The sequence below is a fragment of the Actinomadura gamaensis genome (assembly GCF_042652125.1).
Lineage (GTDB): Bacteria > Actinomycetota > Actinomycetes > Streptosporangiales > Streptosporangiaceae > Spirillospora > Spirillospora gamaensis.
This window is the reverse complement of the sequence record NZ_JBHSIT010000007.1, coordinates 1-114,124: the sequence shown is the minus strand read 5'-3', so window position 1 is coordinate 114,124 and position 114,124 is coordinate 1. Positions and strand designations below refer to the sequence as shown.

The window sequence follows — 114,124 nt, the reverse complement described above, 5'->3', positions numbered from 1 at the left end:
ACTCGGCGTACTGGGCGAGCGTCAGCTTCGTCCCGGCGGGCCTGGTCTGGAGCGTTCCGGACGGCAGGCTCTTCCACTCGTCCTTGATCGCGAGCGGCGTGTTCCAGGAGACCTGGTGCTTGGCGACCGCGTCGGACAGCGCGCCGAGCACGTACAGCTTGAACGCCGAGCCGAGCGGACGCGCCGTGCGCTCGTTCACGCCGTGCAGGACCTTGCAGTCCCCGCCCTTGCCGATCTCGGCGGACGCGAACGACACCTCGGGCGCGAGGCGGTGCATCTCGGCGTCGAGCTCCGACCAGGAGCCGGGCTGCCTGGCGAAGAACAGGCCCACGATCCGGCCGTTCGGGTTCGTCGAGGCGGTGCCCAGCAGCGTCGCCTTGCGCGCGCCGGTGAACCAGCCGACCGACCGCGACTTGGTGCCCGCGGCCGGAACCTGCGGGCTGAGCGGACCGACCCGCTCCAGCGCCTTCGTCAGCCCGGCCGCGCCGCCGAACGCCTTCAGCGTGGCCGGCTCGACGTGCGCCTGCGCGTCGGCGTCGCTGATCGGCAGGTGGTGGGACGCCTGGACGATCCACTGGAGCTGCTTGTCGGCTCCCGTGCCGATCACCTTCGGATGCGCGTTGGAGGCGTTCTTGACGTCCGAGGTGCCGCCGCCGCTGCACGCGGTGGCCCCGCTGAGCAGCACGACCGCGAGAGCGGTGACCCGCCTGGCCCGCCTCGTCCCGCCGACGCGCGTCACGTCGCCGGTGCGCCTCGTCCCGTTGGAGCACGTCACTTCGCTGATCCGCCTTGTTCCGTTGGAGCGCGTCACTTCGCTGATGCGCCTCATCGCTTGACCTCCGCCGGTGTGACGTAGAGCCCGGCGACCTTGCCGTCGCGGTCGTAGGCGACGCGTCCGGTCACGTCGCCCGCCTCGAAGAACATGGGGACGTCCACGACGGTGTGGTCCCCGGCCTGGTGGACGACCGGACGGTCCATCCGCTCGTAGGCGCCGACGGTGCCGATCACCCGCGCCCACACGGACGCGAGCCGGTCGGGAGTGACGGACGACCGCATGGCGTCGTCGAAGTCGCGGGAGGCCGCCTCCCAGTCGCCCGCGGCCAGTTCGGCCAGCAGGGCGACCGCGAGATCGGCCGCTTGGGGCAGCACGTTGGTCGACATCGGAGTCCCCGTTCTCGGATCGATGGGACGCCCGAACCGCTGGAACGCCGCCTGCCGGGTGATGCCGAGGGCGTCGCCGATCTCCTGCCAGGTGCGGCCGGAGATCCGCGCCGCCTCGACGGCCGCGCGCAGGTGGTCGTCCGCCCGTCGGACGGCCTCGGCGGCGGCGGCCACCCGGGCCAGCGCGTCGCCCGCCGCGCCAGGCGTTTCGGGCACCTGCCCCAAGCTGTCACCGCCGGGAATCGATGTCAAGCGTTCGTTTACGCTTTGCGAAGCCTTGGCACGCTTTCCGTCCCGCGCCCTGCGCGCCGCGCTGCGGCAGGTGGCATCGCAGAACCGCCGCCTTCGCCCTGGTCCCGCGTGCTGTGTCAGGGTTCTGCCGCAATGCTCGCAGGCGTCCGTCATGAGATCACCCGATTTCCGTGCCACCGAACAGCACGAAAATAGCACGTTTCAGAACGAGGCCGCGCCGGGGGAGCGAAGGGACGGCGGCCCGTAGATGCGGAGAAACGCGCGCACGCCGTCCCGAAGGACGCGCTCGGTCTCCTCGGCGGGGAGCGGCAGCGCCCCGTAGAAGCTCCGCTGGATGATCGTCGCGACGGTCAGCTGGCCGAGGTGCAGCGCCGCGGTCACCGGGTCGTCCAGGACGAGCAGCCCGCGCTCGGCGATCCTCGCCAGGTACGGCGCGAGCCGCTCGTGCGCGGTCTGCGGCCCCGCCGCGATCCACCGCTCCAGCACCGGCCCCGGAATGCGGGTGACCTCCGCCTCCAGCGCCCGGACGAGGGCGAAGTGGTCGGGGAACTCGGTGATCGTCGCGGCCCGGTCCCGGCTGAAGGCGAGCAGGTCCTCCTCCAGGTCGAGGATCTTGAGCAGGTGCAGGTCCATCAGCCGCCTGATCGCGTCGGTGACCTGCTGCCCGCCCTCGACCGCCACCGCCTGGAAGAGCTGCTCCTTGTCGGCGAAGTGGTTGTAGATCGTCCGCTTGGACACCTTCGCCTCGTCGGCGATGGCGTCCATGCTCGCCCGGGTGTAGCCGTCCCGGCCGAACACCCGGCGCGCGCCGTCCATGATCGCGCGCCGCTTCTCCGGCCGTCCGGTGGACGTCACGCCGGCCTCCTCCGCCTGAACCGCACCGACCGGTGCAGTTTAGGCCCGGCCGGCGCTCCGCCCCCCGGGCGCGGGGCCGTCGCCGAGGTCGATGAAGTAGCTGTCGTGCGCGAGGAAGAAGTCCTCGCGTTCCCGCTGCGAGAGGGCGGCGAGATGCCCGACCCCCTCGAAGTACTCCTCGCGCGGCGCGCCCGGCGCGAACAGCATCAGGAACGAGACGGGATCGTCCGACCGGTTGGTGAACGAGTGCAGCCCGCCCGCCGGGACGTACAGGAAGTCCCCCTTGGACGCCTCGCGCCACCGCTCCCCGTCGAAGACGGCGAGCGTGCCGTCGGTGACGAAGAACGATTCGGACATCGTCCGGTGGAAGTGCGTGCCCGTACCGGCGCCGGACGGGAGGTTCCGGACGTGGTAGAGCCCGAACTCGCCGTCCGTGGAGATGTCGTGCTCGCGTCCGGTGGGCCTGCCGGTCGCGAGGTAGTACGTCTCCATGCCGGACGGGCCCGCCAGCTCCGGCTTCGCCGCGGCGGACCGGAACTCCGCGCTGACCTCGCCGTTCTCACCGTGGTACCGGTCCCGCGGATAGGACATCCCAGCCCCCTCGTCAGCCTCCGCGACCCCGACCGGCGCCGCGACCTCGAAAGTACACCACCCAGTGCAATAGATAAACCAGTGAGTGCAAAATGGAAGATCGATAGGGTCGTCCGTATGGCAGAAAAGGGGGACAGGGACGGCACGGTGACCGTCGTGCGGCATCCGGCATGGGAGCGGCTGCTCGTCGCGACCGGCTTCCCGCTGCTGGGCGCGCTGGCTGGATGGCTGCTGAAACTGCTGGCGAACTGGGCGGAGTCCTGGCCGTGGATTCCGTGGGAGGGACCGGTCAAGCTGATCGACGGCGCCCCGGAGCCATGGGCGACGATCGGCGCCCTCGTCGTCGGCGCGGTCGCCGGCGGCGTGATCGTGCTCCTCGCCGAGCACGGCTACGTCACGGTGACCGTGGCGGACGACCAGGTCACCCTCGCCCGCGGCGACTCGCGGCAGACCGTGCCGCGCAGCGCGGTCGCGGGCGTCTTCCTGGACGGCAAGCGGCTCGTCGTCCTCGGCGCGGACGGCCGGGAGCTGGCCGTCGAGAGCAAGAACGAGGGCGCCGACCTGCCCGACGCGTCCCTGCTCGCGGCCGGGTTCCGGGCGCACGGCTATCCCTGGCTCCCCGACGGCGACCCCCACAAGGACGAGTACATGCGCTGGGTCGAGGACGTCCCGGGATTGCCGCCCGCCGGGAACGCCCTGCTCAAGGCACGTGCGAAGGCACTCGACAAGGGCGACGAGAAGGAGATCGCCGAGCTGCGCGGGGAACTCGCCAGGCTCGGCGTGGTCGTCCGCGACGACGGCAAGCGGCAGTGGTGGCGCGTCATCGACGGGGCGGACGCGCGCTGAGCTGGTGTTCCTTGCGCCTGTGCTGAAGTGGTCGCTCTGGGCGCTGGAACTGGGTCTGATCGTGCTGGCAGCGGCCTGACGATCGTCTCCGACCACGGCCCCCACGGCAGCCTCCTCGGAACGTCGTCCGCCACGTTCGACGTGAACGTCCTCACCTCCCCGATGCGCCGCAAGGTCGCCGCGCACAGCGTCCTGGGCTTCTTGTTCCACGCCGTAGTCGTGGCCGTCGCCATCGACTGGATCAAAGCCTGACCACCCCGCGCTCCCAGCCCTCGACCCACCCACCACCCACGGCCCCGTCTACAGCTCGCCGGTAGCCGTGAAGGGACGGCCACTGTGGGTAACCGATCGCTATGGTCGGAGCCTGGTGTGCTGGACCCATGACGGAGGTGTCACGCATGTCCATCGCCGCTCGCCGTGTGGCCCGTCAGCCTGCCGAGGCATCGGCTTCTATGCTGAAGAGGCAGCCGCGAGAGGGGTGTGACATGACGGCCGAGACGGCGCCGGACCCGAACGACGAGGGCCGAGTGCTGCTCGAAGGGTTCCTGGAACTCGGCACTCCCGAAGGGTTCCGTGCGGAGCTCATCGAAGGAGAGATCGTCGTGACGCCACCCCCCTTGGGAGATCACGAGGACATCCTCGACTCCCTCAACTGGCAGATCGGTCAGCGGTCCTCCGTCCGAATGTCCTGGTCGGGGACCAAGGGGCTGGTGCTGAGGCGGGGCGGGAAATGTCCGAAGAACCATGTGATCCCGGACGCCGTGCTGGCCCCCCGCGAGTTGAGGCTGTTCCGCGGGGCCGGCGAATGGATGCCGCCTGACGAGGTGACGATGGTCGTCGAGGTCACCTCGTCCAGGACGGACATCGACCGCAAAGCGAAGCGGCATTGCTACGCGAAGGCGGGACTGCCGCATTACCTGCTGATCGATCAGCAGAAGCGGACCGTCACCTTGTACAGCGCGCCGGACGAGCGGGCCGAGGACTATATGGAAGACCAGCGAGTGCTGTTCGGTAAGCCCATCGATCTGCCCGAGCCGTTCGGGTTCGCGCTGGACACCGCTGAATTCGAATAGTCAGAAGCGGGTGAGCCAGGAGAGGACGCGGGACAGGACGTAGTAGACGCCCGCCGCGATGCCCCAGTTCAGGTAGAGCTGGTGCTTGGGGTTCGGGCGCGGGAAGACGTCGTGGAACGGGGTGGCGAGCCAGCTGCCCGAACGCAGTGTCGCGTGGACGAGCGTGTTGGACGGGTTGGCATCGCCCCAGGTCAGCAGGATGCCGAGCACGAGGATCGCGGCGGCGGCGATCCCGGCGGCCAGGATCAGGAGGCTGATCGGGTTGTGCCGCATCCTGCGCCAGCGGCCGGGACGGCGCTTGACCACGACCGTGCGCGTGGGTCCCGTTTCGGACGCGGGGCGCGTCCAGGGCCGGGTGCCGTCGGGGCGGGGAGACCAGGGCCAGCGGCGGGGCGGGGCTTCGGTGGTCGCCTTCTCTCTGCGTCCCAGATGGAGGGCCATCGCCTTTCACTCCTCATAGATGCCGACGCATTCGCCCTACCGCGCGCCCAGAGCACGAAACGGCACCTCCGTTTTCGGACGGCCCGTCCGACCCAATGCGGACGCAACACCTCGGAAATACCGCCACCACTTTCCGTGAACACCGGACACGGACCGGAATGGTGGAGTTACGCTCAGCGAACAGAAGGGCGTCCCAGAACAATCGAACCGAGGAGCCGACGATGCCTCCGCAGCGCAAGGACCAGGACGGTGACGAGCAGGACCGCCGTGATTTCGACCCCCGTTCGAGCAACCACGCGCTCTTCGCGTACAAGCTCCGCACCTACCGCGAGCGCGAGGGCCTCAGCCAGACCGAGGTCGGAGCGTTCTGCAACGTCTCCAACAAGATGATCAGCGCGATCGAGAACCTGTACCGCATCCCGAACGACCACGTCGCCGCGAGGCTCGACCTGCTCTTCGGAGTCGACATCTTCGCGGACCTCTACTGGCTCATCCTCCGCGAGCTGCGGCTGACCCCGGGCTTCCTCAGCTACACCAGGGAGGAGACGCGGGCGGACGTCATCCGCATCTTCGCGCCCATGCTCATTCCCGGTCTGTTCCAGACGGAGGCTTACGCGCGCGCCGTGCTCAGCACGGAAACTCCGGAGGGTGAGGTCGAGCAGGCGCTCGCGGTACGGATGGCTCGCCAGGGCATCCTCGACCGGGAGACTCCGCCGTTCATCATCGCCGTGATCAAGGAGTCCGCGCTCCGCGAGCCGGTGGGGGGACGGGAAGTCCACCGGGAGCAGCTTGACCACCTGCTCGAACTCGCCGGTCGTCACCACATCACCGTCCAGGTGCTCCCTGACGGCGCGCCCGTGTACATCACCGGCATGCTCGCCGTCTTCGGCTACACCGAAGAGGCCGATCTCGCGTACGTCGAGGCGCCCGTGGACAACGGGCACATGGTCGAACCTCCCGCCCTTGTGCTCCGGCTCGCCATGGCGTTCGATCGTGCCAGAGGCGAGGCTCTGTCCGTGGCAGAGTCCGAAAGGCGGATCCGCTCGATCAGGGAGGGTTTGTGAGCGAACACGCTCCCCGGTGGCGTAAGTCGAGCCATTCCGGGGCGACGGCCAGCAGCGATTGCGTCGAGGTGGCCGCGTTGGAACCGGCGGTCGGAATTCGCGACTCCAAGGCCCCTGACGAGCCGCATCTGCGTGTGAGTCATTCTGCGTTCGCGGAGTTGCTGGGGCGCCTTCGGTAGCGGTCTGGTGTGGCGGCGTCCCGTCCTGGGCGGTTGGGGCGGGGCGTTCGGGGGTGGCGGGGCGGGTGGATGGGAAGATCGAGAGGGTCGTCCCGTCCAACCGAGGAGAAGCCCGGCATGGCCGTCATCCACAACACCGAACTCAAGCCGTCCAAGCTGGAGCTGCTGGCCGTCTGGCTGCCGTCCCGGGCCTGGTACCGGGGCACGGACGAGCCGGAGCTGGCGAAGGCGGGCGGGTTCCGGCTGGACGACCCCGAGGGCGAGGTCGGCATGGAGTTCATGGTGGTCACCGACTCCTCGGGTGATGAGCCGGTCACCTACCTCGTCCCGCTGACGTACCGCGGTGCGCCGCTGGACGGGGCCGAGGACGCGCTCGTCGGCACCATGGAGCACGGCGTGCTCGGTCGGCGCTGGGCCTACGACGGCTACCAGGACCCGGTGCTGGTCGCGCAGTTGCTGGCCCTGATCGAGGGACGCGCCGAAGCCCAGCACCAGAACCAGAGCGACACCCCCGACCGCGAGGTCACCCGCGCGTACAGCGGCGCCGGTTTCGACCCGGCGGTCCTCACCGCGATCGACGACGAGGACGGCACGGAGCTGCGCGGCCCGCAGGGGACGGCCGTCCGCCTGAACCGCGTCCTGCGCTCCACCTCGGACCTGCCCGAAGGCGCCACCGGTCACCTCAGCGGCGCCTGGACCGCCCCCGACGGCACCGCCACCCACGGCCTCTTCGCCGTCACCCGCTGAACGGGAGGCCCGTCTCGGCGTGAGAGGCGGCCCTTATCCGAGCCACGTGATGTTGAGGATGATCAGCGTTCGGCTCTCCTCGTTCACGTGGAAGTCGAGGAGGCCGTGGGGGCCGAACTGGGTCTCGCGGTACTCGAGGCCGTTCTTGGGGCGGACGAGCCAGGCGTCCCACGGCTCCTGCTGGAGACGGATGATCCGCTCCATCAGGAGTTCGTAGGTCGGCTCGTCCGTCAACAGGTCGTTGAACTGCTTGGCCGCGAGAGTGGTCAGCCGCAGGTCATAGCTCACCGCCGGGTCGGGCGCTGCGGGAGGGGGTGGAGGTCCTCGGGACGGGCCGACCAGGCCTCTTCGACCGAGGCGTCGAAGCCTGGGGTCGAGTAGGCCGCGGCCCGTAGACGCCAGAGGTGCAGGAGGTCGCGGAGCTGCTTCCAGCGCCACACTTCGTGAGCGGCCTCCAGCGCCTCCCGGTACTCGGCGAGGAAGGCCTCGTGCCACTGCTCGGGCAGCGTCTTGAGGATCTCGGCGGGATCGTCGGGATCCGGGCTGCTCAGCGGTTGCGCCGTCATGTTCCGAAGGTTACCCGGACGGGTTGCGTGATCACTCGCCCTTGTAGACGGGTGGGCGCTTCTCCTTGAAGGCGAGGGAGCCCTCCTTGGCGTCCTTGGAGCCGATGACGGGCCAGCCGATCTCGTCGGAGATCTTGAGGGCCTCGTCCTCGGGGAGGTGGACGGTCTCGCGGTAGGTGCGGAGGATGGCCTGGACGGCGAGGGGGCCGCAGGCGGCGATCTGGTCGGCCAGGGCGCGCGCCGCGTCCAGGGCCGTGCCCGAGGGGACGACCTGGTTGATCAGGCCCATCGCGAGGGCTTCCTGCGGCGTCACCGAGCGGGCCGTCAGGAGGATGTCCATGGCGTTCGCGTAGCCGATCTGGCGGGGGAGGCGGATCGCGCAGCCGCCCATGGGGAACAGGCCGCGTTTCGCCTCGTAGAGGCCGAGGGTCGCGTCCTCGGCGACGACGCGCAGGTCGGTGCCGACGAGGAGTTCGGTGCCGCCCGCAACGGCGTAGCCCTCGATGGCGCAGATGAGCGGGACCGTGGGCTGGCCTTCGCGGAGCAGGCCCTTCCAGTGGAAGTTCTGGATCTGCTGCATCCGCTCCTGGACGCGCGGGTCGGACGGCGGCGTCCCCATGGCCTTGAGGTCGGCGCCCGCGCAGAAGTGGCCGGCGGCGCCGGTGAGGATGCCGACGCGGACGTCGGGCGTCTCCGACATGTAGGCCCACGCGTCGGCGAGGCCCACGAGCATCGCGGACGACAGGGCGTTGCGCGCCTCGGGGCGGTTCATCGTGACGATCACGACGTGGCCGTCCCGCTCGACGGTGCAGTGCTCGGTGCTGATCGGCAGTGCCTCGGCCATGGCCACCCTCCGCGACGTCCGGAAAACAGGAACAGATTCTAGTGACGATCTGCTGCCGCCAACAGGTCTTGCCGGACAAAACGAGAACGTGATCTACTTTGGCCGTGTCGGAGGTGACACTCCGGCGACGCATGCGATCACCGAGGGAGAGCCGATGGGATCGTTGGGCTTCTGGCGGCTGGCTCAGGCCGACCCGGAGTGGGTCGCGGCCGTCGATCCGGACGGAACCGAGTACCGGGCGGGAGACCTGCTCGCCCGCGCGAACCGCGTCGTCCACGGTCTGCGCGCGCTCGGGCTGGAGAAGGGCGACGGCATCTGCGGGCTCGTCCCGAACGGTGTCGAGGGGCTGGTGCTGTACCTCGCCGCGCTCCAGGCGGGCTGGTACTACACGCCGATCAACTGGCACCTGACCGGCCCGGAGATCGGTTACATCGTGGCCGACAGCGAGGCGAAGGCGTTCTTCGTCCACGAGCGGTACGGGCAGGCGGGCGCGCAGGCGGCCGAGGAGGCGGGCCTGGAGGCGCGCCGGCGGTTCGCGTTCGGCGACGTGCCCGGGTTCCGGCCCGAGGCGGAGCTGGAGGAGGGGCAGCCCGATTCGCTTCCGGACGACCGGAGCAACGGCGCGACCATGCACTACACGTCCGGGACGACCGGACGGCCCAAGGGCGTGAAGCGCGGCCTGCACGGCATCGACCCGGACGACGCGGCCGAGCTGATGACGTTCCTGCTGGGCATGTTCGGCATCCCGCCCGGACGTCCGGCCGGGAACGCGCCGCAGGCGCACCTGATCACCTCGCCGAACTACCACACGGCGGTGACGCAGTTCGGCGGGACGGCCCTCCAGATGGGCCACACGCTGGTGTACGTCGACCGCTGGGACGCCGAGGACACGCTGCGCCTGATCGAGAAGTACGGGATCACGAACACGCACATGGTGCCGACGCACTTCAAGCGGCTGCTGTCGCTGCCCGAGGAGGTGCGCAAGCGCTACGACGTGTCGTCCATGAAGTGGGCGATCCACGCCGCCGCGCCCTGCCCGGTGCCGCTGAAGAAGCAGATGCTCGACTGGTGGGGCGACTGCATCTGGGAGTACTACGCGGCGACCGAGGGCGGCGGGACGATCGCGTCCCCGCAGGACTGGCGCGCGCATCCCGGGACGGTCGGCAAGGCGTGGCCGATCAGCGAGCTGCTGCTGGTGGACGACGACGGCGAGCCCGTCCCGCCGAACACGCCCGGCACGATCTACATGAAGATGGCCAGCGGCGACTTCGAGTACAAGGGCGACAAGGCCAAGACGGAGCAGTCGCGGCTGAACGGCTTCTTCACGGTCGGGGACGTCGGGTACCTCACCGAGGACGGCTTCCTGTTCCTGTCCGACCGCAAGTCGGACATGATCATCTCGGGCGGCGCGAACATCTACCCGGCCGAGATCGAGAACGAGATCATCCTGCATCCGAAGGTCGCGGACGTGGCCGTGTTCGGCATCCCGGACGAGGAGTGGGGCGAGCAGATCAAGGCTGTCGTCGAGCCCGCCGAGGGCGTCGCGCCCGGCCCGGAGCTCGCCGCCGAGATCCTGGCGTCCCTCGAAGGGCGCCTCGCGAAGATGAAGTGGCCGCGCACGATCGACTTCATCGAGACGATGCCGCGCGAGCCGAACGGCAAGCTCCTCAAGCGCAAGCTCCGGGACCCCTACTGGAAGGACCGCGAGCGTGCCATCTGACCAGCCGAACCACATCCTGGAGTTCCCCGGCGGCTACACCCGCTCGGTGGGCCCGGTCATCGGACGCTTCCTGTCCGAGCTGCGCGACGGACGCCTCAAGGGCGTGAAGACGAAGACCGGCCGCGTGCTGTTCCCGCCGGTCGAGTACGACCCCGACACCGGCGACGACGTGACCGGGGAGTTCGTGGACGTCGGTCCGGTCGGGACGGTCACGTGCTGGTCGTGGGTCCCGAACCCGCGCAAGACGCACCCGCTCGACCGTCCGTTCGCGTGGGCCCTCATCCGCCCGGACGGCGCGGACACGGCGATGCTCCACGCGCTCGACATGGGCGTCTTCGAGCAGGGCGCGAAACCGCCGCGCCAGTTGAAGACGGGGATGCGCGTCCGGCCCCGCTGGCGGGCCGAACGCGCCGGCGGCATCGGCGACATCGAGTGCTTCCAGCCCGAGGTCACGATGATCAACGCGCCGAGCCGGCTGGAGTACCGCCTCCAGGGCGGCCGGGCGCTCGACCGGTTCCTGGAGGGCATCGAGCAGGGCCGGATCCTCGGCCACCGCTGCGGGGTCTGCGGGCAGGTCATCGTCCCGATGAAGGGCCTGTGCCCCAAGGACGGCGTGCCGACGTCCGAGGAGGTCGAGCTCCCGCACACCGGCACCGTCACCACCTTCGCGGTGAACAACCTGCCCGACCCGCGCGCGCCCGAGGTGCCGTTCGTGTCCGCGTACGTCCTGCTGGACGGCGCGGGGCTGACGATGCTGTCGCTGGTCGCGGGCATCCCGGCGGACCGGGTCCGGATGGGCATGCGCGTGAAGGCGGCCTGGCGTCCGCGCGAGGAGTGGACGCGGTCGATGTCGAACATCAAGTGGTTCGAGCCGCTCGACGAGCCCGACGTCCCCTTCGACGAGATCAAGGACTACCTCTGATGCGTCCCGTAGCCGTGGTCGCGTTCGCGCAGACCCGCCACGCGGGCGAGGACGCCGGGCTCTCCGAGACCGAGCTGCTCGCCCCGATCATCACCGAGATCAAGGAGCGCACCGGGATCGACCGGTTCGGGTTCACCTGCTCCGGCTCCAACGACTACCTCGTCGGCGCGCCGTTCTCGTTCGTGTCCGCGCTGGACGCGGTCGGCGCGTGGCCGCCGATCTCCGAGAGCCACGTCGAGATGGACGCCGCGTGGGCGCTGTACGAGGCGTGGGTGAAGCTCCAGCACGGCGAGATCGACACCGCCCTGGTGTACGGGTTCGGCAAGACCTCGCAGGGCGACTACCCGGAGATCTTCACGCAGGGCCTCGACCCGTACTACCTCGCGCCGCTCGGCGTGGACCAGGTGTCGCTGGCCGCCCTCCAGGCCCGCGCCCACCTCGAAGCCTCCGGCGCGGACGAGGACGCCCTGCGCGCCGTCGCCGTCCGGGCCCGCGCGGCCGGACGGGACAACCCCTTCGCCCTCCACCTGGACGAGCCGTCCGACGCCGCCGAGTACGAGGTCGCGCCGCTGCGCCCGCACGACGTCGCGCCGGTTACCGACGGCGCGGCGGCGATCGTCCTCGCGGCCGGGGACCGGGCCCGCGAGCTGGCCGAACGTCCCGCGTGGATCGCCGGGATCGACCATCGCAGCGAGCCGCACCAGCCGGGCTTCCGTGACCTGACCCGCTCCCCGTCGGCGGCGCTCGCCGCCGAGAAGGCGGGCGGGACGGCGGGCGTGGAGGTCGCCGAGCTGCACACCCAGTTCAGCCACGAGGAGCCGATCCTCCGGGACGCCCTGAAGCTCGGCGACGACGTGGCGGTCAACCCGTCCGGCGGGCCGCTGTCGGCGAACCCCGTGATGGCGACCGGGCTGATCCGGATCGGCGAGGCCGCCGCCCGGATCGCCGACGGGACGGCGGCGCGCGCCCTCGCGCACGCCACGTCCGGACCGTGCCTCCAGCAGAACCTCGTCTGCGTCCTGTCGGGAGAACAGCAGTCATGAGCAACCCGTGCGCCGTGATCGGCGTGGGCCAGACCGCCTACAAGACCAAGCGCCCGGACGTGTCGATGGCCGGGCTGCTCCGCGAGGCCGCCCGCCGCGCCCTGGAGGACGCGGGCCTGACCTGGACCGACATCGACGCCGTCGTCATCGGCAAGGCGCCCGACCTGTTCGAGGGCGTGATGACGCCGGAGGGCTACCTCGCCGACGCGCTCGGCGCGGCCGGCAAGCCGATCATGCGGGTGCACACCGCCGGGTCGGTGGGCGGCTCGACCGCGAACGTCGCGGCCAGCCTCGTCCAGTCGGGCGTGCACGACCGCGTCCTCACCGTCGCGTGGGAGAAGCAGTCGGAGTCGAACGCGACGTGGGCGCTGACCGTGTCCGGGCCGTACACGACGTCGCTGGTCGTGGGGGCGGGCGGCTACTTCGCGCCGCACATCCGCGCGTACATGCGGCGCAGCGGGGCCCCCGACCACATCGGCACGCTCGTCGCCGTCAAGGACCGGCAGAACGCGCTGAAGAACCCCTACGCGCACCTGAAGATCCCCGGCATCTCGCGCGAGATGGTCGAGTCGACGCCGATGCTGTGGGAGCCGATCCGCTACCTGGAGACCTGCCCCTCGTCGGACGGCGCGTGCGCGATGGTGCTGGCGTCCGAGGACGCGGCGCGCAAGGCCCCGAACCCGCCCGCGTGGGTGCACGGCACCGCGATGCGGTCCGAGCCGATCTTCTTCGCCGGGCGCGACACGGTGAACCCGCGCGGCGGCATCGACTGCGCCGCCGACGTGTACCGCCAGGCCGGGATCACCGACCCGCGCCGCGAGATCGACGTCGCCGAGGTCTACGTGCCGTTCTCCTGGTACGAGCCGATGTGGCTGGAGAACCTCGGGTTCTGCGGCGAGGGCGAGGGCTGGAAGCTCACCGAGGCCGGCGCGACCGCGCTGGACGGCGACATCCCGTGGAACGCGTCGGGCGGCGTGCTGTCGTCCAACCCGATCGGCGCGTCCGGGATGATCCGGTTCGCCGAGGCGGCGCTCCAGGTGCGCGGCATGGCGGGGGAGCACCAGGTGGACGGCGCGCGGCGCGCCCTCGGGCACGCCTACGGCGGCGGCGCGCAGTTCTTCGCGATGTGGATCGTCGGCAGCGACAAACCCTGACAAACCGGCCCGTCCACCCCCGGAGGCCACGATGGAGTTCAACCACGCCGATCTGTTCGAGGGGGTCTCCGACGCGATCGGGGACCGCGTCGCCGTCGTCTGCGGCGACCGCCGCCTCACCTACGCCGAGCTGGACGCGCACGCGAACCGGCTCGCGCACCACCTGCGCGCCGCCGGGGTCGGGCCGCGCCAGCACGTCGCGATCCAGCTCTACAACGGGATCGAGTACGCGGCGGCGATCCTGGCGGCGCTGAAGATCCGGGCCGTCCCGATCAACGTGAACTACCGGTACGTCGAGGACGAGCTGCGCTACGTCTACCGCGACTCCGACAGCGTCGCGCTGGTCTACGACGCCGAGTTCGACGACCGGGTCGCCGCGACCCTCCCGGACGCGCCGGAGCTGCGGCACCTGATCGCGGTCGGCGACTCCGCGATCGAGGGGGCCGTCCGGTACGAGGACGCCGTCGCCGCGCAGCCCGGCACCCGCGACTTCCCGGCGCGCTCCGCCGACGACACCTACATCATCTACACGGGCGGCACGACCGGGATGCCCAAGGGCGTGATGTGGGGCATGGAGAGCATGCTCCGCGCGTTCTGGAACCCGACCTTCCCGCCCCCGGACAAGCCCGAGGACGTGGTCGAGCTGGCCCGCTCGTCCGGGCCGATGGTCATGATGCCGATCGCACCGCTCATGCACGGCGCGGCGCAGCAGGCGACGTTCATCTCCTGGTGCATGGGCGCGACCGTCGTCTACACGCGCCGCTTCGAGCCCGCCGACGTCTGGCGGACGATCGAGCGCGAGCGGGTCAACTCGCTGACGATCACCGGCGACGCGATGGCGATCCCGCTGGCGGACGAGCTGGCGCGCGGCGGCTACGACACCTCGTCGCTGCTGGCGTTCGTCTCGACCGGCGCGATCCTCACCGGGACGGTCCGCGACCGCATCGCCGCGCTGCTGCCGAACACGATGATCCTGGACCGGTTCGGGTCGACCGAGTCCGGTTCGACCGCCGAGGCCGTCGCGGGCAGCTCGCCCGAGAAGGGCCTGCGGTTCCACCCGGACGTGCCGGACATCGCCGTCCTGGACGACGCGCTCAAGCCCGTCCAGCCGGGGTCCGGGGTGATCGGGCAGCTCGCCCGCACCGGCCACATCGCGCGCGGCTACTACAACGACCCGGAGAAGACGGCCCGCACGTTCCCCGAGGCGGAGGGCCGCCGCTGGCTGCTCACCGGCGACATCGCCACGGTCGAGGCGGACGGCACGATCGCCGTCTTCGGCCGCGGCTCGCAGGCGATCAACACCGGCGGGGAGAAGGTCTTCCCGGAGGAGGTCGAGGCCGTTTTGAAGGGCCATCCGGACGTCTACGACGCGGTGGTCACCGGCATCCCGGACGAGCGCTGGGGCTCGCGGGTCGCCGCCGTCGTCCAGGCCGTGCCCGGCGCGACGCCCGACCGGGACGGCCTGGACGCGCACTGCCGCAAGCACCTGTCGGGCTACAAGGTGCCGCGCACGTACGCCTTCGTGCCGGAGATGAAGCGCTCCCCGGCGGGCAAGGCGGACTACCGCTGGGCCCGCGAGATCGCCCAGAACGCCTGAGCCGCCGCGCCCGGGACGCCTGAGCCGCCGCGCCCGGGAGATCGCCCAGGGCGCGCGATCGGGAGTGCGGGGCGGGTCAGCCGAGGCCGCGGGCCGCGAAGGTGAGGGTCAGGTCGGCCTCGTCGGCGGCCGGGGCGTCCTCGGCGAGGTGCCAGCAGATCTGGTAGGTGACCTCGTGGGTGTCGCCGTCGCCCTGCGCCCGCCAGTTGCCGAAGCCGCGCTCGGGCCGCTCCGGGCTGGTGCAGTCGGCGAGGGAGCCGGTGAAGACCGGGTAGGGGAGCTGGCGGCGGGACGACTCGTAGATGCCGACCCGGATGTGCTCGGCGCACGGGGACGGGGCGTCCTCGCGCCGGACCCGCATCGCGACGACCGCGTCCCGGTCGCCGGTGTAGCGGACGGTGACCGCCCGGGTGCCGCGTTCGCCGGGGGCGACGCCGCTGAGGCGGAGGTGGACGGCGGCCTCGTCACCGGAGGAGAGGCCCACGGTCTCGGTGGAGAGGATGTTGGTGCTCAAGAGTCTTGCCCCCGCGCGGAATCGTGTTCGTCTCGCGCGCGCCGCGTCCGGGCACGGGTTCGCCCTGGTACGGCACGGATCGCCGGTCAGTGGTCCAGACCACTGCCGAGTATAGATCGTGTTCCGTGATGCTTTTCACGTTTCGTTCCGGATCGGCCCGGAGAAAAAGTTCCGGTGCGTCCGCAACCTTTCGGCGCGCCCCGTGGTCTCATGGCGCGTGACGAAAATGATCCGGAGGGGAGCGGCCGTCCTGCTGGCGATGGCTCTGGCCTCCCCCGCCCTCACCGGCTGCAGTGATTCCAAGTCCGACGGCGACGCGAAGGCGACCGCCTCCGCTCCCGGGGCCGCCTCGCCGAGCGAGGTGACCGGCGCCGGCACCGCGTCCCCGGGCGCGGACGGCTCGACCGCCGGGGCCACCTCGTCGCCCAAGCCGAGCGGCTCGCTCAAGGCGGCCAAGCTGCCCGTCCCCGACGATCTCCACGGCGCGCTGGAGGACACCTACTTCGCGTCCGCCAAGCACACCTATCCGAAGGCCAAGCAGGAGAACGTCGTCCCGCCGAGCCACGTCCTGTTCGGCAAGGTGACCGGCGCGAACGGCGGCGTCGAGTTCTACGCCGCCGCCGACATCGGCTTCAAGGACATCCCGCTGTCCCGCCAGGACGGCCCGCACGTCTGGAAGAAGGACGACAGCCAGACCGCCTGGACCTACGCCGGCGACACCGGCGGCAACCTGTGCGGCAAGGTGCCGCCCGCGCTCGTGCAGGCGTGGGGGAAGACCTGCCACTGACGACCCGGCGGCGGGCGTCCGGTGCCGGACGCCCGCCCGGGATCTTCCGGAACGGGTAGCGTTTGCCCAGGAGAGACGCCGTGGAGGTGATCGGTGACCCCCGAACGGGCCCGGATGGCAGAGGAGCTGCGCGCCGCGATGCAGCGCAGCACGATGTACACGGTGCTGCTGCACCACGCCACGGCGGCCAAGGCGGGGCTCAACGTCACCGACGCGCAGTGCATCAACGCGCTCGTCCTGGACGGCCCGCAGACCCCGGGGCAGCTCGCCCAGCTCATGGGCATCACCACCGGCGGCGCGATCACCGCCGTGATCGACCGGCTGGAGCGGGCCGGGTACGTCAAGCGCAGCCGCGACCCCGCCGACCGGCGGCGCGTGATCGTCGAGCCCGTGCGGGAGCGGGTCGCGGCGTTCGGCGCCTACTTCGAGCCGATCGCCCGCGCGTTCGGCGGGCGGATGGCGGGCCTCGACGACGACCAGCTGCGCGTCCTGCTCGGCTGGATCGAGGAGAACAACCGGATCATGCCGTCGGTCATCGAGGAGATCCGCGACATGGCCTAGCCCCGGCTGCCGGGCGGCTCGCGTGCTCACGCGGCTCGTGCGGCTGCCGGGCGGCTCACGTGGCGATGCGGCCGCGGAGCAGGTCCATGAGGGTGGCGTGGACGTCGTCCAGCGGGCGGTCCGGCTGGAGCGTGCGCCAGTCGAGCGCGACCGTCAGCACCATGCCGAACACCGCCGACGCGGCCATGTCCACGTCGAGGTCGGCGCGCAGGTCGCCCGCGTCCACCGCGTCCCGCAGGACGTCGCCGACCGCGCCGATCGTCCGCTCCCGGATCAGCCGGGCGGCGTGCGGCCAGTCGCCGCCCGACCGCCACGTCTCGGCGAGCAGCAGCCGAGCGAACGGCTCGTGCTCGCCGATGAACACCAGCTCCGCCCGGACGACCGCGGCGAGCGCGTCGAGCGGCGCGAGCCCGGCCGCGGCGTCCCGCAGCGCGGTGCCGAACCGCTCGACGCCGTACTCCAGCAGCGCGGTGAACAGCGCGCTCTTGCTGCCGAAGTTGTAGTAGACGGTGCCCTTGGCGACCCCGGCGCGCTCGGCGATCTGGTCGACCGAGGCCGCCGCGAAGCCGCGCTCGGCGATCAGTTCGATCGCGGCGGTGAACAGCCTCTCGCGCGTCGCCGTCCGGCTCACCTGTGGTCTCCGCTCAGAGCTTGAGGACGGGGTGCAGCCGCTTCATCGTCCACACCCGGTTGCCGCGGACGGCGAGGGCGGTCAGCGCGAGCGCGCCGGCCAGGAAGGCCGCCAGCACTCCCGTACCCTGCCACACCGGGGTCAGCTCGCCGCCGCTGATCAGCCGCCGGACGCCGTCCACCACCCAGGACATGGGCAGGAACGGACGGATCGCCTGGAAGAACCCGGGGCTGGTCTCGATCGGGTAGGTGCCCGCCGCCGAGGTCAGCTGGAGCATCAGCAGCGCCAGCGCGATCACCCGCCCGACCGGCCCGAACTTCACGTTCACCCACTGGATCACGGCGAGGAACGCCGCCGACGCGAGCGCCAGGAACGCGATCAGCCCCGGCCACCGCTCGGCGTGCAGGCCGAGCGCGGGCGCCCAGCGCAGCACCGCCAGCACGACCGCGACCTGCGCGACGCCGATCGCGGCGGCGGGCAGCCAGCCCGCGAGCGCGACCCGCCAGGCGGGCGCGGTCCCGGCCGCGGCGCGCGGGTTCACCGGCCGCAGCAGCATGTAGACGATCATCCCGCCGACCCACAGCGACAGCGGGACGAAGAACGGCGCGAACCCGGTGCCGTAGTTCGGCACGGCGTTCTCGGTCGTGCTGGCGAGCTTGACCGGGCTGCTCATCATGTCGGCGCGGGCGTTCCGCTCGTCCGAGCCGTAGTCCGGGACCTTGTCCGCGCCCTCGCTGAGCTTGCCGTTCAGCTCGCCGCCGCCCTGCGCGGCCTTGGCGTTGCCGGCGCTGATCTGCCCGATCGCCGTCTCCAGCGTCACGGCGCCGCCCGAGAGCCGCCCGATGCCGGAGGTGAGCTGCGTCGAGCCGTCCAGCAGCTTCCCGGACCCGGCCGACACCTTGGACGATCCGGTCGCGAGCTGCCGCGCCCCCGCGTTCAGCTTGTCCACGTTGCGGCGGGCGGACTCGACCTTGTCGGCGAGCGTCGGCGCGTCCTTGGCGATCTTCTGCGCGACGGCCTTGAGTTCCTTCGCGTTCGCGGCGAGCCGCCTCAGGTCGCCGGTGTGCGTCCGGACGAACGTGTTCACCCGCCGCGCGATGTCGGTGACGCGCTCCGCGGAGTCGGTGAGCCGCTGCCGGACGTCCGCCGGGATCTCCGGGTGCGCCGCCAGGTACTTCTCGAGGTCGGCCTGCGCCGCCTCGGCGCGCCGGAGCGCGTCCGCGGACTGGGCCGGGAGTTCACCGGCGGCCCCGGCCAGCGCGTCCGCGCCGCGCGCGACGAGCAGCGCGCCGTCCCTGATCTCGGGCGCGTGCCGCCGCAGCAGCGGGACGACCGTGTCCGCCGCGTTCCCCACGGCCGTGTCGAGCCGCTGGACGCCCGCCGCGAGCTTCCGGTTCCCCGCCGCGACCTGGCTCGCGCCGTCCTGGAGCGTGCCGAGCCCGTCGGTGATCTGCTGAGACGCGCCGTGGGCCTTGCCGATGCCCTGCGCGAGTTCGCCCGCGCCGCTGTGCACCTTGCCGCCCGCCTCGGCGAGCTTCCGGTTCCCCTCGGCCAGCTCGCCCGCGCCCTTCGCGGCCTTCTCCAGCTGCCCGTGGAGCGTTCCGAACGACACGAAGATCTGGTCGAGGTACTCCTTGGTCGCCGAGTCCCCGGCCGCCGCGCTGATCTCCTTGAACGCCGCCTGCGCCAGCGTCCCGACGACGTAGTTGTTCGAGTCGTTGATGCGGACCTTCAGATCCGCCGGGCTCGGCAGCGACTTCCCGGACGCCCCCGCGATCCGGGCGCTGAAGTCCGCCGGGATCGTCAGCGACATGTAGTACTTCCCGTCGCGGACGCCCTTCTCGGCGGTCGCGCCGTCCACGGTCCTCCAGTCGAACACCTGCCGCTTCTTCAGCTGCTCGGCCAGGTCGTGCCCGGCCTCGACCTTCCTGCCGTCCGCCTGCGCGGGTCTGTCGTCCACGACGAGCGCGACCGGCAGGTTGTGCAGCCGTCCGTACGGGTCCCAGAACGACCACAGGTACAGCCCGGCGTACAGCAGCGGCAGCAGCACCATCCCGACCAGCGCGACCATGGTCAGCGGATGCCGGCGGAACCGCCGCAGCTCCAGTTCACCCGTCGTCAGCGAGGGGAGTCTCATCGGGGGTTCTCCAAGTGCAGGTCGAGGGCGAGGCCACGCGCGGGGGCGGGATCCTGGCAGGACGCGACGACGGTGACGCCCGAGTCGGCGATGGCGCGCAGCCGCTCCCAGAGGGCGCGCTGCCGGTCGAGGGGGAGACCCTCGTCCACGTCGTCGAGCAGCAGCAGGCCGGGACGTCCGACGAGCGCGCACGCCGCGCCGAGCAGCCGGGCCTCCTCGGGGGCGAGCTCGTCGGCGGTCAGCGTGACGTCGAGGTCGCCGAGCCCGACCCGCTCCAGCGCGCGCCGCACCCGCTGCGCCCGCCCGCGCCACCGCCCGAACAGGCCCTCGTGCAGGTCGAGCGCCTCCCCGACGTGCTCCCGGACGGTCAGCGCCGGATCCAGCTCGTTCACCCCCGCCACGATCCCGAGCGCCGAGATCCGCTGCACCGCCCGCAACCGGTCCGGCAGCCGGAACGGCCCGACGACGGCCTTCCCGCCGGTCGGCTTCATCCGTCCGCCGAGCGTGAGCAGCAGGGCCGTCCGCCCCGTCCCGCCCGCGCCGCTCACCGCGAGCAGCCCGCCCGCCGGAAGCGTGAACGAGACGTCCGCGTAGACCATGCCGCGCCTGCCGCGCATCGACAGACCGTCCGCGGAGACCCGCACCGGCTCACCCACCCCAGCCGTCCGCCCGCGCCGCGCGCGCCTGCCCCCCTCTGAAGCGCGCACGGCCACGGGCCCGGCCGACCCGCTCCGGGCCTCCGCCCCGCTCCGGGCGTCCGTTCCGTCCGACCCGCTCCGGGCCTCCGCCCCGCTCCGGGCGTCCGTCCCGTCCGGGACGACCGGCCCGGCGGCGGGCGCCTCGATCCCCCCGGTCGCACCGCCCGCCGCCGGAGTCCTTCCGAGCTCGTCATCCGTCGCCATCGGATCCCTCGCCACTTTTGAACTGACCGGTCAGTACAAAAGTACCCGGCAGGCCTCCGGTCATGTGCCCGATTCCGCGTGAGCTTCACCACCGGTCCCACTGGCCGCACGGAAGGCGCTTTGGCAGGATCTGCCCGAGGAGGTGCGCTGTTGGAACCGTTGCGCCCCGGCGATCCGGCGGAGATCGGCGGGTACCCCGTGCTGGCCCGGCTCGGCGAGGGCGGCATGGGCCAGGTCTATCTCGGCGTCAGCGGCGGCGGACGGCACGTCGCGCTCAAGATGGTCCGGGACGGCCTGGACGACCCGCAGTCCCTGGCCCGCTTCCGCCGCGAGGTCGCCACCGCCGAGCGCGTCCGCAGCCGCTACGCCGCCGCGATGGTCGCCGCCGGGCTCACCGCCCCGCCCTACTGGCTGGCCACCGAGTACGTCCCCGGCCTCACCCTGCGGCAGGCCGTCGAGCGCCGCGGCCCGCTGCCCCCGCACCTGTGCCTCGCCCTGCTCGCCGCCCTCGCCCGCGGCCTGGCCGAGATCCACGGCCAGGGCGTCCAGCATCGCGACCTCAAACCGGGCAACGTCATCCTCGCCCCGGACGGCCCGAAGCTCATCGACTTCGGCATCGCGCGCGGCTCCGACCAGACCCAGATCACCCGGACCGGCGCGTGGGCGGGCACCCCCGGCTACGTCGCCCCCGAGGTGATCCGCGAGCAGGCCCAGACGACGGCCGCCGACGTGTTCTCCCTCGGCGGGACGATCGCGTACGCCGCCACCGGACGTCCGCCGTTCGGCGGCGGCCCGGTCGAGGCGCTCCTCCACCGCACGCTGACCGGCGACATCGACGTCGCGGGCGTGGAACCGCGCCTGGCGTCCCTGATCCGCATGTGCGCCGAGAAGGACCCGGCCCGGCGCGTCCCGCTGGGCCGCCTGGTCGAGCTGACGGCCGACGCCGCCCCGCTCGCCGCCGACCCCGCTTACCGCGGCGCGCTCAGCACGGCCGAGCACCTGCCTCGCAACCGTTCCGAGGCCGTCACCATGGGCCTGGCCCCGGAGCCGCCTCGCCGCCCCCGGCTGCTCCTCCCGGCCCTCGCGGCCGGAGGCGTCGGCGCGGTGGCCGTCGCCGTGGCCCTGGCCGTCCAGTTCCTGCCCGGCGGGCACGGATCACCCAAGGGCGGGACGGCGAACCAGGCGGGCGCGCACTCGTCCGACCCGTCGGCGGGCCGGACGGGCGCGACGGGCCGGACGGGCGGGACGGCGCCGAACGGATCGGGCTCGCCCTCGTCCGGGAGGCCGTCCGCGCCGTCCGCGCCGTCCGCGCCGTCCAACGGCGTCCCGCCGGAAAAGATCACCGTCCAGCCGCTGGACGAGCACTTCAAGGACCTCCAGTGGAAGGACACCAACACCGGCTGCCTCCCCAACTCCCGCACCGAGCCCGACACGCCGCCCGAGATCCAGACCGCGGCCCCGCGCTCGGCGGCCGACGTCAAGGCGGGCGGCTCGGCCACGCTGTCGCTCCGGTTCAAGTACCAGTGGCCGTCGAACTACTACGTGGCGGCGCAGGTGCGCGAGCCCGTGTCGCTCCAGGGCAGCGACGCCAGCGGGATCGTCGTCAGCAAGCCGAAGCCGCTCCCGACCAACGGCGAGTTCCGCGACTTCACCTTCCCGGCGGACTTCACCGGCGAGGCAGCGACGACGGCCGCGCTGGTCAAGGGCAGCTACACGGTCGTGTGGCTGCACGTCCATCCCAACGGGGACGCGTACTACATCAGCTGCGACGGCTTCGCCGTTCCGTGAGCCGTTCCGTGAGCCGGGTCGTAGGCCTCGGCCGTGAGCCGGGGCCGTGAGGCCGGGTGGGTTATTGGACGGGGTGTTGGATATGGGATGCTGCGCGGCATGAGTGACTCGTCCGCCGCTGTGCGGGGGCTCGCGGGGCTGCTGGTGTCGGCCGGGACGATGCATCTGCTGGCGCCCCGGCCGTTCGACGCGATCGTGCCGCGCTCGCTGCCCGGGCCGGCGCGCGCGTGGACGTATGCCAGTGGGGTCGCCGAGATCGCGTGCGGGGTCGCGGTGGCCGTCCCGCGGACGCGGCGGGCCGGGGCGCTGGCGACGGCCGCGCTCTTCGCCGGCGTGTTCCCGGCCAACGTGAAGATGGCGCGCGACTGGCGTGACAAGCCGCTGCCGCTGCGGGCCGCCGCCTACGGGCGCCTTCCGCTCCAGGCTCCGCTGGTCGCCTGGGCGCTCAGGGTCGCCCGCCGGGCGCGCTGACCGCAGCGGACGCCGTCCGGCTCAGCGGACGGCGACGATCGCGCTGCCGTGTCCGAAGAGGCCCTGGTTGACGGCGATGGCGGCGCGGGCGTTCTCGACCTGGCGGGACTCGGCCCGGCCGCGGAGCTGCCAGGTCAGCTCGCACACCTGGGCTATCGCCTGCGCCGGGATGGCCTCGCCGAAGCAGGACAGGCCGCCGGACGGGTTGACCGGCACGCGTCCGCCCAGCGTCGTCGCGCCGGAGCGCAGCAGCGCCTCGGCCTCGCCCTCGGCGCACAGGCCGATGTCCTCGCACCAGTCGAGTTCGAGGGCCGTGGACAGGTCGTAGACCTCGGCGAACGAGAGGTCGGACGGTCCGATCCCGGCCTCCTCGTAGGCGGCGTGGGCGATCGCGGCGCGGAACGGGCGTTCGGGCGGCGGGACGGTCATCGCGGAGTCGGTCGCGAAGTCCGGCAGGTCGAGGACGGTCTTGGGGAACGTCGGGGTCACGGTCGAGAGGCCCGCGATCCGGACGGGGTCCGTGACGCCGCGGCGGCGCGCGAAGTCGGCCGAGGCGAGGACGAGGGCCGCGCCGCCGTCGCTGGTGGCGCAGATGTCGAGCAGGCGCAGCGGGTCGGCGACGACGGCCGAGGCGCGGACGTCCTCGACCGTGACCTCCTTGCGGTAGCGGGCGTTCGGGTTGGCGAGGCCGTGCCGCGCGTTCTTGACCTTGACGGCGGCGAAGTCGTCGGTGGACGCGCCGTACAGGGCCATGCGGCGGCGCGCGTACAGCGCGAAGTAGGTCGGGTTGGACGCGCCGAGCAGGCGGAAGCGGAGCCAGTCCGGGTCGTCCGGGCGGTCGCCGCCGACGGGCTTGAAGAAACCCTTGGGCGTGGTGTCCGCGCCGACGACGAGCGCGACGTCGGCGAGGCCCGCGAGGATCTGCGCGCGGGCGTTCGCGATGGCCTGCGCGCCGGACGCGCAGGCGGCGTAGCAGCTCGACACGCGCGCGCCCGACCAGCCGAGCGCCTGCGCGAACGTCGCGCCGGACACGAAGCCGGGGTAGCCGTTGCGGATGGTGTCCGCGCCGGCGACGTACTGGACGTCCGGCCAGGTCAGCCCGGCGTCCGCGAGCGCGGCGCGGGCGGCGGCGAGGCCGTATTCGACGAAGTTGCGGCCCCACTTGCCCCACGGGTGCATCCCCGCGCCGAGGACGACGACGTCGGTCATGAGACGGGCCTCCACATCCAGATCGTGTAGACGGCTTCGTCGTCCTCGTAGAGGACGCCTTCGGTGAGCTCGACGTCCATGCCGACGGACAGGTCGTCCACGCCGATCTCCGGGACGGCCTGCCCGAGCACGACCATGCGCTCGGCCTCCAGCTCGACCGCCACGATCGCGAACGGACGGAACGGGTCGGCGGCCACGTAGGGCGGGGGCGGCTGGTAGCGCGCGTCGGTGTACGACCACACCTTGCCGCGCGCCGAGAACTCGTGCGGGACGAGTTCGGAGCCGTCCTTCGGCCCGGCGCAGCCGGGGTTCCGGCAGGCCAGCTGGTTGCGGGGGAAGTAGGGGGTGCCGCAGGACGAGCAGCGCGTGCCGAGCAGGCGCGCGGTGCCGTCCGCGGCGGTGAACCATCCTTCGGCGGCGGGCCGCCGCTGCTTGGTGCCGCTCACCCGCGCAGCTTACCAACCAAGCGCACGCTCAAATCAAGGGTGAATCCGGCTCCGAACGCCACGGCGTAGAGGACCAGCACGTAGAGCGCGGTCGCCGTCCAGTGGCCGTGCTCGAAGGCGACGCCGCCCGCCGACCCGCCGATCGACGAGCCGAGGTAGTAGGCGGACAGGTACAGCGCGGACGCCTGCGCGCGGCCGGTCTCGGCGCGCAGCCCGACCCAGCCGCTCGCCACCGCGTGCGTCCCGAAGAACCCGCAGGTGAAGATGAGCAGCCCGACGCCGACGAGGACCAGGACCGGCGGCAGCGTCAGCAGCAGCCCGGCGGCGGCGAGGGCGACCGCGCCCAGCAGGACGGGCCGCCTGCCGATCCGGTCGGCGAGCGTCCCGGCCCGCGCCGACGCCGCCGACCCCGCCAGGTTCATCACCGCGATCAGCGACACGACGGCCATCGGCAGGTGGAACGGCGCGTCCAGCAGCCGGTAGGTGAGGAAGTTGTAGACGGTCACGAACCCGGCCATCGCGGTGAGCGCGATCAGGTAGAGGCGGCGCAGGCCGGGGTCGCGCAGGTGGGTGAGCAGGCGCCGGTAGTCGACGCGTCCGGGCGTGAAGAAGCGCGACGGCGGCAGCAGCGCCCAGAACGCGAGCGTGAAGCCGAACGCGACGACCGCGGTCGCCGCGAGCGCCCAGCGCCAGCCCGCGGCGTCCGAGACCAGGCCGGGGACGAGCCGTCCGAGCACGCCGCCGATGCCGGTCCCGGCGACGTAGCGTCCCATCGCGCCGCCGAGCGACTCGGCGTGCACCTCGTCGGCGAGGTAGGCCATCGCGACCGCCGGGACGCCCGCGAGCGCGACCCCCTGGACGGCCCGCACGACCGCCAGCTCGGCGAACGTCGAGCACAGCGGGATCACCAGCCCGACCAGCGCGGACGCCACCGACGACACGAGCATCACGCGCGTCCGTCCGAACCGCTCCGACAGCGAGCTGATCGGGATGACCGCCAGCGCGACCGCGCCCGTGGCGAGCGACACGAGCAGGCTCGCGCGCGCAGGCGAGACGTCGAACGCCTCCGACAGTTGCGGCAGGAGCGCCTGCGTGCAGTAGAGCGACATGAACGTGGTGAGCCCGGCGGCGAAGAGGGCGAGGTTGATCCGGCGCAGCCCGGCGGAGCCCGTCCGATGCCGTTCGAGAGGGGAATCGAGGGAGGATCCGAGTACGGCGGTCATGCCGGAAAGCGTGCGTCGGGCGGGAGTGATGCGTCCAATGACGTTCCTGGCGGTGATCAATGCGTGGTACGCATGACGCCATGGACCTGCAGACCGTGCGATGGTTCCTGGCCGTCGCCGCCCACGGGCATGTGACGAACGCCGCACAGGAGCTCCGCGTCTCGCAACCGGGGCTGTCGCGCGCGATCGCCCGCCTGGAGGCCGATCTCGGCGTCCCGCTGTTCGACCGGGTCGGGCGCGGCGTCGAGCTGAGCCCGTTCGGCCGCGTCTTCGCCGAGCACGCGCGCCGCCTGGTCGCCGAGGACGAGGCGGCGCGGCGCGCGCTCGCGCAGGCCGCCGACCCGTCGCACGGCGAGGTCGCGCTCGCGTTCCTGCACACGCAGGGGCCGTCGTTCGTGCCCGATCTCGTCCGGCGGTTCCGGGAGACGCGGCCCGGCGTGACGTTCCGGCTGATGCAGGACCGGTCGGCGCGGCTCGCGGCGGCCGTGCGGGACGGACGCGCCGACCTCGCGATCACGAGCCCGCGCCCGTCCGGGACGGATCTGGAATGGCGTCCGCTGGTGACCGAGCGGCTGCTGCTGGCCGTCCCGGAGGGGCACCGGCTGGCGCGCCGCCGCCTCGTCCGGACCGAGGAGCTGGCGGACGAGCCGGTCGTGGCGTTCCGGCAGGGCACCGGGTTGCGCGCGATCGCCGCGGAGATGTTCGCGCGGGCCGGGATCGCGCCGGAGATGCCGTTCGAGGGCGAGGAGTCGGCCACCGTGCGCGGGCTCGTCGCTGCCGGGCTCGGCGTCGCGATCGTCGCGCCGCCGCTGCCGGGCGAGGCGCACGGGGTCGCGCACGTCCGGCTCGCCGACCCCCTCGCGGTCCGTACCATCGGCCTGACCTGGTCGGACGGCCGGACCAGGCCGCCGGTCGCCGAGGCGTTCCGGCGGTTCGTGCTGACTCCCGGACTGGCCCGGGAGCCCGCTAACTGACTCGTCAGTTACTTCGCTACAGTGAAACCGAGCCAGATTCGACCGAGGAGTGCTGCACATCATGCGGACTGGACTTGAGGGCAAGACCGCGCTCGTCACGGGCGCGTCCCGGGGGATCGGCAAGGCGATCGCCACCGCGCTCGCCGCCGAGGGCGCCAACGTGGTGCTCTCCTCCCGCAAGCAGGAGGCCCTGGACGAGGTCGCCGCCGAGATCCGGGCGGCGCACCCGGGCGCGGGCGTGCTCGCCAAGGCGGCGCACGTCGGCGACGCCGAGCAGGCCGCCGCCTGCGTGGACGCCGCGGTCGCCGAGTTCGGCGGCGTGGACGTCCTGGTCAACAACGCCGGCACCAGCCCGCACTTCGGGCCGATGGTCGACATCACGCCCGAGGCCGCCGCCAAGACCGTCCAGGTCAACCAGTTCGCGGTCGTCCAGTGGACGCAGCTCGCCTGGAAGGCGTCGATGGCCGAGCGCGGCGGCTCGATCATCAACATCGCGTCGGTCGGCGGCCTGGTCACCGAGCACGGCATCGGCTACTACAACGCCACCAAGTCCGCCGTCATCCACATCACCCGCCAGTTCGCGATGGAGCTGGCCCCGAAGGTCCGGGTCAACTGCATCGCCCCCGGCCTGGTCAGGACCGCCCTCGCCCGCGCGCTGTGGGAGAACAACGAGGAGCAGATCAACAAGTACATGCCGCTCGGCCGGATCGGCGAGCCCGAGGACATCGCGAACGCCGCGGTCTTCCTCGCCGGGTCCGCCTCGTCCTGGATGACCGGGCAGACCATGGTCGTCGACGGCGGCGCGATCATCCGCCCCTCGATCTCCTAGCCCGCCCGCGCCCGGACCGTTTCCCGACCGTCCAGTCCGCCCCTCGAACGCCTGGAGGCACGATGTCGCGCTGGGGACTCACGATCCCGCTCACCGGCGTCCCGCTCACCGAGCACGCCGCGCTCGTCGCCGAGCTGCCCGCGCTCGGCTACACCGACGCGTGGTCCGCCGAGACGAACGGCACCGACGCGTTCACGCCGCTCGCCCTCGCCTCGCAGTGGGCGCCCGAGCTGCGCCTCGGCCCGGCCATCGTGCCGGTCTACACCCGCGGCCCGGCGCTGCTCGCCCAGCAGGCCGCGACGCTCGCCGACCTCGCGCCCGGACGGTTCGTCATGGGCATCGGCACGTCGTCCGACACGATCGTCCAGCGCTGGAACGGCATCCCGTTCGAGGAGCCGTACAAGCGCGTCCGCGACACGCTGCGGTTCCTGCGCGCCGCGCTCGCGGGCGAGAAGGTCAAGCAGGACTACGCGACCTTCTCCGTCAAGGGCTTCAAGCTGGAGCAGGCCCCGGCGGCGCCGCCGCCGATCGTGCTCGCCGCGCTGCGTCCCGGCATGCTGCGCCTGGCCGCCCGCGAGGCGGACGGCGCGATCACCAACTGGCTCGCGCCCAAGGACGTCCGGCGGGTGCGCGGCGAGCTCGGCGACGAGCCCGAGCTGATCGCGCGGCTGTTCGTCTGCCCGACCGACGACGCCGAGGAGGCCCGCGCGATCGGCCGCTGGATGATCGCCGCGTACATGACCGTCCCGGTGTACCGCGCGTTCCACGAGTGGCTCGGACGCGGCGAGGCGCTCGCGCCGATGAACGAGGCCTGGGCCGCGGGCGACCGGAAGAAGGCCCTGGAGGTCATCCCGGACGAGGTGGTCGACGACCTCATCGTCCACGGCTCGCCGGCCGCCTGCCGCGCCAGGATCCGGGAGTACGTCGCGAACGGCCTGACGACGCCCGTGCTGGCCGTCGTCCCCGGAGGCGGCCTGTCCCCGGCGGACGCGGTGCGCGCCCTCGCCCCGAGCAACGACTGACCCCGGGACACCGGCTGACCCCGGGACACCGGCTGACCCCGGGACACCGGCTGACCCGGGGACACCGGCTGACCCGGGGATACCGACTGACTCCGAGTGACCGCTGTTCCCGTCGGCGCCTCGACCCACCGCCGACGGGAATTCCGGTTCCGCATGACCCGCCCTTTTCACGGGGTGTTCACGCCGGATTCGGTTGCCTTCCCTAGTCTCACGCTGCACCGTCGGGCGGTGCGCACTTTGACGGGGGACCGATCCGAATGTCGCTGCTGGGCTGGCCGCTGCTCGTCCTTTTCATCCTGCTGGCACTGGCGGCCCCGGTCGGCTGCCTCGCGGCGTGGAACCGCGTCCCCGGCCCGGACGCGGTGCGGGTGGCCGCGCGGCTCGGGATGATCGTGACGTGCCAGGCGACGGCCCTGCTGCTCGTCGGCACGCTCCTCAACCGCAGCCTGCACCTCTACCCGACCTGGGCCGACCTGCTCGGGACGGCCGGACGGGGCGGGAACATCGAGGCCGCCGGGCCGAACGGCGCGACGCTGACCCGGCCCGCGGGCGGCCGCGGCCTGGACGAGGGCGGCTTCCGCTTCGACCGCAGCAGCCGCACGCACGTCGGGCACCCGTTCGGCGCGGCGTCGGGCATCCGCGCCGAGGTCCGGGTGTGGCTGCCGCCGCAGTACGACGACGCCGCCTACCGTGGCCGCCGGTTCCCGGTGATCGAGCTGCTGCCGGGCTTCCCCGGCTCGGCCTGGACCTGGTTCGGCGCGCTGCACGTCGCGGGCGAGCTGGAGAAGGCCATGAAGAACGGCCAGGCCAAGCCGTACATCCTGGTCTCGCCGACGATCACCGTCCAGCCCGGCCGGGACACCGAGTGCACCGACATCACCGGCGGTCCCCGCGTCGCGACCTGGCTCACCACCGACGTCCGGACGGCCGTGACCCGCGACTTCCGGGCCCTGCCGGACGCCGCCTCGTGGGCGACGATGGGCTACTCGACCGGCGGGTTCTGCGCGGTCAAGCTCGCCGAGCAGCGGCCCGACCTGTTCCGCGCCGGCGTCAGCCTGGCGGGCTACTTCAAGCCGACCTCGCCCGACATCACCCGCGACCCGACCGCCGTGCACGCCAACAGCCCGCTGGAGCTGCTCGCGACGCGTCCGGCCGTGGACCTGCTGCTCGGCGGCACCCGCACCGACCGCGGGACGGCCGCCGCGATCGAGGACATGATCGCCCGCGTCCAGCCGCCGACCAAGGCGTTCACCTACATCCTGGACAGCGGCGGGCACCTGCCGAAGATCTGGGAGGGCATGCTGCCCAAGTCGTTCGAGTGGCTCACGCAGCGCGTGGCGGGACCGAGCTGAGTGTTTACCGGCATCGGACCGGGGCAGGGGGTGCGGGTCCGAACCCGAAGGTAAAGGAAGTACAGCTCTCATGCTCACGCTGACCAGCGATGCCGTCCAGGTGATCCGGACCGTCACCGCCGATCCGCAGCTGCCGCCGGAGAGCGGCATCCGGATCCAGGCGGGGCTGAACGGCTCCGACACGCTCCAGCTCTCGGTCGCGCCCGCGCCCGAGGCCGGGGACCAGGTCGTCGAGGACCAGGGCGCGCGCGTCTACCTGGAGCCCACGACCGCCGCCATGCTCGACGAGATGACCCTCGACGCCAAGGTCGACCCGAAGGGGGACGTGGCCTTCACCCTCGCCGACAGCACCACGGGCGAGAGCTGACCCGTCCGCCTCACGGCGCGCCCGCGACGTCATCCGGAGGTCGCGGGCTTTTCGCATACGCGGTCGTGCCTTGAGTCCCGCGGGTCCGTAGCGCGGTCTGAGGGGCTCTCAGCGCGATCCCCGGGCCTCTCAGCGAGGCCTGAGGGCCTCTCGGCGCGGTCCGAGGGGCTCTCAGCGCGATCCCAGGGGCTCTCAGTTCGGTTTCAGGGGCTCTCAGCGGGTGACCGCGAGGACGATCGCGAGCACGACGGCGCCGAACGCGAGCGTCGTGAGCAGGCAGAACGCGGCGACGACGGCGCAGGCCAGCCCCTTGGGCTGGTCGCGCCAGTTGCCGTAGTGACCGCGCACCTGGCGGTTCAACTCCTCCCGGTCGCCGCCGTCCGCGCGTTCTCCGGCGTCGGCGCTCTCTCCGGCGTTCGCGCCCGCTTCTCCGGCGTCCGCGCTCTCCGTGTCGCGTGCGCTCTCTCCGGTGTCCACGGCGGTCAGTCTGGCAGACGGGCTACTCGGGGAAGCTCGGGTGCGGGCCGAGGGCCCAGTACTCGAACAGGCCGTAGCCGGTGCGTCCGGAGCCGTCCTGGTACTCGAAGCGCGCGACGGCGTCCACCATGCCCCACATGCGCGCCGCGTCGTCCGGGACGCGGGTGTCGTACGTGACGCCCTGGACGACCGTCTCGGGCCCCTGGTACATGCCGTGCTTCCAGTCCGGTTCGAGGCCGTAGCCGGTGCCGACCATCAGGTGGACGGGCAGGATCGGCGTCACCCTGATCTCGAACGGCTTGCCGGCGGGCGGGTGGAACGCGAGCGTCGCGGTGACGACGTCGCGGGTGCCCTCGGCGTAGACGGGACGGTAGTCGAGGCGTCCGAGGTGCTCGGGCTCGCGGTCGGGATCCGGATGGACGCGGACGGCCTCCTCGAGGACGCGGCGTCCCTTCTCGTCCTCCTGCAGGATGCAGAGCACCGAGTGGTCCTCGAACTGGAACGGCGCGTACATCCAGTAGAAGGTGCCGACGTTGTTGGCCTGGATGCCGGGCGGCTCGGGCTCGCCCACGGGGCGGATGCCCCACGAGCGGTCGCGCGATCCCCAGTAGGTCTCGGGGGAGACGTCGATGCGCTCGCCGTCCAGGAGGATGTGGCCGGTCCAGCGGCCGGTCTGGGCGAGGCGGCGCGAGTCGAACATGACGCGCTCCTGCCAGCGGATGTAGTGCGGCGGTTCGAGCTGCGCGGGGATGGACGCGTCCCAGGTCAGGTCGAAAGACAGGCCGTGCTCGGTCTCGTCCAGGACGACCCGCAGCCGCTTCAGCCCCTCGATGACCTCGACGCGGAACGGGCCGACGCCGGTGTTCATCCGGTCCGCGCCGAGCTCGCGCGACGCCCGCACGACCTTGTGCAGCGGACCGCGCCTGATCACCGCGAACGCGTCCGTCACGCCCAGGTTCGGGTACTGCCCGACGCCGATCAGCATCATCAGCTCGCCGGAGGTGTCGTGCACGTTGAAGTAGTACCGGTCGTAGAAGTTCCGGTCGGAGGTCGCGACGTGCCGCATCACCTCCGGCGCCTGGTGGACGGGGTAGTCGTCGAGCGGCGAGAGGGTCATCCGAGACCTCCGAGGATGCGCGCGAGGAGCTGCGTGCAGTTGTTGTCGTGCGGGAACGGGTCGTCCGGGCCGATCCAGCCGAAGTCGATCATCGCCTGCCCGATCCGCGCCATGATCACCGAGAACTTGAAGCCGGACAGGACCTCGTAGTACTCCATGTTCCGCATCGGCCGGTCCAGAAACTCCGCGTAGCGCGCGACGGTGTCCTCGTAGGACGGGAAGCCGGGCAGGCGCGGGTAGCCGATCCCGTCGCTGTGGTGCCTGTCGATGAACATGAACCAGGCGAGGTCCTCTTCGGGCGCGCCGAGCACGGCGGTCTCCCAGTCGAGGACGGCGGCGGGCACGCCCTTCTGGAAGATGACGTTCCCGATCCGGGCGTCGCCCCACAGGACTCTCGGCTCGTCCGGTTCGTCGGGACGGTGGGCGCGCAGCCAGTCGAGCGCGCGCAGGGCGACCTCCTGCGGGCCGCCGTACGCCCAGTGCAGGTAGTGCTCGTAGTAGTTGAGCCGCTGGTCGAGGCCGGTCGCTCCCCATTTCGGCTGGTCCAGGAAGCCGAGGTCCAGCGCTTTCGGATCGAGCCGGTGCAGGCGAGCGAGGATTTCGAGCGTGGACCACCACATCGCGGCCCGCTCCTCTTCCGGCACCTCGGTGACCCAGCCGTCCATGTGGTAGGGCGGCATGTCGGTGGGGACGCGGCCGTCGATGCGTCCCATCACGAAGAACGGCGCTCCGAGCGTCCCGTCGGACGGCTCGTACCAGCGGATCGGCGGGACGGGGATGTCGGTCCGCTCGTCCAGCGCGCGCATCAGCCGGTACTGCTCGGCGAAGCGCGGCTCGGGGAAGACCCGGTACCGGGCGGGCGCGACGCGGGCGACGAGCGGCTCGTGCCGCTCGGTCCCGTCCGGGCCGGTCCAGGCGGCGTCGAAGATCAGCGTCTCCGAGGAGAACCCGCTGGTCTCCGGGGTCTCGATCATCGGGATCCGGGCGCCGGGCAGGCGCTCGCGCAGCCATCCGGTCAGGGCGCTCCGGGTCACCTCGGGATCGCGTTGGTCGGGTACCGGCACGGGCACCTCCGGAAAGTGAAATTAGAACGTGTTCTATCAACGCCCGCGGAGCCGGTCAATGCTCGCGCCCCGCGGGGTGGCCGGCGCGTGACGGGGACCGGCGTGGAAAAATCGCGGGATGCGTCTCACCAAACTCGGCCACGCCTGCGTGCGGCTCCAGAAGGACGACCGGACCCTCGTCATCGACCCCGGCGCGCTCACGCCCGAGACCGACGCGCTCGACGGCGCGGACGCCGTGCTCATCACCCACGAGCACTTCGACCACTTCGCCCCCGACCGGCTGCGCGCCGCCCTCGCCGCCGACCCCCGGCTGGACGTCTGGTGCTCGCGCGCCGTCGCCGAATCCCTCGCCGACCTGGGCGGACGCGTCCACCAGGTGGGGCACGGGGACGCCGTCACCGTCGCCGGCTTCGACGTCCACGTGTACGGCGAGGAGCACGAGATCCTGCACCCGGACGTCCCGCCCATCCCGAACTGCGGCTACCTGATCGACGGCGAGGTCTTCCATCCGGGCGACGCGCTGACCGTGCCGTCCGAGCCCGTCCGGACGCTGTGCCTGCCCGGCAACGCGCCCTGGATGAAGATCCCCGAGCTGTACGCGTACGCCCGCGCCGTCGACCCCGAGCGCGCGTTCGTCGTCCACGACGGGCTGCTCAACGACGCCGGGCTCGGCGTGATGAACAACCACGTCGGCAACGCCGGCAAGGAACTCGGCCGCGACTTCCGCCGCCTCGCGCCCGGTGAGTCGGTGGACCTGTGACCGGCGTGCGGATCGACGCCGTCTTCTTCGACATCGGCGAGACCCTGATCGACGAGGGCGACATCTACGGCCGGTGGGCGGACTGGCTCGGCGTCCCGAGGCACACGTTCCTCGCCAAGCTGGGGGCGGTCCTGGCCCTCGGCGGGACGAACATGGACCTGTTCGAATACTTCCGTCCCGGTTTCGACCTGGAGACCGAGGAGAAGGCGCGCGCCGAGGCGGGCGTCCCCAACGGTTTTGGACCGTCCGATGTATATCCGGACGTGCGCGAGTGCCTCGCCGGGCTGCGCGCCCAGGGCCTGTTCGTCGGCATCGCGGGCAACCAGCCGGTCGAGGCCGCCGAGCAGATCGCCGCCCTCGGCCTCGACGCCGACGTCGTCGGCATCTCCGACGTCTGGGGCGTCGCCAAGCCCGAGCAGGAGTTCTTCGAGCGCTGCGCCCAACTCGCCGACGCGCTCCCCGAACACGTCCTCTACGTGGGGGACCGGCTGGACAACGACGTCCTCCCCGCCGCCGCGTTCGGCATGCGCACGGCCTTCCTGCGGCGCGGTCCGTGGGGCCACATCCAGGACGACCCGGACGCCGAAGCCCAGGCCACCTTCGTCCTGGACGACCTCGCCTCGCTCCCCGCGCGCGTCGCGGAGTTCAACGCCCCCTAAGGGATGGCCCCTAGGCCCGGGGTATGGGGCGCGAACCCGCCGAACGGGCGATGTGGTCCGGGCCGCCTCGTCCGTAGCGTCTCCGGTGTGGCCGCGGAACCGCGGCCGGCCTCACCACCAGGGAGAACAACGACATGAACGGCCTCTACCGTCCCCGCCGCGGTCGCGTCATCGGCGGCGTCTGCGCCGGCCTGGCCCGGCGCTTCGGCCTGAGCCCGTGGACGGTCCGCCTCCTCGCGCTGCTGTCCTGCCTCCTGCCGGGCCCGCAGTTCGTGGTCTACATCGTCCTGTGGATCATGCTCCCGGGCGAGCGCCACTGACCTCACCGCGGGGCGCCTGACCTGCCCGCGTTGACCCGCGCCTGTCAGGACACCGCGCGCATGCGCCCGGTTCGGCTGGAACGGCGGCCCGGCGGGGTGTTAGATCTGGGGGTACTTCCGGAAAGGACGTCCCCTGTGCCGGATCTCCCCCCGCCGTCCGCGACCGGTGCGCCCGCCGCCCCGGACCCGCTCGCAGTGACGCGCGCCCTCCTACGCCACCTCGCCGACCTCGCCCAAGCCCGCTCCCGCCCCGCCCCCGCCCCTGAGCCCACCGGCCACCCCGCCCCCACGCCGCCCACGTCCCCCGCACCCACCACCGGTGCCTCCAGCGCACCGAACCCTGGCGTCCAGGCCACACCCGCTCCAAGCACCCAAACCGCCCCGGCCCCCGACGACACCGCCCGCCGCGACGCGGGCGACCCCGAAGCCCTCAGCGGACGCGCCCCCGCCCCCGAAGGCCCCCGACCGAGCACAGACGACCCCGCCGAGGGCAGCGAAACCCACCCGTCCACCCCCGCCTTGGGCAATTCGCCGCGTTCGTCGGGAAGTCAGGCTTCCGAGGGACGGCGTGGGCCGGATCTCGGTGGACGCGCGGGCGGCGCTCATGCGTCAGACGCTCAGGCTGCGAGCGGGGGCCCGGGCGTGCGAGCGTCCGGCGGCGGGCGCGTTGGCGGGAACCACGCGTTCGGCGGCCGAGGTGCGAGTGGCGGCGTGGAGCCGCAGGGGGCTGACAGCGGCCTGGGAGATTCGCCGCGTTCGTCGGATGGTGGGGGGGCTCGGGGGCGGCATGCGTTGGATTCCGGGCCGCGGGCGTCGGCTGGGTGGCCCTCTGGGGGACGGGCGGGGGAAGAGCCGGGCGGCGCAGGGCTCGGGGGACATGCGACTGGCGCGGCGCCGGCCGACGAGGCGGGCGGGCGGCATGTCGCGGAGGCCGCGCGGGCGCCGGCTGGTGAGGCGGGCGGACGGCATGTCGCGGAGGCCGCGCGGGGGTCGGCCGACGAGGCGGGCGGGCGGCATGTCGCGGAGGCCGTGCGGGCGTCGGCTGGTGAGGCGGGCGGGCGGCATGTCGCGAAGGCCGTGCGGGCTTCGGCTGGCGACGTGGGCGGGCGGCATGTCGCGGAGGCCGTGCGGGCTTCGGCGGAGCGGGCGTCGGGCGGGGACGGGATCCACTGGCTGGCGGAGCTGCCCGCCGAGGTGTTCGTGGAGGCGGAGGCCGGGCCGGGCGAGGTGCTGTTCAGCGTGCCGCTGATCCCGCTGCGTCCGCCGTCGGTGCCGGTCGAGTTCGACGCGTGGCTCGCGATGCGGCACTGGTACCGCGCGCTGCGCGACGTGGCCGACCAGGAGGTCGTGCTCGTCACCGGGCTCCTGTCGTGGCGTCCGCCGGACGGGCCGCCCGTGCGCGGGCACCTGCTCTCCACGCCCGTCCAGATCGTGATGGACGACCGGACCGAGCGCGTGGACGTCGTGCTCGCGGGCCCGACGTCCCCGCGCGACCGCGAGCTGCTCGCCGGAGTCCCCGGGTACCAGCCCGCGCGCGCCGACTGGGTGTGGGACGCCGTCCAGGCGGGCCAGGGCTTCGCGCTCCAGGCCTCGACCTCGGACGTTCTGCGCAAATGGTGCGCGGTCGCCTTCACCGCCGAAGGGGAGCGGGACCGTCCGCGCGGTGGTGAACCGGCGGTCGCGTACCGGGACGACTGGACGCCCGGCGGCGCGCCCGGCGAGATCCCCGCCGTGCGGCTCGCCCCGGCCCTGGCCGTCCGGCGGCGACCGCGCAGGACCGGCCTCGCCGGACACTACGACCTGCTGATCTCGCAGCTCGCCGACCCGCCGCCGGACGGCCTGGTCCGCTTCCTGGCCGCCGACCTGCGCGTCCTGCACCTCCCCGAGCCGAAGCCGGACGCCGCCGCGGAGCTGGTGGCCGGGATGACCGCGCAGGGACGGCGCGTCCTCGTCGTCCGCTCCGAGCCGGAACCGGGCGGCATCCCGCCGCGCGCCGACCTGCCCGAAGTGCCGCCGCTCACCGGCGGCGAGGCCGCCGAACTCCTGCGCCTGCTCACCGAGCGCAGGCTCGCGCCCCCGGCCGACCCCGCCGCGCTGCCCGACCCGAACCGGATCCGAGCACTGATCAACGTCGAGCGGGCCGTGCCGCCCGAGGCGTCCGGCGAGGTCGCGCGCCGCCTGCGGCAGTTCGACCCGGCCGTCCTGACCCGCCTCACCGGACGCGTCGCGCAGGTGGACGGCATCCTCAACGAGCTCGGACTCGGCGGGCACCCCTCCCGCTGGCCGAGCGGCGACCCCGCCGCCCGCGCGTTCGCCGACATCCTCGCCCGCCGCCGTCCCGCCGTCTGGGAGCGCGTCACCGAGATGACCGTCCAGGCCGAGCGCGCCCACCGCGCGGCGCGCTCCCTGCGCGGCCACCGCGTCGTCCTCCCGCCGGACGCGTCCCCGCGCGACCTCGCCGACGCCGCGCACGAACTCCGCGCCCACCTGCTCACCGGCGGCACCCTCAAGCGCGGCCCGATTCGCTCGTCCGCCCAGCGCAGGGCCGAAACCCTCCTCACCACCGTCACCGTGGACGGCCACCCGCCGACGACGCCCGCCCTGCTGGAGATCGTCCTCACCCACCTCACGGCGGAGATCACCTGCCAGGAGCTGCACTACGTGTGGGAGGCCGCGGGCGTCCCGTTCCGCACCGACCTGCCCCTCGCCGACCGCGCCGCCCGCTTCGCCGAGGCCCACGCGCGCCTGGCCCGCGTCCGCATCCTCACCCCCGTCCTCTCCGAAGTTGCCGAACTCGGCATCCCCCTCACGCACCCCCTCCAGTGGCACGGCCTGACCATCGGCCTCGCCGCCGCCCACCTCGCCGCCGAGGCGGACCGCGCGACCGCCGCCCTGACCGCCCTCCGCGACGCCGTCGACCCGGCCCTCACCGACCTCCGCGCCGCCCTGGACGCCCGTGACCCCGACGCCTACACCCGCGCCCTCCACGCCGTGGCGGACTCCCACCGCATCCGCGCCCGCCGCGACACCCTCCTGGCCCGCCTCCGCTCCGTCCACCCGGACCTGGCCGCCCGCATGACCGCCGACCCGTCCGCCTTCGAGCCCCTCGCCCGCACCTGGACCACCGCCTGGGCGACGGCCCGCCGCACGACCCCGGGCGCCGTCCCCCTGTGGGACGTCCCCGCCGCCATCCCCCCGACCCCCGACTCCCTCGACGCGATCATCCTCGACAACGTCCAGAACGCCGGCCCCGAAGCCCTCTTCCTGCTCTGGTACACCCCCCGCGTCATCCTCCTCGGCCCCCCGGGCCCCGGCCTCCCTCCCGTCGACACCCCCCGTCCGCCCCTCCCGCAAGACCTCCACGACTCCCTAGCCCCCACCACCCCCCTCTACGAATCCCTCCTCTCCAGAGCCCTCTCCCAACCCCCCACCCCGACCCCGCGCCCTGAGCCCTCCGCCCCCGCCGAGCCCGCCGCGCGTGCGGAAACTCCCACGCGCCCCGAGCGCCCCACGCCCGGTGAGGACCTTGCGGATGCGGGAACTTCCGCCCGTGGCGAGCACCGCAGGCATGGTGAGGACCTTGCGCGTGGAAGGACTCCCGCGCCCGGTGAAGACCTCGCCCGCAGGGGAACGCACACCCGTGGCGAGCCCCCTACGCCCGACGAAGACCGTGTGCAGGGGAGACCTCCCGCGCGTGGTGACCGCGCCGCGCACGGTGAGTTCCTTGTGCGCGGGGGAAGCGCGCTCCACGAAATCCAGGGCCACGGCGCGTCCGCCGAGGATTCTGCGCGGGACGAGCCCTCCGCGTCCGGGAAGAGTGCTCAGCGCGCGCGAGGTGACGAGCGCGCGTCCTCCGCCGCGTCGCGGGGTAGCGAGGCCCCCGCGAATGAGAAAGATGCCGCGCAACTCAAACCCCCTACGGACGCTGAGCCCTCCGCGCCCGCGAGGGTTCTTGCGGACGCTGAGCCTTCGGGGCCCGCGGGGATTCGCGCGCAGAGGGAGGACGTCGCGCGTGCGGCGGAGGCAGAAGTCGTGGGCCCGCACGCACGCGCGTCTGGCTCGGCCCCCGCGCGCGACGCTGGGGGCGTTGAGCGCGCCGACCGTCAGGGGGACGCTGCGTCTGGGGAATTGCCCGCGCAGGGTGAAAGCCCTACGCAAAATGAGGCCGGCGTGCGTCGGGGGAGCACGGGTCCTGCGCGCGGCGGGGCGTCCGCTGGGGCTTCCGCGCCGGGTGGGGAGGGGGCGTCCCCAGGGGAGGTCGTGCCGGCGGTTCGGATTGAGCCGGGGCGGTCGATCGTCAGTTATGCGCGGGAGGATCTGCGGATTCTGGTGGCGCGGTTGTTGCGGGCGGATCCGGGGCTCTCGGAGGACGAGGTGGTGGCTCGGGCGACGCGGTTGCTGGCTTGTCCGGCGGACGAGGCCGAGCTGGTGGAGGTGCGGATTCGGTATGCGTTGCATGAGGGTGATTGACTCCAGACGTGGTGGATCATGAGGTGTTGCGGGTCTTCTGTAGTGCGGACGGGCGGTTCGGGAACCGGCTCGGGGTGGTGCTGGACGGCCCGGCGGTGGCGGCGCGGGACGAGCGGCAGGCGGTCGCGGGCAAGCTGGGCTTCAGCGAGACCGTGTTCGTGGACGATGCCGAGCGGGGGCTGATCGACATCTACACGCCCACGTTGCGGCTGCCCTTCGCGGGGTATCCGTGCGTGGGCGCGGCGTGGCTGCTCGGCGTGCCGGAGCTGGTGACGGCGGCCGGGACGGTCGCGGTGCGCCGGGACGGCGAGGTCACGTGGATCGCGGCGCGGGCGGACTGGGCGCCGCCGCGGACGCTGCGCGAGTACGGGTCGTCCAGCGAGGTGGACGGGCTGGAGGTGCCGCCGCCCGGCGAGTGGATCTACGCCTGGGCGCGGACGGACGTTCCTGGTGACGCCTCCTTCGGTGCGGACGTGGTTGGGGTCCGCGCCCGGGGCTTTCCCGGACGGGCGGACGGGATCGACGAGGACGAGGCGACCGGCGCCGCCGCGCTGCTGCTCACGGCCGAGCTGGGGCGGCCGCTGGTCGTGACGCAGGGACGCGGCTCGCAGATCTTCACGAGGCCGCGCGCGGACGGGCTGATCGAGATCGGGGGCCGGGTGTCGCGATGAGTTTTCGCGGTGCGCTCGAATCTCACCTCCTGTGAACGAGGATGACACTGTGACCGGACTTGCGGAACTGCTCGCCGAAGCTGTGGATAACTCCGCCGTCCCCGGTGCCGTGGCCCTGGTGACGCGTGGGAAGAAGTCCGAATTCGCGGCCGCGGGTAAGACGGCGGTGGATGGTGGGGTGCCGATGGCGCGGGACACCGTTTTCCGTGTCGCGTCCCTCACCAAGCCGGTGACGGCGGCGGCCGCGATGCTGCTCGTGGAGGACGGCCGCATCGCGCTGGACGACGCCGTCCGCGAATGGCTGCCCGAGCTGGCCGCGCCCATGGTCGTCCGGACGCCGCGGAGCCCGGTGGACGACGTCGTACCGGCGAAGCGCCCGATCACGCTGTATGACCTGCTCACTTTTCGGTCCGGTTACGGCTTCCCCACGGACTTCTCGCTCCCGGCGGCGATGATGCTCCTGGAGACCTGCCAGCGGCACATTATGGAGCCCCAGATCGCCCCGGAACCGGACGAATGGCTGGCGGCGCTGGCGACCGTCCCGATGCTGGCCCACCCCGGAGAGGCGTGGCTTTACAACGCCAGTGCGGACATTCTGGGCGTGCTCATCGCGCGCGTCGCGGGGCGTCCCCTCGACGAGTTCCTCGCGGAGCGCATCTTCGCGCCGCTGGGAATGGACGACACGGCGTTCTGGGTGCCGCCGGAAAAGATGCACCGGTTCGTCCCGCTTTATAGGCGGCGGCCGGACGGCGCGCTGGAGCTTCGCGACGCCCCGGACGGCCATTGGAGCAAGCCGCCGGCCTTCCCGTCCGCGGGCGGCGGGCTCGTCTCGACGGCGGACGACTGGGCCGCGTTCGGCCGGATGCTGCTCGCGGACGGCCTCACCCCGGACGGCCGTAAAGTCCTGTCACCCTCGTCCGTTACGGCCATGACCAGGGACCACCTCACGGCCGAGGAGCGGGATTCGGTCCGGCTCTATCTCCGGGGACAGGGCTGGGGTTTCGGCGCCGCGGTCGATGTGAACGCCGACGCCCCCTGGTCCCGTCCCGGACGGTACTGGTGGACGGGCGGCACCGGCGCGACGGCCCAGATCGACCCGTCCACCGGCACCGTCGCGGTCATGTTGTCGCAGGTCGAGATGGAGAACCCGACGCCGACCCCGCTCATGGCCTCGTTCTGGACCTACGCCGCCGGCTTCTGATTCCGCGCTCTCGACACCCCCGACGCCGAACCCGTCCTAGGTCGCGCCCTCCCAGGTCAGCGCGCCCGAGCGGAGGTCGTCGATCACTGCGAGCAGCCAGGCGTGCTCGGCGGCGGCCATGGTCCGCGCGTACTCGGTCTCGATCCCGGCCACCCGGCCGTGCCCGTCGCGCGCGTTCGCGGCGAGGACCTCGTCGTGGTCGGCCAGCGTCGCGGCCACCCGTGCCGCGCGCCGCTCCAGCGCGGAGAGCGCCTCCCGCGGCGCGATCATCAGCAGGTGCGAGAGCGCGGCCGGGAATTCGGGGAAGTCCCGCCGCGGTGTCGCGAGCATGTCGTCCAGCCAGGTCCGCGCGGTGGCGCGGCCCTCGTCGGTGATCTCGTAGACCGTCCGCTCCGGGTACGCCTGGTCGCGTTCGGTCGCGCGCACCCGCACGAGCCCGGCCTCGGTCAGCCGGTCGATCGTCCGGTAGAGGCTCGTCCGCTGGCCGACGTTGACGACCTGGTCCTTGCCCCAGTCCTTGATCAGCCGCTGCATCCCGTACGGGTGCAGCGGCCTGTAGTGCAGCAACGCCAGGACGGTCAGTGCGAGCGGGGAACTTCGAACGGCCATGCGGCCAGCCTAAAGCAGGCGACTAGTTGACACAACACTAGTTGCAGTGTGACTATCGCTCTCATGACGAACACCACCGAAGTGCGGACGGCCCTCGTGATCGGCGGCGGCATCGCCGGACCCGTCGCCGCCCTCGCGCTCGCCAAGGCGGGCATCGAAGCGACCGTCTACGAGGCGCACGCCGAGGCCGCCGACGGCGTCGGCGCCATGCTGAGCCTCGCGCCCAACGGCCTCGCGGCCCTCGCCGTCGTCGGCGCGGACGAGGCCGTCCGAAAGGTCGGGCAGCCCGTCCCCGGCGTGGTCATGCAGGACGGAACCGGACGAACCCTCGCCGACTTCCACGGCTTTCCGGGCCTGCCCGAAACCCAGGCTCTCCGCCGCGCCGACCTCTTCCGCGCCCTCACCGACCACGCCGTCTCGAACGGCGTCGCCTTCCAGCACGGCAAGCGGCTGATCGACGCCGTCGAGAGCGAGGACGGAGTCACCGCCCGCTTCGCCGACGGCAGCACCGCCACCGCGGACATCCTGATCGGCGCGGACGGGATCCGCTCCACCGTCCGCACCCTCATCGACCGGGACGCCCCGGGCCCCGCGTACGGCGGCGTCCTCAGCTTCGGCGGCATCGCCCCCGGCGCCGCATCGGACGTCCCCGTCGAGCCGGGCATGATGTATTTCGCTTTCGGACGGACCTTCCTCGGCTTCTGGGGGCTTCCGGACGGCCGAATCGTCTGGTTCGGCAGCCTGCCGAGCGAGAAGCCCCTCACGTCCGCCGAGGTCCGCGCGATCCCGAACGAGGAGTGGCTCGCGCGCCTGCGCGACCTCTACGTCGGCCACGTCCCCGGCGAGGCCCTCGTCGGACGCACCGCGCCGGCCGACCTGATGGCGGTCGGACCGATGGAGTACATGCCGGACGTCCCGAAATGGCACACCGACCGGATCGTCCTGCTCGGCGACGCGGTGCACGCGCCGTCCTCCAGTTCGGGGCAGGGCGCGTCCCTGGCCGCCGAAAGCGCCGTCGAGCTCGCCCGCTGCCTCCGCGACCGCCCGACCGCCGCCGAGGCGTTCGCCGCCTACGAGGCCCTCCGCCGCCCTCGCGTCCAGGCCGTCACCGGGGACGCGAAGGCGAAGAACAAGGCCAAGGCCGGCAAGTCCGGCGACAAGCCGGCCTTCCCGACGCCCGAGCAGATGTTCGCCCCCCTCCACAAGTTCCAGATCGACTGGACCGCCCGCGCCTGACCCCCACCCGGCCCGACGCGCGCCTGACGCGCGCCGGGCCCCCACCTGACACGCCCCCCGTGTCCGACGCGCGCCTGGTCCGCGTCTGGGGCGTGTCGGGGGCGGGTTCGGTTGGCGTCGGCTCAGGTCTGGCTGCGACGACTACCTGGTGTTGTGGACACGGGTGGAGACGGTTGTTTGAGCGGCGGTTCCGTGCGGGTGTTGGATCCTGGCCGTGGGTCTTCGGTTGTCGCTCGGGCGAGATTTCGGTTGGTTGTGGCGGGCGTATTCGGTCAGTGCCCTCGGGACCTGGCTGGCGCTGGACGCCTTCCCGATGATCGCGGTGCTGGCGCTGCACGTGAGCGCGGCGGAGGTCGCGCTCATCGCGGTGGCCGGCGGGGCGGCGGCCGCGCTGCTGGCCCTGCCGCTCGGGCCGTGGGTGGAGTTCCGGCCGAAGCGGCGGCTGATGATCCGCGCGGACCTGGTGCGGTGCGGCGTGCTCGCCACCGTCCCGGCGGCGTATCTCGCGGGCTCGCTCACCTACGTCCAACTGCTGGTCGTCGCCGTGGTGGTCGCCGTTTCGGACATCGTCTTCACCGGGGCGTCCGGAGCGCACCTCAAGGCGCTCGTCCCGCCGGAGCGGCTCGGGGACGCCAACGGCAGCTTCGAGTCGGCGAGCTGGATGGCGACCGCGATCGGCCCGCCGTCCGGAGGCGCGCTGATCGGCCTGTTCGGGCCCGTGGTCACGGTCGTCCTGAACGCGCTGAGCTTCCTCGGCTCCGCCCTCGCCATCCGGCGGATCGAGGCGCCCGAGCCCGCCCCGCCCGCGCGCCGGGCGGGGACGTCCCGCCGCGCGGAGATCGCCGAGGGCTGGCGGGTGATCGCCGCGAGCGGGGAGCTCCGGAGGCTGTTCGCGGTCACCGTCCTCGGCAACTCGCTGATCATGGCCGTGGCCCCGCTGATGACCTACCGGATGCTGCACGACCTGGGCTTCTCGACGCTGGAGTACGGGCTCAGCATCGGCGTGCCGTGCCTGGGCGGCTTCGTCGGCGGGCGCCTCTCCCGGCCCCTGGTGGCGCGTTTCGGACTCCGCCGCGTCCTGGTGGCCGCCGGGATCGGACGGCTCCCCGGGCTCCTCGGCCTGGCCTTCGTCGGCCCCGGCCTTCCCGGACTGCTCACGGTGATGGTGTCGCAACTCGACCTCATCGTCGGCTCGGCGATCTTCAGTCCGGCCTTCGCCACCCGGCGGCTCCAGCTCGCGGGCGAACGCACCACCGCGCGGGTCATCACGGCCTGGAAGATCGCCTCGCAGGTCGGCATCGCCTCCTGCACCCTCCTCGGGGGCATGCTGGCGTCCGGGGCCACCGCGCGGACGGCGATCGTCGTCGCGGGCGCCGCCGCCCTCGGCACGGCCGCCTTCCTGCCCTGGCGAGCCCCCGAGACCGGGGCGTCCGAAACCGTGGCCGAAACCGCCGCCGCGCCCGCGACGGGCAAGGCGAGCGGCGGAGTCGCCGCGCGCTGACCCGGGCCGCGCCGCCCGGCCCAACCGGATCGTTCCCGTTCGGGACGGTCTGGGAGGTCGGTTTTCATGCTGAGGTTGGGCATCAGCGCACACTCTGGGTAGCCGGTCCGCCACACTGCCTCCCGAAGGGTCATCGTGCTCTCCGGCGCACCGCCGTGCGGTGTCGCGCGGACGACGGTGGGTCCGGGGGTGGTCCGCCGATGGCGCCGGGCCGTGGACCGACACGGGGCCGGGTCATGCGCGGGCCCGGGAATCGTCCGGGGAGTACAAGGCCGGGGGGACGGACAGCGGGGCGCGACCGGCGGTGGCCGACGATGACCGCTCAGCGGGACGGTCCGCTGTCCGGAGCGTCGAGCCCGTCCGACGGAGGCGGTCATGAGAAGCAGCGCCACGCGGCGGGAGCGGCGGTGGATGGAGCGCCTGTGCCGCCGCCTGCTCGTGCTCGGCTGGCAGGTCGTGCGCCGCTACGAGGACGAGCGTCCGCTGATCCGCGTGCTGTCGCCGGTCAGCACGTGCATCGGCGACAGCGTGGTGATCGACGGCGGATGGTTCCGCTCCGGGACGGGCGTATGGCTCGCGCCGTGCCGCGAGGCCGACCGCGCCGCCGAGGCCGTCGCGCAGCTCCTGGCGCCGTACGTGATCGCGATCGTGATGGCCCGCCAGCAGGAGGACGACTGAGCGGCCCCACCGACTGAGCCGTCCCACCGACTGAGCGGCCCCACCGACTGAGCGGCCCACACGACCGAGCTGAGCGGCCCCCGCGACTGAGGCGATCGCAGGACCGGGCCGGTCGACGAGGTGGGCGGGGTCGGCCTCCGGGTGGACGCGGGAAGCTCCACCCGCCCGCCGATGTCCGGCCGTCCCCGCCGCGATTACCGTCCGTGAGAGTCGGACGGACGATCGGCGGTGGAGGACATGGGTGTCTGGATTTTCAACGCGACGGTGATCCTGTGGCTGGTCGGCGAGATCGCCGTCCGGATCCGGCAGCGGCGCAAGGCCGACGAGGCCCGGACGAGCGAGTACCGGACGCTCTGGCTGTTCGTCCTCCTCGGCGGCGGTGGCGCCTTCGTGGCCGGACGCGTCGGACGGGCCCTGCCGTCCCTCGACTGGCCCAGGGGGACGGCGCTCTACCTGGTCGCGGCGGCGATCGTGCTGGCCGGGCTCGCCTTCCGGCTCTGGGCGATCCACACGCTGGGGCAGTACTTCCGCAGCAGCGTGCACGTCCAGGTCGGGCACCGGGTGGTTTCGGACGGCCCGTACCGCGTTCTGCGGCACCCGTCCTACACCGGCCTGATGGTGATCTTCATCGGGGCCGGGCTGAGCTTCGCGAACGGCGCGGCCATGGCGGTGTTCCTCGGGTGCGTCACGGTCGCGCTGCTGATCCGCATCCGGGTCGAGGAACGCGTCCTGTCGGACGAGCTGGGCGACGCCTACCGCGAGTTCGCCGCATCCCGCGCCCGCCTCGTCCCGTACGTGTGGTGACCCGCACGGCTCGTCCCCTACGTCGGCTGACGGCGCACGGCTCGGCCCCGTACGTCCGGTGACGGCGCCCGCCTCGTGCCGTACGTGTCGTGAAGGGTGTGCGGCGAATCGTCGGTGGGTTGCCGTAAGGTGCGCCACGACCGCATTCCGCTGGAGGACGGGGCTGGGGTCTGTGGCGAGTTGGGACGCGGACGCGCTGTCGGAGCTGCGCGCGGCGGTCTTCCGGGGGGACGGGGCCGCCGCGCTCGGCGTGCTCCGAAACCGTCCGCTGGCGCCCGTCCTGCAGTTCGCGGGCGACGCGCTGGCCCGCGCCCTGGCCGAGGGCGAGCGGGACGCCGAGCCGCTCGCGCGCAAGTGCCGGGAGGCCCTGGAGAGCCGCGCGGCACCGGGCGACGCCGTCCTGGCCCGGAAACTGGCCCGTGCCCTGGGCGACGCTCCCCACGACGGCACCGAGATCGTCCCGGTCGATCTGGGCGCTCTGGCTTACGCGATGGAGGAGGGAGACCCGCTCACGATCCTCGACCTCCGCACCGGCGATCTCCTCACCGAAGACGAGCTGGATGAAGTAAACGAACTAGAGGAACCGCAGGAACTAGGCGAACCGGAGGTCCTCGATGAAGATCACGATCGCGTCTTCAAAGCCGTCCACCGGAATGCGTCGCCCGCGTACGACGACATGCACGACTTCGCCGAGGCACGCCCGAACACGCCCGCCCCCATGCAGGACGTCCGCGCCTACGAGGACGCTCTTGCAGGCACCGACCTGGAGTTCGCCTGGCGGCTCTTCCACGAGGAACGCCAGCGCGGACGAGCCCGCCAATGGCTGGCCGAAAACGGCCTCGAACCAGGCCCGAAACCCGTCCTCTAGCCAAGAACCGAGGCCCCGGCATGGACGACGCCACGCCGAGGCCCCGAGAACGCCGTCACAGCCCGGGACGCACCAGCGGGAACGGCACGGTCTCCCGGATCGACTTCCCGGTGAGCGTGATCAGCAGCCGGTCGATCCCCATCCCCATGCCGCCCGCCGGAGGCATCGCGTACTCCAGCGCGCGCAGGAAGTCCTCGTCCAGCTCCATCGCCTCCGGGTCGCCCCCGGCCGCCTGGAGCGACTGCTCGGTGAGCCGCCGCCGCTGCAGGATCGGGTCGATGAGCTCCGAGTACGCCGTGCCCAGCTCCAGTCCGAAGACGATCAGGTCCCACTTCTCGGCGAGGCGCGGGTCCTTGCGGTGCGGGCGGGTGAGCGGCGACGTCTCGGCCGGGTAGTCGCGGACGAAGGTCGGGAACATCAGCTCGCCCTCGACCAGCTCCTCGAACAGCTCCTGGACGATCCGTCCCTGCCCCCACTCGGGCGCGTAGCCGAGGTCGATCCGGTCCGCCAGGCCCCGGACGGCCGGGAGCGGCGTGTCCGGGGTGATCTCCTCGCCGAGCGCCTCCGACACCGAGCCGTAGACGGTGATCTCCTTCCACGGCTCGCCGAGGTCGTACTCCACGCCGTCCCGGACGACGACCGTCCCGCCCGTGGCGGCCCGCGCCGCGTTCACGACCAGGTCGCGCGTGAGGACGGCCATCGTGTCGTAGTTCCCGTACGGCTCGTACGCCTCCAGCATCGTGAACTCGGGGTTGTGGGTGGCGTCCACGCCCTCGTTGCGGAAGTTGCGGTTCAGCTCGAAGACCTTGCCGACGCCGCCGACCAGCAGCCGCTTCAGGTACAGCTCGGGCGCGATCCGCAAGTAGAGCTGCATGTTGTAGGCGTTGATCCGGGTGGTGAACGGGCGGGCCGTCGCGCCGCCGTGGATCGGCTGGAGCATCGGCGTCTCGACCTCCAGGTACCCGCCCGCGCGGAGCGTGTCCCGGACGGCGGCCACGGCGTCGCCGCGCATCCGCAGCATCTTCCGCGAGTCGTCGTTGACGATGAAGTCCACGTACCGCTGCCGGACGCGCGCCTCCGGGTCGGACAGCCCGGAACGCTTGTTGGGGAGCGGCCGGAGGCACTTGGCGGTCAGCTTCCACGTCGAGGCGAGCACCGACAGCTCGCCCCGCCGGGACGTCACGACCTCGCCGGTCACGCCCACCTGGTCGCCGAGGTCGATCAGCTTCTTCCACCGGGCGAGCGAGTCGTCGCCGAGCTCGTCGGCGGTGAGCATGATCTGGATGTCGCCCGTCTCGTCCCGAAGCTGGACGAAGACCAGCCGCCCGTGCTCGCGGGCGAGGATGACGCGTCCGGCGACCGCGACGAGCGCGCCCGTGCGCGTGTCCGGTTCGAGGCCGGGGTGCGCGGCGAGGACGTCCGCCACGTAGTCGGTCCGCTCGAAGCCGAGCGGGTACGGCTCCATCCCCGCCTCGCGGATCTCGGCGAGCTTGGCGTGCCGCACCCGCTCCTGCTCCGACAGGCGGCGCTGCGGGGCGCGCGCGGCCTCCGCGGCCTCCTCGATCTCGGCGATCTTGGCGACCAGCTCGGGCGTCGGGACGCGGTTGGCGGCCCGCTCCAGCTTGATCCGGTTCAGCGACGGGACGAACCCCTCGGCGCGCGCGTACGCGAGGCCGAGCCGCACCAGGTCGCGGGACTGCCGGTAGCAGATGAACCGGGGCCGCCAGTGCGGCAGGTACTTGGAGTTCGACAGGTACAGCGACTCCAGCTGCCAGAACCGGGACGCGAACGACAGCAGCTTGTAGTAGACCCGCGCGATCGGTCCCGCGCCGATCTGCGAGCCGCGCTCGAACGCCGACCGCAGCATCGCGAAGTTCAGCGAGAGCTCCTGCGCGCCGACGGCCGCCGCGCGCTCGGCCAGCTTGGCGACCATGAACTCGTTCAGGCCGTTCTCGGCGGCCCGGTCGCGGCGCATGAGGTCGAGGGAGAGCCCGGCCCGTCCCCACGGGACGAACGACAGCAGGCCGCGCAGCTCGCCGCGGGCGTCGAACGCCTCGACCATCACGCAGCGCCCGTCGGTCGGGTCGCCGAGGCGGCCGAGCGCCATCGAGAAGCCGCGCTCGGTGGCCTCGCCGCGCCAGGCGTCCGCGCTGCGGATCAGCTTGGCCATCTCCCAGTCCGGGATCTGCGAGTGCCGCCGGACGCGCACGGTGTACCCGGCCCGCTCGACCCGGTGGACGGCCTGCCGGACCTGCCGCATCTCGCGGCCGTCCAGGTTGAAGTCGGTGAGGTCGAGGATCGCCTCGTCGCCCAGCTCCAGCGCGTCGAAGCCGTGCCGGGCGTAGATGTGGGCGGCGCGCTCCCCGACGCTGACCGCCCCCGGGATCCAGGAGTGCGTGCGGCACTCGTTCAGCCACGCCTCGATCGCCTGGTCCCACGACTCGGGGTCGCCGAGCGGGTCGCCGGACGCGAGCGACACCGAGCCCTCGACCCGGTAGGCGATGCCGGCCTTGCCGTTGGGCGCGAGGATGAAGTCCTTGTCGCGGCGCAGCGCGAAGTAGCCGAGGGAGTCCTGGTCGCCGTACTCGGCGAGCAGGCCGCGGGCGGCGAGCTCCTCCTCGGGGCTGAGCACCGCGTCGCGCCGTCCGGGGCGGAACAGCGCCCACATGGTGACGATCAGCAGGCCGGTGCCGAGCACGCCGATGATCACGTCCACCCAGCCGGGCACCCGGACGTGGATCGGCTCCCCGGTGATCCCCGCGCCGAGGACGGTCTGGAGGACGACGTACCAGGGGTGCGTCCAGAGGCCGCCCTCCGGGTCCCGGTCGGTGACCGTGACCAGGAAGGTGCCGATGCCGCCGCTCAGGATGAGCAGGACGGAGAAGACCACGGCCGCCAGGCGGCGGTTGGCGCGGTCCGGCAGCGAGGTGAACTGCTGGCGCGAGGCGAGCGCGAGGGCCAGCACCAGCGTGTAGGCCCCGGTCGTGACGACCTCCCCGATGGCCGTCGGCTGGCTCGGATCCAGCAGCGTGTGCAGCAGGAACGCCATCGAGAACGCGGTGTACAGGCCGAACAGGAGCACCAGCAGCCGCCAGGCCGCCTTCTTCCGCCGCCTGATCCCCATGGACAGCAGGATGAACAGCAGTCCCCATGGGATGCTGGGGAAGACCGCCAGGTAGTACAGCCAGCGCAGGGCCCAGATGTCCGCCAGCCGGACGATCAGGTCCGACGACAGCCAGGACAGGATGGACACGATCCCCGAAAGTCGTGTGTACCAGAAGAAGACGGTCGGCGCCGCCTCCATGAGTCTTCGCCAACCGGTGCGCAGGCTCCCCGTTTCGCCTGTTGCCGCCATGGTTCTCCCGTCAGGACTGTCGAATGTAGGGATATTTGTACCGGGTGACGCCTTGCTCACGCCCACCGCCGACGATAGTCACCGTCCCGTCCGGTCTGACCCTTATGTCTGCTGGGTAGGGGGACGGGCGGCGCGGCAGTGCGACGGCTGAACCCCCGAGGTTCGCCGTCCGTGCCGCCGGGTAGTGAGCAGGTCGTTCGCGGGCCGGGTCCAAGATTGTCATCAAAAGTCGATATGGTCGCGGATATGCCACAGGAGACCCCCGGGGAGCGGTTGCTCGCCCGCCGCTACCGACTGGTGACCCATGTCGGTCGTGGTGGCATGGGTACGGTCTGGCAGGCCCATGACGAGGTGCTCGGCCGGGACGTCGCCGTGAAGGAGGTCATCCTCCCGCATGGTCTCACCGACGAGGAACGCTCCGTCCAGTACAAGCGGACGTTCCGCGAGGCCCGCACCGCCGCCCGGCTCGGCCACCCCGGCGTCGTCACCGTCTACGACGTCGTCGAGGAGGACGGGCGGCCCTGGATCGTCATGGAGCTCATCCACGCCCGCTCCCTCGACCAGGTGATCAAGCAGGAGGGCGCGCTGCCGCCCAAGCGCGCCGCCGACATCGGCCGCCAGATGCTGGCCGCCCTGCACGCCGCGCACGACGCGGGCGTGCTGCACCGCGACGTCAAGCCGTCCAACGTGCTGCTCGCGGACGGCGACCGGGCCGTCCTCACCGACTTCGGCATCGCGACCGCCGCCGGCGACGCGACCCTCACCCAGACCGGCCTGGTCATGGGCTCGCCCGCCTACATCGCGCCCGAGCGCGCCCGCGGCCGCACCGCGGGCCCGGCGTCCGACCTGTGGTCGCTCGGCGTGACCATGTACGCCATGGTCGAGGGCCGCTCGCCGTTCGAACGGTCCGAGCCGATGGCCGCGCTCGTCGCGGTGATCTCCGAGGAGCCCGACCCGCCGACCCGGTCCGGCCCGCTGACCCCGGTCATCCAGGGCCTGCTGCGCAAGAACCCCGACGAGCGCATGGACGCCATCGAGGCGGGCCGCCTGCTCGACGACATCGTCCGCGCGCCCACGGTCGACACCCAGCGCACCATCGCCGTCGAGTACACCGAGGCGCCCCCGCCGCCGCCCGCCCGCGCCGAGACGACCCCGCCGCTCCCGGCCGGGCCCGAGCGCACCCGCGTGACGCCGTCCGTCGAGACCGGCCCGTCCCCGGACGGCCGTCCCGCGCCCCGGCCCCAGCTCCCGCCGTTCCTCGCCGGCGTCTCGCCCCGCCGCGCCCTCCTCGTCGCCGCCATGGTCATCGTGATCATCCTGGCCATAGCGGGCATCGTCTGGGGCGCCACCCGAGGCGGCGGCGACCCTAAACCGTCCAGCCGCCCCACCTCGCCCCCGAAGCCGACCACCACCACGACCACCCCGGTCAAAACGACCTCCTCCAGCACCCCACCCACCTCCCCCTCCTCCCCGTCGGCTCCGGCGGGGACTCATCCCTACAAGGACCCCGACGGCCACTACACGATGCTTCTGCCGGACGGTTGGAAGCCGAAGTCCCAGGACTCCAACGGCGACTACTTCGCGTCACCGGACGGCTCGGCCAAGGTCCAGATCGCGCGTCAGGAGCACGCGAACAGCAGCGCCCTGAAGGACTGGGAGGAATACGAACCTGCCCTTCGGGGCCAGTACTCGGGGTACAGAAGGGTCAACCTGGGACCCGTGGCGTCCGGTCGGCCGGTCGCCGACCCGTCCGGCCGCAACGCCGCCGACCTGGAGTGGACCTACGACGCCAAGGGCGGCCGGATGCACGCCCTGGACAGGGGTTTCGTCATGGACGGCCACGGCTACGCGATCGCCGTCTACGCCCCCGACAAGGACTGGAACCGGACGCTGGCGGAGCTCCAGCCGCTGTTCGCGTCGTTCAAATCGACCTGACCCGTACGCGCCGAAAAGGTGGTCCTTCGCCTGTCCGTTACCCGGTGTCGGTAAAGTCGCTGCTCATGGCGGAGGGTGATGTGACGGGACCGGGGACCGACGTCCCGCTCGCCGGTCGGTACCGGCTGCTGTCCGTGCTGGGCAGGGGCGGTATGGGGACGGTGTGGCGGGCGAGCGACGAGACGCTCGACCGCGAGGTCGCGATCAAGGAGATCCGGCTGCACCCGTCGCTCACCGACGAGGAGCGGAGCACGGCGCACGCGCGGATGATGCGCGAGGCGCGGGCGTCCGCGCGGCTCGGGCATCCGAGCGTGGTGACCGTCCACGACGTGGTGGTGCACGACGACCGGCCGTGGATGGTCATGGAGCTCGTCCCGTCCCGGTCGCTCCAGGACATCGTGGACGAGGACGGTCCGCAGCCGCCGCAGCGGATCGCCGCGCTCGGCCGCCAGGTCGCCGCCGCGCTGCGCGCCGCGCACGCCGTGGGCATCCTGCACCGCGACGTCAAGCCCGCGAACGTCCTGATCACCGCCGAGGACCGGGCCGTCCTGACCGACTTCGGCATCGCGCAGCTCTCCGGCGACGCCACCCTCACGCGCACCGGCATGGTCATGGGATCGCCCGCCTACATGGCGCCCGAGCGGGTCAAGGGCGAGGCGGCGGGCCCGGCGTCGGACGTGTGGGCGCTCGGCGCGACGCTGTACGCCGCCGTCGAGGGGCAGGCGCCGCACCATCGCAGCGACGCCATGGCCGTGCTCGCCGCGATCATGACCCTGGACGCGCCGCCGCCGCGCCGCGCCGGGCCGCTGGCGCCCGTCCTCACCGCGATGCTCGACCGGGAACCCGCCAACCGGCCCAGCATCGACCAGGTCGAGCAGGAGCTCGGACGGATCGGCGCGTCCTCCGGCGCCGGTCGGCCCACCGCGATGGACGCCCAAGTCCCTGTGCCGCCCGCCTGGACCGAGAAGGCCCAGCAGGTTCAGGAGCAGGGGGTTCAGCACGTTCAGACGCATGATGTCCAGCCGCAGCAGCTCGCGTTTCCGGACGACTCCACCCGGTCGGTCCAGTCGCGCTCGGGCGGGCGCAACAAGATCGTGCTGGCGGTGGTCGGGGCCGTCGCCGCGATGGCCCTCGTCGCCGGCGGGGTCTACTACGCCTTCGGGCGGAACAAGGACACCGCCGCGCCGCCGCCCACGAACCCGGCGACCGGCGGTGCCACCGATCCGGGATCGGAGTCCCCGGCGCCCACGGCGTCGCCGTCCAAGCCCAAGCCGAAAGGCCCGCCCCCCGGCATGACCTTCCAGCGCCTCGGCGGTCTCCGCGTCGCCGTCCCGGTCGGCTGGAAGCGCCAGAACGACTCGACGTTCATCGATCCGGCCACGCACAGCTACGTCCAGGTGGACGACCGCGTCTGGACGGGCACCCCCGACGGCCACTGGCGGACGTGGATCGCCGACCCGAAGACCCAGGAGGCCCTCCGCGGCTTCACCAACCTCGGCATCGAGACGACCAGCGCCAAGAACGGCGAGCCGGCCGCCGACCTGGAGTTCACCTGGCTGCGCGGCAACGAGCTCACCCACGCGCTGGACCGCGGCTTCCGGAAGGGCGGGAAGCCCTACGCCGTCATCGTCGTCGCCCCGCAGCAGCAGTGGCCGCTGATGCGTCCGGCACTCCGCCAAGTGCTCGAAAGCGCCGGTTAAAGCTGGTCCAATGAACCGGGGCGCGCTCCGGCGCGTCCCACTCAGCAGCATTTGCTCCGACGGGGGACCATTTGGTCATGGGAGAGGGTCGTCTGCTCGCCTCGCGCTACCGGCTGGACGCCGTGGTGGGACGGGGCGGCATGGGCACGGTGTGGCGGGCCCGGGACCTCACGCTGCACCGGGAGGTGGCGGTCAAGGAGGTCGTGCTGCCGCCCGGGCTGACCGACCGCGAGCGGGAGGTCCTGTACGAGCGGACGCTGCGCGAGGCGCGGGCCTCGGCGCGGCTCAACCACCCGGCCGTCGTCGTGGTGCACGACGTGGTCGAGGAGGACGGGCGGCCCTGGATCGTCATGGAGCTCGTCCTCGCGCCGTCGCTGCAGGACGTGCTCGACCGCGAGGGCCCGCTGCCGCACCGCCGGGTCGCCGACATCGGGATGCAGATGCTCGGCGCGCTGCGGCACGCGCACTCCAAGGGCATCCTGCACCGGGACGTCAAGCCGTCGAACGTCCTGCTGTGCGAGTCGGGCCGCGTGGTGCTGACCGACTTCGGCATCGCGCAGATGGAGGGCGACGCGACGCTGACCCAGACCGGGCTGGTCATGGGGTCGCCCGCGTACATCCCGCCGGAGCGGGCGCAGGGGGCGCGGGCCGTCCCCGCGTCGGACCTGTGGTCGCTCGGCGCGACCATGTACGCGGCGCTGGAGGGACGATCGCCCTACGAGCGGTCGGACGCGATGGCGTCGCTTCAGGCGGCGCTGCTGGAGCCGGTGCCGCCGCCGCGCAACGCCGGGCCGCTGCGGACCGTCCTGGACGGCCTGCTCGCCCGGCAGCCGATGCACCGGATGAACGCCGAGCAGGCCGAACCGCTGCTCGCGCGGGTCGCCTCGATGCCCGCGCCCGCCCCCGCGTCCGAGTCGGCCGCCGGCGTGACGATGAGCGACGAGCCCCGCACCGCGCTGGACGGCCCGTCCGAGACCGTCAGCGACCCCGCCGACCTGCTGCGGAGGCCGGCGCCGGGCCAGGACCCGCAGTCGGTGCGCCGCGAATCCCCCTCGGTGCGCCGCGAGCCCCCTTCGGGACGCGGCGAGCCTCCTTCAGGGCGCCGCGAGCCGCCCTCGGTGCGTCACGAGTCGCCTTCGATGCGCCGCGAGCCGCCTTCGGCGCGGCGCGACCTGCCGTCGGTTCGGCGGGACCCCTCCACGGTGGGACGCAACACGCCGGTGCCGCCCGCGTCCCGTGCCCGGACGTCGGCGGACGTGCCGTCCACGTCGCCGGACCGGGAGAGCGCGCTGACCGGCGAGACGATCGACCAGGAGCCGTACGGGCGCGTCCCGGCGCCGCCGCACCCGAGCCGGGCCCAGACCCAGCGGAGCGCGGGCGGCGGGACGCCGGGCGGGCACCGCCGCCACACGGTGCTGGTGGCGATCATCGTGCTGCTGGTCGTCGCGGCCGTGCTGGCGGCGGCGTACCTGATGCGGCAGCAGCTCCGGCACGCCGACGCGCTGCCCGGCTACCGGTCGTTCCAGAAGGACGGCTACACGGTCTCGCTGCCGAGCGAGTGGAAGTGGGGCATCTCGGTCAACGGGACGCCGCAGATCCAGTCCCCGGACGGCCGCAGCTTCCTGCTCGTGGACACGACGTCCTGGCCGGGGCAGGACGCGACGCCCTGGATTCAGGCCAACAGGTCGGAGTCGGCGGCCCCGAGGATGCGGAACCTGCCCGGCTACACGAAGATCAGTGTGACGCAGACGACCTACCAGGGCGCCCCTGCCGCCGACTGGGAGTTCACCTTCACCCCGAACGGCGGCCAGATCCATGTGACGGACCGGTTCGTCCAGCTGAAGGGGCATCCGTACGCGCTGTACTTCCGGACGCCGGAGACCAACTGGACGGCCAGCCAGAAGATCCGCGAGACGATCTACTCGACGTTCCACGTCGCCTGAGCCGCCCGTGGGGGGCGGACGGGCTCAGGCGCTCCGGATCGAAAGCGCGGCGGCCTCGGCGTCGCGCGCCGACACGGCGGGCTGCTCGGACACCACGTCCGTCATGGTCATGCTCGGCAGGACCAGCGGCGGCGGGCTCTCCGGAGTGAAGGTCAGCGGGATGCCGAGCAGCTTGGACGACATCTTCGTCGTGTACATGACCACGTCGCCGGTCAGGGTGAGCCGCGGCGTGGTCAGGCCGGCGGCGGCCGAGCCGCGCCGCACCTGCTGGTCGACGTCCTTCAGGACGGCCTTGTCCATGCTGAACTTCAGGGCCTTGACCGTGCCGTCCGGGGTCTGGAGGTCGGCCACGCCGTCGTAGCTGAGCCCGGACATCGCGAGCGAGCTGGCCCGGAGCGTCGCGACGTCGGAGTACGCGCCGGGGACCGTCCCGGCGGACTTGGCCTGCGGCTGCGGCTTGGCCGTCGGCTGAGCGGACGGGTTCGCCGACGGAGCCGACGGGCTAGGCGAGGCACTCGGGGCGGACGGGCTCGGCGAGGCGCTCGGGGCCGGCGGCGTGGGGGAGGGGGACGGCGCCGCGAGCAGATGCCCGCCCAGCAGCGCCGGTGCCGCGGCGAGGGGCAGCGCCAGGCCGAGGATCTTCCCGCCGCGCGGGGCGGCGTGGACACCGCGTCCCTCGAAGGGGTCGTTCTTGGCGTCGACGAGGACGGCGGCGTCCGGCGAACCGACCGCGTCAGCCGAACCGGCCGTGCCGCCCGAGCCGGCCGCACCGGCCGCGTCCGGCGGGATGGCGCGGCGGCGCTTGGTGGCGCCGGGCGTCCACGCGAAGCCGAGCGCGCCGCCGAGCAGGCCCAGCAGCATGCCGAGCAGGAACCCGCCGAAGTTGGACGTCAGGAACGACCCCAGCGACAGCAGGACGGCCAGCACGCCGAAGAAGGTCCGCTGCGCGGGCTGGAACCAGAGCAGCAGGCCCGCGACCACGAGCAGCGCGCCGAACAGCCAGCTCGCGATCCCGGCGAGGCCCTGGTGGATGACGACCGGCATCGGCGCGAGCGGGATGGCGATGATCTCCAGGCCGCCGAGGACGGCGAGCAGCCCGCCCCAGAAGGGACGCGTGCGCCGCCAGCGGCGGAACCCGTGCGGAGTGGAGGAGGTCATGCGCGCCTCAGAAACATTCCTTGCCGAGCTTCATCGACAGGTGGTTGAGCTTGAAGGTGCCGGCGGTGGTGGCCCAGGCGACCTGCTTGACGTCCTTGAGGTGGATCTCGTCGGCCTGCTGCCCGAACATGCCGCTGCCCGCCCGGCCGAGCGCCTGCTCGTTCTTGTCCATCGTGGACGCGTCGCGCCCGATCTCGATGTTCTTGAACACGGCGTCGGCGTCGAGCTGCGCGACGTCCAGAGTGAGGTTCTCCGCCTCGACCGGCGTGCCGTTGTCGCCCGCGGTCAGCCGCAGCACCACGCCCGGCATGATCTTCACCGACTGGCACATCTTGGTGATCGTCGCGTTCTTGATGCCGGAGATCTGGACCAGGTGCTTGGCGCCGCCCTTCTCGGCGTCCGCCCCGCCGTACTGGACGAAGCCGGTGCCGTCGAGGGAGTCGGCGTGCACCTTGAAGCTGCTGCCGGAGACCGCGAACGAGGACGCGATCGAACCCTGCGCGGTCATGAACACCAGCGCTCCCGCGCCCACGACGGCGGGCCCGGCGAGGGCGGCGAAGCGCTTCCAGCGGACCCGGCCGAGCGCGGCCTCGGAGGAGTCGGTCATCAGCTCTCCCTAGGGGGACGAGGGGTGGGGACGGTCATCCGGTGACGGGGGTCACCTCGGTGACTCATCGTGCAAGTTACCCTCAAGTACTTACTTGCTCAAACCCAAAACCGACATTAAAGGTAAAATTCGACACGCGCCTGAGCTGGGAAGTTATTCGGATGATCGTGTAATAGGGGTGACCGAAACCCATTACCCAACGTGATCATGAACGCTTCGGAAGCCCTGCGCGACCGCGGCGCATCGCCCGTTCAGGATCGGCGGCCGGCGGACTCTCCCAGCAGCGGATCGAGCGCCTCCCGCAGCGCCCGCACCTGCGTGCACAGCGGCCGGACCGCCGGAACGGACGGATGCAGCGACTCGGCGAGGCCCTCGACCTCGCGAAGCCGCGCGTCCACGTCCAGAAGCCGAGCCTCAGACGGCGCCCCGCCGATCCCTCCGCCGCCCGTCTCGCCGAGAACCGCGCCTTGCGTCTTGCCGGGCGTCGCGCCGAGTGTCGCGCCGGGTGTCGTGTCGTGCGTTGCGCCGAGTGTCGCGCCGCGTGCCGCGCCGGGTGTCGTGTCGTGCGTTGCGCCGAGTGTCGCGCTGGGCGTTGCGGCATGGGTCGCGTCATGCGCGGCGCCGTGTGCCGCCGTCTTCGCCGCGGGTGGGGTGTCCGCCGCGTCGCGCAGGCGGACGGCCTGGCGGCGCAGCGCGCGCCGGTGGCGGTCCAGCTCGCGCCGGTGCTGGTCCAGCTCGATGAGGGTGGACGCCTTGGCCCGCAGCAGCCACGGGTCGAACGGCTTGGTCAGCATGTCGGCCGCGCCGACCGCGTACGCCTGCGGCGCGAGCTCGCCGTCCCCGTTCGCGGTCAGGAAGACGATCGGGACGTGCCGCGTGCGCGGCCTGCCGCGGATGTGCCGGGCCGTCTCCAGGCCGTCCATCCCGGGCATCACGAGGTCCAGCAGGATCAGCCCGAACTCGTCGTCGAGCAGCGCGCGCAGCGCCGCCCGCCCGGAGTCGGCGCACACCACCTCGACGGGCAGCGCGTCCAGCACCGCCCGCAACGCCACCAGATTGTCCGCCCTGTCGTCGACCGCGAGAACCTTGGTCACGTCGGCCACCGCCAACCCTCCGACTCACCCCTCGACCAGCGTTGCCTCCCCCCTGGTCCTCACCTTCGCACGGTGGCACCGCCTGCGACAGAGGAATGTCACAGAGTGAGAATCTCCCTCCGATCGGCGGGTCAGGTGAGCCAGCCCGGCCGGACGAGCCCGGACTCGTAGGCGTGCACCACCAGCTGCGCCCGGTCGCGCGCTCCGAGCTTCACCATCGCCCGGCTGACGTGCGTCTTCGCGGTCGCCGGGCTGACCACCAGGCGGGCCGCGATCTCCTCGTTGGACAGTCCCTCGCCGACGAGGCCGAGCACCTCCCGCTCGCGGTCGGTCAGGTCGTTCAGCCGGGGCGAGACGTTCGCCGGACGGGTCCGGGTCGCGAACTCGGCGATCAGCCGCCGGGTCACGCTCGGGGACAGCAGCGCGTCGCCGCCCGCCACCACCCGCACCGCGTGGATCAGCTCGACCGGCTCGGTGTCCTTGACGAGGAACCCGCTGGCCCCGCCGCGAACCGCCTCGAAGACGTACTCGTCCAGCTCGAACGTGGTGAGGATGACGATCCGGACGTCCGCCAGCCGCTCGTCGGAGGCGATCCGGCGGGTCGCCTCCAGACCGTCCAGGCCGGGCATCCGGATGTCCATGAGGATCACGTCGGGGCGCAGCCGGCGCGCGTCCGCGACCGCCTCCTCGCCGTCGCCCGCCTCGCCGACCACCTCGATGTCGGGCTGGGCGGCCAGCAGCGCCCGGAACCCCGCCCGGACCAGCGCCTGGTCGTCGGCCAGCAACACCCTGATCATGCCCGCTCCTCCTCGCCGCCGACCGGCAGCACCGCCTCGACCCGGAACCCGCCGCCGGGCCGGGGACCGGCGCGGAACGAGCCGCCGAGCGCCGCCGCCCGCTCACGCATCCCGCGCAGGCCGCTGCCGCCGGACGGCGGCGCGTCCGGATCCGGCGGATCGGACGGCGGCGCCGCGCCGCGTCCATCGTCCTCCACCCGGACGGTCAGTTCGCGCTCACCGTAGGAGACGCGCACGCGGACGGTCACCGGCCCGGCCCCGCCGTGCCGCGCCGCGTTCGTCAGCGACTCCTGGACGATCCGGTAGGCGGCCAGGTCGAGCGCGGCGGGCAGCGGCCGGACGGCCCCGGTGGTCTCCGCCTCCACGCGCAGCCCGGCGGCGCGGGCGCGGGCGGCCAGCCCGTCCAGCCGGGCGAGCCCGGCGGTGGGAGAGCGCGGCGCGGACTCGTCCTGCTGGCGCAGCGCCCCGATCACCGACCGCATCTCGGTCAGCACCTCCTTGCTGGCCTCCTTGATCGCGGCGAGCGCCGCGCGCGCCTCCTCCGGGTCGTCGTCCAGCAGGTGCAGCGCCACCCCGGCGCGCACGTTGATCATGGACACGTTGTGGGCCAGCACGTCGTGCAGCTCGCGCGCCATCCGCAGCCGCTCCTCGCTGGCCTGCCGCCGCTCCAGCTCGGCGCGGGACCGCTCGGCGGCGGCGGAGCGCTGCGCCCGCATCCGCAGCAGCTCCCCGGTGACGAGCCCGACCAGCGCCCACGCGAGCGCGAACATCGCCCCGGAGAACCCCGGCCGCTGGATCGGGAAGAGGTGGCCCGGCGCGCCGCGCTGGTCGGCGTCCACGCCGATGGCCTGCGCGACCGCGAAGAAGACGGTGAGGCCGCCGAGCGTCCCGGCCCAGGCCGCCCTCCGGTGCCCCGCGTACAGGGCGGCCAGGATCGCCACGAACGCCGCGACGGGCACCGGGCCGTAGGGATACGCCCGCAGGAAGTACAGGCCCGTGATGAGGCCCGTGGCGGCCAGCGTGGCCACCGGATGCCGGCGGCGCAGCAGCAGGACGGCCGGGCCGCCGAGGACGAGCGCGAACGCGAACGCGTCCAGCGGCGTGCCGGGCGGCATCGGATGCCCGTCGTGCCGCCACCGGTTGTGCGCCGCCCCCTCCGTCCCGACGGTCTGGAAGAAGGCCAGGAACGCGGGCACGACCCAGACGGGCCAGGCCGCCGGACGCAGCCGGGGACGCAGCCGCCGGGGCGCGGCGGACGGTGCGGAGACGCTCACCCTCGCACAGTAGGACGGCAGCGCGCCGTCCCGCGTCGCCCGCCGGAAGGGATCACGCCTACTCCCGGCGCGGTAGGCGTACCGGTCCGCCTACCTTCTGCGGATCACTGGAGTTCGCCCTGCAGCCGGGAGCTCAGCCAGGCGACGATCTGCGGCATCTGGCCGCGCCAGGCGGCCAGGGTGTCGCCGGCGACGGGGACGATCGACTTCTCCGCGTGCAGCGGCGGCTTGGCGAGCGAGACGAACCGGTCGGCCTGCTGGGCGGGGCGCCCGCCCGTCCCGGCGGCGACGAGCATGGAGACCGGGGGCGGCGGCATGTGGTCGAGCCGCCAGAAGAGGTCCTGCTCCTGCTTGAAGGCCGGGCTGCCGCCGAACGGGTCGGCCGGCTTGCCGCCGGACTGGCCGTCGTCGGCGGCGAGGCCCGCCGGGACCTCGGCGGACAGGTCGAAGATCCCGTTCAGCGTCACGGCCGTGCCGAACCGGGCGGAGCCGGTCATCGCGAGCCGCGCCGCGCACTGGCCGCTGCTGCCGAAGCCGATCACGCCCCAGCCCTTGTGGTCGGTGGGCAGGTGGTAGACCTCGCTGAGCGCGAGCGGGACGTCCTGGGAGTAGAAGGCCAGCGCCTGCCCGGTGCCCTTGCCCGGCACGTTCAGGCAGGACGCGGGGTGGCTGCCCGCCGACGACGGGGGCTTGACGCCGCCGCCGGTCGTGCCGCCGCCCGCGGGCCGCTCGGCCGCCTGGGTGAGGCCCTTCACCGACCGCATCAGCACGTAGACGACCGGTTGCGACCGGTTCGCCGCGACGGCCTTGGCGGCCTCTTCGGGCAGGTGCGCCTGCTTGATCCAGGCGAGCTTGTCGTCGGACGGCCCCGTCCCGCCGGAGATCGCCAGCACGACGGGCAGCCGCTTGCCGCGGTTCTGCGGCTGGAACACCTGCGGCGGCAGGTAGGCGTACGCCTCGGTGGTCAGCCCGGTCGTCGCGCCGGTGATCTGGAGCCGGTCGACGCGGCCGTCCACCTTCGGGTCGGCGGCCCGGCCCGGACGGTGCGGCCCGAGCGCCGTCGGGGTGCGCTTGACCAGCTTGCCGAGCGTGGACTCCTTGCCCCGGCTCGGCTGGACGGTCTGGACCTTCGCGTTGGACCGCACCGGGCCGAACAGGTCGTCCCAGGTGTTGTAGAACACGAACCAGCGGTTCACCAGCAGGGTGATCGCGAGGGTGAGCGCGAGCTGGGTGCCGACCAGCAGGGCCGAGCGGGCGGCGAGGCGCTTCAGGCCGGGTCCGGCCAGCCGCGACCACAGCCACAGCGTCGCGACGACGAGGACCGCGGCGAGGAGGCAGACGAGCCCGATGAACGAGAGGTTCGACGGTTCCACGTCACTCCCCCTGAAGATGGTCGCTCAGCCACGAGATCGTGGGAGGGATGTACTTGCGGAACGCCTTGAAGTTGTGGCCGCCCGACGGCAGCATCCACTTGTCCACGACCAGCGGCGGACGCACCGCCTCCATGAACTTCTGCGCGGACGGGAACGTCTTCTCGCCCGACAGCGCCGACGCCACCAGGATCGAGACCGGCGGCTGCGGCAGGTTCTTCAGCCGCCAGGTCAGGTTGTTGCTGTTGCGGACGGCCTTGCTGCCGCCGTAGAGGTCGCGGGTAGTGGTGTCGAGCAGCGCGTGGAAGTGCCCGGCCATGCTGGACGCGGCGGAGAACCGGTCCGGGTGCAGCATCGCCAGCTTCGTCGCGCAGTAGCCGCCCGTCGAGTACCCGGCGAGGCCCCAGCCGCGCCGGTCGCGGGCGACGCGGTTCTTGTAGGTCTCGGTGATCGCCTCGGGGACGTCCTGGGAGAAGAACGTCTCGACCTGCGGGCCGCCCGGCACGTCCGCGCACTCGGTGTCCCAGCCGTTCTCCACGGTCGGGCGCATCATCACGTAGATCATCGGCTGCGCCTTGCCGGACGACATCTGGAGGAACGCCTCCTCCGGCACGTGCCCCTTGTCGATCCAGGTGAGCCGGTCGGCGGCCGGGTAGCCGGCGATGAACAGCACCACCGGGAACCGCTTGGCGGCGTCCTTCTTCTGGAAGTACTGCGGCGGCAGGTACACGTACGCCTCGGACTTCAGGCCCGTCCGGACGCCCTGGATGTCGAGGTGCTGGATCAGCCCGTCCTTGGCCGGGGTGCGGCCGTGGCCGGGGCCGAGCTGCGCCGCCGGGACCACCGTGACCTGCGAGGTCGCGGCGGCGTGCGGGTTGGCCGGCGGCTTCTCGACCACCCGGGAGTCGCCGCCCGCGGCGCCGAGCAGGTCCGACCAGCTGCCGTAGAACAGGTAGTACTTGTTGACGGCCGTCAGCACGAGCGCGACGATGACCAGCTGGACGCCGGCGAGCACGCCGATCCGGCCGGCCCAGGCGAGCGGCCCGGTACCGCCCAGCCTCGTCCAGCCGCGCAGCGCGACCAGGGCCAGCACCGCCGCCAGGATCACCAAGAGCAGGACGATGAGCCCCCAGCTCGTCAATCCCAGCATGTGCAGGTCCCCCTAGGTGGTTCACTTCGCGTCGGCGTACGGGCGCCCTTGGAGAACTCGGCGAACATGCGGCAGAGTTCCAGCGAAGATTCAGAATCTGGATCGTAATGGGCGCACCTGGGTGCCCCGGGCGATTCCGTGCGGTCACCCTACCGAGCTGAGGGTTAGCCGCACGTTTACCCTGTGTCCAAGATCACGTGATCCGCCCGAGTGCTCCGGGTCACCTTCGCGGCCCGGCCCGCGACGCGTGAACCGCGCGCAACGGGCCGTGAACGGAGCGTCGGCGCCGCGGACCGCGCATCGGCGCGAACGGCGCGTCGCCGGCCTCGACCGGCGCGTCGCCGGGGTTGGACCGCGCGTCGGCGGGGCCGAGCGGAGCGTCGGCGGGCTCGAGCGGCGTGTCGGCGGGCTCGACCGGCGCGTCGGCGGGGTCAGCCCGCGAGCCATTCTCCCGTCTCGACGCTCACGAGTCCGTGCCGCGCGGCCTCGATCACCGCCTCGCGCTGCGAGTGCACGCCGAGCTTGCTCAGCACGGACTGGACGTGGCTGCGCGCCGTGCTGCGGGTCACGCCCATCGCCTTGGCGAGCGCCTGGGTGGACTCGCCGCGGGCGAGCCGGGTCAGCACCTCGCGCTCGCGCGGCGTGAGGAAGCGCGCGACGCGCTGCGCCTGCGTCCGCCCGGGCGCGTCGGGCCGCGCGTCCGGACGGCGCGGCGCGCCCGCCTCGGCGACGATCTCGCCGCGCCCCACCCGGCGCAGCACCGCGAGGATGTCGCACGCCTGCTGGCCTTTGTGCGCGAACCCGCTCACCCCGGCGGTCAGGCCCGCCGCCAGCACCGGCGGTTCCAGGTAGCCGGTGAGCACCACGAACCGGGTGGACGGCGCGGCGGCGCGCAGCCGGGGCATCCACTCCAGCGCGGTCGTGCCGGGGAAGTTGAGGTCGATCAGGCACAGGTCGGCGCGCCGGGCGCGCAGCACCGCGAGCAGTTCGGCGGGGGAGTCGACCTGCCCGACGACCGCGTATCCCGCGTCGGCGAGCACCAGCGCCAGCGACTCGGTGAACACCCGGTGGTCGTCGCACACGACGACCGTGACGGCGGTGCCGCTCATGCCGTCCCCCTCTCCGCCGCGGCGCCCACGACCGCGGGGCTCGTGGTCATCCCACCGGCCCTGTGATCCGGCCGGGCGCGCCATCCCACCCGGTCGCCTCGTCCGACCGGCCGCCTCGTCCGACCGGTCGCCTCGTCCACCCGGCCGCCTCGTCCCACCGGCCACGTCATCTCACCGGCCGCCTCATCCGACCGGCCGCCACCCGTCCCAGTCGCCGCCGGGGCCGTCCGCGCCGCCGGGCGGGGGTGCGGACGGGAGGAGCAGCCGGACGCGCGCGCCGCCCATCTCGCAGGTGCGGATCTCCAGGCTGCCGCCGTAGCCGGACACCAGGTCGTGCACGATGCCGAGGCCGAGCGAGGCGAGGCCGCCGGGGGCCTGGCCGAAGCCGGGGCCGTCGTCGTCCACCTGGAGGACGACCCAGCCGCGCTCGACGCCGACCCGGACGTTCACCCGGCGCGCCGCGACGCGGCAGGCGTTGTCGAGGACGTTGCGCAGCGCGCGCCAGAGCGCGACCGCGTCCATGTGCGCCCAGGCGGGCTCCCCGGCGAAGCAGACCTCGTGCGGCGTGGCGAGCCGGATGCCGGTGACGACCTCGGCGGCCAGGCCGTCCACCCGGAGCCGCTGCGCGGGCGCGGGGGCGGACGGGTCGTCGCCGTCGTCCCCGGCGGCCTCCTCGTCGAGCTGGCGGAGCAGGTGGTCGAGCCAGCGCGTCTCGCCGAGGATCTGCTCGACCCGCTCCCGGCTGGCGGGGCCGATGTCGTCGGCGACCGCGACGGCGGACGCCAGCATGATCACGGTGCCGAGCTCGTGCCGGATGTCGTGCCGCAGGCGGCGCCGCCAGAGCACCGAGTCCCGCGGCACCGAGTCCCGAGGCACTGCGTCCCGCGGCACCGAGTCCCGCGGGACTGCGCGCGCGCAGGGGGAGGCGGCGGTGGAACGGTCCGGTCCCGGCGTGCGGGGCGGCGGGTCCTTGGGTGGTGAGGACCGCGGCTGCCCGTGTTTCATCGGAGGACCCCCGTCCGTAATACCGGCACCTCTCCCGGATACTGCCGGGCCGCTTCCCCCGTCCGGCCCGTATACCGACGGTCACCCCGCCCGCCCGCCCTGTCCAGTCAATTGACCGCGACTGACCGGCGGCTGACCGGAAGTGGACATCCGTATTATCGCCGTCAACCCAGCCCATTGTCGGAACGTCCCAGGGCGGGTCGGCGGTCACTCGAAGGTCATTTCCTTCGTCCCTTCGGCGTAGCGCCCTTGCGCATTCCGGTGGGTGCGCGCCAGTAGCGCGGCGGGCACAGTCGCGGTATGCCCAAGGTCACCTTTCTCGGACATGCCGGAATCGCGGTGCACGCGAGGGCGTTCCGCCTGCTCGCCGACCCGTGGCTCGCTCCCACGGGCGCCTTCCTCGGGGCCTGGCACCAGTATCCGAGAAACGATCACCTCGACCTTCGGGAGTTGCTCTCCGCCGACTGGGTCGCGGTGTCGCACGAACATCTCGACCACTTCGACCCGTGGGTGGTCGAACGGCTTCCGGAGCGGACTCGAATCCTCATTCCCGGATATCCGGGTCCGGCCTTCCGGGAACGGATGCGAAGGGCCGCGGGTTCCCGTCAGGTCATTGAAGTGTCACCGTGGGAGAAATTCCCTTTGGACAATCGCGGCTCGTGGATCACCGCGATTCCCGAACTGTCGCCGATGTGCCATGACGCCGCATTTCTGGTCGTGGCGGACGGCCGCGCGGTGCTGCACGGCAACGACGCCCGGCTGACCGCCGCGCAGGCCCGCCGCGCCAAGCACCTGGCGGGCGGACGGCTCGACCTCATGGCGGTGCAGACGTCCGGCGCGTCCTGGCACCCGATCTGCTACGAGTACCCGCCGGAGGAGATGGCGCGGGTCGCGGCGGCCAAGCGGGTCGCCAAGCTGCGGGCGGCGCACCGGCTCGTCCGGCAGACGGCGCCGGAGCTGGCCGTCCCGTTCGCCGGGCCGCCGTGCTTCCTGGACGAGGAGGTCGCGCACCTCAACCGCGTCCTCGACCAGGAGACCGGCGCGTTCTGCGACCCCGAGGCGTCGGTGCGCTGGCTGCGCGAGCACCTGCCGGGCCAGGCGTTCGAGTACTTCCAGCCCGGCGACGCGATCGACCTCGGCACCGGCGAGATCACTCGCGATCCGGTCTCGGCGCGGTTCTCCTACGCCGACGCCGACCGGCCGGCGTACCTAAAACGGTACGCCGCCGACCGCGCGGAGCTGATCGCGGGCGTCCTGGCGTCCTATCCGGAGCCCGGCCCCGACCTGTTCGCGCGGTTCCGCGACCACTTCGGCCGGCTCGGCACGCTGAGCGACTACTTCCTCGAACGGATCGCGATGCTCGTCCGGTTCGAGGTCACCGGGCCGCACGGCGGGACGTGGGACGTGGACCTGCGGCCCGGCGGCGTCACCGTCGGCGAGGCCCGGCCGGACGTCCGGCCGCAGTACCGGATCACGGTCGCCGGACGCTGGCTGGACACCGTCCTGACCGGACGGCTCGCCTGGGAGGACCTGCTCATCTCGTTCCGGCTCAGCCTCTACCGCGACCCCGACGTCTACAACGACCACCTCGTCGGCCTGCTGAAGCACGCGAACGCGCAGGCCCTGCGCGCGGTCGAGGAGTACGAGACCGGACGGGACGAGTCGGAGCGCATCGTCGTCCGCTCCGGCGGCCGGTCCTTCGACATCCCGCGCTACTGCCCGCACGCGGGCGAGGACCTGTCCATCGGCGCGGTCGTCCGGGACGGGCGGATCCACTGCCTCGCGCACAACTTCGCCTTCGACCTCGCGACCGGGCAGTGCGTGAACGCGCGCGCGGCGAGCCTGGGCAGCCGTCCGCTCGACTGACCGGCCGCCTGCCCCGGCCGCCTGACCGTCGGCTGATCGCGCGACTGATCGGCCGCCTGCCCCGGCCGCCTGACCGTCGGCTGATCGCGCGACTGATCGGCCGCCTGCCCCGGCCGCCTGACCGTCGGCTGATCGCTCGGCTGGCCGGGCGGCCAACCGGCCGGCTGACCGGCGCGATCTGGTGGAACGTGGCAATGAGTGATCCGCGAATCCTGTAACGTTTCCCCTGCTTCACGGGGGTTGAGGGGAATTGCGGATGGGCCAGGGGAAGATCCGGCACGCGGTGGCGAAGGTCCGGCCGGTCGTGCGCAAGGTGCGCCGGGACCGCCGCCGCCAGGCCGTGGTGGTCGTCGTGTTCGCGCTGCTCGTCAGCGGTATGGAGCTGCTCGCGCTCAAGCTCGGCTCGTTCAACGTGCCGTTCGCCTGAGCGGCCGGAAGGTCCCGCTCAGCCGGAGCGGTGGCGCGCCTTCAGGATCGACTGGAGGTCGGCGGCGTCCGAGAGCGTCGGGCAGGCGTACTTGTCCTGGTGGCCCCAGGAGTAGGCGATCTCCAGCGGCGGGTTCGGGACGAGCCGGTCCCACCGCGCGAGGATGGCCTTGAACTGCCCGCTCGTCGGCATCCAGTACTGCTTGTCGCCGTCCGAGCAGCCCTGCCCGAACGTCTGCAGGACGGGCGCGACCGAATCGCGCGGAATTCCGGACTCGTCCGCCAGCCGCACCATCCGGTCGATCGCGCCGAGGTCGCAGTCCGCGCGCGGGCTGGTGCCGCCTTTGCACGGGTACGGGTCGAGTCCGACGACGTCCACGTTCAGCTTGGCGGGCGTCGCGTCCCGCATGGGCCAGTCGGTGAGCGACACGAACGCGATCTGGCCCGGCGCCTCCGCCTTGACCAGGTCGGCGCGGCGGCGGATCTCGCCGAGCACCTTCGGGCACTCGCCGGGGTTCGGCTCGTCCGAGAGGTACCAGCCGTACACGCGCGGATCGCGTCCGTACTTCCGCACGGCCGCCGCGAAGGCGTCGAAGGACATCGAGAAGGCGTCGCAGGTGAAGTTGCCGACCCAGAGCATCGCGCGCATCCCCGCCGGGATCCTCGCGAGCGCGGCGTCGTCCGGCTGGACGTCCACCAGGTCGAAGCCGAGATCCCTCAGCCGGGGGTAGTCGGCGGGCGCGGTGTTCAGCGCGATGCGGCGGGTCGCGACCTGCCGCGCCGCGGGCGTGCCGGGCGTGGCGGTGGGCCCCGCGTACGGCCGGTACTCGTCGGACGTGCGCGCCCGCACGGCGAACACGATCCCGGCGACCACCGCGATCGCCGCGACCACTGTCAGGATCTTGAACCTCACCGTCGCCTCACGCCGCATCCGGTGCATGGTCGCCGGCGCCGTCCCCGGCACCGTCCCCGGCACTGCCCCCGGCGGCACCCGCCTCGCGGACGGTGCCGTCCGGGGCGACCGCGAGCGGCGGGACGGTGAAGCCGAGGATGTGCCGGACGGTGTCCCACAGCGCGCGCAGCGTCGCCCGCACGGACGGGTCGCGCAGGTACACCGCGTCGACCGCGACCCGCGCCGGGACGATCCGCTCGATGTAGTTCACCACGTCCACCGTCTCGCCCGGCCCGAGCACGTCGAAGTCCCGGAACCGGACCTCCGAGACCCCGGTCAGCCCGGGCCGGTGGTCGAAGATCCAGCGCGTGTCCGGGCCGTAGCGGACGGCCAGGTCGTAGGTCTCCGGACGCGGCCCGACCAGCGTCATGTCGCCGCGCAGCACGTTCCACAGCTGCGGCAGCTCGTCCAGGGACCACTCGCGCAGCATCCGGCCGAGGCGGGTCAGCCGGGGGTCGGCGTTCGCGGTGACGGTGAGGCCGCCGGCGCCGGTCCGCATCGTCCGGAACTTCAGCATCGTGAACGGGCGCCCGCCCTGCCCGACGCGCGTCTGCCGGAACAGGCCGGGGCCGGGGCTCGACAGCCGCACCGCGCACCAGACCAGCGCGAGCGGGACGGCCAGGAACAGCAGGCCGAGCAGCGCGCCGCACACGTCCAGCGCCCGCCGCGCGCCGGAGGGCGGGACGCCGTCGGACGGGTCGACGGGGTGCACCGGAAGGTCGGTCATGACGGAGCCGCCTCCGCTTCGAGAGCGGTCCGGCCGCGGACGCGGGCGAACCAGAACAGCAGGACGAGGGTGGTCGTGGTGTAGGAGACCGCGGACGCGACGGCCGCGCCCGCCGCCCCGTACCGGGGGATGAGCAGCAGGTCGAGGCCGACCGTGACGGCGAGCCCGGCGGCCTGCGCGACGGAGGTGAGTCCGGGCCGTCCGACGCCGTACAGGTACGCCTGGAGCAGCCCGGACACGCCGAACGTGACGAGCCCGCAGAGCAGCAGGTAGGTCGGGTCGCGCGCGCCGTCGAACGCCGACCCGAACACCCGCGGCAGGACGGTCCCGGTGAGCAGCGCGAGCGGCAGCGCGGCGAGCGCCGACACCGCGAGCGCGGGCGCGATCAGCCGCCGCGTCCGCTCGGCCGCGACGTCCCGCGCCTCCTTCGCGAAGTCGGGGTACAGCACGTAGTTCATCGCGAGGCCGGGCAGCTGGACGAGCTCGGCGAACTTCGAGGCGACCGTGTAGACGCCGAGCACCGACGGCCCGGCCATCGCGCCGAGGAAGGCGACGTCCAGGCGGAGGTTCAGCAGGTCCACGAGCTGCCCGAGCTGGCCGCGCAGGCCGAACCCGGCGATCTCGCGGCCGAGGGCGGCCGACGGGCGTCCCCAGCCGGCGAAGAAGCCGCGCCGGGCGAGGCGGCGCGCGATCCACGCGGCGGCGGCGACGTCGGCGAGGACGAGCGCGGTGATCAGCGCGCCCGGCCCGTACCAGAGGCCGAGCATCCCGACGTAGAACGGCAGGAACACGAACTCCTCGACGGTGATCGCCAGGCTCGCGCCGCGCAGGTCGCCGGTGCCCTGGAGCAGTCCCTTCCCGACCGACACGAACCCCTGCGTGAAGGACGGGACGGCCGCGGCGAGCGCGATCCAGAAACCGAACGACCGGAAGAACAGGACGTAGATGCCGGGGGACAGGACGAGCCACGCGACGCCGCCGACCACCGCGCCGCCGGCCGTCAGCCACGCCACGGTCGGCCGCACGCGCCGCTGGTCGTACTGGTCACCGGCCAGGTAGTAGGGCGCGGCGCCCATCAGACCGGCGTTGGAGAGCTGGCAGACCATGCCCGGCAGGATCCGGACGAGCGTCAGCGCGCCCACGAGCTCCGGCCCGCCGATCCGCGCGACGAGGATCGTGGCGATGCCGAGCGAGGCCAGCGCGCCGAGCCGTCCGGCCATGTTGCCCGCGACCAGCGCGACCAGCCGTCCGCGCAGCCCGCTCCCGCTGCTGCTTCCGTTCTCATTCCGGCTGCCGCTTCCGCGTTCGTGGACGGCGGTCATGAGCGGACCTCCTGACGGCGGCCGTAGAGGTCCACGGCCGCGATCAGGCCGAAGAACGCCCAGCCGTGCCGGTAGTGCAGGGTCTGGTAGAACAGCGCCGACACCAGGAACACCACGACCAGCGCCCCGAACAGCTCGGGATGCGGGACGAGGTCGGCGTACTCGCGGTCCAGCGCGCCGCGCCGCGCGATCCGGACGCACCGCAGCAGCAGGACGAACACGAGCGTGACCACCGCGACGCCGCCGAGGAACCCGCGCTCCAGCACGGCCGCGATGTAGTCGTTGTGCGCCTCCCGCACGTAGGAGTACTGCTCGTCGTAGCTGTGCCGCCTGACCTCGTTCGGCCCGATCCCGAACGGATGGCGCTGCTCGCGCAGCATCGTGAGGGTCGTGTTGAGGACGGTCCCGCGAGACTCGGTGCTCTCGCCGGTCGTCCGGCCGATCGAGTCGCGCAGGATCGGCGCGGTATCCCCGACCTGCTCGACGAGCGTGCCCACGTTGACCTGCGACAGGACGGCGACCGTCCCGCCGCTGAGCAGGACCGCGAGCGCGCCGGCCGCGACCGCGTAGTGCGCCTTGCCGTCCCGGACGAGCCGCCACAGGTACCCGACGACGAGCGCGACGACCAGCGCGAGCGCCCCGCCGTTCGAGCCGGTCAGGAACTCGGCGGTCAGCAGGACCGCGCAGACCGTCCAGCGCGCGCCCTTCCGGCGCGGCACCTGAGCGGCGCGCGCGATGAAGAAGACGCAGATGAACCAGTTGGACGCGTAGTTGGCGTCGCCGAAGGTGAACATGGCGCGGGCGCCGTCCACCTGCTTGCCGGACAGCGCCTCGATGCCCGCCGCCATCCCGGCGATCTCCAGGACGGCGTACAGCGTGCCCAGGTAGACGTAGGCGCGCAGCGCGATCCGCGTCATGCCGGGTTCCTGGCAGAGCGTCGCGATGCATACCGCCCACAGCAGGACGAAGACGTCCTTGATGAGCGGCAGCGCGCCCGCGCCGTCGTTCACGACCGACGCGATCGTCCCGGCGAGGACGGCGAGCAGCGTCGGCACGAGGAACGGCCAGTGCACGGGCCTGCGCTGGGACGTCGCCCAGAGCAGCGTCGTGCCGGTCAGGAGCACGAGCAGCACGTCCGGGATCGCGGTGTTGCCCGGACCGGGGCCCATGCCGAACGGCATCAGCATCGGCAGCGACGCGATCGACAGCACGAGGACGACCGCCGTCACGCGGACGCGCCGCCGCCCTCGCGGAGACGACCCCACCTCCGGTGCGGCGACGTCGGGCGCGGTCGTGAGCATCGTCGTCACCGCTGGTAGGGACGCTTCGAGGTGCCCCGGTACGTCTCGTCCAGGACGGTGCCGAGGTAGGCGGGGGAGAACCAGTCGCCGACGCGCCCGCGCGCCCGCTCGGCCATCCGCGCGGCGGCGACCGGATCGTCCAGCAGCGCGGCGGCGGCGACCGCGAGACCGTGCGGATCCTGCGGCCGGACGAGCATCCCCGACTCGCCCGCCAGCACGAGATCCTGGTTGGACGGCACGGCCGTCGCGACCAGCGGGATCCCGGCCGCGATCGCCTCGACCAGGACGCACGGCAGGCCCTCCCAGCGGGACGCCATCGCCATCACGTCGAACGCGGGCAGCAGCTCCGGCACGTCGTCGCGGTGGCCGAGCCAGCGCATCCGGTGGGTGAGGCCGAGCGCGGCCGTCAGCTTCTCCACCTCGCCCGCCATCGGGCCACCGCCGATCCAGAGCCCGAACACGTCGTCCGGAAGCTCGGCGAGCGCCCGGACGAAGATCTCCGGCCCCTTCTGGAACTGGAGCCGCCCGACCGACCCGACGACCTTCACGCCGAGCGGCAGGTCCAGCCGCCTTCGCGCGCGCGCCCGCGCGCCGGACGACGCGGCGGCCTCGAACGCCGACACGTCCACGGCGGGCCATGACAGCCGCACCCGCTCGGGCGTCGCGAGACCCAGGCGCAGCGCGGTCGTGACCGTCTCCGACCCGATCGCGAGGAACGCGTCGGTGTGCTTCGCCGCGGCACGTTCCAGCCGTATGTACACCGCCCGGCGCAGCCGCGACTGGAACTCGTTGAACGGGAACCCGTGCCAGGTGTGCACGATGCGCGGCACCCCGGCGCGCGCCGCCGCGATCCGCCCGATCACGCCGCCCTTCGCGCTGTGCGTGTGGACGACGTCGTACCGTCCCTCGGCGAGGACGGTCGTGAGCGTGCGCAGCGCGGCGAGGTCGTCGCGCGGCGAGATCTGCGGGACCAGCGGCCGGACCTGCGTGATCTCCATTCCCGCCGCGAACGCGCGCGGCGTCAGGTCCCCGGCGGCGGCGTTCTCCACGGCCGCCTCGCCGTGCAGGACGTCCACGTCCGACACGGCGGCCTCGCTGTCCATGCCGACGCCGCCGGTGATGACGGCCCGCTCGTACCGGTCGGGGTCCAGCGCGAGCGCGCCGTTCAGCGCCACGTTCCCCGCGCCGCCGTTGAACCGCGTGATCACCGTGGCGACCCGCAGCTTCCGCCCCGCGTCCCGCGCCGTCTCCCGCGCTCTGTGCTGCGCAGCCTTCCGCGTTGTGTCCCGCGCTCTGTGCTGCGCCGCCTCCCGCGACCTGTCCCGCGCCGCCTCCTGCGTGGTGTCCCGCGTCTCGTTCTGCGCTGTGTGCTCGGCTGCGTTGCGCGGTGTGTCCTGTGGCGTGTTCATGGCGCACCCCTTCACAGGCCGGGCGGGTCGGCCGGCGATCCCGGCTCGCGCGAGCGGGCCGCGGCGGACGGCTCGGGCCGCCGCGCCGGGTGGTACTCGGGCAGCAGCCGGCGCAGGATCCGCCGCACGGCCGCGGCGTCGTCCGCGTCCGCCGCGTCGCCGAGCTCGTCCAGCAGGGCGGGCAGGCCGGCGGCGGGCGGCGGCACGGGCCGGGTCGCCCAGATCTTGGGGTGCGCGGTGCGCAGCCGCGCCTCGCAGTCCGCGAACGGCTTCTCGGCGAGCTTCTCGCCCGGCCCGAGACCGCAGAACCGGATCGTCACCTCGGGCAGCCGGAGCTGCTCGGCGTACCGGTGCACCAGCTCGACCACCGGCACCGGACGGCCCATGTCCAGCACGAACGTCTCGGCCTCCTCGGCGAGCGCGGCGGCCTCCAGGAGCAGGCCGGCGGCCTCCCCGGCGGTCATGAAGTGCCGCGCCACCTCCGGATGGGTGATCGTCACGGTCTCCCCGGCGGCGATCCGGTCGGCGAGCAGGCCGAGCAGCCGCCCGCGCGGGCCGAGCACGTTCCCGATCCGGACGGCCGCGAAGAGCGTCGGCCCGCCCGCCGCCGCCTGGAGCAGGAACTCGCCGAGCCGCATCGTCGCGCCGAACACCGAGGTCGGGTCGGCGGCCTTGTCGGACGACACGAACACCAGGTGCCGCGCGCCGTGCAGGACCGCGCCGTCCACCACGTTCCGCAGCCCGAGCACGTTGTCGGCGACGCCCCGGCACGGGTCCCGCTCGACCTGCGGCAGGTCGTGCCGTCCGGCGGCGTGGAAGACCAGGTCGGGGCGGGCGGCGGCCATCAGCGCCGCCACCGCCGGGCCGTGCCGGACGTCGGCGGGCGCGGCGACCACCCGGGCCGCCGGCAGCCGCGCGGTCATCTCGTGCCGCAGCCGCGCCAGCCCGGACGCGTCGATGTCCACCAGCGTCAGCGTCGCCGGGTCGAGCCGCTTCAGCCCGTGGCACAGGGCCGAGCCGACCGTCCCGCACGCGCCGGTCACCAGCACCCGGCGGTCCCGGACGAGCCGTCGCGCGCGCGGGCCGGTCACCGCGACCTCGTCCCGGCCGAGGAGCGTCGCGAGCGGCGTCGCGAGGGGCGCCGCCTCCCCGGCGGCCTGCCGCGCCGCCGGTTCCGGCGCGGCCTTCGGCCTCGTCCTGGACCGTCCGGGAAACCATCGCACGGCTAGCCCGCCAGCGCCGTCCGGCGGCGCAGCGCGCCGGCCAGGGTGGTGACGACCCGCTCCTGCCGGTCCGCGCCGAGGCCCGGGAACAGCGGCAGCGACAGCAGCTCCTCGGCGACCCGGTCGGTCACCGGCACCGACGCGCACTCGTCCGGGCCGAGCAGCGCCCGGTAGGCGGTCATGTGGCTGACCGGGACGAAGTGCACCGACGTCCCGACACCCGCCTCGGTCAGCTCCGCGATCAGCGCGTCCCGGTCCGGGACGCGGACCTGGTAGAGGTGCCAGGCGTGCGTGAGACCGTCGAGGTCCCGCTGCGGCAGGACGAGGCCGGGCAGCCCGCCGAGCGCCTCGTCGTACCGCCGGACGAGGTCGGCGCGCTCGTCCTGCCAGCCGGGCAGCGCGCCGAGCTGCGCCCGCCCGATCGTCGCCTGGATGTCGGTCATGTTCGCCTTGAGGCCGACGTTCCGCACGTCGTAGCGCCAGCTTCCGCCGGGCAGGTAGCGCTTCCAGGAGTCCTTGCTCATGCCGTGCAGCCGCGTCGAGCGGATCCGGTCGGCGAACTCCGGGTCGTTCGTCGCGACCGCGCCGCCCTCGCCGATCGGCATGTTCTTGGTGGCGTAGAAGCTGAAGCACGCCGCGTGCGAGTCCGCGCCGACCGGCACGCCGCCGCGCGCCGCGCCCGGTCCGTGCGCCGCGTCCTCGACGACGCGCGTCCGGTCGAGCCCGGCCGCGCGGGCCAGCGCCGCGACGTCCACGGGATATCCGCCCTGGTTCTGCGTGACCATCGCCCGGGGCCTCGTCCGGGCGGCGGCCCTCGCGACGGTCTCGGCGGACGGCACGAGCGTGTCCTCGTCCACGTCCACCAGCACCGGCCGCAGCCCCGCGTGCAGGATCGCGTTGACCGCGCCGCAGAACGTCAGGCTCGGCGTGAGCACCGGCGCGCCCGGCGGCAGGCCGAGCGCCCGCAGGCTCAGCTCCAGCGCCGCCGTGCAGGACGCGACGGCGACCACCGTCTCGGCGCCGAGGAAGGCGGCGAGGTCCCGCTCGAACTCGGCGACCTGCGGGCCGGTGGTCACCCAGCCCGAGGTCAGCGTCTCGGTCACCCGCTCGGCCACGCCGTCCGCGAAGGACGGGACGGCGAACGGCACCCGCTCCCGGCCCATACCGCTACCCCCTGATCTTCCGGCTGGTCGCGACGACCCCGAGCAGCGGCCAGCCGGACGCGGCGACCAGGTCGCGCACCGACTCCAGGCCCGCGACGGGCGTCACCGGCCCGGCCACCGCGACCACCCCGAACCGCTCGTCGGCGGCGGGATCGACGTCCTCGAACGCGTGCACCAGCGTGAGCGAGCGCAGCTCCACCGGCTGGGTGACCTCGGTCGGCGAGGCGGTCTCGCCCGAGTCGCGGGTCAGGACGGCCCGTCCGCCGGCCCGGACGACCGACGTGGACGGCGGCTCGTCCGGCGGCGGCGCGACCTGTGCCTTCCCTCCGCCACCGGAGCCCTCGCCGTTCTCGGTGCCGCCGTCACCTTCGCCGCTGTCGCCGTTCCCTTCGCCGCCGTCCTCGTCGGCGCGGGAGTGGCTCTTGCCGTTCAAGGCGCTCCTGGCCGGTTCGGGCTCGGGGGCCGGGCGGGGCACGATGCGCGTCTGGTCGCCGTACACCGCCTCGGCGACCTGCGACACCAGCTCGGCGGGCAGGTGCCCGCCCGCCGCCGGCACGACGGTCACCTGAGCGACCCCGGCCTTCCGCGCCGCCAGCCGGACCGTCCGGCCGAGCGCCGCCGTCTCGGCGGGGGAGCGGTCCAGCCACCCCAGCAGAGGGACGCCCAGCCTGCGCGCCACCCGGCGCTGCCCCGGCACGGTCGGCCGGACCAGCTCCGCCAGGACGGCCAGCAGGATGCCCAGCACCAGCCCGCCGAGCCCCGCGACGACCGCCGTCATCACGGTCGGGTCGCTCTTCGGGGCGAGGATCGCGGGCTGCGCGACCGAGGCGTTCCCGGCGTTGGCGAGCTGCGTCTGGAGCTCGGTCCGGTTCGTCCGCAGGTCGGTGAGCTGCGAGGTGATCCGGTCGTAGGAGGTGCTGCCGGGCGAGGCGTCCGCCTGCTGCCGGGTGAGCGTGCCGATCTGCTGGTTCACCTGGCCGAGCTGGGCCTGGATCGCGCCCTGGTTGGAGGTGTTGATCTCGGCGACGGCCTCGTCCGCGATCGCCCGCGCCAGCTTCAGCGCGACCGCCGCGTCCCGGTCCTTGACGGTCAGCTCGACCACGGTGGACGTGCCGAGCCCCTTCGCCGTGATCTGCTTGGCGACCTTGTCGGGGGTGCGCGCGAGATGCCCGTCCCTGATCACCTTCGCGAGCAGGTCGTGCCCGGTGGCGAACGCCTTGGCCGTGCTGACCGCCGCGCTCACCCCGTTGTCCCCGGCCGCGCCGGCGGCGGCGCCGCCCGGCACCACGATCCGGGCCTGCGCGGCGCTGGGCTGCGCCCGCCCGCTCATCAGCGCGAACACCGCCAGCAGCGGCACCAGGGTCGTGACCAGCAGCAACGCCCAGTAGGTGCGGATCACCCGGGCGGCGACCTCGTCGATCTCCACGGCAACGGCCCCCTCGGCTGAACTGACACCGCGAGCGTAGAAAGGCCGCATAGAGATCGAATCGCCCACAAAGACGACCCGGCTACGTCGTTTGCGGGTCAGCGCCGCGCCGGTGCCGGAAAGGCGCCGGTCAGTGCCGGGTCAGGCCGGGTCGGTGCCGGTTCAGTGCTCCTCGGACGGGCGCATCCCGGCCCGCATCGCGAGCGTGATCGCCTCCAGCGCCGAGTGCAGGTCGAGCTTCGCCAGCAGGTTCTGCGTGTGGGTGCGGACGGTGTTGGCGGACAGCCCGAGCCGTCCGGCGATCTCCGCGCGGTTCAGGCCGTCCACCATGCACTGGAGGACCTCGCGCTCGCGCGGCGTGAGGTCGGCGAGCAGCCGGTCCGCGCCGTCCGGCTCGGCCTGCCCGGACAGCAGCCGCCGCAGCACGTCGCCGAGCAGCTCGGGCGGGATCCAGCCGCCGCGCCGCGCCGCGTGCCGGACGACGTCCGCGACCCGCTCGGCCCGCTCGGTCTTCGACAGGAAGCCGACCGCGCCGCGCCGCACGCAGCGCACGATCGTGTCCACGCCCTCGGCGGCGGTCAGCACGACGACGCGCACGTCGGGATGGCGCTCGCGCAGCCGGGACAGCACCTCCAGGCCGTTCTCGGGGCCGAGGTCCAGATCGAGCAGCACGACGTGCGGGCGCTCGGTGGCGGCCAGCGACAGCGCTTGCCGCCCGGACGCCGCGACGGGCAGGACGACCAGGTCCGGTTCGCGCCCGAGCCGGGCCGACAGCGCCTCGGCGAACAGCGCGTGGTCGTCCACGATGAGGACGCGGGTGGGCTGCATCCCGCCACCATCACCGGTACCCGGCGGTAGGGAATCCCGCAAACGCTGTAGACCCGCGTCCGGCTACGGACACGCCCGCGGGTGTCGCGCGCGGGCGCGCGAGGGCGCGGGAGGCCGCGCGAGGGCGTGGGAGGCCGCGGGCGCGGAAGTCGCGGGAGGGCGCGGGCGGGCGCGGGCGCGGGAGTCGGGCGCGCGAGCGCGGGCGGTTCCGCGTGCGCATGCGCGTGTGCCCGCGGACGCCGCGCGAAACGCGCGGGTTGGCATCGGTCCGGTGCCGGTCAGTTGGTAAACGCGGCGTTGACCTTGTGCGGTGCCTTGCGGATTCTGTCCGTACCGAGCCACGGGGAGCAAGAGATCGGTAAGGGGAAGTCACAGTGAAGGTCCTGATCACAGGGGGCGCGGGGTTCATCGGAAGCACCATCGCGTCGGCCTTCGCCGAGCGCGGCGTCACGCCCGTCGTGCTCGACAGCCTGGTCACCGGCCGGCCGGAGTTCACCGCCGGAAAGATCTTCTACCAGGGCGACATCGGGGACGGCGCGCTGGTGGACCGCATCTTCGCCGAGCATCCCGACCTGGTCGCCGCGGTGCACTGCGCGGCGCTGATCGTGGTGCCGGACTCCATGAGCGACCCGTCCCGCTACTACCGCGTCAACCTCACCCGCACCCTGGAGTTCGCCGAGCACCTCCGACGCAACCGCTGCGACCGGATGGTGTTCGCGTCCACGGCGGGCATGTACCGCCCGTCCCCGGATCTCTCGGTCACCGAGGCGTCCGAACTCGACCCGCAGAACCCCTACACGCGCTCCAAGGCGATGGCGGAGGCCGCGCTGCGCGACCTCGCGGCGGCCTACGGGCTGCGCGTCGTCTCGCTGCGCTACCTCAATCCGATCGGGGCGGACCCGAGGATGCGCACCGGCCTCCAGTCGAGCCGGCCGACCCACGCGCTCGGCAAGATGATCGAGTCCTACGAGTCGGGCGTCCCGTTCCGGATCACGGGCGTGGACTGGCCGACCCGCGACGGCACGGCGATCCGCGACTACATTCACGTGTGGGACATCGCGCGCGCGTTCGCCATCGCCGTGGAACGTTTCGACGCGATCGTCCCGCCCGCGCGTCCGGCCGGGGCGCCGCCCGGCTACCAGGTCGTCAACCTCGGCACCGGGGACGGCACGACCGTCCGGGAGCTGGTCGACGCGTTCCGCGAGGTCGTCGGCGACGGGTTCGCCGTGGAGGAGGCCCCGGCGCGTCCGGGCGACGTGGTGGGCGCGTTCGTCGATCCGGCCAAGGCGTGGGAGGTCCTGCGCTGGAGGCCCGAGTACACGATCGGCGACGCCATCCGGCACTCGCTCCAGTGGGCCGAGCGCCGCCGCGCGCTGGACGTGGTCGCCTAGCCTCCGCCGAGCGCGCCTCCGCCGAGCGCGCCTCCGCCGAGCGCGCCTCCGCCGAGCGCGCCTCCGCCTAGCGCGCCTCCGCCTAGCGCGCCTCCGCCTAGCGCGTCGGCGCCGAAGAGGGGCTCGAACAGGGCGCGGTAGTCGGGGCCGCGCCGCAGGTGGTGGCCGCCGTCGACGTCGATGACCTGGCCGGTGATCCAGGACGATTCGGGCCCGGCCAGGAAGCTCGCGGCCGCCGCGACGTCCTCCGGGTCGCCGACCCGGGAGATCGGCATGCAGGCGAGGTAGTCGTCCAGGACGGGACCGGGGCCGGCGATGCCCGCGACCAGCTCGGTGCGGACGAGCCCCGGCCGGATCCCGTTGACGCGGACGCCCGCGGCGCCCAGCTCGTCGGCCGCTCCCCGGACGAGCTGGTCGACCGCCGCCTTGGACGGCCCGTACGCCCCGAACCAGCGGTGCGTGGTGGACGCGGCGATGGACGATATCGCCACGAACGACCCGCCTCCGTTTCGGGCCATGTGCCGCGCCGCGTGCTTGAGCGTCAGCATCGTCCCGGTCGCGTTCAGCTCGAACGTCTCGCGCCACGCGGCGGCGTCGAGGTCCTGGACCGGTCCGATCGAGGTCGAGCCGCCCGCGCTGTGCACGACCGCCTTCAGCGGCGCGTCCCCGGCCGCCGCCGCGACCGCCCGCTCGACCTGCTCCTCGTCGGTGACGTCCGCGACCACGTAGGGCAGGCCGCTCGCCTTGAGCTTCGCCTCGGTGCGCCCGCAGACCGTGACCCGCGCGCCGTCGGCGGCCAGCCGCCGCGCGCAGGCGAGCCCGATCCCGCTGCCACCGCCCGTGACCAGCGCGGACGTTCCCGACAGTGAACCCACGATCGCCTCCCGAGCACGGACGCCGGTCGATGCGGCGCCGGTCCAGGCTAGCGACCCAACCAAGCAATTGGTAGGTCGCCGGTGGCCGGACCGCGGGAAGATGGGGGTCCCCCTCGACCGGGCAGGAGGAGCCATGCGGGATCTCCAGGGACGGGTCGCCGTCGTCACGGGCGCGGCCAGCGGCATCGGACGCGCCCTCGCCGAACGCCTCGCCGCCGAGGGCATGCGCCTCGCCCTCGCCGACATCGAGGAGAAGCCGCTGGACGACGTCCGGCGGTCCCTCGGCGACCGGGACGCGCGCGTCCTCGCCGAGGTCGTGGACGTCGGCGACGAGCGCGCCGTCCACGCCTTCGCCGACCGCGTGTTCGCCGAGTACGGGACCGTCCACCTGCTGTGCAACAACGCCGGAGTGTTCACCGGCGGCCGGATCTGGTCGCGCCCGACCTCCGACTTCGCCTGGGCGCTGCGGGTGAACCTCTGGGGCGTCCTGTACGGCATCCAGGCGTTCGTCCCGCGGATGATCGACGGCGGGGACGAGGGGCACGTCGTCACGACCTCGTCCGTCGCCGGGCTGTTCGCCGCCCCGTTCACCGGCCCCTACACGATCTCCAAGACCGCCGCCTACGCCGCCACCGAGTGCCTCGCGCACGAGCTGGCCGTCTCCGGCTCCCGGCTGCGCGCCTCGGTGCTGTGCCCGGGCGGCGTCGCCACCCGCATCCACCACTCCGGACGCAACCGGCCCCCGGACGCGCCCGCCGAGCCGTCCGAGGACCAGGCGTTCGTCGACCAGATCATCGCCGACACCGTCGCGGGCGGCATGGCGCCCGAACTCGTCGCGGAGCGCGTCGTCCGGGCCGTCCGGGACGAGGAGTTCCTCATCCTGACCCACGACGTCTACCGCCCGAGCCTCGCCGACCGCGCCGCGGCCCTCGCCGCCGGACGCCTGCCCGACCTGCCCGACCACGAGTTCCGCGACTGAGGGTCTCGATTCGAACGCGGCCCCGGTGGCGGACCCGGATCTGCGGGACAATGGGGACGTCGATCGAGGAGGCGCGTTGAGCGGCAGTGCGAGTGGCGGCGTGCGGATCACCGTCACCAGGACGTTGACGAAGGATCAGCAGGCCCGCCGGGAGCGACTGCTCGAGGCGGCCCGCGAGCTGGCGGACGAGGGCGGCTACCAGGCCGTCACCATGCACGACGTCGCCGACCGCGCCGGGGTCGCCCGCGCCACGGTGTACCGGTACTTCGCCACCAAGGACCACCTGCTCACCGAGGTCGCGGCGACCTGGGCGCACCGGGTCACCGCCGACATCGACGCGCTCGCTGTCGGCGACACCCCGATCGAGCGGCTCACCTCGCTGCTGGAGCGCATCGTGGAGGTCGCGGCGGGGGAGCTGACCCTGACCTCGGCCATCATCCAGGCGGTGACCTCGGACGACCCGTCCGTCGAGGACGCCCGCACGGTGCTGTTCCTGTTCGTCCGGGACCGGCTGTCCGCCGCGATCGGCGACCCCGTCCCCGACCGGGACGCCGTGGAGATCGTCCTCGGGCACACGCTGCTGGCCGCCCTCGTGGCGCTCACCTCGCTGCGGCGTCCGTTGGAGGAGGTGACGTACATGGTCCGCACGTCCGGCCGGCTCGTCCTCGCCGGAGCGTTCGCCTCCGAGACGCAGGCCGCTCCGTAAAACCTCCTCGCTCCTGCCACACGACGCGAGCCGGTCCAGCCACACGACCCGAGTCGGTTCTACGACGCGACGCGAGTTTGTTCTGCAACGCGACGCGAGCCGGTTCTACGACGCGACCTGTGCTGGTCCTGTCGCGCGCACCTGTGCTGATCCTGTTAAGCGCACCTGAGTTGGTCCTGTTACGCGCGCACGAGTTGGTCCTGTCGCGCGCGCACGAGGCGTCCTACGGTGCCGGGATGAGCAACCCCTGGCTGTTCCTGCTGGCGGCGACGACGCTGATCGCCATCCCCGGCCCGAACCACCTGTACATCGTCACGCGCAGCGTCGCCGACGGACGGCGCGCCGGGATCGTCTCCGCGCTGGGCGTGGAATGCGCGACGCTCCTGCACGTGGGCCTCGCGGCGGCCGGGCTGTCGGCGCTGATCGCCGCGTCCGCGACCGCCTTCGCCGTCCTGCGCTACGCGGGCGCGGCCTACCTGGTGTACCTCGCGGTGCGCACGCTCCGCTCTCGCGAGTCGCTCGACGAGGTGCGCGTCGCGCCCGCGCCGCTGCGCCGCGTCTTCCTGGACGGCCTGCTCGTCAACCTCTTCAACCCGAAGGTCGTGCTGTTCTTCCTGGCCTTCCTGCCGCAGTTCGTGGACCGCGGAGCCGGGGCCGTCCCGCTCCAGATCGCCGTCATGGGCCTCACCGTCGGCGCGATCGGCCTGGTCAGCGACGTCGTGTACGCCGTCGCGGCCGGCTCGATCGGCGGCTGGCTGCGCGCCCGCCCGGTCTTCCGCCGCCGCCAGCGCTACGCCACCGGCCTCATCTACCTCGGCCTGGGCGCGGTGGCCGCCTTCGCCGCCCCGTCCGCCCGCACCCGCTGACCCGACCCACCCGAACGCCGACCCACCCGAACGCGCGGTGACCCCGAGCGCGGGGTGAGCCGAGCGCAAGGGCAGCCGAGCGCGGGGTGACCCCGAGCGCGGGGTCAGCCGAGACGGGTCAGGCGGTCCAGGAGGGACGGCTTGCTCAGCGGACGATCCAGGCTCAGCGGGACGCGCGTCGCGCCCGCCGTCAGCGTGCCGACCTTCGCGTTCTGCGGGGCGGTGCCGGGCGGGGCGCCCGCGACGCCGAACGGGACGGTCAGGCCCGGCCAGCCGACCACGGTGACCGGCTTGGCCGCGCGCAGCGGAGCACCGCCGCCGAGCCCGTCGTCCACCCGCGCGACCCGGCTCCCGGACGGCGCGACCGTCGCGGCGACCAGCGCGTTCTCCGCGGCCGCGACCAGCGGCTGCGCGGCGTTGATCGCGCCGATCGCGCTCGGCGACGGCTGGTTCATCACCGCGCCGAGGATCAGCGTCTCCACCCCGCCGACCTGCTTGCGCGCGGCGAACACGAAGTTGCCGCCCGCCTTGTCGGTGTAGCCGGTCTTGCCGCCGACCACGCCGTACTGGCCGAGCAGGATGTTGCCCGCGTTGCGCGGCTTGCCGCCGCCGTCCGGCACGAACTGGCGCTGCGCGACCGACTCGGCGAACCCGGGCAGCCGCATCGCCGCGCGCAGCAGCTTGACCTGGTCGGCGGCCGTGCTGACGGTCGCCGAGTCGTAGCCGCTGGGGTCGGTGTAGGTCGTGCTGGTCATGCCGAGCGACCGCGCGGCCTCGTTCATCTTCACGACGAACGCCTGGTCCGAACCCGCGTCCCAGCGGGCCAGCTCGTGCGCGACGTCGTTCGCGGAGATGATGAGCAGCGCCTCCAGCGCCTTGCGCTCGGTGAACTGCTGGTTGGGCGTGATGCCGAGCAGTGACTCGCCGCGCGCCTTGCGCCCCGCGACCTCGGACGCGCCCTGCGGCGTCACCGTGAACGTCGGCCCGTTCTCGCCGCTGCGCAGCGCCTTGTCCCGCAGGATGACGTACGCGGTCATCACCTTGGCGACGCTCGCCGTCGGCGTCGGGGTCGACGCCCCGGACGACCCCATCGTGCCGAGGCCGTCCACGTACACGGTCGCCTGCCCGGCCTTCGGCCACGGCAGCACGGGCTTCTGCCCGCCGAAGGTGTGGCTGGAGGACCCCATGGCCAGCTCCAGCGACGGCTCCGGCACCGGCCGGACGAGCTGCCCGGCCACCACCCCGGCCACCAGCACGAGGACGGCCACCAGCCCGATCACGAGCCCCCGCCGTCCCCGCTTCGGCTCCTCCTCGTACGAGGGCCCGTCCGCCCGAGGCCCGGTCGCCCGAGGCCCGGTCGCCCGCGGCCCCGCCGCCTGAGGCCCAACCGCCCCCGGCCCCGCCGCCGCGTGAGGTCCGCCCGCCCGGGGCTGGACGCCCACCGGGAGCTGCGAAGGATTCAGCGGCGCGTCCATCCGCGTCGCATCGCCGTCCCATGCCTGCGCCTGGGCCTGAGCCCGCGCCTCGGCCTGGGCCTGAGCACTGAACCGAGGCACGATCGCCCGCTCCACCGGCGGCGCCGTCCCGGCCCACTGCTGTCCGCCGGCCTGAGGCGCCCCCTGCTGCGTCCCGCCAACCTGAGGGGCGGCCTGATGCTGCCCGCTGGCCTGCGGATTCGCACGGTACTGTCCGCTGTCACGAGGCGCACCCTGCTGCGGCCCGCCCGCCTGGTACACGGGCTGCTGCCCACTCGCACGCGACGCGTCCCACTGCGGCGCCCCGCCCGCCGGCGGCCCAGCGCGATGCTGCCCACTTCCGCCGCCCTGCGCGCCCTGCTGCGCCCCGCCCGCCTGCGGCGTGGCGCGATGCTGACCGCTCGCACTGGAAATGTCCTGCTGCGACCCGCTCGCCGGGGGCTCGGCGCGATGCCGGCTCACGCGCTGCGCGTCCTGCTGCGGAGCGCCCGCTTGAGGCGCGGCGCGATGCTGCCCGCTAGCGCTCGGCGCGTCCTGCTGCGGCTCGCTCGGCTGCGGCGCAGCGAGGGGTTGGGCGCTGATACGCGGCGTGTTCTGCTGCGGACCGCTCGGCTCTGGCGCGGCGCGGTGCTGGCCGCTTCCGCGCGGCGCGTCCTGCTGCGCCTCTCCTGCTTGCGCCGCGGCGCGGTGCTGTCCGCTCGCGCGCTGCGCGTTCTGCTGCGGAGCGCTCGGCTCTGGCGCGGCGCGGTGCTGGCCGCTTCCGCGCGGCGCGTCCTGCTGCGCCCCTTCCGCTTGCGGTGCGGCGCGGTGCTGTTCGCTCGCGCGCTGCGTGTTCTGCTGCGGAGCGCTTCTCTGGGGCGTGGCGCGGTGCTGCCCGCTGGCGTTCGGTGCGTCCTTCTGGGACACGCTCGCCTGTGGCTCGGCGCGATGCTGGCTCACGCGCGGCGCGTCCTGCTGCGGACCGCTCGGCTCTGGCGCGGCGCGGTGCTGAGCGCTCTCGCGCTGAGTGTCTTGTTGCGGCTCGCTCGGTTGCGGTGCGGCGGCGTCTTGCTGGGAGGTGTCCGGGTGGGACGGGTGGGAGCCGCTGGTGTGGGGGGTGGTCGGATGCGGGCCGCTGGTGCGGGGGGCGTCCTCCGCGGGAGCGTTCTGGTTCGCGGAAGGGACGGCCGGGAGCTTGTCCTCGACGGTCGGGGACGCGGAGCGGAAGGGTTCGGCGCGTTCGGGGGCCGAGACCGTCCACTGACCGGACGACCTGGACGCCTGCACCGGGTGCGCGCCCGACTCCTCAGAGTCGCCTTCGCGGTCGGCGGCGTCCTCGGTGCCGGCATCCTCGGAGTCCCGGGCCGGGTGCGCGGGCACGGCGAACTCGATGGTCTCCGACCTGGCCGGCTCGGTGTCGTCCGGCCGGTTCTGGGCGTCGTCCGTCACGCCGCGTCCTCCTGCTCGCCCCGGTGCCACTGGAGAGCGCGCCACTGGCCGGAACCCCCGTGCGAGTCCCCGCGCTCCACTGGAAAGATGCGCAGGTTATCCGGAAAGTTCACTTCGTTATCAATTGGTGATCTTGAAAGCGCGAACTCCCCGGGGCCCGGACGGCAAGACACCGGCGAGAACGAGGCCCCTACTTCCGGGAAGGCCGTGGTGTCCACGATGACCGCACCGCCCGCCGTGACGGCGGACGACGCGGAACTGATCCGCCGGTCGCACGACGACCCGGAGGCGTTCGCCGTGTTGTTCGACCGGTACTCCGGGATGCTGTACCGCTACGTGTCCCGCCGCCTCGGCCCCGAGACCGCCGAAGACCTGGTGGGGGACACCTTCCTCGCCGCGTTCGGCGGACGGCACCGCTACGACCCGGCCCAGCCGGACGCGCGGCCGTGGCTGTTCGGCATCGTCACCAAGATCATGGCGCGGCACCACCGCCGCGAGGCCGCGCACTACCGGGCGCTGCGCCGCAGCCCCGTGGACGGCCCGGACGACGGCCCCGCCGAGCGGGTCGCGGCGGGCGTGGCCGCCTGGGAGTCGCGCACGGCGCTCGCCGAGGCGCTGGCCGCGCTGCCCCGCCGGGACCGGGACGTCCTGCTGCTGGTGGCGTGGGGCGACCTGTCCTACGAGGAGGTCGCGCGCGCCCTCTCGATTCCCGTCGGCACCGTCCGGTCGCGGCTGAACCGGGCCCGCCGCAAGGTCCGCGCCGCGCTCGGCGGCGTGGACCCGACCGCCGTCGATCCGGCCGCTGAGGAGGGCTGAGCCGTGGACGACCTCTCGAAGCTGCGCGACCTCGGCCGCGCCCTCGAACACGACCCGCCGCCGTCGCTGGCCCGCCAGCGGTCCCGGCTGACCGACGCCGCGCGCGCCCCGCGCCGCCGCCGGCGTCCGCGCGGCTGGACGGCCCTGGCCCTCGCCGCCTGCGCGGTCGCGGCGCTGCTGCTCGTCCCGGCGGCCATGCTCCGCCCCACCGGCGACCGCGAGCAGACCGCGAACGGCCCCAGCCGGATCGACAACCGGCCGCTCACCCTGCTCCTGCTCGGTTCCGACTCGCGCGGCGCGGCGCAGGACAAGCGCTACGGGGCGCGCTCGGACACGATGGTGCTGATCAGGCTGCCCGCCGACCGCAAGCGCGTGACCGTGGTGAGCCTGCCGCGCGACCTGCTCGTCCAGCGGCCGTCGTGCCGCCGCGCGGACGGCAAGACGGTCCCGGCCGCCATGGGGCAGATCAACGCGGCCTACACGGAGGGCGGCGTCCCCTGCGCGATCAAAACGGTGGAGGCGGTCACCAAGGTGCGCGTCGACCAGTCGGTGGTCGTCGATTTCCAGGGTTTCAGCCGCATGGTGGACGCCCTGGGCGGCGTGACGATCGCCCTCCCGAAGTCCGTGAACGACGGCGCGTCGGGCCTCCACCTGAGTGCGGGCAGGCACAAGGTCGACGGCAAGGTCGCCCTCGCGTACGCGCGCGTCCGGCACGGCATGAACGACGGCTCGGACCTCGCGCGCATCAAGCGTCAGCAAAGCCTCATGGCCGAACTGTCGCGCGAGGCCGTCAGCGCGATGCACAACGATCCGGTCCGGTTCGTCAGGTTTCTCAACGCGTCCTTGGGCTCGCTGAAGACCTTGCCCGGCCTTGACCTCGCGAGCATGAAGGCACTGGCCGAGAGCCTCAGGCGCACGGATCCGTCCGAGGCGCGCTACCTGACCCTCCCGAACCGGCCGGCCGCCTCGGACCCGAACCGGCTCGAAGTGGACGAGGCCCGGGCGTCCCGGGCGCTCGCCCCCTTCCGGTGATTCAGAGGACGGACAGCAGCCGCTCGATCTCCTCCTCGTCGTTGTAGTAGTGCACGGAGGCCCGGACGACCGCTTCCTCGGCGTCCGGGTCGTATCCGTGCCCGCGCGGCTCGCTGACGTTCACGTTGACGTCCCGTGCGCGCGCGGCCTTCACGATCTCCGCGGGCGTGCGGCCGTCCACGGTGAAGGTGACGATCCCGGCGCGCAGCACGCCCCGGTCGTGGACGGTCACGCCCGGCCTGGACGCCAGTTCCGCGCGCAGGCGGGACGCCAGCACGTCGATGCGCGCCGTGATGGCGTCGATCCCCAGCCGCGTCGCGTAGTCGGCGGCGACGCCGAGCCCGATCTGCCCGGCGACGTACCGCTCCCAGGTCTCGTACCGCCGCGCGTCGGGACGGATCTCGTAGCGGTCGGGCGCATGCCAGTCCGCTGCGGCGTTGTCGAGGAACGGGGGCTCGATCTCGGACAGGACGTCCCGCCGCGCGTAGAGGAAGCCGGTGCCGCGCGGCCCGCGCAGGTACTTGCGGCCGGTGGACGACAGCAGGTCGCAGCCGATCTCGCCGACGTCCACCGGGAGCTGCCCGACCGACTGGCAGGCGTCCAGCAGGAACAGCGCTCCCGCCGCCCGGCACAGCCGCCCGACGTCGGCGACCGGGTTGACCAGCCCGTTGGACGTCGGGACGTGGTTCAGCGAGACGAGCCGCACCCCGCCACGGCGCAGCTCGGTGTCCAGAGCGTCGAGGTCGATCGTGCCGTCCGGTCCGTCCGGGACGACGTCCACCCGGACGCCGCGCTGCCGGTAGGCGATCGCATTGGACGAGTACTCGCTCGTCGTCGTCAGGACGCGCTCGCCCGGAGCGAACCTGATCCCGTAGAACGCCATGTCCCACGCGCGGGTCGCGTTCTCCACATAGGCGATCTCGTCGCGCCGCGCTCCGATCAGCCCGGCCACCGCGTCGTAGAACCGTTCGATCGCGGCCTGGTTCTCTTCGGCGGCCTCGTAGCCGCCGGTCATGGCCTCCAGTTCGAGATGCTGCGCCACGGCCTCGATGACCGGGGACGGCGGCAGGGCCGCGCCGGCGTTGTTGAGGTGCGCCACGCGCGCGCATCCGGGCGTCTCATGACGGACTTTCGCGACATCGATCTCCATGGGTCGGACCGTACCCGCGCGGGAATGCCGGACCCCTCGGGTCGTGCCCGCGCGGGAATGTCGGACCCCTCGGGCAGAGTGGTGCCGCGGCCGGAGTTGACCTCAAGCTTCGTTGAGGTTCCAGGATGGGTCTCCGACGCATCTCGACGACTCGACCCCGGGGCGGACGCACATGGACATGGAAGTGACCGCGTGGCACTCGCTGCACCACGCGATGAACGCGAAGGACGAACGCCGGTCGTTCTCGCGGGCGACGCTGCGCCGCATCGGCGCGTTCGCCCGCCCGCACGCCCGGCGGCTGGCCGGGTTCCTCGCCGTCAGCGTGGTGCTCGCGGTGATCGCCGTGGTGACGCCCGTGCTCGCCGGACGGGTCGTCAACGCCATCGTCGGGCACCGGCCGGCCGGCGTGGTGGTCGGGCTGGCGGTGCTGATCGCCGGGCTCGCGCTCGCCGAGGGCGGTCTCGGCCTGCTCAACCGGTGGCTGTCGGCGCGCATCGGCGAGGGCCTCATCCTCGACCTGCGCACCGCCGTGTTCGACCACGTGCAGCGCATGCCGGTCGCGTTCTTCACCCGCACCCGCACCGGCGCGCTCGTCAGCCGCCTCAACAACGACGTCATCGGCGCGCAGCGCGCGTTCTCCGACACGCTGTCCGGCGTGGTCAGCAACCTGGTGACGCTGCTGCTCACGCTCGCCGTCATGGTCAGCATCTCCTGGCAGGTCACGCTGCTCGCGCTCGTCCTGCTGCCGGTGTTCGTGCTGCCCGCGCGGCGGATGGGCCGCCGCCTCGCCGGGCTGCGCCGCGAGGCCGCCGCCAACGACGCGGCCATGTCCACGCAGATGACCGAGCGGTTCTCCGCGCCCGGCGCGACCCTGGTCAAGCTGTTCGGACGGCCCGCCCGCGAGTCCGCCGAGTTCGCCGTCCGGGCCCGCCGGGTGCACGACATCGGCGTCCGCACGGCCATGCTCCAGCACGTCTTCATCACGTCCCTGACGGTCGTCTCGGCGCTCGCGCTGGCCCTGGTCTACGGCCTCGGCGGGTACCTCTCGCTGCGCCACCAGCTCGACGCGGGCGCGGTCGTCGCGCTCGCCCTGCTGCTCACCCGCCTCTACGCGCCGCTCACCGCGCTCGCCGGCGCCCGCCTGGAGATCATGAGCGCGCTGGTCAGCTTCGAGCGCGTCTTCGAGGTGCTCGACCTGGAGCCGCTGGTCAAGGAGAAGCCGGACGCGCGGCCCGCGCCCGAGGGACCCGTCTCGGTCGAGTTCGACCACGTCCGGTTCGGCTACCCGTCCGCCGACAAGGTGTCGCTCGCCTCGCTGGAGGAGGTCGCCGCCCTCGACGCGCGCGGCGGGGTCGAGGTCCTGCACGACGTGTCGTTCCGCGCCGAGCCCGGCCAGATGGTCGCGCTGGTCGGGTCGTCCGGCGCGGGCAAGTCCACGATCGCGCAGCTCCTGCCGCGCCTGTACGACGTGGACGAGGGCGCCGTGCGGCTCGGCGGCGAGGACGTGCGCGACCTGTCCTTCGACGCGATCCGCGACACGCTCGGCATGGTCACCCAGGACGGGCACCTGTTCCACGACTCGATCCGCGAGAACCTGCTGCTCGCCCGTCCCGAGGCCGGCGAGGACGAGCTGTGGGACGTGCTGCGCCGCGCCCGCCTCGACGACCTGATCCGCTCGCTCCCGGACGGCCTCGACACCGTCGTCGGCGAGCGCGGCTACCGCCTCTCCGGCGGCGAGCGCCAGCGGCTCACCATCGCCCGCCTGCTCCTCGCCCGCCCGCGCGTGGTGATCCTGGACGAGGCGACCGCGCACCTCGACTCCACCTCCGAGGCCGCCGTCCAGGAGGCCCTCGCCGAGGCGCTCGACGGCCGCACGTCGATCATCATCGCGCACCGGCTGTCCACGATCCGCGCGGCCGACCAGATCCTCGTCGTCGAGGCCGGCCGCGTCGTCGAGCGCGGCACCCACGACTCCCTGCTCGCCGAAGGAGGCCGCTACGCCGAGCTGTACGAGACCCAGTTCGCCGACCAGTCGCCGACCGTACCGCCCGCGGCGGCCGTGCCCGCCGTGCCCGCCGTGCCCGCCGTCTAGGAGGCCCTCGCCTGACCGCACCTCGATGACCGGGCGGCGCCCCGCGAGCCGCGCCGCCCGCAGCGGATCCGGTCCGTTCCACTTCCCTGGGGACGGGCCGGATCCGAAGAGCGTCCGCCCGGGACCGTGCGAGATAGCCCGAGACCCGGGAGTCCGACCGAGACCGGGGAGCCCGACCGAGACCGGGGAATCCGACCGAGGACGGGGGAGACCGCCCGGGGCCGCCTGGGACCGGGCGGTGGCCGCCGTCCTGCGAAGCGACGACCACCGCCCGGGGGCTAGGGGACCAGCCTCTGCGCCAGCACCGCCGCTCCGTGCATGCCCGCCAGCGGGCCCAGCTCGGCGGGGACGAGCGGCGGGGGAGAGCGGAACGTCAGGCGCGGGACGAGGCGTTCGGCGAGCGGCGGCAGCAGCGCGTCGCCCGCCTCGGCGAGCCCGCCACCCAGGACGATCCTGGACGGGTCGAGCATGAGCGTCGCGGCCGCGAGGGCGTCCGCGAGCGTGTCCAGGGCGAGCGTCCACACCTCGGCGCAGCGCTCGTCGCCCTCGGCGGCGCGCCGCACGACCTCCTCGGCCGGGATGCCGCCCGCCCGGCGCGCGATCGACGCGGCCGACGCGTAGGTCTCCAGGCAGCCCCGGTTCCCGCACGCGCACGGCTCGCCGCCCGGCCGGACGACCACGTGCCCGATCTCGCCGCTCCACCCGGACGAGCCGGGGTAGGGCGTCCCGCCGAGCACCATCGCCGCGGCGATGCCGGTGCCGATCGGCAGGAACAGGAAGTCCCCGCCGGACCGGCCCGCCCCGCGGATCGCCTCGCCGAGCCCGCCGGTGCGGACGTCGTGCCCGAGCGCCACGGGCAGCCCGAGCCGCTCGGCCGCGAGCTTGCGCAGCGGGACGTCGCGCCAGCCGATGTTGGACGAGTTGACCGCCGTGCCGGTCGCCTCGTCCACCAGGCCGGGCACGACGATCCCGGCGGCGGCGACGCCCGGTTCGCTCGCGGCGAGCTCGGCCGCGAAGTCGAGGATCGCCGCCACGACCGTGTCCGGCCCGTGCTCGCGCCCGGTGGGACGGCCCTCGGTGCGCAGGACCGTCCCGTCGGGTTCGATCAGGGCGCCCTTCATGGACGTCCCGCCGACGTCCAGCGCCACGACCGTCATTTGATGGAGCCCGCGGTGAGGCCGCCGACCAGGTACCGCTCGATCACGACGAACAGGATCACCACCGGCACGATGGCGATGACCGAGGTCGCGAAGAGGAACTGCCAGTGCGCCTGGTACTGCGTCACGAAGGACGGCGCGACCACGGTCAGGGGCTTGCGGTCCGGCGAGACGGTCACCGTCAGCGCCACGATGAACTCGTTCCACGCCGCGATGAACGTGTAGACGACCGCCGTGACCACGCCGGGCATCGAGATCGGCAGCGTGACCCGGGTCAGCGCGCCGAACCTGCCCGCGCCGTCCAGGAACGCCGCCTCCTCCAGCTCGCGCGGGATCGACGAGAAGTACCCGTGCAGGATCCACACGCAGAACGGCAGGTTGAACGCCGCGTTCACCAGGATCAGCGCGAGCAGCGTGTCGGTCAGGTTGAGCGCCACCATCTCCCGGTAGATGCCGATGACCAGCGCCGTCGGCGCGAACATCTGCGTCACGAGGACGAGCAGCAGGAACGCCCCGCGCCCCCGGAACCGGTTGCGCGCGGTGTAGTACGCCGCGGGCAGCGCGCACAGCAGCGTCACCAGCGTGGACGCGACCGCGACCTCCAGCGACACGGTGAGCGCCTGGCCGACGCCCGTGCCCTTCCACACGTCCGCGTAGTTCGACCACTGCCAGTGGGACGGCACGTACGTGCCCGGCGAGTGCGTCAGGTCGGACGGCGTCTTCAGCGACGTCAGGAACATCTGCAGGTAGGGCAGCACGAACAGCAGCCCTACCAGCCATCCGACCGCGGTCAGCAGGACCGTCCGCAGCCGGATCGGACGGCGCGACCGCCCCTCGCGGCGCGCGGGACGCCTCCGGCCGGGCGCCGCGACCGTCGCGGCCTGCTCGCTCATTGCGTCTCCTCCCGCCAGCGCGAGAACCGCAGGTACAGCAGCACCATGAGCAGCACGAGCGCGAAGTTGACCACCGACATCGCCGCGGACTCGCCCACGTGCTGGTCGGAGAAGGCCAGTTTGTACATGAACGTGGTGGTGGTGTCGGTGTCGTTGCCCGGCCCGCCGCCGGTCATCTCGTAGATGATCGGGAACGAGTTGAACACGTTGATGACGTTGATGATGCCCGCGATCAGGATGGCCGGGCGCAGCAGCGGCAGCGTGATCTGGAAGTAGGACCGCCACGGGCCCGCGCCGTCCACCCGGGCCGCCTCGTACACGTCCGCCGGGATCGTCTGGAGCCCGGCGAGGATCACGAACGAGGTGAACGGCAGCGACACGAACACCGCGACCCACATCATCCAGATCATCGCCTGGTGCGGGTCGCCCAGCCAGTTGTGCGGGTGGCCGATCACGTGCGTGTCGAGCAGCACCCGGTTGACCAGGCCGGAGAAGTTGTCCAGCATCCACTTCCAGATCAGCGCCGTCATCAGGACCGACGCCGCCCACGGCACGATCACCGCCCAGCGCACCACGCGGCGGCCGGGGAAGCGGGCGTTGAGGAGCTGGCCGAGCGCCAGCGACAGCAGCAGCGTGACGACGACGACCCCGGCGACCCACAGCACGGTGCGCAGCAGGACCGGGACGAGCGCGTCCTCGTCGAACAGGTCGGAGTAGTTCACGACCCCGTTCCAGCCCGCGGTGAGGCCGGACGAGGTGATCTTCTGCAGCGAGGTGCGGGCCATCTCGACGACGGGCCACAGCACCACGAACGCGATGAGCAGGATCGACGGGCCGAGCCACAGCAGGGGCACGAGCTTGCGCAGGCGCCGCAGCGCGGCCGAGGACGCGCCCCCGGAGCGCGAGGCTCCGGGGGACGCGTCCGGCAGGCTCACGTCGTCCGCGTGTTGGACGTCGTGCACGGCTCGATCAGCCGGCCTTCTCGGCGGTCTTCTGGATGTCGTCCAGGACGGCCTTCGGGTCCTTGTTCGCGACGGCCGTGCCGAGCTGCTGCTTCACCGCGCCCGCGACCGCGCTCCACGCCGGGTTGCTCGTCGGGGCGAACTTGCTGGTGGGCAGCGCGTCCACGAACTGCTTGAAGTACGGGTCGGCGCTCAGCGCGTCCCCGGCGGACTTGGTCACCGGCAGGAAGTTCTCCAGCTTGAGGAACTTGCTGGTGTTGTCCTTGGTGTAGAAGAAGTCGAGGAACTTCTTCACCGCGTCCTTGTTCTTGCCGTCGTTCTTCTTGAACGCGGCGAGCACGTCCATGACGCCGAGCGTGTTGTGCTCGGTGCCGCCCTTGCTGGGCAGCGGCGCGATGCCGTAGTTCAGGTTCTTGTTCACCGGGTCGATGAACCCGGCGCGGGTGAACGGGCCGCCGATCGACATGCCGACCCGGCCCTGCGCGAACTGGTTGAACACCGTCTTGCGGTCGGTGCTCTCCGGGTTCGGCTGCGTCAGGCCGGACTTGTTCAGGTCCTTGAGGAAGTTCAGCGTGTCCACGTTGGCGGGCTGGTTGATCGCCCACTTCCCGGACGCGTCGACCCAGCCGCCGCCGTTGTTCATCGCCCAGGAGTAGAACTCGGCCTGCGCCTCCTCGGGCCCGAGCGGCAGGCCGTAGCCGATCGCCCCGCCCGACTTGATCTTCTGCGCGTCGCTCTTGACGTCCGCCCAGGTCTTCGGCGCGTCGGCGATGCCGGCCTTCTTGAACAGGTCCTTGTTGTAGAACAGCAGCCGCGCGCTGGAGATGAAGGGCAGCGCGTACTGGGTGCCGTTGTACTTGGCCTGCTCGACGAAGGTCGGCGAGAAGTCGCTCAGCGTGTTCGGCGACACCACGTCGGACGCCTGGTAGATCAGGCCGTCCCGGGCGAAGTCGGAGAACGCGTTGTAGTTGAGGATGTCGGGGACCTGCTTGGTCTGGACGTAGGTCTTCACCTTGGCGTCCATCTGGGTCCAGTCCACCATCTCCAGGTCGACCTTGTACCCCGAGTTCTTCGCCTCGAAGTCCTTGATCAGGCCGTCCCAGTAGCCCTTGGTGTTGTCGTCGTAGATGGCCGCGACGAACTTGATGGTCTTGTCCGAGCCGCTGTCGCTGCTTGACGAGCTGCCCTTGCTGCAGCCGCTCACGCCCACGGCGACCGTGAGGCCCGCGGCGATGGCGACGGTGAGATGCCGTTTCATCTGGTCCCCGCCTTCTCCGGCGCACATGAAAGAATGTGCGCGGTACGAATGCTCTGTGAGCAGAAACGCGCGTGGCCCGACGATAAGAGCTGGTCCGTACCAGTTCAAGAGGCGGATTACCCACGAGTCTCAACCGTTATCGGCCGTCGTGCCCTGGTCTGTGCTGGTACGTGCCGTACGCAGGACTGGTCCGGTCCCGGGCCGCCGTCCGCCCGACGTTGCGGCCCGGCACCTAACCCTCATTGCGTCCGCGCCGCCATCCCGCGCAGCTCAGCTGAGCGCGGTGGCGTCCAGGAAGCGGGAGAACACGAACGGTCGCAGCACGTCGTCCCGCCGCCACACCGGCGCCGGAACCGCGCCCTCCATCCTCACGTGCGAGCGCACCTCGAACCCGCATTCCCGGACGAGATCCTCGGCCTCCCCGGGCGTCAGGAACGTCCGGTACGGCTCGCCGCTCTCCACGACCGCCCGATCGGCGATCTCCCCGTACGCGCGCCCGACCTCGTCCCGCATCTCCGGCGGAACCATGTAGTCCATGACCAGCTCCGCCCCGAGCCGCCGCACCTCGCGCACGACCGCCTCGATCGCGTCCCGCGACAGGTAGACCGTCACCCCGAGCCACCCGACGAGCGTCCTCCGCCGAGGATCGAACCCGGCCGCCCTCAGCCCCTCGGTCAACCCGCCGGCCTCGAAATCGACCGGCACGAATTCCAGTCCCTCCGGAACCCCGAGCCCCGCCGCCGAGACCAGCGACCGCTTCCAGGCCTGCGTCTCCGGACGATCGACCTCGAAAACCCGAATCCCCGTCTTCCGGAACGCGAACGAATCCAGCCCCGCCCCGAGCACCACGTACTGCTCGACCCCGGCCGCCGCGATCCGATCCTCGACGAACCGGCCCCGAGTCACCCCGAGCGCCCGCGTCCCCCACAGCACCACATGGTCACCGCGCACCCGGTGGTACCCGACCATCTCCTCCGCCGCGTCCCCGAGCAGCACTCCCGCGACGTCGTCCCGCAGGATCACCGGCCCCGAATCCACCACCAGATGCGCGGCCCGCCCCGCCGCCACCATCATCGCCGTCCGGCTGCCGACCCCGTCCACCATCTCGCCTCCAGAATCTCTCCCGGACGGCGACTGTAATTCACCCACCCATTCCCGCAAACCCATCATAACAGCCCGAAATAAATTCCTCATAACCATTCAACGGCAATTCGGAACGGCTAAGGGAATTGATCGGGAGCTGCGCTCTCCGTTCCGTATGTCGGCTCCGGGCCTCCGCCGACGACGCGACTCGCAGGTGACGCGCCGTCTCTCCTTCGACGGCGCACCGAAGCCGCGGGCCGGGCGCGGGAATCGGAAGGCGTTGTGGCGCGGGACGCAGGTGCCGTGCCCGGTTGTGGCCGGGACGGCGAGTTTGCTGATCTTGGTCAGGGCTTACATATCGGGACATAAGGTGCTCGGCCGTCCGGCGTCGCACCGTGCCCGGACCAACCCTGGGGGCTGATCGGCGTGGCGGGTCGCACCGAGGGACGCGAATGGCCCGGCGCGCTGGACCTGGCGGCGCTGCGCGCGTCGGGCTGGCGGCCGACGCCGTTCCGGCAGTTCATCCTGAAGATCCACAGCCGCTGCAACCTGGCGTGCGACTACTGCTACGTCTACGAGATGGCCGACCAGCGCTGGCGCGAGCAGCCCCGGCGGATGGACGCGGACGTCGTGGACGCCACCGCGCGCCGGATCGGCCGGCACGTCCGCGCGCACCGGCTGGACGAGATCGAAGTGGTCCTGCACGGCGGCGAGCCGCTCCTGGCCGGTCCGGAACTGATCCGGCACGCCGTCACCGCCGTGCGGAACGAGGTCGGGACGGCCGCGCGCGTCCGCATCGGCGTGCAGACGAACGGCGTCCTGCTGGACGAGCCGTTCCTGCGCCTGTTCGACGAGCTCGACGTGCGCGTGAGCGTCAGCCTGGACGGCGACCGGCGCGGCCACGACCGGCACCGCCGGCACGCGGACGGCCGGGGCAGCCACGCGCAGACCGCCGCGAACCTGCACCGGCTGGCGTCCGGGCCGTACCGGCGCCTGTTCGCCGGGCTGCTCGCCACCGTCGACCTCGCGAACCCGCCGGTCGAGACCTACGAGGCGCTGCTGGAGTTCCGTCCGCCCGCCGTCGACTTCCTGCTGCCGCACGGCAACTGGGAGAACCCGCCGCCCGGACGCGACCCCGACACCGACGACGCCCCGTACGGCGACTGGCTGACCGCCGTCTTCGACCGCTGGGCGGGCGCGCCGCGCGGGGAGACGCGCGTCCGGCTGTTCCGGGAGATCATCGGGCTGAGCCTGGGGCGTCCGTCCGGCAGCGAGATGGTCGGCCTGTCCCCGGCGGCCATGGTCGTGGTCGAGACCGACGGCACGATCGAGCAGGTCGACACGCTCAAGTCCGCCTACGAGGGCGCCACCGCGACCGGCCTCCACGTCGGCCGCGACGGCTTCGACGCCGCGCTCGCGCTGCCCTCCACCGCCGCCCGCCAGATCGGGCTGGAGGCCCTGCCCGCGACCTGCCGCGCCTGCGCCGTGGGCACGCTGTGCGGCGGCGGCCTCTACGCGCACCGGTACCGCGCCGGCAGCGGCTTCCGGAACCCGTCCGTCTACTGCCGCGACCTGTTCCGGCTGGTCAGCCACATCCGCGACGCCGTCGCCCGGGACGTGGCACGAACCAAACGCGCGCGCACGAGGAGCGAACCGATGCGCCCGGAACTGAAGCGACTGACCATTCCCGAGAAGGTCTTCCTCGGCCTCGCCCAAGGCGGCGGTGGAGCGTACGCCGTGGACGAGCTGTGGCGCGTCCAGCGGTCCAAGCGGCTGCTGCTCCTGCGCTGGGTCCGGGAGGCCGCCAGGTCGCGCGATCCCGCGCGCGAGGCGCGGGCCCGCCAGGCGTACGCGCTGCTCGCCGACGTCCAGGGCCGCGCGCCGGACGAGGTCCGCGCCGTCCTCGACCATCCGACGGTCGGCGTGTGGGCGCACGCGGTCGCGGACGGCGACGCCGACACCGACCCGATCACCGCGCTGGCCGCCGCCGCGGCGATCCGCGCCCGCGACCCGCGTCCCGTCGAGGTCGTCGGCGGCCCGGACGGCCTCTACCTGCCGACGCTCGGAACGGTCGAGCGGTTCGCGGGCACCGGCCTCGTCCGCGCCGCCCCGGACGCGCCGGTCACGATCGCGTCCGATGCCGGCACGGTCATCCTCCCCGACGACCTCCACCGCGACGCCCCCGGCTGGCGCGGCCTGCGCGGCCTCGAAGCCGAGTACCACGGCATGGCCCTGCACCTGCTCCTGGACGACTGCGACCCGCTCCGCGCGGCCGGCGGCGACCCGTCCCCCCGCCTCACCCCGGCCGAAGCCGAGCACTGGCGCGCCACGCTCCGCCGAGCCTGGCGTCTCCTCGTCCGATGGCACTGGACGGTCGCCGAAGAATCCGCGCGCACCCTCCGCGTCCTCACCCCGATCGCCCCGCCGCCGCAGGGGATGCGCAGCTCCACCGTGCACGAGGCTTTCGGCGCCGTGTACGCGTCACCTCCTCCGGACGAGCGGGACCTCGCGGTGACCTTCGCGCACGAAGTGCAGCACGCCAAGCTCGGCGCGCTCAACGACGCGATCCCGCTCACCCGCCCGGACGACGGCAGCCGCTACTACGCGCCGTGGCGAGACGATCCCCGTCCGGCCGCCGGACTTCTCACGGGCGCCTACGCGCACCTGGGCGTGGCCGGGTTCTGGCGCAGGCAGCGCCATCACGAGCAAGGCGCGGCGGCGTTGCGGGCGCACACCGAGTTCGCGCGCTGGCGCGACGCGTCCGCCCTCGTCTCGGGCATCCTCGCGCGCAGCGGCAGGCTGACGGCCGAAGGGGAGCGGCTGGTCGCGGAGATGGACCGCACGCTGCGGGCATGGCGGCGCGAGCCCGTCCCGTCCGCCGCGCTCGACCAGGCGCGCGCCATCGCGAACGAGCACCGGGAGCGCTGGCGCGCGCGGCACGGCGAGCCGGGCGGCGCCGCGCGGCGGGCCTAGATCGGCGGCGGGTCGAAGTCGCAGTCCAGGTGCCGCCGCTCGGTGGCGACGGTCGCGTCGGGGTGCGCCAGGCCGAGGACGCGCGCGTACCGGTGAACGGTGTCCTCGTACAGCTCCTCGCCCTCCTTCTGGACGGCGTCGTTCCGCTGCTCGCGCCCTTCGCGCTCCAGGTCCACCGAGAGGTTCGCGGCGCAGGCGAGCGTCATCGGGTGGTCCAGCCCGAGCAGCCCGCGGAGCCGCCGGAGCGTGCCCCGGCCGAGCCCGATCGCGCCGCTGAGGTCGCCGAGCTCGGCGAGGTCGCTGGCGAGGTTGGTGGCCACGGTGAGCGAGTAGTGGTGGTCGCGGCCGAGCGTGTTCTCCAGCCCCTCCAGGGCCTTCTCGTTCATCGACCGCGCCGTCGTCGCCTCGCCGCGGATCCGGTGCAGCAGGGCCAGGTTGCCGAGCGCGCCGAAGGCGTACGGATGCTCCGGGCCGTACATGTCCGGGTAGAGGTCGGTGACGGTCTTCGCCAGCTTCACGGCCTCGTCCTGCTTGTTCATCGTCCGCAGGATGTTGACCAGGCTCGTCGCGGACGCGAGCGTGTCCGGGTGGGCCTGCCCGAACACGCGCAGGCACCGCTCGTGCGTGGCCCGGGCGAATTCCAGCGACTCCTGGTAGCGGCCGGCGCGGCGCTTGGCGATCGCCAGGTCGGTGGACGCGCGGATCGTCACCGCGTGTTCGAGGCCGAGCTGCTCGGTGGCCAGCGCGAGGGCTTCCTCGCCGAAGTCGATGGCGTCCCGGAACTCGCCCAGCAGCCGGACGGCCCGGGCGAGCCCGTTCAGCGAGTTGGCCTCCTCCATGGCGCTCATGCCCTCGGGGCGCGGGCGCCTGCAGGCCATCCGGTAGCAGCGCTCCTGGAGCTCGCGGGCTCGCACGTAGTCGCTGACGAGCCCGTAGTCGAGCGCGAGGTTGTTCATCACCCGGATGGTCCTGGCGTGGTCGGCGCCGAAGAAGTTCTGGTGCTCCTGGAGGGAGAACTCGTCCTGCTCGCGGCCCTGCCGGAACTCGCCCCGGGCGCGCAGGTCGGCCCCGCTGCTGTCGATCACGGCGAGCAGCAGGTCGCGGAACTCGTCGTCCTCGCGGCCGCTGGCCCGCATGATCCGCAGCGTCTCCTGGTTGAGCCGGTGGGCCTCGGCGTACTGGCCGCGCTCCCGGATGAGGATGGCGCGCAGCCGCCGGGCGCGCAGGACGTTGAGGTCGTCGGGCGGGGAGACCTTCGCCCAGCGGTCGTGGACCTGCTGGGAGAAGCTCGCGCCGCCGGCCTGGTCGCTCGACACGTACAGGTACCGCGCGAAGGCCAGGACCATCGTCCGGACCCTCGGCTCGGTGCTGTCGATCGCCTTGGTCGGGCCGATGTGGGCGTAGAGCGCGGCGAAGTCCCGCCAGGACTCGGTCTGGTCGGGGTCCTTCGGTGTCGCCTCCGCGAGCAGGAGGTGAACGTCCCGCTGGCACCGGGCCCCCTCCTCCTCGGTCAGGGCGTTGCGGACGAGTCCCTGGATCAGCCGGTGCATCTGGAGGGTGCGGTCGTTCTCGATCTCGACCCGGATGAGCGCGTACCGGCGCAGGCCCGCGATGGCGCGGTTGGTCTTGATGGCGTCGTCGAGGATCTCGGCCAGTTCGGGGGAGACCCCCTCGGTGGCCGCGCGGAAGACGTCCCGGGGGAAAGGCTCCGGTCCGAAGTAGGCGCAGCAGCGCAGCAGCGGGACGGCGTTGGGATAGTTCCGCTCCAGCTCCTCCACGGCGAGCCGCCACGCCGCCGTCATCGGCCGCGGGTACTCGTTCGCCTCACCCTCCAGCAGCAGGTCGCCGATCCGGTCGCGCAGCAGGTCGAGATAGCCGTCCACCGACATCGCCGACTCCTGCAGCACCGACGCGGCCTGCTCCAGGGCCAGGGGAAGGTCGCCGAGCGCGTCGGCGAGGTGGTCGGCCTCCTCCTCGCCGAGCGCGCCGGACAGGCGCTTGCCGAGGAACTCGATGCTCTCCGCCCGGGGGAACACGTCCACCTCGACCGTGGCGACGCGTCCGCGCCCCTTCCAGTTCGGGTTCCGGGAGGTGATGAGGACGTCTCCCGGCCCCTGCGGAACGAACGCGTTGATGTCCTCCGGCTGGTCGGCGTTGTCGAAGATCAGCAGCCACCGGCTGTAGGGCGCCCCGCGCTCCAGCGCCTGCCGCACCGAGTTGGCGGCCTCCTCGACCCCGACCTTGCTCGCGGGCGGCAGGTCGAGGCGCGGCGCGAGCCCGGCGAGCGAGGACCGGACGAGGCTCTCCTGGGCGGAGGGGATCCACCACACGAGCTGGTATTCGGTTCGGAAACGGTGCGCGTACTCGATCGCGAGCTGCGTCTTCCCGACTCCGGCCATCCCGTGCAGCGCATAAGGGACGACCGCCGCGGCGACGTTGTTCTTGATCCCTTCCCGAAGTGCCGTGAGCAGATCTTTGCGACCGGTGAAATTGTGGTTGCGGGCGGGAATCCTGGCTCCCCAGATCTGGGGGATTCCCGCGCTCGCCGGGGTCTCGCCGACTGGATCCGTCACGCGGCTCGCCTCCGCACGTGGTCACGGCGTCGATCTCGATTGGCATCCTATGCCGCGGACGACGCTCTCGGCCACGGGTGAATTTCCCGAGCAGTTCTGCTGCGCGGCCTTTTTGTGGAGACGCATAATCCCCCGCGGCGGGCGATGTCGCAATGCCGGACGGCACAGTGGCACGATGCGGTCAGGTTGCCCCATCGGACGACGGGAACATGCAGAATCACAGGGAAGCCCCGACCGCCGGAACAAGGAGCCTTCCGATGCGTGACGAGGTGGATTTCCGCAGCGACCTGCCGGATCTGTCCGGGGCCTCCCTGGAAGAGCTGAGCCGCGTGGGCGGCATGACTCTCGCGGGCGAGATCGAGTCGGTCGTCGCGCCGGAGCGCAGGCCGACGACGGTGTGCGCGGGTTTCACCTCCTTCATCGGTGACATGCGGGTCGGCTGAACTCGTCGGGCGGATCGGGGACGGACGAGCCGAGAACACCGGGCTGAGGAGTGGGCGACGTGGACCAGTTCACGGCCCGTCCCGACCTGAACCCCTATCCCGGCCTCAGGCCGTTCACCGAAGGGGAACGGCACCGCTTCTTCGGCCGCGCCGCGGAGTCGCGCCTGCTCGCGGAGCTCTGGACGCACCGTCCCGTGACGGTGCTGCGCGGGCCGAGCGGCTGCGGCCGGACGTCGCTGATCCGGGCGGGGGCCGTCCCGCTGCTGGAGGACGCGCACCGCGCGCCGGCGCCGGTCGCGGACGTCAGCCCGCTGGCCGTCGAACCGCAGGGGCGCGTCCTGCCGAACGCGGGGTTCCCGGAAATCGATCCCTACCTGCTGGCGCTGCTCGCCGCGTGGCGGGAGCCGCCCGGCGAGGTCGATCCGGTCGGTGCGTTACTCCGCCGGACGCGGCGTGGCCGCCCCGGCGTGATGCGACCGGTGCTCCTCGCGGTGGACCGGGCCGAGCGCTGGTTCACCGGAGGCGCCGCGGTCAGCAGGGCGAACGGGTTGCGGGAGCTGCTCGCGGCCGTGGCCGCCGATCCCGGCGTCCGGTTGCTGCTGTCGGTCCGTGAGGAACACGCCGAGGACCTGCTCGGCGTCGTCGCCCGGCACGGGCTTCCGGCCGCGGAGCTCCATCTCGCGCCACTCGCGCGCGGCGCGGCGCTGGACGCCGTCGTCGAACCCGCGCGGCAGGCGGGCCGGGCGTTCGAGCACCGCGCGGCCGAACGGCTGGTCGACGAGTTGAGCGCGGCGCACGAGGACGCCGCCGTCGAACCGGCGTTGCTCCAGAGCGTCTGCCGTGCCCTGTGGGATCGCCTGGGTGACGCCGGCGACGCCGTCCCCGAGCGGATGGTCCCAGGGCTGGACGACATCGTCACCGACTTCTGCGCCAGGGCCGTCAGTGACATCGCGGACGATCTGGACTCCGCCGCCCGTGCGGCGGGTTCGGGAGCCGAGGACGACCGGTCCACGCTCAGGAGGTGGGAACGCACGCCCGAGGACGTCGCGCGTCGAGCGGCCGGGATACCGCCGCACCCCAAGGGGGTCGGGTCCGTCCACGGAGACGGTGTCTTCGGACGGCCACGCGCCGAACCGTCCGACGCCGCGCTGCTCCTGCTCAGGGAAGCGCACCTGGTGAAGAGCACCTGCGACGACGGTGCGCCGACCGACGTTCTCCAGCATCCCGAACTGGCACCGGCGCTGGTCCGGCTGGGCGAGCGGCCGGAACGCGGACATCCGCGTACGAGAACCGACCCGTGGCGACGGCTGCGCGCGGCCGAGGCGGCGCTGGCCGACGGCCAGTCGCTGCTCGCGCGGAGGCTCGCGGACTCGGCCGCCGGGCATCCGGACACCGGCGCCGGGTTCCAGGCGGACGTGCAGACCGTCCTCGGCAACATCGCCTACCTGCACGGACGCTTCGAGGAAGCGGGGCGTTGCTATCAACGCGCGGGGGAACTCCTCCAGACGATCGACGACAGCGCCGCGGTCGTCCGGCAGCTCGCCGCCGAGGGGTGGGCGAGGTTCGCCGCCGGGGACGTCGAACGCGGCGTCGGGCTGATGCGCAGCGGCGCCGACCTGGCTCCCGGCGACGCGTCCGTCCAGGTGGGGCTGGGGCGGATGCTGTGGCGCGCGGGACGTCCCGAAGCGGCGCTCGCGGTGCTCAGCGGCGTGCTCAACCGCCACGGGGACGTGCCGGAGGCGCTGGAGATCCGGGGCGAGATCCTCGCCGATCGCGGCGAGTCCGAGTCGGCGCTGCGCGACCTGGACCGGCTCGGCAGCGCCGCCGACCCCGCCGCCCGCGCCGCCCGCGCGCTCGCCCTGGCCCATCGCGGACGGCTGGACGCGGCCCGCGAGGAGATCGGCGAGGTCGTCGCCGCGGGCGCGGAGAGCGGCCCCGCGCTGTACCGGGCGGCCCAGGTCGAGCTGATGACCGGCGACACCGGCACCGCCACCGACCTCGCGACGCGCGCGGTCGAGGCGCGGCACCCGCCCCTGCCCGAGCATCTGCGCGCCGAGGCGTGGCGATTGCTGGCAGACGTCTGACGACTTCCGTGCGGCACCGAGTCGGGCGCGGCATGCCGTGCGGGAAGTGCGACGGGTGTGGCATGTGACGCGGACGGACGCCCGTCGAGAACGGATGATCGCGGTATGGGCTCCACTGCCACGGCGCTGGTGACGGGCGGGACCGCCGTCGTCACCGGGGCGCTCACCGCGGTCGTCGGCGTCGTCACCGCGCGGCTCGGCCACTCCTACGAGCGGCGGCGCGCCGCGGACGCGCGCGACGCCGAGCGCGCGAACGCCTCCGAGCAGCGCGTCCGCGAGGCGTTGCGGTCGATGAACAACGCGATCGTGGACCTCGGCGTGACCGTCCGGCTGATCGAGCACCTCCGCGGCCTGGACACCCTCAAGGACGATGAGGAACTGGCGAGTGGACGGCGCGTCTCGGACGAGTACCGGACGGCCGTGCGGGAGATCCAGGCGTTCCTGGACGCCGCGGGCCAGGACCCGGAACTGGCGGACCCGGTCGACGCGCTGCGCGCCGAGGTGCGCCGGGCCTGGCTCCACGGCCTCGGCGACGCCGGGAAACAGGATCGGCGCAGTGCCGCGCAGGTGGACGGCGACCTCCACGAGCTGATGGGCAAGGTCGGGCGGGCCCTCACGCGGGCGCCATCGGCGCCCGCACCGCGTCCCGGCGGAGCCGTCGCCGAAGCCGCCGCCGAAGGCGGAGCAGCCGGGCCCGCCGGGCCGTCCACAGCAGGACGCCGGTGGCGGCGATGGCGGCCGGCACCGCCCACGCGACGGCGGGAGCCCCCACCGTCGTGATCGCGACGCCGCCGACCATCGTCCCGATCGGGGCGACGCCGAGGGTGACGAACCGGTTCGTCCCGGCGACGCGTCCGCGCAGGTCGGCCGGGGTCCGGCTGGCCTGGTACGTGGACAGCGCGATGTTCAGCCGGGCGCCGACGAACCCGACGCCGCCCCAGGCGACCATCCAGGCCCCGGCCCACGGGACGGCGGCGAGCAGCACGGTCATCCCGAGCCACGCCCCCATGCACAACCGGACGAGCCGGATCGGCCGCCTTCCGTAACGGCGCCTGTGCGTGACGGCCACATAGCCGGAGACGAACGAACCGCCCAGGCCGGGCGCGGCGAGTAGCACGCCGACCCCGGCGAGAGGGAGTCCGGCCTCGCGCGCGCGCACGACCAAGAGCAGCGTCACGATCTGGAAGAGCAGATTGGTGGCCGTACATGCGATCAATGTCGTGCGTAGGAAACGGTACTGCCACAGCCATTTCAGCCCTTCGAACATCTCGGCCGTGAGCGACCTGCGTTGCCGGTCGGTCGGACCGTCCGCGCTGACCGCAGGGGTATGCACCCAGCGCTCAGCGGTGCTGTGGCTGTGGCCCGTTCGTCCCCGAAGCCATGCGGAACGCAGCGTCAGGATCGCCACCATGGACGCGAGCCCGAAAATCGCGTCGGCGGCATACGGGACGGCCGTCCCGACGGCGTGCAGGACGCCGCCGAGGGGACGTCCGAGCAGCATCGCGCCGTTCGCCCGGCCCTCGTTCTGCGCCATGGCGGTCTGGAGCCGCTCCGCCGGGACGACGCGCGGGACGGCGGTCACCTCGGCGACGTTGTAGAACGTCGTGCACGCCCCGCTGACCAGCGCCGCGAGCACCAGCACGGAAGGCCGGAACACCCCGGCCGCGAGCGTCGCCACGACCACCACCGACATGAGCGTCCGGACGGTCTGGCTGACCAGCATCGTCCGCCAGTGGTCCAGCCGGTCCACGAGCATTCCGGCGGGGACGTGCAGCAGCAGCCCGGGGACGGTGCCCGCAGCGACCACCCAGCTGACGAACGCGGGCGACCGGGTGAGCGTGAACGCGAGCAGGGGAGCGGCGGTCGTGACGCTCATCGCGCCGAGCAGCGAGGCCGCCGAACCGGTCCAGAGCAACCCGAACCGCAGCTTCCAACCCGTCGGCTCGGCACAAGGCGCCGGTTCGGGCAGAGCCGTACAAGGCGCCGGTTCGGGCAGAGCCGTACAAGGCGCTGGTTCGGGCAGAGCCGTACAAGGCGCTGGTTCGGGCGGAACCGCCGGATCGGTGCGAACCGGGAGATGCGGCATGACGAGGGGGCATGGGGGCGTCGGTCGCGCTGCGGTTGCGGACTCGGTCCCGAGGGTGAGTTTCGAGACGGCCGCGTCCCCTGCCAATGCCATCTGTGTCGCCCATGAGGAAAGAAACGCACGGTTCATACGGGGTGTACGGATGAGGGCGAACAGAATGCCCAACACGGCCAGCCTAGGGGGTGTCGGGTAATGCCCTCCCCAAGGGGGCGGTTATCGCGAAGTTGATCCTTGAAAAAGCAATTGTGGGGCCTTTGTTGTCAAGGGTGGCGGTGAGGGGTCGGGGGGAGGGGTTCGGCGGCGGGGAGGAGGAGGGTGAAGATGGGCGGGGAGGGGCGGCGGAGGACGAGGCGGCCGCCTTCGGCCTCGGCGAGGGAGCGGGCCAGGGCCAGGCCGATGCCGTGGCCGTCGGCGGAGGCGGAGTGGCGGCGGGCGAAGATGTCCTCGGCGTCGTCGGTGACGCCGGGGCCCGCATCGGAGACGTCGATGGCGAGGCCGCCGCCGATGTCGCTGGCCTCGACGGTGATGCGGCCCGCGCCGTGGGTGACGGCGTTGTCGATCAGGACGTCCAGGATCTGGCGGACGGCCGAGGACTTCACGTGCAGCTCGGGCAGCGGGTCGTGGGCGGTGACCGACAGCGGGCGGTCCACGCCGGCGAGCGTCGCCGACCAGCGGGAGCGCAGGTCGTCCAGCAGGTCCGGGACGTCCAGGACCTCGGCGTCGGGGCCGGCGTCGCGGGCGAGGCGGAGAAGGTCGTCGATGATGTCGCGCAGGTGCTCGCCGCGCCGGACGGCGGCGCGGATCGCGGCGGTGAGGTCGGCGCCGGGCCGTTCGAGGGCGGACTCCAGGCCGAGCAGCAGGCCGGTCAGCGGGGTGCGGAGCTGGTGCGAGACGTCCGCGCTGAAGGCGCGTTCGCGGTCCAGCATCGAGCCGAGGCGGCGCGCGGTGACCTCCAGGGCGCGGCCCGCCTCGTCCGCCTCGCGCACCCCGGACGGCTCGGCGCGGACGGTGAAGTCGCCGTCGCCGAGGGACTGCGCGGCGCGGGTCAGCCGCTCCAGCGGGCGCGCCAGGCGGCGCGACTGGTAGAACGCGGCGGCGGCGGCCAGCCCGATGACCACCACGGCGAACACGCCCATCAGCAGCCAGGCCCGGTTGCGTCGGTCGTTCACCTCGTCCTGCGGCATGCCGACGCGGGCGATCGAGGTCACCCCGACCTCGGACGGGATGGGCGCGACGACCGTGAGCGTGCCGTCCTCGACCGACTCGTGCAGCCGTCCGTTGGCCGCCTCGGACGCCAGCGGCGAGATCCGCGGCCCGTCCCCGACGATGCGGCTGCCGTCCACCCGGTAGATCCCGACGACCAGGCGCCTGTTCAGCCCGACCGGCTTGGCGAACGGCCGGGGGTTGTGCGCCTCGTCGTCCGGCGCGGTAGCGGCGACGCGGGTGGCGTCCCGCTCCAGCTTGGTGATCGCCTCGCTGTGGTACAGCCGCTGGACGGCCACGGCCAGCAGCAGCGCCAGCACCAGCACCGCGATCGAGGTGATGCCGACGATGGTGACCAGGAGCTGGCGGCGCAGCGGCGTGCTCGCGGCGCGCGTCTTCCCGACCGGCATCGGCCTCCCCTTCCCGCCCGGGCACCCGCGTCCACCGGTGCGCCCGGTGTTCACCTGCGCGCCCAGTGTTCACCTGTGCGCCCGACGTTCACTTGAGCGCCCCGCGTTCACCTGTGCGCCCGGTGTTCACTTGAGCGTTCGGTGTTCGCCTGTGCGCCCGGCGTTCAGCTGGGCGGCCGCGCCCACCCCGGGCACCGTGCCCACCTGGGCGCCCGCGCTGACCGGAGGATATCCGGGCCGGTTCGCGGGGAAGGTAAACGCAACCATAACCACGACGGGAAGGACTTCTCACCCGGCGGCGACTAGCCTGGTCCGGCGAGTCGGAACGTCACGTGCCGGGAGGCCCCACAACATGCGCAAGGTGCTCGTCGGAGTCCTCGCCCTGGCGGTGCTGGCCACACTCGGGCTCGGGCACGTCGCGCGGTCGCCGCTGTCCTCGGCGTGCGCCGCGGAGCCGCACAACGGGTCCCGCCTCTCCAAGGTCGTGGACACCGTCAGCGACACGCTCCAGATGACGTCCCGCAACACCTACTGCCGCCAGCCGGAGCGCGGCGGCGTGAGCCGTCCGGCCCCCGAGTCCGGCCACGACGCACCGGCGTAGCGGGGCCGCGCGCCGATCGGGGGGAACGCGTGTTGACCGGGGTGAACGCCCGGTACGGGTGTGAACGTCACGCTAACCTGGCGGCACCTACGCTAGGTGCCATGGCGGGACCATACGTACTCGTCGTCGAGGACGACGAGGTCATCGGCACCGAGCTGGGCGAGGCGCTGGCGGCGCAGGGATACGAGCCCGGCTGGGCGGCCACCGGCAAGGACGCGCTGGAGCGCGTCTCGGCGCGCGCGCCCGACCTGATCCTGCTCGACCTCGGCCTGCCGGACATGGAGGGCGTCACGCTCTGCCGCCGGCTGCGCTCGGTCCTCACCGACACGGTCATCGTCGTCCTCACCGCCCGCACGCAGGAGTTCGAGGTGGTCGTAGCGCTCGACGCGGGCGCCGACGACTACCTGACCAAGCCGTTCCGGCTCACCGAGCTGATGGCGCGGCTCCGCGCCCACCTGCGGCGCAGCAGCGCGTCCAAGGCGGACGAGCGGTTCGTCGGATCCGGCAGCCTCAGCCTGGACCTGGCCGCCCGCCGGGCCACCTTCGACGGCACGGAGATCGCGCTGCGGCCCAAGGAGTTCGACCTGCTGGCCTGCCTGGTCTCCCGGGCGGGCGAGGTGGTCACCCGCGAGGAGCTCATCGACCAGGTCTGGGACGTCAACTGGTTCGGCCCCACCAAGACCCTGGACGTCCACATCTCCGCCCTGCGCCGCAAGCTCGCCCAGCACGGCGCCGATCCTCGCGCGATCACGACCCTCCGCGGCCGCGGCTACCGCTACGAACCCGCCTGACCCGCCTAACCCGCCGCCGCGGCGGCCTGGCTCGTCGCACGGCGGCGACCCCCGCCGGACGCGCCGGCGGCGTCCGCTGAAGCGGCCAAGTGGAGGCGTCCGCTGAAGCGGCCGGTTTGGCGTCCGCTGAAGTGGCGGGGCGGCGGCGGGGGGCGTGCGGGCGCTGAACTTCGGGGTGTTCAGCGCCCGCACGCCCCCGCCGGCACGTCCGGCCTCTCGGCGCTGCGCGCCGCCGGCTCGGTCTTTCAGCGATGCGGGCCAGTTGGCGCACGTCCGGTTTCTCAGCGTTGGGCCACGCCGCCCGCACGTCCGGCCTCTCAGCGTTGGGGGCTGTCGGCGCGCGTCCGGCGGTTCAGCGCTGGACCTCGTAGGCGAGGTGCGTAACGCCGTGGCCCTCGATGACGACCGGGTCGCCGAGCCTGACCGGGGACTTCGCCAGGTTCTCGAACCAGCGGACGCCCGAGCCGAGCAGCACGGGGACGAGGTCCACGTGGATGGCGTCCAGCAGACCCGCGTCGAGGCACTGCTGCGCGATTTTCGCGCTGGCGACGACGACGTTCCGGTCGCCCGCCGCCTTCTTCGCCTCGGCGACGGCCTCCGCCACGTTCCCGGCGAAGGTGAACGCGTCGGACGGGGCCTCGGCGTCCAGCCGATGCGTCACGACGAAGACCGGCACGCCCAGCGGGTGCTTCCCGCCCCAGCCGCTCGTGATGTCGTAGAGGTGGCGGCCCGTGATCAGCGCCCCGGCGTTCTCCAGCGCCTCCTTCATGTAGGCGGCGCTCGCGGGCGACATCCGGAACGTGGCCCATTCGACCGCGGTCGGGACCTCGATCTCGCCATTTCCCATCCAGCCGAACAGATTGTCGATTCCGTCCGCGGTGTCGGCGATGAATCCGTCCAGCGACATCGACATGTTCGCGATGACCTTGGCCATTGTCCTGCTCCCTTTTTCGTTTCCGTCTTCCTGATGTCTCAAGACTGCCGTCCGGGCCGGGGGCGGAACATCTGCCAGGTGGCCGATATGCGCGTCGCCGGTGGCCGACCCGACGGCCGCGCGTCTAAGGTCGAGACCCGCACGTGGCAGACGCGCGCGGCGCAGACGCCCGCGTGGCGGATATCCGCGGCGCAGACGTCCGCGGCGCAGACGTCCGAGGGGCAGGCGTTCGCGCGCTGATGTCCGCAGGGCAGACGCGCGGCGCGGGCAGACGCTCGCGGCGCGGGCAGATGCGTGGTGCGGATGCGCGCGTGGACGGAGATCGGAGGACGATGGGGAGCGACCGGCCGCCCGTCCAGCTGACCGGGTTCGTGGGCCGCGGGCCGGAGCTGGAGGCTCTCGCCGCCGCGCTCGCGGGCGCCCGGCTGGTCACGGTCGCGGGTCCCGGTGGCTGCGGCAAGACGCGGCTCGCCGCGGAGGCCGCGCGCCGGTGGGAGCACGCCGTGCGCTGGACGGACCTGTCCGCGACCACCGATCCGCTGGTCGTCCCCGAGCTGGTCGGGGCGGCCGGGATCCCGCCGGACGAGCCGGTGCTGATCGTCCTGGACAACTGCGAGCACGTCCTGGAGGCGGCAGCCGACGCCGTCCTCGACGTGCTGCGGACCCGTCCGGACGCCACGGTCCTCGCGACCGGGCGCGAACCCCTCGGCCTTCCCGGCGAGACCGTGTGGCGGGTGCCGTCGCTGCGTCCGGACGACGCGTTCGGCCTGTTCGAGGCGCGTGCGGGCCGGCGTTTCGAGGACGCGGGGGCGCGCCGGGCCGTCCGGACGGCGTGCGCCCGCCTGGACGGCATCCCGCTGGCGATCGAGCTCGCGGCGGCATGGTCCGGGACGCTCTCGCCGGAGGAGATCCTGCACGGCCTGGACGACCGGTTCGACCTGCTGGTCAGGGGGCCGCGCGGCGTCCCGGCGCGCCAGCAGACGCTCGCGGCGTCGATGGCGTGGAGCCACGGCCTGCTGGACGAGCCGGACCGGATCCTCTTCCGCCGCCTGGGCGCCTTCCACGGCGGCGTGACCCTCGACATGGCCCGCCGCGTCTGCGCCTTCGGCGTCCTCGGCGACGCGGCGATCCTTCCCGGCCTGCGCTCCCTGGTGGACAAATCGCTCCTGACGGCGGAAGTCGGGGAGACGAGCCGCTACCGGATGCTGGAGACCGTCCGGCAGTACGCCGCCGCCGTGCTCGCGGACGCGCCCGACGCGGCCGAGGTCCGGGACCGCCACCTGTCCGCCTGCCTGGACCTCACGGCCGCCGCCGCTCCGCTGCTCGACCGCGACAAGGACGCCTGGCGCGCCGCGATCACGCCCGAGCGCGAGAACCTGCGCGCCGCCGCCGAACACGGCCTGACCTCGGACGATCCGTCCCGTGGCCGGGAGCTCGCCGCGCGCCTGCCCTGGCTCTGGCACCTGGGCGGGCGCGGTCCCGAGGGCCTCGTCCTGCTGCGCCGCGCGATCGAGACGCGCCCCGACGACCGTTCGGCCCTCCAGGCGCGCCTCCTCACCGGCTTGGCGCTGGTCGCGGACACCAACCATCCGCGCGGACTCGACTACGACGTGGCCGAGGCCGCGCTGGAGATCGCGACCGAGGCCGGGGACGCCGAGACCGCCGCCCTGGCCCGCCTGCTCTGCGCGCTCGGCCTGCTGGGCCGGGATCCGGACGCGGCGCGAGCGACAGCCGAGCACGTCCGGAACTCGGCGTCCGGTGCGGGCTTCGTCGCGGACGGGGCGACCGCGCTCCTCGGCATGATCCACCAGCTTCGCGACCGCCACGACGAGGCCGTCCCGCTGCTGCGCGCGGCCGTCGCCGGCCTCACCGGACGCGGCGACCGCGGCGTCGCGTCCACCGCGCTCGCCTTCCTCGCCGAGAGCGCCCTGCACACCGGCGACCTCCCGGAAGCGCGCCGCCTGGCCGCCGAGGCGGTCGAGGTCGCCCGTCCGCTGGCCGAGCAGCACCGGATCGGCCTGGCCGCGTCCGTCCTCGCCACGGTCGAGATCACCGCCGGGCGGACGGACGCGGCCCGCGCCGTCCTCGAACCCATGATCAGGATGCTGGAGGAGGCCAGGCCGCCGTTCGTCCCCGGCCTGCACCGCGCCATCGGCCGCCTGCACCTCGCCGAAGGCGACCCCGAGGGCGCCCTGGCGTGGCTGACCCGCGAGACCGTCGCAACCCCGCAAACTCTCGTCGTCATAGCCGCGGCTCAGCGCGCGCTAGGCGAAGCCTCGTGCGCACGCGCGACGGAAATCGCGCGCGCCGCCGCACGCGCGTTGGAAATCGCGCGCGCCGCCAACCTCCCCCGAACGATCGGGGACGCGCTAGACGAATCCGCACACGCCTCTCCGTCCCGCGCGGAAGAGCTGCGGCACGAGGCTCTGTCGCTCCGCATCGAGCACGGCCTATGGCTGGACGCCGCTCTGGCCCTTCCCCATCTCACCGACGATCCGCGCCTGCTGAAGATCGACGTCCCAACCGCAGGAAGAACCGAACTCCGCGAAGCAGTGGAGTCCGTCCACCGGATGCGGGGGAGACGCGGCCGTCCGTCCAGCGGCTGGGCCAGCCTCACCCCGGCCGAGCTGAGCGTCGTGCAACTCGCCGCCGAGGGCCTCAGCAATCCCGAGATCGGCGAACGCCTGTTCATGAGCCGCGGCACGGTGAAGACCCACCTGTCCCACGTCTACGCCAAACTCGGCGTCGCCAACCGCACCGAACTGGCCGCCCTGGCCAGGGACCACCTCTAGCTCAGGGCTTGCGCGCGACCGCGCAGTAGCCGGCGACCTCGTCGGCGCCCTCGAACTCCGGACGCCACCGGGTCATCGACACCACGCCCGGCTCCAGGACGTCCAGCCCCTCGAAGAACGACTCGACCTCCGCCTTGGTGCGCGGCCGCATCGGGTTCGCGGACTTGGCGTTCCAGTCGCTCTGCGCCTCGGCCTGCGCGGACGGGTCCCGGTCGAAGTCCAGCGTCGAGTGCGTGAGGACGACGAAACTCCCGGACGGCACCGCGTCCAGCAGCGTCCGGACGATCGAGTGCGCCTCGTCCAGGTCGTGCACGAAGTGCAGGATGCCCAGCAGCATGATCGCCACGGGCCGGCCGTAATCGAGCGTCTTGCCCGCCCGCTCCAGAATGGTCTTCGGGTCGCGCAGGTCGGCCTCGATGTAGTCGCACGCGCCTTCCGGCGTGCTCGTCAGCAACGCGCGCGCGTGCACGAGGACGAGCGGGTCGTTGTCCACGTAGACGATCCGCGACTCGGGCGCGATGCGCTGCGCGACCTCGTGCGTGTTGTCCATGGTCGGCAGCCCGGTGCCGATGTCGAGGAACTGCCGGATCCCCAGGTCGGCGACCAGGTGCCGGACGGCCCTTCCGAGAAAGGCCCGGTCAGCCCGCGCGATCGCGAGGATCGCCGGGAACGTCGCGATGAACCGCTCCGCCGCCTCCCGGTCCACCTCGTAGTTGTCGTTGCCGCCGAGCAGGTAGTTCCACACGCGCGCCGAATGCGGAACCGACGAGTCGATCCGCGAGCCCCCGACCTCAGTGCCGCCCACGACAACTCCCCTCACCCAAGGACCTTTCGGCCAACATTAGTCGTTCCGCCCGTCCCCGGACCTCCAGCCACCAAAAGCCGCCAGTCGGGCATCATGGACACATGTCGCAGAACGAGTGGATCAGGATCGCCGGCTGGGAGAACGTCCCCGGCTGCCCGCACCCGATGACCGCCGTCCACGCTTGACTGCGTGACCGCGGCGTCCACTGCGTCCCCTTCGAGGAACACGAGATCCGCATCGACCTCATGTGCGGCCCGGACACCACCGGCCGCTGGCACGGCTGGTACGGAATCCACCTCCACGCCGACGCCCTCCGCCGCCTCTCCCTCCACCCCGACCAACCCCCCACCCCCTACCTCGGCCCACCCCCACCCCCGTGGTGGCGGGGTTTTGGGGGGTGGGGGCGGGAGGGGGGCCAAGTCG

Annotated in this window: 101 protein-coding genes and 1 pseudogene (1 of these 102 cut by a window edge); 50 read left to right on the top strand and 52 right to left on the bottom strand. The window is 73.0% G+C overall.

The genetic code is table 11. The annotated features are described in order from the left end of the window. From ACFPCY_RS23815 to ACFPCY_RS23800, 4 genes are all read right to left on the bottom strand, one after another. A protein-coding gene (locus tag ACFPCY_RS23815; protein ID WP_378258654.1) for a serine hydrolase crosses the window boundary here: on the bottom strand, positions 1-829 show its 5' portion. Its footprint begins 626 nt before the window's first position; the window shows 829 of its 1,455 coding nt (coding positions 1-829); it begins with the start codon at positions 827-829; the stop codon falls past the left edge of the window. Continuing rightward, positions 826-1,377, bottom strand: a complete 552-nt coding sequence (locus ACFPCY_RS23810) for a DUF3887 domain-containing protein (protein ID WP_378258652.1) — start codon at positions 1,375-1,377, stop codon at positions 826-828. Before ACFPCY_RS23810 ends, ACFPCY_RS23815 begins: the two co-directional genes overlap by 4 nt. A gap of 237 nt (positions 1,378-1,614) precedes the next feature. After that, a complete protein-coding gene (locus tag ACFPCY_RS23805) occupies positions 1,615-2,268 on the bottom strand; it encodes a TetR/AcrR family transcriptional regulator (protein WP_378258650.1) in 654 nt (217 codons plus the stop codon). 39 nt (positions 2,269-2,307) lie between these two features. Continuing rightward, complete coding sequence (locus ACFPCY_RS23800; protein ID WP_378258648.1) at positions 2,308-2,859, bottom strand: cupin domain-containing protein; 552 nt, start codon at positions 2,857-2,859, stop codon at positions 2,308-2,310. A gap of 117 nt (positions 2,860-2,976) precedes the next feature. On the opposite strand from ACFPCY_RS23800, the gene ACFPCY_RS23795 reads away from it, so the two are divergent. The 3 genes from ACFPCY_RS23795 (at position 2,977) to ACFPCY_RS23785 (ending at position 4,778) form a co-directional block, all read left to right on the top strand. Beyond that, on the top strand, positions 2,977-3,705 hold the full coding sequence (locus tag ACFPCY_RS23795; RefSeq protein ID WP_378258646.1) for a YqeB family protein: 729 nt from the start codon (positions 2,977-2,979) through the stop codon (positions 3,703-3,705). A 27-nt stretch (positions 3,706-3,732) separates the two neighbouring features. Further along, complete coding sequence (locus ACFPCY_RS23790; protein ID WP_378258644.1) at positions 3,733-3,957, top strand: DUF1345 domain-containing protein; 225 nt, start codon at positions 3,733-3,735, stop codon at positions 3,955-3,957. 233 nt (positions 3,958-4,190) lie between these two features. Next, on the top strand, positions 4,191-4,778 hold the full coding sequence (locus tag ACFPCY_RS23785) for a Uma2 family endonuclease (RefSeq protein WP_378258643.1): 588 nt from the start codon (positions 4,191-4,193) through the stop codon (positions 4,776-4,778). Here the strand turns inward: ACFPCY_RS23785 and ACFPCY_RS23780 are convergent, their stop codons facing one another. Next, positions 4,779-5,219, bottom strand: coding sequence for a hypothetical protein (locus ACFPCY_RS23780; protein WP_378258641.1), 441 nt, complete (start codon positions 5,217-5,219; stop codon positions 4,779-4,781). It abuts the gene before it with no gap. Positions 5,220-5,440: 221 nt separating this feature from the next. Between ACFPCY_RS23780 and ACFPCY_RS23775 the strand changes: the two genes are divergently transcribed. The 3 genes from ACFPCY_RS23775 to ACFPCY_RS23765 all read left to right on the top strand — a co-directional run bounded on the left by ACFPCY_RS23775 (position 5,441) and on the right by ACFPCY_RS23765 (position 7,209). Continuing rightward, positions 5,441-6,283 (top strand): helix-turn-helix domain-containing protein, encoded by an 843-nt coding sequence (locus ACFPCY_RS23775; protein WP_378258639.1) that lies wholly within the window; start codon positions 5,441-5,443, stop codon positions 6,281-6,283. Continuing rightward, entirely contained in the window at positions 6,280-6,462 is a 183-nt protein-coding gene (locus tag ACFPCY_RS23770) for a DUF397 domain-containing protein (RefSeq protein ID WP_378258637.1), read from the top strand. The genes ACFPCY_RS23775 and ACFPCY_RS23770 overlap by 4 nt, the downstream gene beginning before the upstream one ends. A gap of 117 nt (positions 6,463-6,579) precedes the next feature. After that, complete coding sequence (locus ACFPCY_RS23765; protein WP_378258635.1) at positions 6,580-7,209, top strand: maltokinase N-terminal cap-like domain-containing protein; 630 nt, start codon at positions 6,580-6,582, stop codon at positions 7,207-7,209. 33 nt (positions 7,210-7,242) lie between these two features. Here the strand turns inward: ACFPCY_RS23765 and ACFPCY_RS23760 are convergent, their stop codons facing one another. From ACFPCY_RS23760 to ACFPCY_RS23750, 3 genes are read right to left on the bottom strand one after another with little or no spacing between them, the layout of a single operon-like run. Continuing rightward, entirely contained in the window at positions 7,243-7,497 is a 255-nt protein-coding gene (locus tag ACFPCY_RS23760) for a hypothetical protein (protein WP_378258633.1), read from the bottom strand. After that, positions 7,494-7,775: a DUF6247 family protein gene (locus tag ACFPCY_RS23755; RefSeq protein WP_378258631.1), complete on the bottom strand. Its 282-nt coding sequence runs from the start codon at positions 7,773-7,775 to the stop codon at positions 7,494-7,496. Before ACFPCY_RS23755 ends, ACFPCY_RS23760 begins: the two co-directional genes overlap by 4 nt. Before the next feature lie 31 nt (positions 7,776-7,806). After that, entirely contained in the window at positions 7,807-8,619 is an 813-nt protein-coding gene (locus tag ACFPCY_RS23750; RefSeq protein WP_378258629.1) for a crotonase/enoyl-CoA hydratase family protein, read from the bottom strand. Between the two features lie 154 nt (positions 8,620-8,773). On the opposite strand from ACFPCY_RS23750, the gene ACFPCY_RS23745 reads away from it, so the two are divergent. From ACFPCY_RS23745 to ACFPCY_RS23725, 5 genes are read left to right on the top strand one after another with little or no spacing between them, the layout of a single operon-like run. Further along, positions 8,774-10,339: an acyl-CoA synthetase gene (locus ACFPCY_RS23745; RefSeq protein ID WP_378258627.1), complete on the top strand. Its 1,566-nt coding sequence runs from the start codon at positions 8,774-8,776 to the stop codon at positions 10,337-10,339. Then, positions 10,329-11,261, top strand: coding sequence for a Zn-ribbon domain-containing OB-fold protein (locus ACFPCY_RS23740; protein WP_378258625.1), 933 nt, complete (start codon positions 10,329-10,331; stop codon positions 11,259-11,261). The genes ACFPCY_RS23745 and ACFPCY_RS23740 overlap by 11 nt, the downstream gene beginning before the upstream one ends. After that, on the top strand, positions 11,261-12,304 hold the full coding sequence (locus ACFPCY_RS23735) for a thiolase domain-containing protein (protein ID WP_378258624.1): 1,044 nt from the start codon (positions 11,261-11,263) through the stop codon (positions 12,302-12,304). Before ACFPCY_RS23740 ends, ACFPCY_RS23735 begins: the two co-directional genes overlap by 1 nt. Beyond that, on the top strand, positions 12,301-13,458 hold the full coding sequence (locus ACFPCY_RS23730; RefSeq protein WP_378258622.1) for a thiolase domain-containing protein: 1,158 nt from the start codon (positions 12,301-12,303) through the stop codon (positions 13,456-13,458). Before ACFPCY_RS23735 ends, ACFPCY_RS23730 begins: the two co-directional genes overlap by 4 nt. Positions 13,459-13,489: 31 nt before the next feature. Continuing rightward, positions 13,490-15,055: an acyl-CoA synthetase gene (locus tag ACFPCY_RS23725; protein WP_378258620.1), complete on the top strand. Its 1,566-nt coding sequence runs from the start codon at positions 13,490-13,492 to the stop codon at positions 15,053-15,055. A 76-nt stretch (positions 15,056-15,131) separates the two neighbouring features. Here ACFPCY_RS23725 and ACFPCY_RS23720 read toward each other — a convergent pair whose 3' ends face one another. Next, positions 15,132-15,569 (bottom strand): hypothetical protein, encoded by a 438-nt coding sequence (locus ACFPCY_RS23720; RefSeq protein ID WP_378258618.1) that lies wholly within the window; start codon positions 15,567-15,569, stop codon positions 15,132-15,134. Between the two features lie 217 nt (positions 15,570-15,786). On the opposite strand from ACFPCY_RS23720, the gene ACFPCY_RS23715 reads away from it, so the two are divergent. Both ACFPCY_RS23715 and ACFPCY_RS23710 read left to right on the top strand, forming a co-directional pair. Continuing rightward, positions 15,787-16,356: a hypothetical protein gene (locus tag ACFPCY_RS23715; protein ID WP_378258617.1), complete on the top strand. Its 570-nt coding sequence runs from the start codon at positions 15,787-15,789 to the stop codon at positions 16,354-16,356. Positions 16,357-16,449: 93 nt separating this feature from the next. Continuing rightward, complete coding sequence (locus ACFPCY_RS23710) at positions 16,450-16,917, top strand: MarR family winged helix-turn-helix transcriptional regulator (protein WP_378258615.1); 468 nt, start codon at positions 16,450-16,452, stop codon at positions 16,915-16,917. 55 nt (positions 16,918-16,972) lie between these two features. Here ACFPCY_RS23710 and ACFPCY_RS23705 read toward each other — a convergent pair whose 3' ends face one another. The 3 genes from ACFPCY_RS23705 to ACFPCY_RS23695 are packed head-to-tail and all read right to left on the bottom strand — an operon-like array spanning position 16,973 to position 20,329. Continuing rightward, a complete protein-coding gene (locus tag ACFPCY_RS23705; protein ID WP_378258612.1) occupies positions 16,973-17,548 on the bottom strand; it encodes a TetR/AcrR family transcriptional regulator in 576 nt (191 codons plus the stop codon). 13 nt (positions 17,549-17,561) lie between these two features. Further along, on the bottom strand, positions 17,562-19,685 hold the full coding sequence (locus tag ACFPCY_RS23700) for a YhgE/Pip family protein (protein ID WP_378258611.1): 2,124 nt from the start codon (positions 19,683-19,685) through the stop codon (positions 17,562-17,564). Continuing rightward, on the bottom strand, positions 19,682-20,329 hold the full coding sequence (locus ACFPCY_RS23695) for an ATP-binding cassette domain-containing protein (RefSeq protein WP_378258609.1): 648 nt from the start codon (positions 20,327-20,329) through the stop codon (positions 19,682-19,684). Before ACFPCY_RS23695 ends, ACFPCY_RS23700 begins: the two co-directional genes overlap by 4 nt. Before the next feature lie 408 nt (positions 20,330-20,737). On the opposite strand from ACFPCY_RS23695, the gene ACFPCY_RS23690 reads away from it, so the two are divergent. Together ACFPCY_RS23690 and ACFPCY_RS23685 are read left to right on the top strand one after the other, a co-directional pair. Further along, positions 20,738-22,375 (top strand): serine/threonine-protein kinase, encoded by a 1,638-nt coding sequence (locus tag ACFPCY_RS23690; protein WP_378258608.1) that lies wholly within the window; start codon positions 20,738-20,740, stop codon positions 22,373-22,375. A gap of 99 nt (positions 22,376-22,474) precedes the next feature. Next, the gene (locus ACFPCY_RS23685) at positions 22,475-22,846 is read left to right on the top strand and encodes a DoxX family protein (RefSeq protein ID WP_378258603.1); all 372 of its coding nucleotides are present in this window, start codon (positions 22,475-22,477) and stop codon (positions 22,844-22,846) included. 21 nt (positions 22,847-22,867) lie between these two features. On the opposite strand, the gene ACFPCY_RS23680 is transcribed toward ACFPCY_RS23685, so the two are convergent. Genes ACFPCY_RS23680 through ACFPCY_RS23670 form a run of 3 tightly spaced genes read right to left on the bottom strand, consistent with a single transcriptional unit; the run spans position 22,868 to position 25,724 of the window. Continuing rightward, positions 22,868-24,055 (bottom strand): lipid-transfer protein, encoded by a 1,188-nt coding sequence (locus ACFPCY_RS23680; protein ID WP_378258601.1) that lies wholly within the window; start codon positions 24,053-24,055, stop codon positions 22,868-22,870. Next, entirely contained in the window at positions 24,052-24,501 is a 450-nt protein-coding gene (locus ACFPCY_RS23675; RefSeq protein ID WP_378258599.1) for a Zn-ribbon domain-containing OB-fold protein, read from the bottom strand. Before ACFPCY_RS23675 ends, ACFPCY_RS23680 begins: the two co-directional genes overlap by 4 nt. Next, positions 24,498-25,724 carry an MFS transporter gene (locus ACFPCY_RS23670; protein ID WP_378258598.1) on the bottom strand — a complete coding sequence of 409 codons (1,227 nt, stop codon included), beginning with the start codon at positions 25,722-25,724 and terminating at the stop codon, positions 24,498-24,500. Before ACFPCY_RS23670 ends, ACFPCY_RS23675 begins: the two co-directional genes overlap by 4 nt. Before the next feature lie 80 nt (positions 25,725-25,804). Between ACFPCY_RS23670 and ACFPCY_RS23665 the strand changes: the two genes are divergently transcribed. From ACFPCY_RS23665 to ACFPCY_RS23645, 5 genes are all read left to right on the top strand, one after another. Further along, positions 25,805-26,698, top strand: a complete 894-nt coding sequence (locus tag ACFPCY_RS23665; RefSeq protein WP_378258596.1) for a LysR family transcriptional regulator — start codon at positions 25,805-25,807, stop codon at positions 26,696-26,698. 61 nt (positions 26,699-26,759) lie between these two features. Then, positions 26,760-27,527 (top strand): SDR family oxidoreductase, encoded by a 768-nt coding sequence (locus ACFPCY_RS23660; RefSeq protein WP_378258594.1) that lies wholly within the window; start codon positions 26,760-26,762, stop codon positions 27,525-27,527. 62 nt (positions 27,528-27,589) lie between these two features. Beyond that, positions 27,590-28,549 (top strand): LLM class F420-dependent oxidoreductase, encoded by a 960-nt coding sequence (locus ACFPCY_RS23655; protein WP_378258592.1) that lies wholly within the window; start codon positions 27,590-27,592, stop codon positions 28,547-28,549. 257 nt (positions 28,550-28,806) lie between these two features. Next, positions 28,807-29,901 (top strand): alpha/beta hydrolase, encoded by a 1,095-nt coding sequence (locus ACFPCY_RS23650; RefSeq protein WP_378258590.1) that lies wholly within the window; start codon positions 28,807-28,809, stop codon positions 29,899-29,901. A gap of 70 nt (positions 29,902-29,971) precedes the next feature. Then, the gene (locus ACFPCY_RS23645; protein WP_378258589.1) at positions 29,972-30,268 is read left to right on the top strand and encodes a Fe-S cluster assembly protein HesB; all 297 of its coding nucleotides are present in this window, start codon (positions 29,972-29,974) and stop codon (positions 30,266-30,268) included. Between the two features lie 213 nt (positions 30,269-30,481). Here the strand turns inward: ACFPCY_RS23645 and ACFPCY_RS23640 are convergent, their stop codons facing one another. Genes ACFPCY_RS23640 through ACFPCY_RS23630 form a run of 3 tightly spaced genes read right to left on the bottom strand, consistent with a single transcriptional unit; the run spans position 30,482 to position 32,926 of the window. After that, complete coding sequence (locus ACFPCY_RS23640) at positions 30,482-30,745, bottom strand: hypothetical protein (protein WP_378258587.1); 264 nt, start codon at positions 30,743-30,745, stop codon at positions 30,482-30,484. Between the two features lie 22 nt (positions 30,746-30,767). Further along, entirely contained in the window at positions 30,768-31,862 is a 1,095-nt protein-coding gene (locus ACFPCY_RS23635) for an Rv3169 family protein (protein WP_378258586.1), read from the bottom strand. Further along, positions 31,859-32,926, bottom strand: coding sequence for a phosphotransferase family protein (locus ACFPCY_RS23630; RefSeq protein ID WP_378258584.1), 1,068 nt, complete (start codon positions 32,924-32,926; stop codon positions 31,859-31,861). Before ACFPCY_RS23630 ends, ACFPCY_RS23635 begins: the two co-directional genes overlap by 4 nt. 118 nt (positions 32,927-33,044) lie before the next feature. On the opposite strand from ACFPCY_RS23630, the gene ACFPCY_RS23625 reads away from it, so the two are divergent. From ACFPCY_RS23625 to ACFPCY_RS23600, 6 genes are all read left to right on the top strand, one after another. Continuing rightward, positions 33,045-33,686 (top strand): MBL fold metallo-hydrolase, encoded by a 642-nt coding sequence (locus ACFPCY_RS23625; protein WP_378258582.1) that lies wholly within the window; start codon positions 33,045-33,047, stop codon positions 33,684-33,686. Positions 33,687-33,691: 5 nt separating this feature from the next. Continuing rightward, entirely contained in the window at positions 33,692-34,345 is a 654-nt protein-coding gene (locus ACFPCY_RS23620; RefSeq protein ID WP_378259354.1) for an HAD family hydrolase, read from the top strand. Positions 34,346-34,479: 134 nt separating this feature from the next. Then, entirely contained in the window at positions 34,480-34,665 is a 186-nt protein-coding gene (locus tag ACFPCY_RS23615; protein ID WP_378258580.1) for a PspC domain-containing protein, read from the top strand. 1,098 nt (positions 34,666-35,763) lie between these two features. Further along, the gene (locus ACFPCY_RS23610; RefSeq protein ID WP_378258578.1) at positions 35,764-39,135 is read left to right on the top strand and encodes a hypothetical protein; all 3,372 of its coding nucleotides are present in this window, start codon (positions 35,764-35,766) and stop codon (positions 39,133-39,135) included. Positions 39,136-39,143: 8 nt separating this feature from the next. Beyond that, on the top strand, positions 39,144-39,806 hold the full coding sequence (locus ACFPCY_RS23605; protein WP_378258576.1) for a PhzF family phenazine biosynthesis protein: 663 nt from the start codon (positions 39,144-39,146) through the stop codon (positions 39,804-39,806). 49 nt (positions 39,807-39,855) lie between these two features. Further along, positions 39,856-41,007: a serine hydrolase domain-containing protein gene (locus tag ACFPCY_RS23600; RefSeq protein ID WP_378258574.1), complete on the top strand. Its 1,152-nt coding sequence runs from the start codon at positions 39,856-39,858 to the stop codon at positions 41,005-41,007. Positions 41,008-41,043: 36 nt separating this feature from the next. On the opposite strand, the gene ACFPCY_RS23595 is transcribed toward ACFPCY_RS23600, so the two are convergent. Next, on the bottom strand, positions 41,044-41,616 hold the full coding sequence (locus ACFPCY_RS23595) for a PadR family transcriptional regulator (protein WP_378258572.1): 573 nt from the start codon (positions 41,614-41,616) through the stop codon (positions 41,044-41,046). Between the two features lie 63 nt (positions 41,617-41,679). Here ACFPCY_RS23595 and ACFPCY_RS23590 point away from each other — a divergent pair, with 63 nt between their 5' ends. The 5 genes from ACFPCY_RS23590 to ACFPCY_RS23570 all read left to right on the top strand — a co-directional run bounded on the left by ACFPCY_RS23590 (position 41,680) and on the right by ACFPCY_RS23570 (position 46,703). After that, a complete protein-coding gene (locus ACFPCY_RS23590) occupies positions 41,680-42,852 on the top strand; it encodes an FAD-dependent oxidoreductase (RefSeq protein WP_378258570.1) in 1,173 nt (390 codons plus the stop codon). A gap of 253 nt (positions 42,853-43,105) precedes the next feature. After that, on the top strand, positions 43,106-44,353 hold the full coding sequence (locus ACFPCY_RS23585; RefSeq protein ID WP_378258568.1) for an MFS transporter: 1,248 nt from the start codon (positions 43,106-43,108) through the stop codon (positions 44,351-44,353). 375 nt (positions 44,354-44,728) lie between these two features. Beyond that, positions 44,729-45,031 (top strand): hypothetical protein, encoded by a 303-nt coding sequence (locus ACFPCY_RS23580; RefSeq protein WP_378258566.1) that lies wholly within the window; start codon positions 44,729-44,731, stop codon positions 45,029-45,031. Positions 45,032-45,268: 237 nt separating this feature from the next. Continuing rightward, complete coding sequence (locus ACFPCY_RS23575; RefSeq protein ID WP_378258564.1) at positions 45,269-45,835, top strand: methyltransferase family protein; 567 nt, start codon at positions 45,269-45,271, stop codon at positions 45,833-45,835. Positions 45,836-46,007: 172 nt separating this feature from the next. Next, positions 46,008-46,703 (top strand): hypothetical protein, encoded by a 696-nt coding sequence (locus ACFPCY_RS23570; protein ID WP_378258562.1) that lies wholly within the window; start codon positions 46,008-46,010, stop codon positions 46,701-46,703. A gap of 55 nt (positions 46,704-46,758) precedes the next feature. Here ACFPCY_RS23570 and lysX read toward each other — a convergent pair whose 3' ends face one another. Continuing rightward, complete coding sequence (gene lysX / locus ACFPCY_RS23565; RefSeq protein ID WP_378258560.1) at positions 46,759-50,007, bottom strand: bifunctional lysylphosphatidylglycerol synthetase/lysine--tRNA ligase LysX; 3,249 nt, start codon at positions 50,005-50,007, stop codon at positions 46,759-46,761. 297 nt (positions 50,008-50,304) lie between these two features. On the opposite strand from lysX, the gene ACFPCY_RS23560 reads away from it, so the two are divergent. The 3 genes from ACFPCY_RS23560 to ACFPCY_RS23550 all read left to right on the top strand — a co-directional run bounded on the left by ACFPCY_RS23560 (position 50,305) and on the right by ACFPCY_RS23550 (position 55,636). After that, complete coding sequence (locus tag ACFPCY_RS23560; RefSeq protein WP_378258558.1) at positions 50,305-51,993, top strand: serine/threonine-protein kinase; 1,689 nt, start codon at positions 50,305-50,307, stop codon at positions 51,991-51,993. A 65-nt stretch (positions 51,994-52,058) separates the two neighbouring features. Continuing rightward, positions 52,059-53,693, top strand: coding sequence for a serine/threonine-protein kinase (locus ACFPCY_RS23555; RefSeq protein ID WP_378258556.1), 1,635 nt, complete (start codon positions 52,059-52,061; stop codon positions 53,691-53,693). Positions 53,694-53,770: 77 nt separating this feature from the next. Beyond that, complete coding sequence (locus ACFPCY_RS23550; RefSeq protein WP_378258553.1) at positions 53,771-55,636, top strand: serine/threonine-protein kinase; 1,866 nt, start codon at positions 53,771-53,773, stop codon at positions 55,634-55,636. 24 nt (positions 55,637-55,660) lie between these two features. On the opposite strand, the gene ACFPCY_RS23545 is transcribed toward ACFPCY_RS23550, so the two are convergent. The 10 genes from ACFPCY_RS23545 to ACFPCY_RS23500 all read right to left on the bottom strand — a co-directional run bounded on the left by ACFPCY_RS23545 (position 55,661) and on the right by ACFPCY_RS23500 (position 65,698). Next, positions 55,661-56,794, bottom strand: a complete 1,134-nt coding sequence (locus ACFPCY_RS23545; protein WP_378258551.1) for a DUF6114 domain-containing protein — start codon at positions 56,792-56,794, stop codon at positions 55,661-55,663. 7 nt (positions 56,795-56,801) lie between these two features. Beyond that, positions 56,802-57,401 carry a DUF6230 family protein gene (locus ACFPCY_RS23540; protein ID WP_378258549.1) on the bottom strand — a complete coding sequence of 200 codons (600 nt, stop codon included), beginning with the start codon at positions 57,399-57,401 and terminating at the stop codon, positions 56,802-56,804. Positions 57,402-57,652: 251 nt separating this feature from the next. After that, complete coding sequence (locus ACFPCY_RS23535; protein ID WP_378258547.1) at positions 57,653-58,495, bottom strand: response regulator; 843 nt, start codon at positions 58,493-58,495, stop codon at positions 57,653-57,655. A 131-nt stretch (positions 58,496-58,626) separates the two neighbouring features. Next, entirely contained in the window at positions 58,627-59,292 is a 666-nt protein-coding gene (locus tag ACFPCY_RS23530) for a response regulator transcription factor (protein WP_378258545.1), read from the bottom strand. Beyond that, entirely contained in the window at positions 59,289-60,566 is a 1,278-nt protein-coding gene (locus tag ACFPCY_RS23525) for a sensor histidine kinase (protein WP_378258543.1), read from the bottom strand. The genes ACFPCY_RS23530 and ACFPCY_RS23525 overlap by 4 nt, the downstream gene beginning before the upstream one ends. A 104-nt stretch (positions 60,567-60,670) precedes the next feature. Then, the gene (locus ACFPCY_RS23520) at positions 60,671-61,939 is read right to left on the bottom strand and encodes an alpha/beta hydrolase (protein WP_378258541.1); all 1,269 of its coding nucleotides are present in this window, start codon (positions 61,937-61,939) and stop codon (positions 60,671-60,673) included. A 1-nt stretch (position 61,940) separates the two neighbouring features. Beyond that, complete coding sequence (locus ACFPCY_RS23515; RefSeq protein ID WP_378258539.1) at positions 61,941-63,086, bottom strand: alpha/beta hydrolase; 1,146 nt, start codon at positions 63,084-63,086, stop codon at positions 61,941-61,943. A gap of 431 nt (positions 63,087-63,517) precedes the next feature. Further along, positions 63,518-64,195 (bottom strand): response regulator, encoded by a 678-nt coding sequence (locus ACFPCY_RS23510; RefSeq protein WP_378258537.1) that lies wholly within the window; start codon positions 64,193-64,195, stop codon positions 63,518-63,520. 183 nt (positions 64,196-64,378) lie between these two features. Continuing rightward, on the bottom strand, positions 64,379-65,056 hold the full coding sequence (locus tag ACFPCY_RS23505) for a sensor histidine kinase (RefSeq protein WP_378258536.1): 678 nt from the start codon (positions 65,054-65,056) through the stop codon (positions 64,379-64,381). A 351-nt stretch (positions 65,057-65,407) separates the two neighbouring features. Then, positions 65,408-65,698: a hypothetical protein gene (locus ACFPCY_RS23500; protein ID WP_378258534.1), complete on the bottom strand. Its 291-nt coding sequence runs from the start codon at positions 65,696-65,698 to the stop codon at positions 65,408-65,410. A gap of 144 nt (positions 65,699-65,842) precedes the next feature. Here ACFPCY_RS23500 and ACFPCY_RS23495 point away from each other — a divergent pair, with 144 nt between their 5' ends. Then, on the top strand, positions 65,843-67,066 hold the full coding sequence (locus tag ACFPCY_RS23495; protein WP_378258532.1) for a Rieske (2Fe-2S) protein: 1,224 nt from the start codon (positions 65,843-65,845) through the stop codon (positions 67,064-67,066). Positions 67,067-67,322: 256 nt separating this feature from the next. Next, entirely contained in the window at positions 67,323-67,493 is a 171-nt protein-coding gene (locus ACFPCY_RS23490; protein ID WP_378258530.1) for a hypothetical protein, read from the top strand. Positions 67,494-67,511: 18 nt separating this feature from the next. On the opposite strand, the gene ACFPCY_RS23485 is transcribed toward ACFPCY_RS23490, so the two are convergent. The 9 genes from ACFPCY_RS23485 to ACFPCY_RS23445 form a co-directional block, all read right to left on the bottom strand. Further along, positions 67,512-68,423, bottom strand: coding sequence for a hypothetical protein (locus tag ACFPCY_RS23485; protein WP_378258528.1), 912 nt, complete (start codon positions 68,421-68,423; stop codon positions 67,512-67,514). Beyond that, positions 68,413-69,171: a sugar transferase gene (locus tag ACFPCY_RS23480; protein ID WP_378258526.1), complete on the bottom strand. Its 759-nt coding sequence runs from the start codon at positions 69,169-69,171 to the stop codon at positions 68,413-68,415. The genes ACFPCY_RS23485 and ACFPCY_RS23480 overlap by 11 nt, the downstream gene beginning before the upstream one ends. Further along, a complete protein-coding gene (locus ACFPCY_RS23475; protein ID WP_378258525.1) occupies positions 69,168-70,493 on the bottom strand; it encodes a lipopolysaccharide biosynthesis protein in 1,326 nt (441 codons plus the stop codon). Before ACFPCY_RS23475 ends, ACFPCY_RS23480 begins: the two co-directional genes overlap by 4 nt. Next, the gene (locus tag ACFPCY_RS23470; protein ID WP_378258523.1) at positions 70,490-71,794 is read right to left on the bottom strand and encodes an O-antigen ligase family protein; all 1,305 of its coding nucleotides are present in this window, start codon (positions 71,792-71,794) and stop codon (positions 70,490-70,492) included. Before ACFPCY_RS23470 ends, ACFPCY_RS23475 begins: the two co-directional genes overlap by 4 nt. A gap of 5 nt (positions 71,795-71,799) precedes the next feature. Beyond that, positions 71,800-73,203, bottom strand: coding sequence for a glycosyltransferase (locus ACFPCY_RS23465; RefSeq protein ID WP_378258521.1), 1,404 nt, complete (start codon positions 73,201-73,203; stop codon positions 71,800-71,802). Between the two features lie 11 nt (positions 73,204-73,214). Further along, the gene (locus ACFPCY_RS23460; RefSeq protein WP_378258519.1) at positions 73,215-74,426 is read right to left on the bottom strand and encodes a polysaccharide biosynthesis protein; all 1,212 of its coding nucleotides are present in this window, start codon (positions 74,424-74,426) and stop codon (positions 73,215-73,217) included. 2 nt (positions 74,427-74,428) lie between these two features. Beyond that, positions 74,429-75,589 carry a DegT/DnrJ/EryC1/StrS family aminotransferase gene (locus tag ACFPCY_RS23455; RefSeq protein WP_378258517.1) on the bottom strand — a complete coding sequence of 387 codons (1,161 nt, stop codon included), beginning with the start codon at positions 75,587-75,589 and terminating at the stop codon, positions 74,429-74,431. Positions 75,590-75,593: 4 nt separating this feature from the next. Continuing rightward, positions 75,594-77,015 (bottom strand): GumC domain-containing protein, encoded by a 1,422-nt coding sequence (locus ACFPCY_RS23450; RefSeq protein WP_378258515.1) that lies wholly within the window; start codon positions 77,013-77,015, stop codon positions 75,594-75,596. 162 nt (positions 77,016-77,177) lie between these two features. Further along, the gene (locus ACFPCY_RS23445) at positions 77,178-77,843 is read right to left on the bottom strand and encodes a response regulator (protein WP_378258513.1); all 666 of its coding nucleotides are present in this window, start codon (positions 77,841-77,843) and stop codon (positions 77,178-77,180) included. Between the two features lie 374 nt (positions 77,844-78,217). Between ACFPCY_RS23445 and galE the strand changes: the two genes are divergently transcribed. Together galE and ACFPCY_RS23435 are read left to right on the top strand one after the other, a co-directional pair. Further along, a complete protein-coding gene (gene galE / locus ACFPCY_RS23440; RefSeq protein WP_378258511.1) occupies positions 78,218-79,234 on the top strand; it encodes a UDP-glucose 4-epimerase GalE in 1,017 nt (338 codons plus the stop codon). Continuing rightward, a complete protein-coding gene (locus ACFPCY_RS23435) occupies positions 79,119-79,418 on the top strand; it encodes a pentapeptide repeat-containing protein (protein WP_378259352.1) in 300 nt (99 codons plus the stop codon). Before galE ends, ACFPCY_RS23435 begins: the two co-directional genes overlap by 116 nt. On the opposite strand, the pseudogene ACFPCY_RS23430 reads toward ACFPCY_RS23435, so the two are convergent. After that, a pseudogene (locus ACFPCY_RS23430) lies at positions 79,339-80,244 on the bottom strand (SDR family oxidoreductase); the annotation flags it as partial. The gene ACFPCY_RS23435 and the pseudogene ACFPCY_RS23430 overlap by 80 nt on opposite strands. On the opposite strand from ACFPCY_RS23430, the gene ACFPCY_RS23425 reads away from it, so the two are divergent. From ACFPCY_RS23425 to ACFPCY_RS23415, 3 genes are all read left to right on the top strand, one after another. Further along, positions 80,243-81,088 carry an SDR family NAD(P)-dependent oxidoreductase gene (locus ACFPCY_RS23425; RefSeq protein WP_378258509.1) on the top strand — a complete coding sequence of 282 codons (846 nt, stop codon included), beginning with the start codon at positions 80,243-80,245 and terminating at the stop codon, positions 81,086-81,088. The pseudogene ACFPCY_RS23430 and the gene ACFPCY_RS23425 overlap by 2 nt on opposite strands. A gap of 76 nt (positions 81,089-81,164) precedes the next feature. Further along, positions 81,165-81,794, top strand: a complete 630-nt coding sequence (locus ACFPCY_RS23420) for a TetR/AcrR family transcriptional regulator (protein ID WP_378258507.1) — start codon at positions 81,165-81,167, stop codon at positions 81,792-81,794. A 236-nt stretch (positions 81,795-82,030) separates the two neighbouring features. Then, a complete protein-coding gene (locus ACFPCY_RS23415; protein ID WP_378258505.1) occupies positions 82,031-82,660 on the top strand; it encodes a LysE family translocator in 630 nt (209 codons plus the stop codon). A 104-nt stretch (positions 82,661-82,764) separates the two neighbouring features. Here ACFPCY_RS23415 and ACFPCY_RS23410 read toward each other — a convergent pair whose 3' ends face one another. Next, positions 82,765-85,563 (bottom strand): D-alanyl-D-alanine carboxypeptidase, encoded by a 2,799-nt coding sequence (locus ACFPCY_RS23410; protein ID WP_378258503.1) that lies wholly within the window; start codon positions 85,561-85,563, stop codon positions 82,765-82,767. Positions 85,564-85,782: 219 nt separating this feature from the next. Between ACFPCY_RS23410 and ACFPCY_RS23405 the strand changes: the two genes are divergently transcribed. Together ACFPCY_RS23405 and ACFPCY_RS23400 are read left to right on the top strand one after the other, a co-directional pair. After that, complete coding sequence (locus tag ACFPCY_RS23405; protein WP_378258501.1) at positions 85,783-86,379, top strand: RNA polymerase sigma factor; 597 nt, start codon at positions 85,783-85,785, stop codon at positions 86,377-86,379. 3 nt (positions 86,380-86,382) lie between these two features. Beyond that, positions 86,383-87,411 carry an LCP family protein gene (locus tag ACFPCY_RS23400; RefSeq protein WP_378258499.1) on the top strand — a complete coding sequence of 343 codons (1,029 nt, stop codon included), beginning with the start codon at positions 86,383-86,385 and terminating at the stop codon, positions 87,409-87,411. Between the two features lies 1 nt (position 87,412). Here the strand turns inward: ACFPCY_RS23400 and ACFPCY_RS23395 are convergent, their stop codons facing one another. Further along, a complete protein-coding gene (locus ACFPCY_RS23395) occupies positions 87,413-88,561 on the bottom strand; it encodes an aminotransferase class V-fold PLP-dependent enzyme (protein WP_378258498.1) in 1,149 nt (382 codons plus the stop codon). A gap of 172 nt (positions 88,562-88,733) precedes the next feature. Between ACFPCY_RS23395 and ACFPCY_RS23390 the strand changes: the two genes are divergently transcribed. Beyond that, positions 88,734-90,653 (top strand): ABC transporter ATP-binding protein, encoded by a 1,920-nt coding sequence (locus ACFPCY_RS23390; RefSeq protein WP_378258496.1) that lies wholly within the window; start codon positions 88,734-88,736, stop codon positions 90,651-90,653. 278 nt (positions 90,654-90,931) lie between these two features. On the opposite strand, the gene ACFPCY_RS23385 is transcribed toward ACFPCY_RS23390, so the two are convergent. The 5 genes from ACFPCY_RS23385 to ACFPCY_RS23365 all read right to left on the bottom strand — a co-directional run bounded on the left by ACFPCY_RS23385 (position 90,932) and on the right by ACFPCY_RS23365 (position 96,027). Further along, complete coding sequence (locus ACFPCY_RS23385; protein ID WP_378258494.1) at positions 90,932-91,810, bottom strand: ROK family protein; 879 nt, start codon at positions 91,808-91,810, stop codon at positions 90,932-90,934. Then, positions 91,807-92,703 (bottom strand): carbohydrate ABC transporter permease, encoded by an 897-nt coding sequence (locus ACFPCY_RS23380; protein ID WP_378258492.1) that lies wholly within the window; start codon positions 92,701-92,703, stop codon positions 91,807-91,809. Before ACFPCY_RS23380 ends, ACFPCY_RS23385 begins: the two co-directional genes overlap by 4 nt. Then, complete coding sequence (locus tag ACFPCY_RS23375; protein WP_378258490.1) at positions 92,700-93,665, bottom strand: carbohydrate ABC transporter permease; 966 nt, start codon at positions 93,663-93,665, stop codon at positions 92,700-92,702. The genes ACFPCY_RS23380 and ACFPCY_RS23375 overlap by 4 nt, the downstream gene beginning before the upstream one ends. A gap of 7 nt (positions 93,666-93,672) precedes the next feature. Further along, the gene (locus ACFPCY_RS23370) at positions 93,673-94,923 is read right to left on the bottom strand and encodes an extracellular solute-binding protein (RefSeq protein WP_378258488.1); all 1,251 of its coding nucleotides are present in this window, start codon (positions 94,921-94,923) and stop codon (positions 93,673-93,675) included. Between the two features lie 270 nt (positions 94,924-95,193). Then, on the bottom strand, positions 95,194-96,027 hold the full coding sequence (locus ACFPCY_RS23365) for a class I SAM-dependent methyltransferase (RefSeq protein WP_378258486.1): 834 nt from the start codon (positions 96,025-96,027) through the stop codon (positions 95,194-95,196). Positions 96,028-96,432: 405 nt separating this feature from the next. Between ACFPCY_RS23365 and ACFPCY_RS23360 the strand changes: the two genes are divergently transcribed. After that, on the top strand, positions 96,433-98,979 hold the full coding sequence (locus ACFPCY_RS23360) for an FxsB family cyclophane-forming radical SAM/SPASM peptide maturase (RefSeq protein WP_378258484.1): 2,547 nt from the start codon (positions 96,433-96,435) through the stop codon (positions 98,977-98,979). Here the strand turns inward: ACFPCY_RS23360 and fxsT are convergent. Next, positions 98,976-101,552: an FxSxx-COOH system tetratricopeptide repeat protein gene (gene fxsT, locus ACFPCY_RS23355; protein WP_378258482.1), complete on the bottom strand. Its 2,577-nt coding sequence runs from the start codon at positions 101,550-101,552 to the stop codon at positions 98,976-98,978. The genes ACFPCY_RS23360 and fxsT overlap by 4 nt on opposite strands. A 257-nt stretch (positions 101,553-101,809) precedes the next feature. On the opposite strand from fxsT, the gene ACFPCY_RS23350 reads away from it, so the two are divergent. Together ACFPCY_RS23350 and ACFPCY_RS23345 are read left to right on the top strand one after the other, a co-directional pair. Beyond that, a complete protein-coding gene (locus tag ACFPCY_RS23350; protein ID WP_378258481.1) occupies positions 101,810-101,995 on the top strand; it encodes a hypothetical protein in 186 nt (61 codons plus the stop codon). A gap of 59 nt (positions 101,996-102,054) precedes the next feature. Next, on the top strand, positions 102,055-104,079 hold the full coding sequence (locus ACFPCY_RS23345) for a tetratricopeptide repeat protein (protein WP_378258479.1): 2,025 nt from the start codon (positions 102,055-102,057) through the stop codon (positions 104,077-104,079). A 613-nt stretch (positions 104,080-104,692) separates the two neighbouring features. On the opposite strand, the gene ACFPCY_RS23340 is transcribed toward ACFPCY_RS23345, so the two are convergent. Continuing rightward, the gene (locus tag ACFPCY_RS23340; protein ID WP_378258477.1) at positions 104,693-105,994 is read right to left on the bottom strand and encodes an MFS transporter; all 1,302 of its coding nucleotides are present in this window, start codon (positions 105,992-105,994) and stop codon (positions 104,693-104,695) included. Between the two features lie 431 nt (positions 105,995-106,425). Next, a complete protein-coding gene (locus ACFPCY_RS23335; RefSeq protein WP_378258475.1) occupies positions 106,426-107,778 on the bottom strand; it encodes a HAMP domain-containing sensor histidine kinase in 1,353 nt (450 codons plus the stop codon). A gap of 352 nt (positions 107,779-108,130) precedes the next feature. Between ACFPCY_RS23335 and ACFPCY_RS23330 the strand changes: the two genes are divergently transcribed. Further along, positions 108,131-108,379, top strand: a complete 249-nt coding sequence (locus ACFPCY_RS23330; RefSeq protein WP_378258473.1) for a hypothetical protein — start codon at positions 108,131-108,133, stop codon at positions 108,377-108,379. Between the two features lie 101 nt (positions 108,380-108,480). After that, positions 108,481-109,170, top strand: a complete 690-nt coding sequence (locus ACFPCY_RS23325) for a response regulator transcription factor (protein ID WP_378258471.1) — start codon at positions 108,481-108,483, stop codon at positions 109,168-109,170. A gap of 352 nt (positions 109,171-109,522) precedes the next feature. Here ACFPCY_RS23325 and ACFPCY_RS23320 read toward each other — a convergent pair whose 3' ends face one another. Beyond that, positions 109,523-110,104, bottom strand: a complete 582-nt coding sequence (locus ACFPCY_RS23320; protein ID WP_378258469.1) for a dihydrofolate reductase family protein — start codon at positions 110,102-110,104, stop codon at positions 109,523-109,525. Between the two features lie 332 nt (positions 110,105-110,436). Here ACFPCY_RS23320 and ACFPCY_RS23315 point away from each other — a divergent pair, with 332 nt between their 5' ends. Then, positions 110,437-112,896, top strand: coding sequence for a helix-turn-helix transcriptional regulator (locus ACFPCY_RS23315; RefSeq protein ID WP_378258467.1), 2,460 nt, complete (start codon positions 110,437-110,439; stop codon positions 112,894-112,896). A 1-nt stretch (position 112,897) separates the two neighbouring features. Here the strand turns inward: ACFPCY_RS23315 and ACFPCY_RS23310 are convergent, their stop codons facing one another. Next, positions 112,898-113,701, bottom strand: a complete 804-nt coding sequence (locus tag ACFPCY_RS23310; protein ID WP_378258465.1) for an SAM-dependent methyltransferase — start codon at positions 113,699-113,701, stop codon at positions 112,898-112,900. Between the last annotated feature and the right edge of the window lie 423 nt (positions 113,702-114,124).

Excerpts from the sequence above, each read along its gene's own strand:
- ACFPCY_RS23780 (WP_378258641.1), bottom strand. The coding sequence starts at position 5,219 with ATGGCCCTCCATCTGGGACGCAGAGAGAAGGCGACCACCGAAGCCCCG.
- ACFPCY_RS23330 (WP_378258473.1), top strand. The coding sequence starts at position 108,131 with ATGCGCAAGGTGCTCGTCGGAGTCCTCGCCCTGGCGGTGCTGGCCACA.
- ACFPCY_RS23800 (WP_378258648.1), bottom strand. The coding sequence starts at position 2,859 with ATGTCCTATCCGCGGGACCGGTACCACGGTGAGAACGGCGAGGTCAGC.
- ACFPCY_RS23765 (WP_378258635.1), top strand. The coding sequence starts at position 6,580 with ATGGCCGTCATCCACAACACCGAACTCAAGCCGTCCAAGCTGGAGCTG.
- ACFPCY_RS23655 (WP_378258592.1), top strand. The coding sequence starts at position 27,590 with ATGTCGCGCTGGGGACTCACGATCCCGCTCACCGGCGTCCCGCTCACC.
- ACFPCY_RS23700 (WP_378258611.1), bottom strand. The coding sequence starts at position 19,685 with ATGAGACTCCCCTCGCTGACGACGGGTGAACTGGAGCTGCGGCGGTTC.
- ACFPCY_RS23545 (WP_378258551.1), bottom strand. The coding sequence starts at position 56,794 with ATGACCTCCTCCACTCCGCACGGGTTCCGCCGCTGGCGGCGCACGCGT.
- ACFPCY_RS23325 (WP_378258471.1), top strand. The coding sequence starts at position 108,481 with ATGGCGGGACCATACGTACTCGTCGTCGAGGACGACGAGGTCATCGGC.
- ACFPCY_RS23515 (WP_378258539.1), bottom strand. The coding sequence starts at position 63,086 with ATGCTGGGATTGACGAGCTGGGGGCTCATCGTCCTGCTCTTGGTGATC.
- ACFPCY_RS23380 (WP_378258492.1), bottom strand. The coding sequence starts at position 92,703 with ATGAGCGAGCAGGCCGCGACGGTCGCGGCGCCCGGCCGGAGGCGTCCC.
- ACFPCY_RS23560 (WP_378258558.1), top strand. The coding sequence starts at position 50,305 with ATGCCACAGGAGACCCCCGGGGAGCGGTTGCTCGCCCGCCGCTACCGA.
- ACFPCY_RS23425 (WP_378258509.1), top strand. The coding sequence starts at position 80,243 with ATGCGGGATCTCCAGGGACGGGTCGCCGTCGTCACGGGCGCGGCCAGC.
- ACFPCY_RS23335 (WP_378258475.1), bottom strand. The coding sequence starts at position 107,778 with ATGCCGGTCGGGAAGACGCGCGCCGCGAGCACGCCGCTGCGCCGCCAG.
- ACFPCY_RS23680 (WP_378258601.1), bottom strand. The coding sequence starts at position 24,055 with ATGACCGACGTCGTCGTCCTCGGCGCGGGGATGCACCCGTGGGGCAAG.
- ACFPCY_RS23725 (WP_378258620.1), top strand. The coding sequence starts at position 13,490 with ATGGAGTTCAACCACGCCGATCTGTTCGAGGGGGTCTCCGACGCGATC.
- ACFPCY_RS23405 (WP_378258501.1), top strand. The coding sequence starts at position 85,783 with ATGACCGCACCGCCCGCCGTGACGGCGGACGACGCGGAACTGATCCGC.
- ACFPCY_RS23665 (WP_378258596.1), top strand. The coding sequence starts at position 25,805 with ATGGACCTGCAGACCGTGCGATGGTTCCTGGCCGTCGCCGCCCACGGG.
- ACFPCY_RS23395 (WP_378258498.1), bottom strand. The coding sequence starts at position 88,561 with ATGGAGATCGATGTCGCGAAAGTCCGTCATGAGACGCCCGGATGCGCG.
- ACFPCY_RS23785 (WP_378258643.1), top strand. The coding sequence starts at position 4,191 with ATGACGGCCGAGACGGCGCCGGACCCGAACGACGAGGGCCGAGTGCTG.
- ACFPCY_RS23540 (WP_378258549.1), bottom strand. The coding sequence starts at position 57,401 with ATGACCGACTCCTCCGAGGCCGCGCTCGGCCGGGTCCGCTGGAAGCGC.
- ACFPCY_RS23635 (WP_378258586.1), bottom strand. The coding sequence starts at position 31,862 with ATGACCCTCTCGCCGCTCGACGACTACCCCGTCCACCAGGCGCCGGAG.
- ACFPCY_RS23315 (WP_378258467.1), top strand. The coding sequence starts at position 110,437 with ATGGGGAGCGACCGGCCGCCCGTCCAGCTGACCGGGTTCGTGGGCCGC.
- ACFPCY_RS23580 (WP_378258566.1), top strand. The coding sequence starts at position 44,729 with ATGAGAAGCAGCGCCACGCGGCGGGAGCGGCGGTGGATGGAGCGCCTG.
- ACFPCY_RS23775 (WP_378258639.1), top strand. The coding sequence starts at position 5,441 with ATGCCTCCGCAGCGCAAGGACCAGGACGGTGACGAGCAGGACCGCCGT.
- ACFPCY_RS23510 (WP_378258537.1), bottom strand. The coding sequence starts at position 64,195 with ATGAGCGGCACCGCCGTCACGGTCGTCGTGTGCGACGACCACCGGGTG.
- ACFPCY_RS23445 (WP_378258513.1), bottom strand. The coding sequence starts at position 77,843 with ATGCAGCCCACCCGCGTCCTCATCGTGGACGACCACGCGCTGTTCGCC.
- ACFPCY_RS23590 (WP_378258570.1), top strand. The coding sequence starts at position 41,680 with ATGACGAACACCACCGAAGTGCGGACGGCCCTCGTGATCGGCGGCGGC.
- ACFPCY_RS23615 (WP_378258580.1), top strand. The coding sequence starts at position 34,480 with ATGAACGGCCTCTACCGTCCCCGCCGCGGTCGCGTCATCGGCGGCGTC.
- ACFPCY_RS23485 (WP_378258528.1), bottom strand. The coding sequence starts at position 68,423 with ATGCGGCGTGAGGCGACGGTGAGGTTCAAGATCCTGACAGTGGTCGCG.
- ACFPCY_RS23745 (WP_378258627.1), top strand. The coding sequence starts at position 8,774 with ATGGGATCGTTGGGCTTCTGGCGGCTGGCTCAGGCCGACCCGGAGTGG.
- ACFPCY_RS23480 (WP_378258526.1), bottom strand. The coding sequence starts at position 69,171 with ATGACCGACCTTCCGGTGCACCCCGTCGACCCGTCCGACGGCGTCCCG.
- lysX (WP_378258560.1), bottom strand. The coding sequence starts at position 50,007 with ATGGAGGCGGCGCCGACCGTCTTCTTCTGGTACACACGACTTTCGGGG.
- ACFPCY_RS23575 (WP_378258564.1), top strand. The coding sequence starts at position 45,269 with ATGGGTGTCTGGATTTTCAACGCGACGGTGATCCTGTGGCTGGTCGGC.
- ACFPCY_RS23670 (WP_378258598.1), bottom strand. The coding sequence starts at position 25,724 with ATGACCGCCGTACTCGGATCCTCCCTCGATTCCCCTCTCGAACGGCAT.
- ACFPCY_RS23390 (WP_378258496.1), top strand. The coding sequence starts at position 88,734 with ATGGACATGGAAGTGACCGCGTGGCACTCGCTGCACCACGCGATGAAC.
- ACFPCY_RS23660 (WP_378258594.1), top strand. The coding sequence starts at position 26,760 with ATGCGGACTGGACTTGAGGGCAAGACCGCGCTCGTCACGGGCGCGTCC.
- ACFPCY_RS23490 (WP_378258530.1), top strand. The coding sequence starts at position 67,323 with ATGGGCCAGGGGAAGATCCGGCACGCGGTGGCGAAGGTCCGGCCGGTC.
- ACFPCY_RS23550 (WP_378258553.1), top strand. The coding sequence starts at position 53,771 with ATGGGAGAGGGTCGTCTGCTCGCCTCGCGCTACCGGCTGGACGCCGTG.
- ACFPCY_RS23735 (WP_378258624.1), top strand. The coding sequence starts at position 11,261 with ATGCGTCCCGTAGCCGTGGTCGCGTTCGCGCAGACCCGCCACGCGGGC.
- ACFPCY_RS23350 (WP_378258481.1), top strand. The coding sequence starts at position 101,810 with ATGCGTGACGAGGTGGATTTCCGCAGCGACCTGCCGGATCTGTCCGGG.
- ACFPCY_RS23320 (WP_378258469.1), bottom strand. The coding sequence starts at position 110,104 with ATGGCCAAGGTCATCGCGAACATGTCGATGTCGCTGGACGGATTCATC.
- ACFPCY_RS23685 (WP_378258603.1), top strand. The coding sequence starts at position 22,475 with ATGAGTGACTCGTCCGCCGCTGTGCGGGGGCTCGCGGGGCTGCTGGTG.
- ACFPCY_RS23475 (WP_378258525.1), bottom strand. The coding sequence starts at position 70,493 with ATGACCGCCGTCCACGAACGCGGAAGCGGCAGCCGGAATGAGAACGGA.
- ACFPCY_RS23385 (WP_378258494.1), bottom strand. The coding sequence starts at position 91,810 with ATGACGGTCGTGGCGCTGGACGTCGGCGGGACGTCCATGAAGGGCGCC.
- ACFPCY_RS23625 (WP_378258582.1), top strand. The coding sequence starts at position 33,045 with ATGCGTCTCACCAAACTCGGCCACGCCTGCGTGCGGCTCCAGAAGGAC.
- ACFPCY_RS23370 (WP_378258488.1), bottom strand. The coding sequence starts at position 94,923 with ATGAAACGGCATCTCACCGTCGCCATCGCCGCGGGCCTCACGGTCGCC.
- ACFPCY_RS23595 (WP_378258572.1), bottom strand. The coding sequence starts at position 41,616 with ATGGCCGTTCGAAGTTCCCCGCTCGCACTGACCGTCCTGGCGTTGCTG.
- ACFPCY_RS23750 (WP_378258629.1), bottom strand. The coding sequence starts at position 8,619 with ATGGCCGAGGCACTGCCGATCAGCACCGAGCACTGCACCGTCGAGCGG.
- ACFPCY_RS23795 (WP_378258646.1), top strand. The coding sequence starts at position 2,977 with ATGGCAGAAAAGGGGGACAGGGACGGCACGGTGACCGTCGTGCGGCAT.
- ACFPCY_RS23650 (WP_378258590.1), top strand. The coding sequence starts at position 28,807 with ATGTCGCTGCTGGGCTGGCCGCTGCTCGTCCTTTTCATCCTGCTGGCA.
- ACFPCY_RS23645 (WP_378258589.1), top strand. The coding sequence starts at position 29,972 with ATGCTCACGCTGACCAGCGATGCCGTCCAGGTGATCCGGACCGTCACC.
- ACFPCY_RS23455 (WP_378258517.1), bottom strand. The coding sequence starts at position 75,589 with ATGGGCCGGGAGCGGGTGCCGTTCGCCGTCCCGTCCTTCGCGGACGGC.
- ACFPCY_RS23365 (WP_378258486.1), bottom strand. The coding sequence starts at position 96,027 with ATGGTGGACGGGGTCGGCAGCCGGACGGCGATGATGGTGGCGGCGGGG.
- ACFPCY_RS23415 (WP_378258505.1), top strand. The coding sequence starts at position 82,031 with ATGAGCAACCCCTGGCTGTTCCTGCTGGCGGCGACGACGCTGATCGCC.
- ACFPCY_RS23730 (WP_378258622.1), top strand. The coding sequence starts at position 12,301 with ATGAGCAACCCGTGCGCCGTGATCGGCGTGGGCCAGACCGCCTACAAG.
- ACFPCY_RS23555 (WP_378258556.1), top strand. The coding sequence starts at position 52,059 with ATGGCGGAGGGTGATGTGACGGGACCGGGGACCGACGTCCCGCTCGCC.
- ACFPCY_RS23470 (WP_378258523.1), bottom strand. The coding sequence starts at position 71,794 with ATGCTCACGACCGCGCCCGACGTCGCCGCACCGGAGGTGGGGTCGTCT.
- ACFPCY_RS23755 (WP_378258631.1), bottom strand. The coding sequence starts at position 7,775 with ATGACGGCGCAACCGCTGAGCAGCCCGGATCCCGACGATCCCGCCGAG.
- ACFPCY_RS23530 (WP_378258545.1), bottom strand. The coding sequence starts at position 59,292 with ATGATCAGGGTGTTGCTGGCCGACGACCAGGCGCTGGTCCGGGCGGGG.
- ACFPCY_RS23465 (WP_378258521.1), bottom strand. The coding sequence starts at position 73,203 with ATGAACACGCCACAGGACACACCGCGCAACGCAGCCGAGCACACAGCG.